The organism is Citrobacter sp. LJND-P06 (assembly GCF_058188415.1).
This window is the reverse complement of the sequence record NZ_CP187317.1, coordinates 4,257,866-4,373,208: the sequence shown is the minus strand read 5'-3', so window position 1 is coordinate 4,373,208 and position 115,343 is coordinate 4,257,866. Positions and strand designations below refer to the sequence as shown.

Genomic DNA, 115,343 nt, shown 5'->3' with positions numbered 1-115,343 from the left:
GCCACATTATCCGCAAGTGGATGGTTCGGTGAAACTGGCTGCAGGCTGGCTCATCGACCAGTGTCAATTGAAAGGCGTGGGTATTGGTGGTGCTGCTGTACACCGCCAGCAGGCACTGGTGCTGATCAATGCTGAAAATGCGACAAGTGAAGACGTTGTGCAGCTTGCACACTTTGTGCGTGAAAAAGTGGGTGAAAAATTTAATGTCTGGCTGGAGCCAGAGGTTCGCTTCATTGGATCTACAGGTGAGATAAACGCTGTGGAGGTCATCGCATGAAGGATAATACCGTTCCCCTGACGCTCATTTCTTTATTGGCCGATGGTGAGTTTCATTCCGGTGAACAACTGGGTGAAAAGCTAGGAATGAGTCGCGCGGCAATTAACAAGCATATCCAGACGTTACGCGACTGGGGTGTCGATGTGTTTACCGTTCCAGGCAAAGGATACAGCTTACCGGAGCCGATACAGTTACTGGATGCTTCGCGCATTCTTAGCCAACTGGATGGTGGCACTGTTTCCGTACTTCCCGTTATAGATTCTACGAATCAGTACTTATTGGATCGTATCGGGCAGTTGAATTCTGGTGATGCCTGTGTGGCAGAATACCAGCAGGCAGGCCGTGGCCGACGCGGGCGCAAATGGTTTTCACCGTTTGGCGCCAATCTGTACCTCTCTATGTTCTGGCGTCTGGAACAAGGCCCGGCAGCGGCGATTGGTCTGAGTCTGGTCATCGGTATTGTCATGGCAGAAGTGCTGCGTGATCTGGGTGCTGATAAAGTACGGGTGAAATGGCCTAACGACCTTTACCTTCAGGATCGGAAACTGGCCGGTATCCTTGTCGAGTTAACAGGAAAAACGGGCGATGCTGCGCAAATTGTCATCGGTGCAGGGATCAATATGGCGATGCGCCGTGTAGAAGAAGGGATAGTGAATCAGGGATGGATTAACCTTCAGGAAGCCGGTATTACCCTTGATCGCAATACACTGGCTGCACGACTTATTAGAGAGCTTCGCGCCGCGCTGGAATTATTTGAACAAGAAGGATTAGCCCCTTATCTGTCCCGCTGGGAACAACTGGATAACTTTATTCATCGGCCTGTGAAACTGATCATCGGTGATAAAGAAATATTTGGTATTTCTCGAGGAATAGATACTCAGGGAGCATTACTGCTTGAACAGGATGGTGAGATTAAATCCTGGATGGGCGGGGAAATATCGCTGAGAAGCGCAGAATAATAACAAGGGGGAGCTATGGCTCCCCCGTTACGTTATTTTCTCAGTCGCACTTGTTCGACGGCGTGATTGGCACTCTTCGTCATGATGAGGCTGGCACGTTCACGAGTTGGCAAAATATTTTGTTTTAGATTCAACCAGTTGATCTCTTTCCATAGCGATGTCGCTGTATTGATAGCTTCATCTTTAGATAATTTTGCATAGTTATGGAAATAGGAATCTGGATCGGTAAACGCCCCTTCGCGGAACTTAAGGAAGCGGTTGATATACCACGTTTGAAGTAATTCTTCGGGTGCGTCGACATAGATAGAGAAGTCGACAAAATCAGAAACAAATACATGATGCGGATCGTGCGGATAGTCCATTCCGCTTTGCAATACATTTAATCCTTCAAGAATCAATATATCAGGCTGTGCAACCGTTTTATCCCCATCCGGGATCACATCATAAATTAAATGTGAGTAGACCGGGGCCGTGACGTTTGGCACGCCTGATTTGAGATCTGAAACGAATTGCACCAGGCGACGCATATCATAAGACTCAGGGAATCCTTTCTTCTTCATCAAGCCGCGATCTTTTAAGACCTGATTGGGATACAGGAAACCATCTGTCGTAATCAATTCAACGCGACGGTGCTCGGGCCAACGGCTCAGTAGTGCTTGCAGGACACGCGCAGTGGTGCTTTTACCGACCGCAACGCTACCCGCAATGCTAATGATGTAGGGAATGCGCTGACCGTTAGTCCCTAAAAATTGCTCCAGAACCGCCTGGCGACGCAGGTTTGAACTGATGTAAAAATTAAGCAGGCGCGAAAGGGGTAAATAGATCTCGGCAACTTCTTCCAGCGACAAATCTTCATTAATACCTTTGAGTCGCGCAACCTCATCCTCTGCCAACGTCATTGGCACGGAATCGCGGAGTGCAGCCCATTGGTTGCGATCAAACTGTAGGTAAGGCGTCATTAACGTTTGCTCTTTTATACTCATAAGCATGTTTCTGACTGTCATTGCTCTATCAGGTCGATGATAAAAAGGCGAATCATCCCCGGCATGCAATGGCACGTCACATTTCAGTTAATTTGGACAATAGGCAGGAGGGTAACACCAGATGGGAGGGAATAATAAGAAAAAATATCTCATGAGAAACTTTAGCTGGGGGACGATGTGGCGGATATACCTTATGCATAAGAGGTGAGTTCTCTTCATTAGTGTTCCTGAATCGCTGCGATAAAGGGGGTTAAAGCTGAAAAAATGCACAGGCTGGAATGGGAATCGACTATTTATCGATCTCATAGTGCAAAATGTGAGCGAAAGAACATTTTATGCAATTTTTTAGTTGCATGAGTGCGAATGTCTCCATAAAATGCGCGCTACTTGATGCCGACTTAGCTCAGTAGGTAGAGCAACTGACTTGTAATCAGTAGGTCACCAGTTCGATTCCGGTAGTCGGCACCATCAAGTCCGGTGGGGTTCCCGAGCGGCCAAAGGGAGCAGACTGTAAATCTGCCGTCACAGACTTCGAAGGTTCGAATCCTTCCCCCACCACCACTTTCTGGCAGCGTTTTCGCCGCCTGAGTTGATTAAAAAATCAATCAGCTCAAAACATAAAAAGAGAGCAATCTCTTTTTTGTTACAGAAAGAACTGGGTAGCCGAGTTTCAGGATGCGGGCATCGTATAATGGCTATTACCTCAGCCTTCCAAGCTGATGATGCGGGTTCGATTCCCGCTGCCCGCTCCAAGACGTGCTGATATGGCTCAGTTGGTAGAGCGCACCCTTGGTAAGGGTGAGGTCCCCAGTTCGACTCTGGGTATCAGCACCACTTCACTTCTCCTTCCCGTTTCTCTCTGTTTACCGTTAAAAACATTCAACAGTTCAGGCATATCGCCTGGTTGATGTGGTGATATCACCGATTTATCCGTGTCTTAGAGGGACAATCGATGTCTAAAGAAAAGTTTGAACGTACAAAACCGCACGTTAACGTCGGTACTATCGGCCACGTTGACCATGGTAAAACAACGCTGACCGCTGCCATCACTACCGTACTGGCTAAAACCTACGGCGGTGCTGCTCGCGCATTCGACCAGATCGATAACGCGCCGGAAGAAAAAGCTCGTGGTATCACCATCAACACGTCTCACGTTGAATATGACACCCCGACTCGCCACTACGCGCACGTAGACTGCCCGGGCCACGCCGACTATGTTAAAAACATGATCACCGGTGCTGCGCAGATGGACGGCGCGATCCTGGTTGTTGCTGCGACTGACGGCCCGATGCCGCAGACTCGTGAGCACATCCTGCTGGGTCGTCAGGTAGGCGTTCCGTACATCATCGTGTTCCTGAACAAATGCGACATGGTTGATGACGAAGAGCTGCTGGAACTGGTAGAAATGGAAGTTCGTGAACTTCTGTCTCAGTACGATTTCCCGGGCGACGACACTCCGATCGTTCGTGGTTCTGCTCTGAAAGCGCTGGAAGGCGAAGCAGAGTGGGAAGCGAAAATCATCGAACTGGCTGGCTTCCTGGATTCTTACATCCCAGAACCAGAGCGTGCGATTGACAAGCCGTTCCTGCTGCCTATCGAAGACGTATTCTCCATCTCTGGCCGTGGTACTGTTGTTACCGGTCGTGTAGAGCGCGGTATCGTTAAAGTTGGCGAAGAAGTTGAAATCGTTGGTATCAAAGAGACTGCTAAGTCTACCTGTACTGGCGTTGAAATGTTCCGCAAACTGCTGGACGAAGGCCGTGCTGGTGAGAACGTTGGTGTTCTGCTGCGTGGTATCAAACGTGAAGAAATCGAACGTGGTCAGGTACTGGCTAAGCCGGGCACCATCAAGCCGCACACCCAGTTCGAATCTGAAGTTTATATCCTGTCCAAAGACGAAGGCGGCCGTCATACTCCGTTCTTCAAAGGCTACCGTCCGCAGTTCTACTTCCGTACTACTGACGTGACTGGCACCATCGAACTGCCGGAAGGCGTAGAGATGGTAATGCCGGGCGACAACATCAAAATGGTTGTTACCCTGATCCACCCGATCGCGATGGACGACGGTCTGCGTTTCGCAATCCGTGAAGGCGGCCGTACTGTAGGCGCGGGCGTTGTTGCTAAAGTTATCGCTTAATCGCTGATAACATTTGACGCAATGCGCAATAAAAGGGCATCATTTGATGCCCTTTTTGCACGCTTTCGAACCAGAACCTGGCTCATCAGTGATTTTTTTTGTCATAATCATTGCTGAGACAGGCTCTGAAGAGGGCGTTTAGTCCGAAACTCATCAGAGCATTTCGGTTTGGATTGCCTCGCTTACGCGGGGTGAAAATGTTTGTAGAATACTTCTGACAGGTTGGTTTATGAGTGCGAATACCGAAGCTCAAGGAAGCGGGCGTGGCCTGGAAGCGATGAAGTGGGTGGCTGTAGCCCTATTATTGCTTGTGGCTATCGTTGGCAACTACCTCTATCGTGACATGATGCTGCCGCTGCGCGCGCTGGCCGTAGTGATTCTGATTGCGGCAGCGGGTGGTGTTGCGCTGTTGACGACAAAAGGTAAAGCGACGGTTGCTTTTGCCCGTGAAGCGCGTACTGAAGTCCGTAAGGTCATTTGGCCGACTCGCCAGGAAACATTGCACACCACACTGATTGTGGCTGCAGTTACTGCAGTAATGTCACTAATCCTGTGGGGACTGGATGGTATTCTGGTCCGCCTGGTATCCTTTATCACTGGCCTGAGGTTCTGAGATGTCTGAAGCTCCTAAAAAGCGCTGGTACGTCGTTCAGGCGTTTTCCGGTTTTGAAGGCCGCGTAGCGACGTCGCTGCGTGAGCATATCAAATTACACAATATGGAAGAGTTGTTTGGTGAAGTCATGGTGCCGACCGAAGAAGTGGTCGAAATCCGTGGTGGCCAGCGTCGCAAAAGCGAACGCAAATTCTTCCCGGGCTACGTACTGGTCCAGATGGTGATGAACGACGCAAGCTGGCACCTGGTGCGCAGCGTACCGCGTGTGATGGGCTTCATCGGTGGTACTTCCGACCGTCCGGCGCCAATCAGCGATAAAGAAGTTGATGCGATTATGAACCGCCTGCAGCAGGTGGGTGATAAGCCGCGTCCGAAAACGCTGTTTGAACCGGGTGAGATGGTTCGTGTTAGCGATGGTCCGTTTGCTGACTTTAATGGCGTGGTTGAAGAAGTCGACTACGAGAAGTCCCGCCTGAAAGTTTCTGTTTCTATCTTCGGTCGTGCGACCCCGGTAGAACTGGATTTTGCTCAGGTTGAAAAAGCGTAACACGTCGATCAAAAAAGCGGCGATTTAATCGTTGCACAAGGCGCGAGATTGGAATACAATTTCGCGCCTTTTGTTTTTATGGATTCCATCCGTAAAACGAATTTTATCACGGGGAGCCTCTTTGAGGCGCTATAACCCAACCAGAGGAATTTAGAATGGCTAAGAAAGTACAAGCCTATGTCAAGCTGCAGGTTGCAGCTGGTATGGCTAACCCGAGTCCGCCGGTAGGTCCAGCACTGGGTCAACAAGGCGTGAACATCATGGAATTCTGTAAAGCGTTCAACGCAAAAACTGATTCCATGGAAAAAGGTCTGCCGATCCCGGTTGTTATTACCGTTTACGCTGACCGTTCTTTCACTTTCGTTACCAAAACGCCTCCGGCAGCAGTACTGCTGAAGAAAGCGGCTGGTATCAAGTCTGGTTCCGGCAAGCCGAACAAAGACAAAGTGGGTAAAATTTCCCGCGCTCAGTTGCAGGAAATCGCGCAGACCAAAGCTGCCGACATGACTGGTTCCGACATTGAAGCGATGACTCGCTCCATTGAAGGTACTGCACGTTCCATGGGCCTGGTAGTGGAGGATTAAGAAATGGCTAAACTGACCAAGCGTATGCGCGTGATCCGTGACAAAGTTGATGCAACTAAACAGTATGACATCAACGAAGCTATTGCTCTGCTGAAAGAGCTGGCCACTGCTAAATTCGTAGAAAGCGTGGACGTTGCCGTTAACCTCGGCATCGATGCTCGTAAATCTGACCAGAACGTACGTGGTGCAACTGTACTGCCGCACGGTACTGGCCGTTCCGTTCGCGTAGCCGTATTTACCCAGGGTGCAAACGCTGAAGCTGCTAAAGCTGCAGGTGCTGAACTGGTAGGTATGGAAGATCTGGCTGACCAGATCAAGAAAGGCGAAATGAACTTTGACGTTGTTATTGCTTCCCCGGATGCAATGCGCGTTGTTGGCCAGCTGGGCCAGGTTCTGGGTCCGCGCGGCCTGATGCCAAACCCGAAAGTTGGTACTGTAACTCCTAACGTTGCTGAAGCTGTTAAGAACGCTAAAGCGGGTCAGGTTCGTTACCGTAACGACAAAAACGGCATCATCCACACCACCATCGGTAAAGTGGATTTTGACGCTGACAAACTGAAAGAAAACCTGGAATCTCTGCTGGTTGCGCTGAAAAAAGCAAAACCGACTCAGGCGAAAGGCGTGTACATCAAGAAAGTTAGCCTCTCCACCACCATGGGTGCTGGCGTTGCCGTTGATCAAGCTGGTCTGAGCGCTTCTGCGAACTAAGATTAGCTTTACGTGGGCGGTGGATTTGTCTACAATTCTACCCCCACGATTCTGTTGAAATATACAGACTCTATGCGAGTCATTTGAATTGCGGCAAGGTAGCAAGCGAGTGAATCCCGGGAGCATAGTTAACTATGTGACTGGTGTGAGCGAGAGCAGCTAACGCAGCAGCGGTTCGAAGGACGAAGTCATAGACAAGATTTGTTCGTTGGAGCCTGGCCTAATCCAGGCCTCCGTCGAAGACCGCAGGTGTTTCGTAAGAAGCTTAATGCCCTGCGTAGACGGTGACAGAACGCTAAGATTATTTCTGATACTCTGGCTTGTTTCTGCTCACCGTATTTAGACGCTCTGTCCGTTGGGAAGAGTGAAGTGAGTTCCGGAACATGAGTTCCGGCAAACATCCAGGAGCAAAGCTAATGGCTTTAAATCTTCAAGACAAACAAGCGATTGTTGCTGAAGTCAGCGAAGTAGCCAAAGGCGCGCTGTCTGCAGTAGTTGCGGATTCCCGTGGCGTAACTGTAGACAAAATGACTGAACTGCGTAAAGCAGGTCGCGAAGCCGGCGTATACATGCGTGTTGTTCGTAACACCCTGCTGCGCCGTGTTGTTGAAGGTACTCAGTTTGAGTGCCTGAAAGACGCGTTCGTTGGTCCGACCCTGATTGCATATTCTATGGAACACCCGGGCGCTGCTGCTCGTCTGTTCAAAGATTTCGCGAAAGCGAATGCAAAATTTGAGGTCAAAGCCGCAGCCTTTGAAGGTGAATTGATCCCGGCATCGCAAATCGATCGCCTGGCAACTCTGCCGACCTACGAAGAAGCAATTGCACGCCTGATGGCAACCATGAAAGAAGCTTCGGCTGGCAAACTGGTTCGCACTCTGGCTGCTGTTCGCGATGCGAAAGAAGCTGCTTAATCGCAGTTATCTTTATCAAGCATCTGCTTACGTATAAACTTATTCTGATTTTCAGGAACAATTTAAATGTCTATCACTAAAGATCAAATCATTGAAGCAGTATCCGCTATGTCCGTAATGGACGTTGTAGAACTGATTTCTGCAATGGAAGAAAAATTCGGTGTTTCCGCTGCTGCTGCTGTAGCTGTAGCTGCTGGCCCGGCTGAAGTTGCTGAAGAAAAAACTGAATTCGACGTAATTCTGAAAGCTGCTGGCGCTAACAAAGTTGCTGTTATCAAAGCAGTACGTAGCGCAACTGGCCTGGGTCTGAAAGAAGCTAAAGACCTGGTAGAATCTGCTCCAGCCGCTCTGAAAGAAGGCGTGAGCAAAGATGACGCAGAAGCACTGAAAAAATCTCTGGAAGAAGCTGGCGCTGAAGTTGAAGTTAAATAAGCCAACTTTTCTGGTTGCAGCCTAAGAAATTAGGCTGATGGCTGGTGACTTTTTAGTCACCAGCCTTTTTGCGCTGTAAGGCGCCAGTAGCATTTCACACTGTTTGACTACTGTTGTGCCTTTCAATGTTTGTTTCTATCGACGACTTAATATACTGCGACAGGGTGCTCGCTCTGTGTAAATCGCAACGAAATGGTTTAAGCGTGATAGCAACAGGCATTGCGGAAAGTAATCAATTTTCCGATCAACAAAATAGTGTTGCACAAACTGTCCCTTCGTCGGACAGATGGGTCGACTTGTCAGCGAGCTGAGGAACCCTATGGTTTACTCCTATACCGAGAAAAAACGTATTCGTAAGGATTTTGGTAAACGTCCACAAGTTCTGGACATACCTTATCTCCTTTCTATCCAGCTTGACTCGTTTCAGAAGTTTATCGAGCAAGATCCTGAAGGGCAGTACGGTCTGGAAGCAGCCTTCCGTTCCGTGTTCCCGATTCAGAGCTACAGCGGTAATTCCGAGCTGCAATACGTCAGCTACCGCCTTGGCGAACCGGTGTTTGACGTTCAGGAATGTCAGATCCGTGGCGTGACCTATTCCGCACCGCTGCGCGTCAAACTGCGTCTGGTGATCTACGAGCGCGAAGCGCCGGAAGGCACCGTAAAAGACATTAAAGAACAAGAAGTCTACATGGGCGAAATTCCGCTCATGACTGACAACGGTACCTTTGTCATCAACGGTACTGAGCGTGTTATCGTTTCTCAGTTGCACCGTAGTCCGGGCGTCTTCTTTGACTCCGACAAAGGTAAAACCCACTCTTCGGGTAAAGTACTGTATAACGCGCGTATCATCCCTTACCGTGGTTCCTGGCTGGACTTCGAATTCGATCCGAAGGACAACCTGTTCGTACGTATTGACCGTCGCCGCAAACTGCCTGCGACCATTATTCTGCGTGCGCTGAACTACACCACTGAGCAGATCCTTGACCTGTTCTTTGAGAAAGTTGTTTTCGAAATTCGCGACAACAAGCTGCAGATGGAACTGGTGCCGGAACGCCTGCGTGGTGAAACCGCATCTTTTGACATCGAAGCTAACGGCAAAGTGTACGTCGAAAAAGGCCGTCGCATTACTGCGCGCCACATTCGCCAACTGGAAAAAGACGATATCAAACATATCGAAGTTCCGGTTGAATACATTGCTGGCAAAGTAGCCTCTAAAGACTACGTTGACGAATCTACTGGCGAGCTGATCTGCGCAGCGAACATGGAGCTGAGCCTGGATCTGCTGGCTAAGCTGAGCCAGTCTGGCCACAAACGTATCGAAACGCTGTTCACCAACGATCTGGACCACGGTCCGTACATCTCTGAGACTGTACGCGTCGACCCAACCAACGATCGTCTGAGCGCGCTGGTAGAAATCTACCGCATGATGCGCCCGGGTGAACCGCCGACACGTGAAGCGGCTGAAAGCCTGTTTGAGAACCTGTTCTTCTCCGAAGACCGCTATGACCTGTCTGCGGTTGGTCGTATGAAGTTCAACCGTTCTCTGCTGCGCGACGAAATCGAAGGTTCCGGTATCCTGAGCAAAGACGACATCATTGAAGTGATGAAGAAGCTCATCGATATCCGTAACGGTAAAGGCGAAGTCGATGATATCGACCACCTCGGCAACCGTCGTATCCGTTCCGTAGGCGAAATGGCGGAAAACCAGTTCCGCGTTGGCCTGGTACGTGTAGAGCGTGCGGTGAAAGAGCGTCTGTCTCTGGGCGATCTGGATACCCTGATGCCTCAGGATATGATCAACGCCAAACCGATTTCTGCAGCAGTGAAAGAGTTCTTCGGTTCCAGCCAGCTGTCTCAGTTTATGGACCAGAACAACCCGCTGTCTGAGATTACGCACAAACGTCGTATCTCTGCACTCGGCCCAGGCGGTCTGACCCGTGAACGCGCAGGCTTTGAAGTTCGAGACGTACACCCGACTCACTACGGTCGTGTATGTCCAATCGAAACGCCTGAAGGTCCGAACATCGGTCTGATCAACTCCCTGTCCGTGTACGCACAGACTAACGAATATGGCTTCCTTGAGACGCCGTACCGTCGTGTTGTTGATGGCGTGGTGACTGACGAAATTCATTACCTGTCTGCTATTGAAGAAGGCAACTTCGTTATCGCTCAGGCGAACTCCAACCTGGATGACGAAGGGCACTTTGTAGAAGATCTGGTTACCTGCCGTAGCAAAGGCGAATCCAGCTTGTTCAGCCGCGACCAGGTTGACTACATGGACGTATCCACCCAACAGGTGGTATCCGTCGGTGCGTCCCTGATCCCGTTCCTGGAACACGATGACGCCAACCGTGCATTGATGGGTGCGAACATGCAACGTCAGGCGGTTCCGACTCTGCGCGCTGATAAGCCGCTGGTTGGTACCGGTATGGAACGTGCTGTTGCCGTTGACTCCGGTGTAACTGCGGTGGCTAAACGTGGCGGTACCGTTCAGTACGTGGATGCTTCCCGTATCGTTATCAAAGTTAACGAAGACGAGATGTACCCGGGCGAAGCAGGTATCGACATCTATAACCTGACCAAATACACCCGTTCTAACCAGAACACCTGTATCAACCAGATGCCGTGTGTGTCTCTGGGTGAGCCGGTTGAACGTGGTGATGTGCTGGCAGATGGCCCGTCCACTGACCTCGGTGAACTGGCGCTCGGTCAGAACATGCGCGTGGCGTTCATGCCATGGAACGGTTACAACTTCGAAGACTCCATCCTAGTTTCCGAGCGTGTTGTTCAGGAAGACCGTTTCACCACTATCCACATTCAGGAACTGGCATGTGTGTCCCGTGACACCAAGCTGGGGCCAGAAGAGATCACCGCTGACATCCCGAACGTGGGTGAAGCTGCGCTCTCCAAACTGGATGAATCCGGTATCGTTTATATCGGCGCAGAAGTGACCGGTGGTGACATTCTGGTCGGTAAAGTAACGCCGAAAGGCGAAACTCAGCTGACCCCGGAAGAGAAACTGCTGCGTGCAATCTTCGGTGAGAAAGCGTCTGACGTTAAAGACTCTTCTCTGCGCGTACCAAACGGTGTTTCCGGTACGATCATCGACGTTCAGGTCTTTACTCGCGATGGCGTAGAAAAAGACAAACGTGCGCTGGAAATCGAAGAGATGCAGCTGAAGCAGGCGAAGAAAGACCTGTCTGAAGAACTGCAGATCCTCGAAGCTGGACTGTTTAGCCGTATCTACGCGGTACTGGTTGCCGGTGGCGTTGAAGCTGAGAAGCTCGACAAACTGCCTCGCGATCGCTGGCTGGAACTCGGCCTGACCGACGAAGAGAAACAGAATCAGCTGGAACAGCTGGCTGAACAGTACGACGAACTGAAGCACGAGTTCGAGAAGAAACTCGAAGCGAAACGCCGCAAAATCACTCAGGGCGACGATCTGGCACCGGGCGTGCTGAAGATTGTTAAGGTTTATCTGGCGGTTAAACGTCGGATCCAGCCTGGTGATAAGATGGCAGGTCGTCACGGTAACAAGGGTGTTATTTCTAAGATCAACCCGATCGAAGATATGCCTTACGATGAAAACGGCACGCCGGTAGACATCGTACTGAACCCGCTGGGCGTACCGTCTCGTATGAACATCGGTCAGATTCTGGAAACCCACCTGGGTATGGCTGCGAAAGGTATCGGCGATAAGATCAACGCCATGCTGAAACAGCAGCAAGAAGTCGCGAAACTGCGCGAGTTCATCCAGCGTGCGTACGATCTGGGCTCTGACGTTCGTCAGAAAGTTGACCTGAACACCTTCACCGATGATGAAGTTCTGCGTCTGGCTGAAAACCTGAAAAAAGGTATGCCGATCGCAACGCCGGTCTTCGACGGTGCGAAAGAGTCTGAAATCAAGGAACTGTTACAGCTGGGTGGCCTGCCGACTTCCGGTCAGATCACACTGTTCGACGGTCGTACCGGTGAGCAATTCGAGCGCCAGGTTACCGTTGGCTACATGTACATGCTGAAACTGAACCACCTGGTTGATGACAAGATGCATGCGCGTTCTACCGGTTCTTACAGCCTGGTTACTCAGCAGCCGCTGGGTGGTAAGGCGCAGTTCGGTGGTCAGCGCTTCGGGGAGATGGAAGTGTGGGCGCTGGAAGCATATGGCGCGGCATACACCCTGCAGGAAATGCTCACCGTTAAGTCTGATGACGTGAACGGCCGTACTAAGATGTATAAAAACATCGTAGACGGTAACCATCAGATGGAGCCGGGCATGCCAGAATCCTTCAACGTACTGTTGAAAGAGATTCGTTCGCTGGGTATCAACATCGAGCTGGAAGACGAGTAACTCTCGCTCAAACAGGTCACTGGTGCTGGCGTAACAGCCAGCACCAGATTGTGCTAACTCCGACGGGAGCAAATCCGTGAAAGATTTATTAAAGTTTCTGAAAGCGCAGACTAAAACCGAAGAGTTTGATGCGATCAAAATTGCTCTGGCCTCGCCAGACATGATCCGTTCATGGTCTTTTGGTGAAGTTAAGAAGCCGGAAACCATTAACTACCGTACGTTCAAGCCTGAGCGTGACGGCCTTTTCTGCGCCCGTATCTTTGGGCCAGTAAAAGACTACGAGTGCCTGTGCGGTAAGTACAAGCGCCTGAAACACCGTGGTGTGATCTGTGAGAAGTGCGGCGTTGAAGTGACCCAGACTAAAGTACGCCGTGAGCGTATGGGCCACATCGAGCTGGCGTCTCCGACTGCGCACATCTGGTTCCTGAAATCTCTGCCGTCCCGTATCGGCCTGCTGCTCGATATGCCGCTGCGCGATATCGAACGCGTACTGTACTTCGAATCCTATGTGGTTATCGAAGGCGGTATGACCAATCTGGAACGCCAGCAGATCCTGACTGAAGAACAGTATCTGGATGCGCTGGAAGAGTTCGGTGACGAATTCGATGCGAAGATGGGTGCGGAAGCTATTCAGGCCCTGCTGAAGAGCATGGATCTGGAGCAAGAGTGTGAAACTCTGCGCGAAGAGCTGAACGAAACCAACTCTGAAACCAAGCGTAAGAAGCTGACCAAGCGTATCAAACTGCTGGAAGCGTTCGTTCAGTCTGGTAACAAACCAGAGTGGATGATCCTGACCGTTCTGCCGGTTCTGCCGCCAGATCTGCGTCCGCTGGTTCCGCTGGATGGTGGTCGTTTCGCAACGTCGGATCTGAACGATCTGTATCGTCGCGTTATCAACCGTAACAACCGTCTGAAACGTCTGTTGGATCTGGCTGCGCCGGACATCATCGTACGTAACGAAAAACGTATGCTGCAGGAAGCGGTTGACGCCCTGCTGGATAACGGTCGTCGCGGTCGTGCGATCACCGGTTCTAACAAGCGTCCTCTGAAATCTTTGGCCGACATGATCAAAGGTAAGCAGGGTCGTTTCCGTCAGAACCTGCTCGGTAAGCGTGTTGACTACTCTGGTCGTTCTGTAATCACCGTAGGTCCATACCTGCGTCTGCATCAGTGCGGTCTGCCGAAGAAAATGGCACTGGAGCTGTTCAAACCGTTCATCTACGGCAAGCTGGAACTGCGTGGCCTCGCCACCACCATCAAAGCCGCTAAGAAAATGGTTGAGCGTGAAGAAGCTGTCGTTTGGGATATCCTGGACGAAGTTATCCGCGAACACCCGGTACTGCTGAACCGTGCACCAACACTGCACCGTCTGGGTATCCAGGCATTTGAACCGGTACTGATCGAAGGTAAAGCTATCCAGCTGCACCCGCTGGTTTGTGCGGCATACAACGCCGACTTCGATGGTGACCAGATGGCTGTTCACGTACCGCTGACGCTGGAAGCCCAGCTTGAAGCGCGTGCGCTGATGATGTCTACCAACAACATCCTGTCTCCGGCGAACGGCGAACCTATCATCGTTCCGTCTCAGGACGTTGTATTGGGTCTGTACTACATGACCCGTGACTGTGTTAACGCCAAAGGCGAAGGCATGGTGCTGACTGGCCCGAAAGAAGCTGAGCGTATTTATCGCGCTGGCCTGGCCTCTCTGCATGCGCGCGTTAAAGTGCGTATCACTGAATACGAAAAAGATGAAAACGGCGAACTCGTTGCGAAAACCAGCCTGAAAGACACGACCGTTGGCCGTGCCATTCTGTGGATGATCGTACCGAAAGGTCTGCCTTTCTCCATCGTCAACCAGGCGCTGGGCAAGAAAGCAATCTCCAAAATGCTGAACACCTGTTACCGCATTCTGGGTCTGAAGCCGACCGTTATCTTCGCTGACCAGACGATGTACACCGGCTTTGCTTATGCAGCGCGTTCAGGTGCATCTGTTGGTATTGATGACATGGTCATCCCAGAGAAGAAACACGAGATCATCTCTGAAGCGGAAGCTGAAGTTGCTGAGATCCAGGAGCAGTTCCAGTCTGGTCTGGTCACCGCGGGCGAACGCTATAACAAAGTTATCGATATCTGGGCTGCGGCGAACGATCGTGTATCCAAAGCGATGATGGACAACCTGCAAACTGAAACCGTTATTAACCGTGACGGCGTAGAAGAGCAGCAGGTGTCTTTCAACAGCATCTACATGATGGCCGACTCCGGTGCGCGTGGTTCTGCAGCACAGATACGTCAGTTGGCAGGTATGCGTGGTCTGATGGCGAAGCCAGATGGCTCCATCATCGAAACGCCAATCACCGCGAACTTCCGTGAAGGTCTGAACGTACTCCAGTACTTCATCTCGACGCACGGTGCGCGTAAAGGTCTGGCGGATACCGCACTGAAAACGGCGAACTCCGGTTATCTGACGCGTCGTCTGGTTGACGTTGCACAGGATCTGGTCGTAACCGAAGACGATTGCGGCACTCTCGAAGGTATCACCATGACCCCGGTTATCGAGGGTGGTGATGTTAAAGAGCCGCTGCGCGATCGCGTTCTGGGTCGTGTGACTGCAGAAGACGTTCTGAAGCCGGGTACGGCGGACATTCTGGTTCCTCGCAATACGCTGCTGCACGAACAGTGGTGTGACCTGCTGGAAGCGAACTCCGTTGACTCCGTCAAGGTACGTTCTGTTGTATCTTGTGACACCGACTTTGGTGTATGTGCGCACTGCTATGGTCGTGACCTGGCGCGTGGCCACATCATCAACAAAGGTGAAGCCATCGGCGTTATCGCGGCACAGTCCATCGGTGAGCCGGGTACACAGCTGACGATGCGTACGTTCCACATCGGTGGTGCGGCATCTCGTGCGGCTGCTGAATCCAGCATCCAGGTGAAAAATAAAGGTAGCATCCGTCTGAGCAATGCGAAGTCGGTTGTGAACTCCAGCGGTAAACTGGTTATCACCTCCCGTAACACCGAACTGAAACTGATCGACGAATTCGGTCGTACCAAAGAAAGCTATAAAGTGCCTTACGGCTCCGTTATGGCGAAAGGTGATGGCGAACAGGTTGCTGGCGGCGAAACCGTTGCAAACTGGGATCCGCACACCATGCCGGTTATCACCGAAGTGAGTGGTTTTGTCCGCTTCACTGACATGATCGACGGCCAGACCATTACTCGTCAGACCGACGAGCTGACCGGTCTGTCTTCTCTGGTGGTTCTGGATTCTGCAGAGCGTACTGCGGGTGGTAAAGACCTGCGTCCGGCACTGAAAATTGTTGATGCTCAGGGCAACGATGTTCTGATCCCAGGCACCGATATGCCTGCTCAGTACTTCCTGCCGGGTAAAGCGATTGTTCAGCTGGAAGATGGTGTACAGATCAGTTCTGGTGACGCTCTGGCGCGTATTCCTCAGGAATCCAGCGGTACCAAGGACATCACCGGTGGTCTGCCGCGCGTTGCGGACCTGTTCGAAGCACGTCGTCCGAAAGAGCCGGCAATTCTGGCGGAAATCAGCGGTATCATTTCCTTCGGTAAAGAAACCAAAGGCAAGCGTCGTCTGGTGATCACGCCGTTAGACGGTAGCGATCCGTACGAAGAGATGATTCCGAAATGGCGTCAGCTCAACGTGTTCGAAGGTGAACGTGTAGAACGTGGTGATGTGGTTTCCGACGGTCCGGAAGCACCGCATGACATCCTGCGTCTTCGTGGCGTACACGCGGTAACGCGTTACATCACCAACGAAGTACAGGACGTATACCGTCTGCAAGGCGTTAAGATTAACGATAAACACATTGAAGTTATCGTTCGTCAGATGCTGCGTAAAGCGACCATCGAAAGTGCAGGTAGCTCCGACTTCCTGGAAGGCGAGCAGGTTGAATACTCCCGCGTCAAGATCGCTAACCGCGACCTGGAAGCGAACGGCAAAGTTGCGGCAACATATTCCCGCGACCTGCTGGGTATCACCAAAGCGTCTCTGGCAACCGAGTCCTTCATCTCTGCAGCATCGTTCCAGGAGACCACGCGTGTCCTGACCGAAGCAGCAGTAGCGGGCAAACGCGACGAACTGCGCGGTCTGAAAGAGAACGTCATCGTGGGTCGTCTGATCCCGGCCGGTACCGGTTATGCGTACCACCAGGATCGTATGCGCCGCCGTGCCGCTGGCGAATTGCCTGCAGCACCGCAGGTGACTGCTGAAGATGCGACTGCCAGCCTGGCAGAGCTGCTGAACGCAGGCCTGGGTGGTTCTGACAACGATTAATCGTTGAAAGCCATAATAAAAAACCCGCTTCGGCGGGTTTTTTTTTGCCTTCAGGCATGTCGTTTGTAGGCCGGATAAGTCGCTTGTGACGCCATCCGGCAAAACACGACGCGTATTAATTTACCGGCGGCAATCGACGATAAAGTTCAATCATATCCCCCGCCAGATCCTGAATCACCATGGCGTTCATCAGATGATCCTGGGAGTGAACGGTGATGAGATTCACCGGTAATTTGCCCGTGCCTTCGTCAATACCGATAAGCTGCGTCTGGATTTTATGCGCCGCTTTAACGTAATCGCGTGACTCTTCCATCGCCTGCTCTGCACCTGCAAAATCGCCTTTACGTGCCAGTTGTAGTGCTGTCAACGCCTGGCTGCGCGCGGTACCGGCGTTAACCAGTAACTCCATGATGATAGTTTCTAACTCTTCCATGTTCTTACTCCATAAGCTTAAGGGCTTTCTCCAGCACGACATCGCCTTTCATCATGCCGTAATCCATCATATCGATCACTGCGACTTTCTTCCCTAATGGGTCGGCAAGCGCCTGAAGCTTCGCCTGCTCGTACTTCACCTGTGGACCAAGCAGGACAATATCCGCCGCAGCAATATTCTCTTTGAATTCAGCAACAGGAACAGCCTTGATACTGACCTCAACGCCTTTTTTTTGCGCAGCGTCTTGCATGCGTTGTACCAACATACTGGTGGACATTCCGGCAGCACAGCATAAAACGATATTCTTCATAATTGGCTCTCACAATTTCCCTGGTCATTCATCTTTAGTCCCTGACAGGGGAGAGGACAACTGTCTTAAAGTGAATGTGTGTAAAGCATCACAAAGATACGCCATAAAAAATGAAACCGGTTACGGTAAGACTGGAAGCATCAAAAAGGCCCGTCTCTGCGGGCCTGGTGCTTTAGGATATTTACAGAAGAGGCGTTGGCAGGATACGGTTTTTTCCCTGCTGTTTGGCGAGATAAAGCGCTTCATCGGCACCGATGATTAACTGCTCCAGCGATTCCATATTCCACTCTTTCATACCCGCGCTGAAGGTGACGGTCAGATTCTCTTCGCGCCAGGTTCTCTGCGCTATGATCGTGCGCCATTGTTCAAGCAACGTGAAAGCCTCCTTAGCATGTTCACCCGCAAAGAGAACGGCAAATTCTTCACCCCCATAACGGTAAAGGGAAACAGAATGGGGCTGCATCACCTGAATGCCTTCACGCGCCACGTTACGCAGAACAATGTCGCCGCTCAGATGTCCCCAGGTGTCGTTGATAGATTTAAAATTATCAATGTCCACCAGCGCCAGGGTGAAGGGTTGGTGATCGTTCATCAGCGCGGCAATGTCACTGTCGAATGCACGACGGTTTTTGCAGCCAGTCAGTGCGTCAATTGTCGCCTGGCGGACATAGGCCATCTCACGTTCTTTATTTAACTCGATGGCCTTACTGAGCATGGCTTCCAGGCGGGGTGCCCGATTAACATCTCCGGTCTTGATGGCGTTGATGATGTTCATCAATACCGTTCGGGAGGTATGACGTAGATAAAGCCCAAACAGTACGACCATCATGGCTGCCAGCGCTAATCCCCAGGACACAATATTGGTTTCGTGACGAGTGAGATCCATCAGCATGGTGTCAGACACCCGGTAAACGACAAACCAGTCTGGATTCGTAAATGAATAGTAGTAGTACCAGACATTACTTGTTGAATCGAAAACATACCCTTCGCCACTGGTCATCCTGTCCATCAGTTTTTCACTGATATACGGCTTAAATAACGCGCCAGTATCCGGATGTAGTACAACTTTCCCATCACGGTCAGCGACAAAAAATTCTCCCTGAACAGGGGCAACCATCTGGCGCAGGGTATAACTCATTGACGTGAGATCAAGGTGAAACGCGATACTGCCTTTCAGTCTGCCTTCAGGTGAAATGACTGGCTTGTAGATGGCCACCGTTGGGTAATGGGTGAAGTAGTCCATGTGAGGATTTGTATAGTGGCTGAATGTACTGGCTTTTGCCTGGTGTACAAACCAGGGGCGCGTTTTTGCATCAAAGGCTTTGCTATTTTCATCGGTTAACACTTCCGGGGCTCGCAGGTAGTTGCCCTCAGTATCCGCCAGCGAAATGGAAGAGACGGTTGGCATCAGCGTCTGTAACTGCATTAGCAACCTCAGGCCTTCCTCTGGGTCGATATTCACCGTTTCATTTAACTTGTCGTCACGAGAAAAGAAGGTCGCCGCGCGCGCGAGGATATAGTCGTTTTCGCGTAGCAACGACTCCGTATAGTTAACCGCAAGGTTGTGCGTGAAATTGCGGTTAATGTTGTGGTAATCCTCCAGGAAATCTTTTCGCTGCGTGAAGGTGATGAAAATTGCGATCAGAATAAAACTGAGCAAAATCCCCCCGAAGCTCACCAGCATGGGGGTCGTGAAGGAAAGTCGTCTATTGTGGCGTGCCATGGGCTGTGGGTCATCCCTGAAGGTGTAAGTCCTGAAAAGGTGAGTAAAGCCGACAACAGAGTTCCGTACATCAGGACAGAATGTATGCAATTATAGCTGTGAGGGTATAGCTAAAGATGATTTATCTTAAAAACAAATAAGATTATCTCTGCTTATGTCGTAAATAAAATTTTGTGCTACACAGCGGTTTGGAGCAGGGCGAAAATGAGGAAGAAAAATTCCGCCCTGGTCAGCTTCCGTTGCTGACATCGACAACATAAAAAAACGGGAGTCTGAATACCATCTCCCGTTTTTTACATTACGTATGGGCTCGTAACTTATTCAACTGATTACAATATGATTCACCGCGCTTGCGAGGCTCGCCCCAAAAAACTGTCCCAGTCTTTCCAGACCGGCTGTAATCCTTGCGCCGCCAGCGCCCCGGCAACGTCTTCAGGACGCCGGGCGTCGTGCGGAGAAAACTGCTCCAGTTCAGGATTTTCGTCAGCATAACCGCCTGGTTGTGTCTTCGAAAATGCGCTGACATTGTTAATCGCCAGGGGGATGACGTGATCGCGAAACCACGGTGATTCACGCGTAGAGAGCGACAGTTCTATCTCAGGAGCAAGCAGGCGAAACGCGCAGATGGTTTGTACCAGTTGACGTTCATCCATGATGGACGCTGGCTCAATCCCTCCCGTACACGGACGCAGACGTGGGAAAGAGATTGAGTAGCGGCTCTGCCAGTACTGTTTCTGCATCCAGAGCAGATGCTCAGCCACCATATAGCAATCTACCCGCCAACTGTCAGACAGACCAATCAGCGAACCCAGACCGATTTTATCGATCCCCGCACGACCCAGCCTGTCTGGTGTTTCCAGTCGCCAGAAGAAGTCCTGCTTTTTACCTTTCAGATGGTGCTGTGCGTACATCGTCTGATGGTAGGTTTCCTGATAGACCATTACGCCATCCAGCCCCAGGGTTTTGAGCTCGGCGTACTCTGCTTCTGACAGTGGTTGCACTTCCATCTGTAAAGAGGCGAACTGGCGGCGGATGGCAGGCAGATGGCGGCGAAAGTAGTCCATGCCCACTTTCGCCTGATGCTCCCCGGTCACCAGCAGCAGGTGCTCAAATCCCAATGCGCGAATGGCTTCACATTCACGGGAAATCTCTTTGTCATCCAGTGTCTTGCGCTTGATGCGATTGCTCATTGAAAAGCCGCAATAGGTGCAGTCATTGGCGCAAAGGTTGGAAAGATAGAGTGGAACGTAAAGACTGACCGTATTACCAAACCGCTGGCGGGTAAGGCGTTGCGCTTTTTGTGCCAGCGGCTCGAGGTACGCGCTTGCCGCAGGAGAGAGCAGCGCCATCATGTCATCGCGATCCGGTTGCGTGGCGTTCAGCGCCCGTTCGACATCGGCAGCCGTTTTGCTGTTGATGCGCAGACGGATATCGTCCCAGTCCAACTCGCGCCAGCGGTCGGTGAACGTTTTCATGCCGATGTCTCCAGAAAACCGGTCAACGGGCTGGTGGGGTGAGCCTGTGTACTGCGTCTTCCCGGTACGGCCTGTCGCGCCAGAATGCCCGCTTCTACAGCCAAACGGAAGGCCTTCGCCATCATCACCGGATCGTCAGCCACTGCAATCGCCGTATTGACCAGCACGGCGTCGGCGCCCATTTCCAGGGCCTGTGTGGCGTGACTGGGGACACCGATCCCCGCATCGACGACGACCGGGACGGTTGACTGCTGGATAATAATCTCCAGCATGGCGCGGGTTTCCAGCCCCTGATTTGAACCAATCGGCGCGCCGAGCGGCATCACGGCGGCGCAGCCGACCTCTTCAAGGCGTTTACACAGCACCGGGTCGGCACTGCAGTAAGGGAGAACCACAAATCCCTGTTTGACCAGCGCCTCGGCGGCTTTCAGTGTTTCTATCGGATCCGGCAGCAACCAGCGCGCGTCAGGGTGAATTTCCAGTTTCAGCCAGTGAGTGCCTAGCGCTTCCCGCGCTAATTGTGCGGCAAAGATAGCCTCCTCCGCCGTTTTGGCGCCAGAGGTATTGGGCAGCAGCGTGACGCCCGCTTCCCGCAACGGCGCCAGAATAGCGTCATTGTGCTGGCGCAAGTCAACGCGCTTCATCGCCAGCGTCACAAGCTGGCTGCCGGAGGCGCGAATCGCCTCTGCCATTAAAGATGAAGAGGCGAATTTCCCTGTCCCCGTGAACAGGTGTGAGTCGAACGTTTTATCTGCGATACGTAGCATATCAGCCCCCGGCAATGACCTGAAAAAGCAGGATCTGATCGCCGTCCTGCACAATGTGATGTTCCCACTGTTCGCGCGGCAGGATCTGTTGATTGAGCGCCAGCGCGGCACCTGGTTTGAGTTGGTCGAGTTGATTCAGCAGGTCGGTAACAGACATTCCTACTGCGCACTGCATCGGCTCATCATTGAACTGAATCTGCATGTTGCCCTCCGCATACCGGGCAGTCGCTGGCGCGTTGTAACGTCAGGCTGCGCCATTGGCTGGTTTTGGCGTCAAACAGACGCAGTTTGCCCGTGGGCGTTTCCATACCGTTCAGGAGTTTGATGGCTTCCAGCGCCTGCAATGTGCCCATCACACCGACCACGGGCCCTACGATGCCGGCGGTACGGCAGTTGCGTTCCGGCTCTTCGTCGTCCGGCCACAGGCAGCGATAACAGCCCTGCTCCCAGGGGGGCGTCAGAACCATCAATTGACCGCCAAAACCAACGGCGCTGGCGGTAATCAGTGGCGTATTGAGCGCGACGCAGGCGGCGTTGATCGCCTGGCGGGTAGCCATGTTGTCGGTACAATCCAGTACTACATCGGCGTTAGCGACCGCGTGTCGAAGCGCATCGCCGGTGAGACGTTGCTGTAACGCCACCAGTTCAATATCCGGGTTGAGACGTGCCAGTCTCAGCTTCGTGACGTGCGATTTCGGGCGAGCGATATCATCGGTAGTGAAGAGGATTTGCCGTTGCAGGTTACTCAGATGCACATCGTCATCGTCTGCCAGAACCAACGTGCCGATACCCGCGCCCGCAAGATAGAGCGCAGCGGGCGAGCCTAATCCGCCTAAACCGATGACCAGCACGTGGCTTGCGAGCAGCTTTTGCTGCCCTTCAATCGCGATATCGCCAAGCAAGATCTGGCGGCTATAGCGCATAAAATCACGATCATTCATCGCCAGCTCCTGCTACCGAAAGCAACTGCGCGGTGGCAGCACGCCAGTCTGTTGCCTGCGTAATCGCGCTGACGACGGCAATACTGCCGACACCGGTAGCCAGTACCGCAGGCGCACGCTCAAGGCTAATTCCGCCGATGGCGACGGCAGGATAATCAGCCAGACGTTTAATATGGCGTGCCAGTTGTTCCAGCCCTTGCGGGGCGGAGGGCATCTGTTTGGTTTGTGTCGGGAAGACATGCCCCAACGCGATATACGAAGGGCGAGCGGCCAGCGCCACGTCGATTTCCATATCATCATGGGTCGAGACGCCAAGGCGCAACCCTGCCGCCTGAATCGCTTTCAGGTCGGTCGTTTCGAGATCCTCCTGACCCAGATGGACGCCATACGCGTTGTGCTTGATCGCCAGTCGCCAATAGTCGTTGATGAACAACCGGGCGTCAAAACGACGCCCCAGCATAATCGCGGCGACCACATCCGCTTCCACGTCTTCATCGCGCTTATCTTTAATCCGCAGTTGAATCGTGCGCACGCCCGCCTCCAGCAGGCGTTCAATCCAGAGTACGCTGTCCACCACCGGATAAAGTCCGAGACGGAAAGGGACGGTGGGAAAATCCGGCTGGTACATTATGCCTCCTCTTTTTTGAGGTAGATCTCACCGCCTTTGGCGCGGAAGTTCTCCGACATGTCGGCCATACCCACTTCAATGGTTTGAGCGGCGGCGTAGTCGCGAACTTCCTGGCTGATTTTCATCGAGCAGAACTTCGGCCCACACATTGAGCAGAAGTGGGCGACTTTGCCCGATTCCTGCGGCAGCGTTTCATCGTGGTACGCGCGGGCGGTGAACGGGTCGAGCGCCAGATTAAACTGGTCTTCCCAACGGAATTCGAAGCGCGCTTTCGACATGGCGTTATCGCGGATTTGCGCGCCCGGGTGGCCCTTTGCCAGGTCGGCGGCGTGAGCGGCGATCTTGTAGGTGATAAGCCCTTGTTTCACGTCTTCTTTGTTGGGTAAGCCGAGATGTTCTTTCGGGGTGACGTAGCAAAGCATCGCGCAGCCAAACCAGCCAATCATCGCCGCGCCAATCCCGGACGTGAAATGGTCATAACCCGGCGCGATATCCGTAGTCAATGGGCCTAAGGTGTAGAACGGCGCTTCATGACAGTGCTCCAGCTCTTCGGTCATGTTGCGGCGGATCATCTGCATGGGGACATGCCCTGGGCCTTCGATCATCACCTGTACGTCATATTCCCAGGCGATTTTGGTCAGCTCGCCGAGGGTGTGCAGTTCAGCAAACTGCGCTTCGTCGTTGGCGTCACGAACCGAGCCTGGACGCAGGCCATCGCCGAGAGAGAGTGCAACGTCGTAGGCGGCGCAGATTTCGCAAATCTCGCGAAAGTGCTCGTAGAGGAAGTTTTCCTGATGATGGGACAGGCACCATTTCGCCATGATTGAGCCGCCGCGCGAGACAATCCCGGTCAGCCGTTTGGCGGTCATCGGCACGTAGCGCAGCAGCACGCCCGCGTGGATGGTGAAGTAATCCACCCCCTGTTCCGCCTGCTCCAGCAGCGTATCGCGGAAGGCTTCCCAGGTCAGATCTTCGGCGATCCCGTTGACCTTCTCCAGCGCCTGGTAGATCGGCACCGTACCGATCGGCACCGGGCTGTTACGCAGGATCCACTCGCGGGTTTCGTGAATATAGCGGCCCGTTGAAAGGTCCATCACCGTGTCCGCGCCCCAGCGGGTAGACCAGACCAGTTTTTCGACCTCTTCTTCGATGGACGAGGTCACCGCCGAGTTGCCGATATTGGCGTTTACTTTGACCAGGAAGTTGCGACCAATAATCATTGGCTCAGATTCCGGGTGGTTGATGTTGGCAGGGATAATTGCGCGTCCGGCGGCCACTTCATCACGGACAAACTCCGGGGTGATGTTTTCCGGCAGACGTGCGCCAAAGCCTTCACCTGGATGCTGGTGGCGCAACACTTCACTGCGGATACGCTCGCGCCCCATGTTTTCACGGATAGCGATGAATTCCATCTCCGGCGTGACGATCCCCTGGCGTGCATAATGCAATTGCGTGACGCATTTCCCGGCTTTGGCACGTTTCGGCGTGAGCAGACCCGTGAAACGAAGTTCGTCCAGACCGTCATCGGCCAGGCGCTCTTTGGTATAGGCAGAGCTGCGGTCGGTCAGTGCTTCGCTATCGGCGCGGGCGTCAATCCACGGTTGACGCAGTTTTGCCAGACCCTGTTCAACATTAATCGCGATATCAGGATCGCCGTACGGGCCCGAGGTGTCATACACCGGAATGGCTTCGTTTTCTTCGTACTGAGGATGGTCTTTTGTGCCGCCGGTCAACGTCGGGCTAAGCTGGATTTCGCGCATTGGGATGCGGATATCCGCCTGCGAGCCGGTGATATAGATGCGTTTTGAATTCGGAAAGGCGGTGCCTTCCAGCGTATTGATAAAGTGTTGTGCTTGTTCGCGTTGCTGGCGACGGGTTAATTTTGTTGCAGACATAGCTCATTCCAAAAAAAAGTAAGGAGTGGCTTGTCAGACGACGGATGAACCAAAAGAAGGGATCGCCCAGGAGGGCGATACAGCAGCATTTTGACTCTTGTTCCCTTCGCAGGTATTAGCCTGATCAGGTTCCGCGGATCCCGAATTAACGGTCTCAGCCCGTGCTTTCACACTGGGCACTCCGACAAGAAATAGCCCCCGGTAAAGGGGGCGACGAAGATAAGTTACGCGTTAATAGCGTAGAACTCAAGCAGGACGTTTAGTCTTTGCGCTGTCGTGCATCGCGTCAAAGACCAGCATGATCAGCTTGTCTTCAAGGATAAATCGGGATTCCAGCGCTTCGCCGATATCTGATAAAACCTTTTGAAATTCAAGATAGTTATCATGGTCGATGGCCATTTCCAGGCTGGAATCGTAGTAATCCATAATGCATTGCGTATTGGCTTCCAGCAACGGCCAAATTTTCGTTGCGTTTAAAAGCTGCCCGTTACCTTCCAATTTATGGAGAATACGTTCATAAATACTGAAATGTCCGGCGGAAAGGTAATCGACCAGACTTTGACAAAAATCATCCAGCGCTTTTTCGTTTAAGCGCATGTACGATTCTTTGCCAGGCTTAATGCCAACCAAATTGTAGTAAGCCACGAGCAGATGCTTACGTACATGTAGCCAGCGATCAACCAGTTTATTACTTCCTCTGACGTGCTCTGTCAGGTTATCCAGCTGGTTTAACATGATTGACTCCGCAAGTTTAGATTCAAAAAACTGCTCACTCAAAAATGTAAAAATAATGTAAACAACATGCCTGTGAAGCAAAGGTAGCGCAAGAGATATGGATCGTATAATTGAAAAATTAGACAGCGGCTGGTGGATCGTCAGCCATGAGCAAAAAATATGGCTACCTCGCGGAGAACTGCCGCATGGCGAAGCGGCAACGTTCGATCTTGTTGGGCAGCGCGCGCTTCAGATTGGGGAGTGGGAAGGCGAACCCGTCTGGCTGGTACAGCAGCATCGCCGCCATGATATGGGATCCGTACGACAGGTTATCGATCAGGATGTCGGCCTGTTTCAACTGGCCGGGCGGGGTGTGCAACTGACGGAGTTTTACCGTTCGCATAAATTTTGTGGCTACTGCGGTCATTCGATGTACCCGAGTAAAACCGAATGGGCCATGTTGTGCAGTCATTGCCGCGAACGTTATTACCCTCAAATAGCGCCTTGCATTATTGTGGCGATTCGCCGGGAAGATTCCATTTTGCTCGCCCAACATACCCGCCATCGCAATGGTGTGCATACGGTGCTGGCTGGATTTGTTGAAGTGGGAGAAACCCTGGAACAAGCGGTGGCGCGTGAAGTCATGGAAGAAAGCCGTATTAAAGTGAAGAACCTGCGCTATGTCACGTCGCAGCCGTGGCCATTCCCGATGTCGCTCATGACCGCGTTTATGGCGGAGTACGACAGCGGGGAGATTGTTATTGATCCGAAAGAGTTACTGGAAGCGGGGTGGTATCGTTATGACGATCTGCCGCTACTGCCGCCGCCGGGCACGGTTGCACGTCGGTTGATCGAAGATACGGTGGCAATGTGTCGGGCAGAGTACGAGTGACATGATACACTGGGCGCATAACGCTAAAGGAATGTAAAAATGACCGAACTGAAAAACGATCGTTACCTGCGTGCGCTGCTGCGCCAGCCCGTTGATGTCACCCCTGTATGGATGATGCGCCAGGCAGGCCGTTATCTCCCGGAGTATAAAGCCACCCGCGCACAAGCGGGCGATTTTATGTCACTGTGCAAAAATGCCGAGCTGGCGTGCGAAGTCACCCTCCAGCCGCTGCGCCGTTACCCGCTTGATGCGGCGATCCTCTTTTCGGACATCCTGACCATTCCGGATGCGATGGGCCTGGGGCTTTACTTTGAAGCCGGAGAAGGCCCGCGCTTTACCGCGCCGGTGACCTGCAAAGCCGACGTCGATAAATTGCCAATCCCTGATCCCGAAGATGAACTGGGCTACGTGATGAATGCGGTACGCACTATTCGTCGCGAACTGAAAGGTGAAGTCCCATTGATCGGTTTTTCCGGCAGTCCGTGGACGCTGGCGACGTACATGGTGGAAGGCGGTAGCAGCAAAGCCTTTACCGTCATTAAAAAGATGATGTATGCAGACCCGCAGGCGCTCCATTTACTGCTCGATAAACTGGCGAAAAGCGTCACGCTGTATCTCAATGCGCAGATCAAAGCGGGCGCACAGTCGGTGATGATTTTCGATACCTGGGGCGGCGTGCTGACCGGGCGCGATTATCAGCAGTTCTCGCTCTATTACATGCATAAAATTGTCGATGGTCTCCTGCGTGAAAATGAAGGGCGTCGTGTGCCAGTCACGCTGTTTACCAAGGGCGGCGGCCAATGGCTGGAAGCGATGGCGGAAACAGGCTGTGATGCGCTGGGACTCGACTGGACCACTGACATTGCCGATGCACGTCGTCGCGTAGGACATAAAGTGGCGTTGCAGGGGAATATGGATCCTTCCATGCTGTATGCGCCAGCGGCGCGTATTGAAGACGAAGTCGCGACGATTCTGGCGGGATTCGGCCAGGGTGAAGGCCATGTCTTTAACCTTGGGCACGGCATTCACCAGGATGTGCCGCCAGAACACGCGGGCACCTTTGTAGAGGCAGTACACCGGATTTCAGCGCAGTATCACCAGTAAGGGAAGGGATGGATCTCGCGTCGCTACGCGCTCAACAATGTGAACTGGCTGCATCGGTTTCCCGCGAAGATCGTCTGGATAACGATCCTCCGGATCTGATCGCCGGCGCTGATGTTGGGTTTGAGCAGGGCGGTGAAGTGACGCGAGCTGCAATGGTACTGTTGAAGTATCCTTCGCTTGAGCTGGTGGAATATAAGGTGGCGCGCATCGCCACCACCATGCCGTATATTCCAGGTTTTCTCTCCTTTCGTGAATATCCCGCGCTGCTGGCCGCGTGGGAGCAACTCTCGCATAAGCCTGATTTAGTGTTTGTCGATGGCCACGGTATTTCTCATCCGCGTCGCCTCGGCGTTGCCAGCCATTTCGGGCTGCTGGTGGATGTGCCGACCATCGGCGTGGCGAAAAAACGGCTGTGCGGCAAATTTGACCCTCTCTCTGCCGAACCTGGTGCTTTGGCGCCGTTAATGGATAAAGGCGAGCAACTGGCATGGGTCTGGCGTAGCAAAGCGCGCTGTAATCCACTGTTTGTTTCTACCGGACACCGGGTTGGGCTGGACAGCGCCCTTGCGTGGGTACAACGCTGTATGAAAGGGTATCGCTTACCTGAGCCTACCCGTTGGGCTGACGCGGTGGCGTCGGAGCGTCCGGCATTTGCGCGTTGGCAAGAAATTCAGCCTTGATTCAGGTACACTTCCGCTAATTATCGTTTTCGAGATCTCATCATGTTACAAAACCCGATTCATCTGCGCCTTGAGAAGCTGGAAAGCTGGCAACATGTCACTTTTATGGCCTGTTTGTGCGAACGCATGTACCCCAACTACGCCATGTTCTGTCAGCAGACTGAATTTGGCGATGGGCAGATTTACCGTCGAATTCTGGATTTGATTTGGGAAGTGCTGACGGTCAAAGATGCGAAAATCAATTTCGACAGCCAACTGGAAAAGTTTGAAGAGGCTATTCCGTCGGCAGATGATTACGATTTGTACGGCGTTTATCCCGCGATTGATGCCTGTGTGGCATTAAGTGAATTGATGCACTCGCGTCTGAGCGGTGAAACGCTGGAGCACGCGATTGAAGTCAGTAAGACGTCTATTACCACCGTTGCGATGCTGGAAATGACGCAGGCGGGTCGTGAAATGACCGACGAGGAACTGAAAGAGAATCCTGCAGTTGAGCAAGAATGGGACATTCAGTGGGAAATATTCCGACTTTTGGCTGATTGCGAAGAACGCGATATTGAGCTGATAAAAGGGTTACGCGCAGACCTGCGCGAGTCCGGCGAGAGTAATATCGGTATAAATTTTCAGCAATGAGACCAGAAAACGTGATTTAACGTCTGATTTGTCGTGCCTGAAGGCTTCCCTTCCGCCCCCCGTCTGGTCTACATTTGGGGGGCGAAAAAAAGTGGCTATCGGTGCGTGTATGCAGGAGAGTGCTTTTCTGGCATTTTCGTCGCACTCGATGCTGAGCAAGCGATAAACACATTGTAAGGATAACTTATGAACAAGACTCAACTGATTGATGTAATTGCAGACAAAGCAGAACTGTCCAAAACCCAGGCTAAAGCTGCTCTGGAATCCACTCTGGCTGCTATTACTGAGTCTCTGAAAGAAGGCGATGCTGTACAACTGGTTGGTTTCGGTACCTTCAAAGTGAACCACCGCGCTGAGCGCACTGGCCGCAACCCGCAGACCGGTAAAGAAATCAAAATCGCCGCAGCTAACGTGCCGGCATTTGTTTCTGGCAAAGCACTGAAAGACGCAGTTAAGTAATTCGCGTGGCAGTGAACAGTTTTAGCGAAGGGGCGGGTTCGCCCCTTTTGTCTGTCTGGCGTCGTACGCTGACGTTGGCAGGCGCGCTATTGCTGACCGCATGCAGTCAGCACTCTGCGCTTCCCCCCTTTACGGCCAGCGGTTACGCGGACGATAAGGGGGCGGTGCGTGTTTGGCGTAAAGATTCCGGCGATGATGTCCATCTGCTTTCCGTCTTTAGTCCATGGCGTGGCGGCGATACGACTATGGCTGAATATCGCTGGCAAGGCGATACGCTCTCTCTGATTGAATTCAACGTTTACGGCAAACCGGCTGAGCATATTCGCGCGCGTTTCGACGATCGTGGTGAACTGAGCTTTATGCAGCGCGAGGTTGGCGGGCAAAAACAGCAGCTGTCCAGCGATCAAATTGCGTTATACCGCTATCGCGCCGCTCAAATCCGCCAGACCAGCGACGCGTTGCGTCAGGGCCGAGTGGTTTTACGCCAGGGACGCTGGCATGCCAATCAGACCATTACCACCTGCGAAGGCGAAACGCTGAAGCCCGATTTAGATACGTGGGCAATCAGCCATATTGAGCGCCGCCAGAGCCGCTCGTCGGTTGAGGTGAGCGTGGCATGGCTGGAGGCGCCTGAAGGTTCTCAGTTGCTACTGGTGGCGAATGAAGACTTTTGTCACTGGCAACCGAAAGAGAAAAATTTCTGATACATCGGGGATTACCAGTTGTCCATCATCCCCATATGACCCCCTCCGCATCCGCCGTGACCCATTCCGCCACCGTAGCCTGCGCCACGAGGTATACCTGCTTGCGCCAGAGCAACATCCCGCTGGACGCGCTGTTCATCCAGTGATTGATTCAATGCCTCCATCTCTTTTGCTATGGCATTAATCTTCTTGCTATCGGGTGTGCTGGTCGAGAGTTGTGCGTTGTATTCATAGCGTTTAGAGGCTAATTGCTGGCGTAACGTATTGGTTTGCGCATAATAGTCGGCATAAATCTTTTGTGCGGTAGTTTGCTGCTCTACCGTTAGCGGGCTCCCGCCCTGTTGCCACATTCCATCATTATTCCCCCAGTGATGGGCCCAAGCCGGGCCAGAGCCCAGGACCGTCAGAGCGAGAGCGATTAGCGTTAGACCGTGTTTTTTATTCCGTTTCATATTTGGATCTCCTGTTGCTTATTTCACTGTCTATCTGCATTTATCGTGCCAGATATGCTATCCGGCAGGGAAGGGGCAAACGGAAGTCCGGCTAAGCGCAGGCGAGTAAAAATGACTCGCTCAGTGAAATCAGTGGGTTATTTCTACTCAGTACGACGCCGGTTTTGTGGTCAGGGACGAAAATGGGTAGCATAAAAACTGGCATAATTTTTTCTTCTGCTATGCCGGAACGATTTAGGTCAAGGGAGTGCCATTTATGCGCAGTCAGAAGGATTATGCTTTAACCGGCCTGAGTTGGCTGTTGCCGATGTTGATTCTGGTGTTGGTCAGTGCATTTTCGGTGATGATCATTCGTGATTACGGGCGCGAGAGCGAGAGTGCCTTGCAAACCCAGCTGGAAAAGGGGCGTGTGCTTATCCGTGCGCTGGAGTCTGGAACGCGGGTGGGAATGGGGATGCGTATGCACCATATCCAACAGCAGACCTTACTGGAAGATATGGCCGGGCAACCAGGTGTTCTTTGGTTCGCGTTAACCACAGCCCAGGGTGACATTATTAGCCATAGTGACCCGCGGCAGGTGGGGAAAAAACTCTATAGTCGGGAAGAAATGCGCGGGCTAACTATCGGTGAGCAGGAAGGATGGCGGCATATTAACACGACCGATATTAACGGCAGACCAACACCAGCGCTGGAGATCTATCGGCAATTTCGGCCATCGTTGAAATCAATGGGGCACGGTAGGTCATGTGCTAACGGTGATGGGCAATCATCGGCTGCTGGGCAGATTATTTTTATCGCGTTTGACGACCAGGAGCTGGACGCGGCCAGGGACCGGGAGTGGCGTAATACCCTCATTATGCTGTTTGCGCTGACTGTGGTACTGCTGGCGACTATCCTGACTTTCTTCTGGTATCGGCGCTATTTGCGTTCTCGTCAGCTGTTACAGGATGAGATGAAACGCAAAGAGAAGCTGGTGGCGCTCGGACATCTGGCGGCAGGGGTGGCGCATGAAATTCGCAACCCGCTCTCTTCCATCAAAGGGTTAGCGAAGTATTTTGCCGAGCGCTCGCCTGTGGGGGGCGAATCCTATGAGCTGGCGCAGGTCATGGCAAAAGAGGCTGACCGGTTAAATCGGGTGGTGAGCGAACTGTTGGAACTGGTAAGGCCTACGCATCTGACGTTACAGGCGGTGGATCTCAATGACATCATCAACCATTCGTTACAGCTCGTCAGTCAGGATGCGCGGAGCAGGGCGATTCAACTGCAGTTTACCGCCAATGGGGCGCTGCCGGCGGTTCAGGCCGATCCTGACAGGCTAACGCAGGTTTTACTGAACCTGTACCTGAACGCGATTCATGCTATCGGTCACCAGGGCGTCATTACGGTCGAGGTGGGCGAAAGCGCAGGCGATCGCGTTAAAATTGTGGTCACCGACAGTGGGAAGGGGATTGCAGCAGAAGACCTGGATGCGATATTTACACCTTACTTTACCACCAAGGCTGACGGTACCGGGCTTGGATTAGCGGTGGTACAGAACATCATTGAGCAACATGGCGGAACCATTCAGGCGACAAGCGTTCCAGGTAAAGGCACCGTCTTTACTCTTTATCTACCGCTGAAAGCGAGAGAACAGGACAGACAAGGATGACTCGCGTGAAAATCGATATTCTGGTCGTGGATGACGACATCAGCCATTGCACGATTTTACAGGCGTTGCTTCGTGGGTGGGGCTATGACGTGGCGCTGTCCTACGGGGGACGCGAGGCCGTAGCGCGGGTACGTGAACATGTCTTCGATCTGGTGTTATGCGATGTGCGTATGGCCGAAATGGACGGCATCGAAACGCTTAAAGAGATCAAAGCGCTGAATCCGGCGATCCCCATTTTGATTATGACGGCGTACTCCAGCGTCGAAACTGCGGTAGAGGCGCTTAAAGCAGGCGCGCTGGATTACTTAATTAAACCGCTGGATTTCGACAGCTTACAGGACACTCTCGAAAAAGCGCTGGCGCATACGCGAAACGCTGGCGTTGAATCACCTTCAGCCTCTGCCGCTCAGTTCGGCATGATCGGCGAAAGCCCGGCGATGCAGCGGTTACTCGCTGAAATCGCAATGGTGGCGCCCTCCGATGCCACGGTATTGATTCATGGCGACTCGGGAACCGGTAAAGAGCTGGTGGTCAGGGCGCTCCATGCCAGCAGTGCACGCGGCGAAAAACCATTGATCACACTTAACTGCGCGGCGCTGAATGAGTCATTGCTGGAGTCTGAGCTGTTTGGGCATGAAAAAGGCGCGTTTACCGGAGCAGACAAACGGCGCGAGGGGCGTTTTGTGGAGGCCGACGGCGGCACGCTGTTTCTCGACGAAATTGGCGATATCTCGCCGATGATGCAGGTTCGTCTGCTGCGAGTTATTCAGGAGCGTGAGGTTCAGCGGGTTGGGAGTAATCAGACGATTTCTGTCGATGTCAGGCTGATTGCGGCGACTCACCGTGATTTGGCAGCGGAAGTCAGTGCGGGGCGTTTTCGTCAGGATCTCTACTATCGTCTGAATGTGGTGACGATTGAGATGCCGCCTTTGTGTCAGCGTCGGGAAGATATTCCGCTACTGGCCGAACACTTTCGTCAGCGATTTGCTGAGCGAAACCGTAAAGCGGTGAAGGGATTTACCCCGCAGGCGATGGATCTGCTGATTCACTATGAGTGGCCCGGGAATATCCGCGAACTGGAAAACGCCATTGAACGCGCGGTGGTTCTGCTGACGGGGGAATATATCTCTGAGCGAGAATTGCCGCTCGCCATTGCGGCGACGTTGGTGAATGTCGACGATGATCGCGAGATCCAACCGCTGGTGGATGTTGAGAAAGAGGTGATTCTGGCGGCGCTGGAGAAAACGGGCGGCAACAAAACCGAAGCCGCCCGTCAGTTAGGGATTACGCGTAAAACGCTGTTGGCTAAGCTCAGCCGTTAGTTCTGCTCACGCTCGATGGCGCGCCAGCCGATATCTTTACGGCTGAAGCTGCCATCCCAGTGGATATGATCCATCAGCGCGTAGGCGCGCTTCTGTGCTTCGGCGACCGTATGGCCCAGCGCAGTAGCGCACAGCACGCGCCCACCGCTGGTCAGTACCCGATCGTCATCGGCGAGTTTCGTCCCGGCGTGGAACACCTTACCGTTTGCCACTTCTTCCAGCGGCAGACCGTGGATCACGTCCCCCGTGCGGTAGTCGCCCGGATAACCACCCGCCGCCATGACGACGCCCAGAGCAGCACGCTCGTCCCACTCGGAGGTCTTCTCGTCCAGCTTGCCTTCGCAGGCGGCCAGGCACAGCTCAACCAGATCGGACTTCATGCGCAGCATGATTGGCTGGGTTTCCGGATCGCCAAAGCGGCAGTTGAACTCAATAACCTTTGGATTGCCCTGTTTATCGATCATCAGACCGGCATACAGGAAACCGGTGTAGGTGTTGCCTTCTGCCGCCATGCCTTTCACGGTTGGCCAGATGATGCGTTCCATGGTGCGCTGGTGGACTTCATCCGTTACCACCGGGGCAGGTGAGTAAGCACCCATCCCACCGGTGTTAGGTCCGGTGTCTTTATCGCCCACGCGTTTGTGATCCTGACTGGTGGCCATTGGCAGTACGTGATCGCCGTCAACCATCACGATAAAGCTCGCTTCTTCGCCGTCGAGGAACTCTTCGATAACGATGCGATGACCCGCATCGCCAAAGGCGTTACCTGCCAGCATATCGTGAACGGCAGCTTCGGCCTCGCTCAGCGTCATCGCGACGATAACGCCTTTACCGGCCGCCAGACCGTCAGCTTTGATGACGATAGGGGCGCCTTTCTCGCGCAGATAAGCCAGCGCAGGCTCAATCTCGGTAAAGTTCTGGTATTCCGCCGTTGGGATCTGATGGCGCGCCAGGAAATCCTTGGTGAACGCTTTTGAGCCTTCCAACTGTGCGGCGCCTTCGGTTGGGCCGAAGATTTTCAGACCCGCAGCGCGGAACGCGTCAACCACGCCAATCACCAGCGGTGCTTCCGGGCCGACGATGGTCAGGTCAATCTTCTCATTCTGGGCAAAGCTCAGCAGCGCCGGGATATCGGTCACGCCGATAGCGACGTTTTGCAGGGCTGGCTCCAGCGCCGTGCCTGCGTTGCCCGGTGCCACAAAGACAGTTTCAACCTGCGGCGACTGCGCCGCTTTCCAGGCCAGCGCATGTTCGCGCCCACCGTTACCAATCACTAATACTTTCATCGTCTGCTCCGTGAATTAATGGCGGAAGTGGCGCATATCAGTGAAGAGCATCGCAATACCGTGCTCGTCGGCGGCGGCAATCACTTCATCATCACGAATAGAACCGCCAGGCTGAATAACGCAGGTCACGCCAGCTGCGGCGGCAGCGTCAATACCGTCGCGGAACGGGAAGAAGGCATCAGAGGCCATCGATGACCCTTTCACTTCCAGACCTTCGTCGGCCGCTTTGATGCCAGCGATCTTCGCTGAGTAAACGCGACTCATCTGGCCCGCGCCGATGCCGATGGTCATATTGCCTTTGGCATACACGATAGCGTTGGATTTCACGAATTTCGCCACTTTCCAGCAGAACAGCGCATCACGCAGTTCCTGTTCGGTCGGCTGACGTTGGGTGACTACGCGCAGTTCTTTTGCGTCGACCATGCCCAGGTCACGATCCTGAACCAGCAAACCGCCGTTCACACGTTTGAAGTCCAGACCCGGTACGCGCTCAGCCCACTGACCGCAGGTCAGTACGCGCACGTTCTGTTTGGCCGCGGTGATTTTCAATGCTTCTTCGCTGGCGGACGGCGCAATGATCACTTCGACAAACTGACGCGAGATAATGGCCTGCGCGGTTTCAGCATCCAGCTCGCGGTTAAAGGCGATGATGCCGCCAAATGCGGAGGTCGGGTCGGTTTTGTATGCGCGATCGTAAGCGTCGAGGATGGAGTGACTGATGGCGACGCCGCATGGGTTGGCGTGCTTCACAATCACGCAAGCTGGCTCAGCAAACTCTTTCACACACTCCAGCGCTGCGTCGGTATCAGCGATGTTGTTATAAGAGAGGGCTTTCCCCTGAACCTGCGTTGCGGTGGCAACGGAAGCTTCTTTGACATTCTCTTCTATATAGAAGGCTGCCTGCTGGTGGCTGTTTTCACCATAACGCATATCCTGCTTCTTAATGAAGTTGAGGTTCAGGGTGCGCGGGAAACGGCCAGCGGCTTCTTTGCTTTCACCGTGGTAGGCCGGAACCATGCTGCCAAAGTAGTTGGCGATCATGCTGTCATAGGCGGCGGTGTGTTCAAACGCTTTGATGGCGAGGTCGAAACGGGTGTCGAGGGTAAGAGAACCGTCGTTGGCATCCATCTCTTTAATAATGGCGTCATAGTCGCTGCTCTTTACTACGATGGCGACGTCTTTATGGTTCTTCGCGGCGGAGCGCACCATGGTTGGGCCGCCGATATCAATATTCTCTACCGCATCTTCCAGCGAGCAGCCTTCACGGGCAACGGTCTGGGCAAACGGATAAAGGTTAACAACTACCATGTCGATCGGCGCGATGCCGTGTTGTTCCATAATCCCGTCGTCCTGGCCGCGACGACCGAGAATACCGCCGTGGACTTTTGGATGCAGGGTCTTCACTCGTCCATCCATCATCTCCGGGAAACCGGTGTAATCGGAAACTTCGGTCACTGGCAGACCTTTTTCTGCTAACAGACGGGCTGTACCGCCTGTGGACAGCAGCTCCACACCGCGTGCGGAAAGTGCCTGGGCGAATTCGACAATACCGGCTTTGTCAGAAACACTGAGCAGAGCGCGGCGGACTGGACGACGTTGTTGCATGGTAAATCCCCTGGATTTGACGATGACAGAGAGCGTTAGCTGAATTTTTCGTGAAAAACTCAGCTAACGCCCCTTACGGGGCATCCTTATTTGGCGGTGGCATTGTAACGAAAACGTTTGCGCAACGCTCGCGAATTTTTCCTCTTTCAATGTTGCCCCCGTTTTGCTCGCTGAAGATCGTATATAGAGAAAGAAGATCGCAGAAATAATCGAGTGGTTTGTGGATAACTCTGTGCGTAAATGGGTATAAGGCGGGGTTTTGCTGTGGAATGCAGCAGTCAGTCATTTTTCTGTCATTTAAGGGTTGCGGGCGCCAGATAACTCCCTATAATGCGCCTCCATCGACACGGCGGATGTGAATCACTTCACAGAAAAACGCAAGTGAGATTGAAGAGAAAATTCCTGAATAAGGGTTGACTCTGAAAGAGGAAAGCGTAATATACGCCACCTCGCGACAGAGCGCTAAAGCGCGTCGCAACTGCTCTTTAACAATTTATCAGACAATCTGTGTGGGCACTCGAAGATACGGATTCTTAACGTCGCAAGACGAAAAATGAATACCAAGTCTCAAGAGTGAACATACGTAATTCATTACGAAGTTTAATTCACGAGCATCAAACTTAAATTGAAGAGTTTGATCATGGCTCAGATTGAACGCTGGCGGCAGGCCTAACACATGCAAGTCGAACGGTAGCACAGAGGAGCTTGCTCCTTGGGTGACGAGTGGCGGACGGGTGAGTAATGTCTGGGAAACTGCCCGATGGAGGGGGATAACTACTGGAAACGGTAGCTAATACCGCATAACGTCGCAAGACCAAAGAGGGGGACCTTCGGGCCTCTTGCCATCGGATGTGCCCAGATGGGATTAGCTAGTAGGTGGGGTAACGGCTCACCTAGGCGACGATCCCTAGCTGGTCTGAGAGGATGACCAGCCACACTGGAACTGAGACACGGTCCAGACTCCTACGGGAGGCAGCAGTGGGGAATATTGCACAATGGGCGCAAGCCTGATGCAGCCATGCCGCGTGTATGAAGAAGGCCTTCGGGTTGTAAAGTACTTTCAGCGAGGAGGAAGGCGATACGGTTAATAACCGTGTTGATTGACGTTACTCGCAGAAGAAGCACCGGCTAACTCCGTGCCAGCAGCCGCGGTAATACGGAGGGTGCAAGCGTTAATCGGAATTACTGGGCGTAAAGCGCACGCAGGCGGTCTGTCAAGTCGGATGTGAAATCCCCGGGCTCAACCTGGGAACTGCATCCGAAACTGGCAGGCTAGAGTCTTGTAGAGGGGGGTAGAATTCCAGGTGTAGCGGTGAAATGCGTAGAGATCTGGAGGAATACCGGTGGCGAAGGCGGCCCCCTGGACAAAGACTGACGCTCAGGTGCGAAAGCGTGGGGAGCAAACAGGATTAGATACCCTGGTAGTCCACGCCGTAAACGATGTCGACTTGGAGGTTGTTCCCTTGAGGAGTGGCTTCCGGAGCTAACGCGTTAAGTCGACCGCCTGGGGAGTACGGCCGCAAGGTTAAAACTCAAATGAATTGACGGGGGCCCGCACAAGCGGTGGAGCATGTGGTTTAATTCGATGCAACGCGAAGAACCTTACCTACTCTTGACATCCACGGAATTTAGCAGAGATGCTTTAGTGCCTTCGGGAACCGTGAGACAGGTGCTGCATGGCTGTCGTCAGCTCGTGTTGTGAAATGTTGGGTTAAGTCCCGCAACGAGCGCAACCCTTATCCTTTGTTGCCAGCGGTTCGGCCGGGAACTCAAAGGAGACTGCCAGTGATAAACTGGAGGAAGGTGGGGATGACGTCAAGTCATCATGGCCCTTACGAGTAGGGCTACACACGTGCTACAATGGCATATACAAAGAGAAGCGACCTCGCGAGAGCAAGCGGACCTCATAAAGTATGTCGTAGTCCGGATCGGAGTCTGCAACTCGACTCCGTGAAGTCGGAATCGCTAGTAATCGTGGATCAGAATGCCACGGTGAATACGTTCCCGGGCCTTGTACACACCGCCCGTCACACCATGGGAGTGGGTTGCAAAAGAAGTAGGTAGCTTAACCTTCGGGAGGGCGCTTACCACTTTGTGATTCATGACTGGGGTGAAGTCGTAACAAGGTAACCGTAGGGGAACCTGCGGTTGGATCACCTCCTTACCTTAAAGAACCTGCCTTTGTAGTGCTCACACAGATTGTCTGATGAAAAGTAAATAGCAAGGCGTCTTGCGATTGAGACTTCAGTGTCCCCTTCGTCTAGAGGCCCAGGACACCGCCCTTTCACGGCGGTAACAGGGGTTCGAATCCCCTAGGGGACGCCACTTGCTGGTTCGTGAGTGAAAGTCACCTGCCGTAATATCTCAAAACTGACTTACGAGTCATGTTTGAGATATTTGCTCTTTAAAAATCTGGATCAAGCTGAAAATTGAAACGACACACTGTGTCTGTTCTCCGTAATAAGAACAGGCAAGCGGTGTGTTCGAGTCTCTCAAATTTTCGCAACACGATGTGTTTTACGAAACACCTTCGGGTTGTGAGGTTAAGCGACTAAGCGTACACGGTGGATGCCCTGGCAGTCAGAGGCGATGAAGGACGTGCTAATCTGCGATAAGCGTCGGTAAGGTGATATGAACCGTTATAACCGGCGATTTCCGAATGGGGAAACCCAGTGTGATTCGTCACACTATCATTACGTGAATACATAGCGTAATGAAGCGAACCGGGGGAACTGAAACATCTAAGTACCCCGAGGAAAAGAAATCAACCGAGATTCCCCCAGTAGCGGCGAGCGAACGGGGAGCAGCCCAGAGTCTGAATCAGCATGTGTGGTAGTGGAACGGTCTGGAAAGTCCGGCGATACAGGGTGATAGCCCCGTACACAAAATCGCATGTGTTGTGAACTCGAAGAGTAGGGCGGGACACGTGGTATCCTGTCTGAATATGGGGGGACCATCCTCCAAGGCTAAATACTCCTGACTGACCGATAGTGAACCAGTACCGTGAGGGAAAGGCGAAAAGAACCCCGGCGAGGGGAGTGAAAAAGAACCTGAAACCGTGTACGTACAAGCAGTGGGAGCCTCTTTATGGGGTGACTGCGTACCTTTTGTATAATGGGTCAGCGACTTATATTCTGTAGCAAGGTTAACCGAATAGGGGAGCCGAAGGGAAACCGAGTCTTAACTGGGCGTTAAGTTGCAGGGTATAGACCCGAAACCCGGTGATCTAGCCATGGGCAGGTTGAAGGTTGGGTAACACTAACTGGAGGACCGAACCGACTAATGTTGAAAAATTAGCGGATGACTTGTGGCTGGGGGTGAAAGGCCAATCAAACCGGGAGATAGCTGGTTCTCCCCGAAAGCTATTTAGGTAGCGCCTCGTGAACTCATCTTCGGGGGTAGAGCACTGTTTCGGCTAGGGGGTCATCCCGACTTACCAACCCGATGCAAACTGCGAATACCGAAGAATGTTATCACGGGAGACACACGGCGGGTGCTAACGTCCGTCGTGAAGAGGGAAACAACCCAGACCGCCAGCTAAGGTCCCAAAGTCACAGTTAAGTGGGAAACGATGTGGGAAGGCACAGACAGCCAGGATGTTGGCTTAGAAGCAGCCATCATTTAAAGAAAGCGTAATAGCTCACTGGTCGAGTCGGCCTGCGCGGAAGATGTAACGGGGCTAAACTGTGCACCGAAGCTGCGGCAGCGACACTATGTGTTGTTGGGTAGGGGAGCGTTCTGTAAGCCGTTGAAGGTGGCCTGTGAGGGTTGCTGGAGGTATCAGAAGTGCGAATGCTGACATAAGTAACGATAATGCGGGTGAAAAGCCCGCACGCCGGAAGACCAAGGGTTCCTGTCCAACGTTAATCGGGGCAGGGTGAGTCGACCCCTAAGGCGAGGCCGAAAGGCGTAGTCGATGGGAAACAGGTTAATATTCCTGTACTTGGTGTTACTGCGAAGGGGGGACGGAGAAGGCTATGTTGGCCGGGCGACGGTTGTCCCGGTTTAAGCATGTAGGCGGAGCGTTTAGGTAAATCCGGACGCTTATTAACGCTGAGGTGTGATGACGAGGCACTACGGTGCTGAAGTAACAAATGCCCTGCTTCCAGGAAAAGCCTCTAAGCATCAGGTAACACAAAATCGTACCCCAAACCGACACAGGTGGTCAGGTAGAGAATACCAAGGCGCTTGAGAGAACTCGGGTGAAGGAACTAGGCAAAATGGTGCCGTAACTTCGGGAGAAGGCACGCTGATATGTAGGTGAAGCGACTTGCTCGTGGAGCTGAAATCAGTCGAAGATACCAGCTGGCTGCAACTGTTTATTAAAAACACAGCACTGTGCAAACACGAAAGTGGACGTATACGGTGTGACGCCTGCCCGGTGCCGGAAGGTTAATTGATGGGGTTATCCTTAGGGAGAAGCTCTTGATCGAAGCCCCGGTAAACGGCGGCCGTAACTATAACGGTCCTAAGGTAGCGAAATTCCTTGTCGGGTAAGTTCCGACCTGCACGAATGGCGTAATGATGGCCAGGCTGTCTCCACCCGAGACTCAGTGAAATTGAACTCGCTGTGAAGATGCAGTGTACCCGCGGCAAGACGGAAAGACCCCGTGAACCTTTACTATAGCTTGACACTGAACACTGGTCCTTGATGTGTAGGATAGGTGGGAGGCTTTGAAGTGTGGACGCCAGTCTGCATGGAGCCAACCTTGAAATACCACCCTTTAATGGCTGGTGTTCTAACGTAGACCCGTGATCCGGGTTGCGGACAGTGTCTGGTGGGTAGTTTGACTGGGGCGGTCTCCTCCTAAAGAGTAACGGAGGAGCACGAAGGTTAGCTAATCCTGGTCGGACATCAGGAGGTTAGTGCAAAGGCATAAGCTAGCTTGACTGCGAGAGTGACGGCTCGAGCAGGTGCGAAAGCAGGTCTTAGTGATCCGGTGGTTCTGAATGGAAGGGCCATCGCTCAACGGATAAAAGGTACTCCGGGGATAACAGGCTGATACCGCCCAAGAGTTCATATCGACGGCGGTGTTTGGCACCTCGATGTCGGCTCATCACATCCTGGGGCTGAAGTAGGTCCCAAGGGTATGGCTGTTCGCCATTTAAAGTGGTACGCGAGCTGGGTTTAGAACGTCGTGAGACAGTTCGGTCCCTATCTGCCGTGGGCGCTGGAGAATTGAGGGGGGCTGCTCCTAGTACGAGAGGACCGGAGTGGACGCATCACTGGTGTTCGGGTTGTCATGCCAATGGCATTGCCCGGTAGCTAAATGCGGAAGAGATAAGTGCTGAAAGCATCTAAGCACGAAACTTGCCCCGAGATGAGTTCTCCCTGAGACTATAAGTCTCCTGAAGGAACGTTGAAGACTACGACGTTGATAGGCTGGGTGTGTAAGTGTAGCGATACATTGAGCTAACCAGTACTAATGAACCGTGAGGCTTAACCTTACAACGCCAAAGGTGTTTTGGTGAAAGAAAGACATCAATATCAGCTTGATACAGATTAAATTAACGCGCAGAGATGCGTGTTAATAAACAGAATTTGCCTGGCGGCTGTAGCGCGGTGGTCCCACCTGACCCCATGCCGAACTCAGAAGTGAAACGCCGTAGCGCCGATGGTAGTGTGGGGTCTCCCCATGCGAGAGTAGGGAACTGCCAGGCATCAAATAAAGCAAGAGGCCATCCGAAAGGATGGCCTTTTTGCTTTACCTGTAGCCAGACGGTTCACTACGGTGAGAGCAGGACAAAATCGTCGGGAACGATTTTGAACGCCGTTGACGGCGGCCCCGCAGGGGCGAGTATCAGGATGATACGAGTACTATGGAGTCGGGAACGATTTTGAACGTTGCGCAGCAACGGCCCGAAGGATGACGGGCAGGAAAGCCCGTCATACAACTGCCAGGCATCAAATAAAGCAAGAGGCCATCCGAAAGGATGGCCTTTTTGCGTCTGCGGTTTGCGGAAATGCTGATTGTCGCAGTGTTTCTCAGATCAGATCCGGTATCCAGATGAGTCGATCCTACCTTGGCTTATACTCCTAAATTGCTGGATAAAGTTATCCGGCAATAAAAACCGTACAAAACCGCTTATGCTCCGGTATACGCCAGATTCAATAACGGATACGGTTTTCCAAGATCATCAACCTCTGAACGCCCCGTCACTGTAAATCCCATTTTCTTATAGAATCCAACAGCTTGTTCATTTTGCTCATTAACGTTAGTCGTTAACCTGGGCGCCAGCGTCAGCGCATACTCGACCAGCCATTTCCCCACACCACAGCCGCGAACATCAGGATCGACGAATAATGCATCCATATGCTCACCGGTGAGCAGCATAAACCCTACAGGTTCATCCCGTTCTGTCACGGCCAGCCATAAGGGTGCTTCTGGTAAAAACGAACTGACCCGCTCTTCCAGCTCAATGCGATAGTTCGCTGACAGGAAATCATGGGTGGCATCGACTGAACGGCACCAGATGGCAATCAATTTCTCGCCTTCATCACGCCGCGACCGGCGAATGCTAATAACCATATCTTCTCCTTTTATTTATGCTTATATTTTATCGTAGATACCGTCGTGAAACTTTCTCACCTTTAGCATACAGGCTCGACATCCGCGCAATTCCTGGTTATCTTCAGCTATCTGGATGTCTAAACGTTTAAACGTGTGTAGTGAGGTTATCAGGTTATGCCGATTCGCGTACAGGACGAGCTGCCCGCCGTCAATTTCTTGCGTGAGGAAAACGTCTTTGTAATGACGACGTCTCGCGCTTCCGGTCAGGAAATTCGCCCTCTGAAGGTGCTTATTCTCAACCTGATGCCAAAGAAGATTGAAACGGAAAACCAGTTCCTGCGTCTGTTGTCGAACTCACCGCTTCAGGTGGATGTTCAATTACTGCGCATTGATGCTCGAGAGTCGCGTAATACGCCAGCGGAACATCTGAATAACTTTTACTGTGACTTTGACGATATCCGCGATCAGAACTTTGATGGCCTGATTGTGACCGGCGCGCCGCTGGGTCTGGTTGAATTTAATGATGTCGCTTATTGGCCGCAGATCAAGCAGGTACTGGAATGGGCGAAGGATCACGTCACCTCGACGTTGTTTGTGTGTTGGGCGGTTCAGGCCGCGCTGAATATCCTCTACGGGATCCCAAAGCAAACGCGCACAGATAAACTTTCTGGCGTTTATGAGCACCATATTCTTCATCCTCACGCTTTACTGACTCGCGGATTCGATGATTCGTTCCTCGCCCCGCACTCACGCTATGCCGATTTCCCGGCGGTGCTGATCCGCGATTATACCGATCTTGAGATCCTGGCTGAAACAGAGGACGGTGATGCTTACCTGTTTGCCAGTAAAGATAAGCGCATTGCCTTTGTGACGGGTCATCCGGAATATGATGCGAATACGCTCGGCAGTGAATACTTTCGGGATGTTGAAGCGGGATTAAACCCGGATGTACCGTACAACTATTTCCCAAAAAACGATCCGCAAAACAGACCACGTGCAACATGGCGTAGCCATGGCAATTTGTTGTTCATCAACTGGCTCAACTATTACGTCTATCAGATCACGCCATATGATCTGCGTCACATGAATCCAACACTGGATTAATCTTCTGTCGCTAACGATCCTAAAGCGTTTCAGCATGTTGAATCAGGCACCTTCGGGTGCCTTTTTTATTTCCGAAATGCAGCTCATCGTGTAATTAAATTTTATTTTTATTGTTATCAATAGGTTAATTATAAATTAAATTAAAAATGGAAATTGTTTTTGATTTTGATTTTTAATTGAGTAGTCTTAGTTGTGCTGAACGAAAACCACACAACGATCCTTCGTTCGCATTGGGGGATGTATTTGGATCCATGACGAGGAGCTGCACAATGAATCAACAGGCAACGACAACTGATGAACTGCTGTTTACCCGGCCATATGGTGAGCAAGAGAAGCACGTTTTGACCGCAGAAGCGGTGGAGTTTCTGACCGAACTGGTAACGCGGTTTACGCCGAAGCGCAATAAACTGCTGGCCGCACGCATCCAGCAACAGCAGGATATCGATAATGGTAAGTTGCCTGATTTTATTTCGGAAACGGCTTCCATTCGTGATGGTAACTGGAAAATTCGTGGGATTCCCGAGGACTTACAAGATCGGCGCGTAGAAATTACCGGCCCTGTAGAGCGCAAAATGGTGATTAACGCCCTGAATGCTAACGTGAAGGTCTTCATGGCGGATTTTGAGGATTCTCTGGCGCCGGACTGGAATAAAGTCATTGATGGGCAAATTAACCTGCGCGACGCAGTCAATGGCACCATTAGCTACACCAATGAAGCCGGAAAAATCTACCAGCTCAAACCCGATCCAGCCTTACTGATTTGCCGCGTGCGCGGCCTGCATTTGCCGGAAAAACATGTCACCTGGCGTGGTGAAGCGATCCCGGGCAGCCTGTTTGATTTTGCCCTCTATTTCTTCCACAACTACAAAGCGTTGCTGGCAAAAGGCAGCGGCCCCTATTTCTACCTGCCGAAAACCCAGGCCTGGCAAGAAGCGGCGTGGTGGAGCGAAGTGTTCAGCTACGCTGAAGATCGTTTTAACCTGGCGCGGGGCACCATCAAAGCGACGTTACTGATTGAAACGTTGCCGGCAGTGTTCCAGATGGACGAAATCCTGCATGCGCTGCGTGACCATATTGTCGGTCTCAACTGCGGCCGCTGGGATTATATTTTCAGCTATATCAAAACGTTGAAGAATCATCCGGATCGTGTTCTGCCAGACCGCCAGGTGGTGACGATGGACAAACCGTTCCTCAGCGCTTACTCGCGTCTGCTGATCAAAACCTGTCACAAGCGCGGCGCATTTGCGATGGGCGGCATGGCGGCGTTCATTCCGAGCAAAGACACCACACGCAATAACCAGGTGCTCAATAAGGTAAAAGCGGACAAATCGCTGGAAGCCAATAATGGTCACGACGGCACCTGGGTTGCTCATCCGGGGCTCGCGGATACTGCGATGGCAGTGTTTGATGAAATCCTCGGTGAACATAAAAACCAACTGTTCGTCACGCGTGACGACGATGCGCCGATTACCGCCGAACAACTGCTGGCACCCTGTGAAGGTGAGCGTACTGAAGAGGGGATGCGCGCCAATATTCGCGTGGCGGTGCAGTACATCGAAGCGTGGATCTCCGGCAACGGTTGCGTACCGATTTACGGCCTGATGGAAGATGCCGCGACGGCGGAAATCTCCCGTACTTCTATCTGGCAGTGGATCCATCATGAGAAAACCCTCAGCAACGGCAAAGCCGTTACCAGGGCGTTGTTCCGCCAGATGCTGGCAGAAGAGATGCTGGTGATTCAGGAGGAACTCGGCGAGCACCGCTTCAGCAGCGGGCGTTTCGATGAGGCCGCCCGTCTGATGGAGCAAATCACGACGTCTGATGACTTAATCGACTTCCTGACCCTGCCAGGCTATCGCCTGCTGGCGTAAATGCCCGGGCCATTTTGAATCAGGGCAGTATGCAAACTGCCCGTGACCAAACAGCTTTCACCAATAACGCCTGGGAAGCCAGGAAAATAATATGGAGCATCTGCACATGAAAACCCGTACTCAACAAATCGAAGAATTACAGAAAGAATGGACACAGCCGCGCTGGGAAGGGATTCGTCGCCCTTATAGCGCGGAGGACGTGGTGAAATTACGCGGTTCGGTCAACCCGGAATGCACGCTGGCACAGTTGGGTGCCGCCAAAATGTGGCGACTGCTGCACGGCGAATCAAAAAAAGGCTACATCAATAGTCTCGGCGCGCTGACCGGTGGTCAGGCGTTGCAGCAGGCGAAAGCCGGTATTGAAGCAGTTTATCTGTCTGGTTGGCAGGTGGCGGCGGATGCTAACCTGGCGTCGAGCATGTACCCGGATCAATCACTGTACCCGGCGAACTCCGTCCCGGCCGTGGTGGATCGGATCAACAACACTTTCCGTCGTGCGGATCAGATCCAGTGGTCTACCGGTATTGAACCCAACGATCCTCGTTATGTGGATTACTTCCTGCCGATCGTCGCCGATGCAGAAGCCGGGTTTGGCGGCGTGCTGAACGCATTTGAACTGATGAAATCGATGATTGAGGCCGGTGCAGCGGCTGTTCACTTCGAAGATCAGCTGGCGTCAGTGAAGAAATGTGGCCACATGGGCGGTAAGGTTCTGGTGCCGACGCAGGAAGCGATTCAAAAACTGGTGGCTGCGCGTCTGGCGGCCGACGTGATGGGCGTACCGACTCTGGTGATTGCCCGTACCGATGCGGACGCGGCAGACCTTATCACCTCAGACTGCGATCCCTATGACAGCGAATTCATCACCGGCGAGCGCACCAGTGAAGGTTTCTATCGCACGCACGCCGGTATCGAACAGGCAATCAGCCGTGGCCTGGCTTATGCACCGTATGCGGATCTGGTGTGGTGCGAAACCTCCACGCCGGACCTCGAGCTGGCTAAACGTTTTGCCGATGCCATTCATGCGAAGTATCCGGGCAAACTGCTGGCCTACAACTGTTCTCCGTCGTTTAACTGGCAGAAGAAGCTGGACGACAAAACGATTGCCAGCTTCCAGCAGCAGTTGTCGGATATGGGCTACAAATACCAGTTCATCACGCTGGCAGGCATCCACAGCATGTGGTTCAACATGTTCGACCTCGCGCGTTCTTATGCGCAGGGCGAGGGCATGAAGCACTACGTCGAGAAGGTGCAGCAGCCGGAATTCGCCGCAGGTAAAGACGGATATACCTTCGTCTCACACCAACAAGAAGTGGGAACCGGTTACTTCGACAAAGTCACCACCATTATTCAGGGAGGCGCCTCTTCGGTCACCGCACTGACGGGGTCTACTGAAGAATCTCAGTTCTGATGTAGCGCAAGCCGGATGGCGCAGTTGCTTATCCGGCCTACGACACCCTGTAGGCCGGATAAGGTGCTTGCACCGCCATCCGGCAACACCGTGCACTGAACGAGGTTGAATATGTCGCGTGGCCTGGAATTACTGATTGCTCAAACTATCCTGCAAGGCTTTGACGCGCAGTATGGTCGATTTCTGGAAGTGACGTCCGGCGCTCAACAGCGCTTTGAACAGGCCGACTGGCATGCCGTGCAGCAGGCAATGAAAAGCCGTATCCACCTTTACGATCACCATGTGGGTCTGGTCGTGGAACAGCTACGCTGTATCACTGGCGGCAAAACCACCGATGCGGCGTTTTTGCTGTGCGTCAAAGAACATTACACCCGGCTGTTGCCGGATTACCCGCGCTTCGAAATTGCGGAGAGCTTTTTTAACTCTGTCTATTGCCGGTTATTTGACCACCGCTCGCTGACCCCCGAGCGGTTATTTATTTTTAGTTCTCAGCCGGAACGCCGTTTCCGCACGATTCCTCGGCCGCTGGCAAAGGATTTTTTTCCTGTGAATGGTTGGGAACCGCTATTAACGCGCGTGCTGAGCGATCTTCCGCTTCGCTTACCCTGGCAGAACAAAAGCCGTGATATTCACTACATCATTGAGCATCTGACAGAGGCCTGCGGTGCGGAAGGCCTGCACCATTGTCATCTGCAGGTGGCGAATGAGTTGTTCTACCGCAACAAAGCCGCCTGGTTAGTGGGGAAGCTGATGACCCCGACAGGCACGCTGCCCTTTTTACTGCCGATTCACCGCACTGATGAAGGCGAGCTGTTTGTCGATACCTGCCTGACCACCACGGCGGAAGCCAGCATCGTATTTGGTTTTGCCCGCTCCTATTTTATGGTGTATGCGCCGCTGCCTGCCGCGCTGGTTGAATGGCTGCGGGAGATCCTGCCGGGCAAAACGACCGCGGAGCTGTACATGGCGATCGGCTGCCAGAAACATGCGAAAACCGAAAGCTACCGTGAATACCTGTGGTATCTGGCAGAGTGCGATGAGCCGTTTATTGAAGCGCCAGGCATACGCGGCATGGTCATGCTGGTGTTTACCCTGCCGGGCTTTGACCGGGTCTTTAAAATCATCAAAGACAAATTTGCTCCGCAAAAAGAGATGTCTGCCGCCCACGTGCGCGCCTGCTATCAACTGGTTAAAGAGCATGACCGCGTGGGGCGTATGGCGGACACCCAGGAGTTTGAGAATTTTGTCCTCGAGAAGCGGCAAATTGATCCGGCATTAATGGCGCTATTCATGCAGGAGGTGCCAGAGAAAATCACCGATCTTGGCGATCGCATTGTCATCAGCCATTTGTACATTGAACGGCGTATGGTGCCACTCAATATCTGGCTGGAACAGGTGGAAGGCCAGCAACTGCGTGACGCGATTGAGGAGTACGGTAACGCGATTCGCCAGCTTGCCGCCGCCAATATTTTCCCCGGCGACATGTTGTTCAAAAACTTCGGCGTCACCCGCCACGGGCGCGTCGTGTTCTATGACTACGATGAAATTTGCTACATGACGGAAGTGAATTTCCGCACTATTCCGCCGCCGCGTTATCCGGAAGATGAGCTGGCCAGCGAACCGTGGTACAGCGTTTCGCCGGGCGATGTTTTTCCGGAGGAATTTCGTCACTGGCTTTGCGCAGACCCCAGAATTGGGCCGCTGTTTGAAGAAATGCACGCCGACCTGTTTCGCGCCGACTACTGGCGTGCATTACAGACGCGAATTCGTGAGGGGCATGTGGAAGATGTTTACGCTTATCGCCGCCGTCAGCGGTTTAGCGTGCGCTATAATCAGGCCGGATAAGTCATCGGTAGGCCTGATAAGCGTAGCGCCATCAGGCATTTCATCGACGGATGGCGGCGTAAACCCGGCTTAGCGGAATCCGCCGTACGCCAGCGTCACCTCTTTCGCAGCCTTAATTGCCATGGCACCGAACTCAGTCACCCGGTCATCGGTGATGCGCGAAATCGGCCCGGAGATGGAAATCGCGGCAAACGGCTCGCGATGCTCGTCATAAATGCACGAAGCCACACAGCGCAAACCCAGCGCATGTTCTTCATCATCAAACGAATAACCGCGTTTACGCGTCTGGGCAAGGTCATCTTTAAGATGCACGGGCGACACCAGCGTGGCATGAGTATACGCGTGCAACCCTTTACGGTGCAGTAGGCTGGTGACTTGTTCTTCGCTCAACTGCGATAAGAATGCTTTACCCGCACCGGATGCGTGCATCGGCAGTTTGCCGCCGATAGGCGCAGACATGCGCATCAGTTGGGTACATTGTACCTGGTCGATGATAATCGCCTGATGGTCACTCTGGTCAAGTACCGCCAGATTGACTGTTTCGCCGGAGTCTTCCATCAACTTGCGCAGGATAGGATGGACAATCGCCAGCAGATTCCGACTTTGCAAAAAACTGCTGCCAACAGTAAATGCATGCGCGCCGACTGCCCAGTGGCCCAGTTCACCGACCTGGCGCACAAATCCCTGTTGCTGCATGGTGGTCAACAAACGGTGAGTCGTTGAATTCGGTAAACCTGCCTGTTGCGCCAGTTCGGTTAGCGCTACGCTGCCGTTAGACTCAGCAATCCATTCCAGCAGCTTCAGGCCACGGGTGAGAGACTGAACTTGTCCGGTCGCGGGGGTCGTGGCAGCAGCGGGTTTTCTTCCGCGTTTTGCGGGAGGGTTAGTGCTCATAGGTCAGCGAGTCCTTATGTTCACAGACGAGGCAGAAAAAAATTCCGCATGGTGGAAATAATTTCCTTTTTATTATGCCATGGACAAAGGAAAAGCACTGCTCCGATGAGTTGAGTGATCGGTACACAAAGACGCCATAGAAGGGTCAGAAGTGGATCAACTCATAAACTCCCTGAATAATTCCATGAATATAGGTTTGATCCATCCCGATGATGCCTTCAACAAAAATGTCAGAACGAACCTCGGTTGAGAGTTTGAATTTTAAATAGTAGCTTTCATGGTATTTCAGGTTTTTACCCACAATCAGGGTTATCATTCCCTCCATAGGGCAAAATGTGACCTCATTCTCAATATTATTATCCCTTAGTTCTATTAGCTGAGAATAAAAATCTTCCAGTTCTCCGATATAGCAATCCCATTTGGCGACCAGATTTATGCCTTTTGATTTGAACTCGACGTACATATCCAGGCTTTTGCTGTAATATCCATTATAAGACTCATCACTGATCATTGTGAGTGGTGTGATGGTAAGTTCAGCATATTCAGAGTAAATGTTAATCATGTCTCTACCCCTTATAGGCAAAATGAGTAATGGTCCAGGTTCTCTCATTGACAATAACTTCCAGAGTATAATCTTTATTCTCATAGCTTTCTAAATATTTATTGTACCTTGAACGACGAATACCTATCTCATAACGAGCCGTTTTAAGATCCGATTTCCGGAGTAAGTCTGGCATTCTTCTTCCAAAACGAATGGCTTTTTCTTGAATATAAACGGGAACATATCTACCTGGTTCTCTCATGTGTTCCGCTGTTTTTGGTGTGAATTTTAATGCTTCAGGAGAAAGGCCTATCTTCATCCTTCCTCGAAGAATATTCATCACTGCTTCACCTAACAGGGACTCAAATTCAATAAACAATCCGCGCTGAGTTAGTGCTTTAAATGAGAAAAGGCCAAATCGAAATGCTTTGTAGACCACCGCACCGATGAAAACAAAATCTAAAGGATCTAACCATGGATGTTCTAACGGCAGTTCCATCCTCATAACATAATGACCGTTGTAGTCATAAACGTCATAAAGGTCTGACATATCTTTATTTAGATAACCGATACACAATCCAGTTTCTTCATCTATGATTGGTGAGTAATAGTGTGGGACGTATTTATCAGGAATGAGTGAAAAGAAATCACCGTTTTCCATAGGTGAGGTGAACGTATAGTGAATCCCGTAATGGTCATCATATAAAGAATTTTCAGATATATCTTCCATGAATTGTTAATCCTTGTTTGTTAAAAATAAAATAAATCTAATTCAGTCATTGGAAAAAGAAAACAAGAATAAGTGTTATATATCCTGGCTACCTGAAAATTTCTCAATATGAATGCGCGTAAAACTTGCCTGGTAGGTGTGGTAGGATGAAAAAAACCTCTGTCGACAATAAGAATCAGGGGTAAATCCAACATCACGCACGCCGTCAGCCGCATGGAGTAAAGAAGTGAGCACTATCGAAAAGCAGCTAAAACAACAGTTAAAAGAACGAATTCTGGTACTGGATGGTGGCATGGGCACGATGATCCAGGGCTATCGTCTGAGTGAAGAGGATTTCCGCGGCGAACGCTTTGCCGACTGGCCGTGCGATCTCAAAGGTAATAATGACCTGCTGGTGCTGAGTAAACCGGAGGTGATCACCGCGATTCATAACGCCTACTTTGAAGCGGGCGCGGATATCATCGAAACCAATACCTTCAACTCCACGACTATCGCGATGGCGGATTACCAAATGGAATCCCTGTCAGCGGAAATCAACTTGGCTGCGGCAAAACTGGCGCGTACCTGCGCTGACGAGTGGACGGCGCGCACGCCGGAAAAACCGCGCTATGTGGCGGGCGTTCTCGGCCCAACCAACCGCACGGCGTCCATTTCACCCGACGTGAACGATCCGGCATTCCGTAATATCACCTTTGATCAACTGGTGGCGGCTTACCGTGAATCCACCAACGCGCTGGTGGAAGGCGGTGCGGACTTGATTCTGATTGAAACCGTGTTCGATACGCTCAACGCCAAAGCCGCTATTTTTGCGGTGAAAGAGGAGTTTGAAGCGCTGGGCGTTGAACTGCCGATTATGATTTCCGGCACCATCACCGACGCTTCCGGGCGCACGCTCTCCGGCCAAACGACGGAGGCGTTCTACAACTCTCTGCGCCACGCCGAAGCGCTCACTTTTGGCCTCAACTGCGCGCTGGGGCCGGATGAACTGCGCCAGTATGTGCAGGAGTTGTCGCGTATCGCCGAATGCTACGTCACCGCGCACCCGAACGCCGGGCTGCCAAACGCCTTCGGCGAATATGACCTTGATGCCGACACCATGGCGGCTCAGGTTCGCGAATGGGCGGAATCGGGCTTCCTGAATATCGTCGGCGGCTGCTGCGGTACCACGCCGGAACATATTGCGGCGATGAGCCGTGCGGTTGCAGGATTGCCGCCGCGCCAGCTTCCGAAAATTCCGGTGGCCTGCCGTCTTGCCGGTCTGGAGCCGCTGAACATCGGCGCGGACAGCCTGTTTGTCAACGTGGGCGAGCGTACCAACGTGACCGGTTCCGCCAAATTCAAACGCCTGATTAAAGAAGAGAAATACAGCGAAGCGCTGGAAGTGGCGTTGCAGCAGGTTGAAAGCGGTGCGCAGATTATCGACATCAACATGGATGAGGGAATGCTCGACGCCGAAGCGGCGATGGTGCGTTTCCTCAGCCTGATCGCCGGTGAGCCGGACATCGCTCGCGTGCCGATCATGATCGACTCCTCGAAATGGGATGTCATCGAAAAAGGGCTGAAGTGCATTCAGGGCAAAGGCATCGTTAACTCCATCTCGATGAAAGAGGGGGTAGAAACCTTTACCCATCACGCGAAGTTGCTGCGTCGTTACGGGGCGGCGGTGGTAGTGATGGCCTTTGATGAACAGGGTCAGGCCGATACCCGCGCGCGCAAAATCGAGATCTGCCGTCGGGCGTACAAAATCCTCACCGAAGAGGTCGGTTTTCCGCCAGAAGATATCATCTTTGACCCGAACATCTTCGCGGTGGCGACCGGCATCGAAGAGCACAACAACTACGCGCAGGATTTCATCGGCGCCTGCGAAGACATTAAACGCGAGTTGCCGCATGCGTTGATCTCCGGCGGCGTCTCTAACGTCTCGTTCTCGTTCCGCGGTAACGACCCGGTACGCGAGGCGATCCACGCCGTGTTCCTCTACTACGCCATTCGTAACGGCATGGATATGGGGATCGTCAACGCCGGACAGCTGGCGATTTACGACGATCTGCCTGCCGATCTGCGCGACGCGGTGGAAGATGTGATCCTCAACCGTCGTGACGACGGCACCGAACGTCTGCTGGAGCTGGCGGAAAAATACCGCGGCAGCAAAACGGATGATTCTGCTAACGCTCAGCAGGCCGAATGGCGTAGCTGGGACGTAAAAAAACGCCTCGAATATTCCCTGGTGAAAGGGATCACCGAGTTCATTGAACTGGATACCGAAGAAGCGCGCCAGCAGGCTGCACGCCCGATTGAAGTCATTGAAGGCCCGCTGATGGATGGCATGAACGTGGTCGGTGACCTGTTCGGCGAAGGAAAAATGTTCCTGCCACAGGTGGTGAAATCCGCCCGCGTGATGAAGCAAGCGGTGGCTTACCTTGAACCGTATATTGAGGCCAGCAAAGAGAAAGGCTCCAGCAACGGTAAAATGGTCATCGCCACCGTCAAAGGCGACGTACACGACATCGGCAAAAACATCGTCGGCGTGGTGTTACAGTGCAACAACTACGAGATTGTTGATTTGGGCGTGATGGTTCCGGCGGAGAAAATCCTCAGAACCGCCAGAGAAGTGAATGCGGATTTGATAGGCCTTTCCGGGCTGATTACCCCGTCGCTCGATGAGATGGTTAACGTGGCGAAGGAGATGGAGCGTCAGGGCTTCACCATTCCGCTGCTGATTGGCGGCGCGACCACCTCGAAAGCGCACACGGCGGTGAAAATCGAGCAGAACTACAGCGGCCCGACGGTGTATGTGCAAAACGCCTCGCGCACCGTTGGCGTGGTGGCGGCCTTACTCTCCGACACGCAGCGCGATGACTTTGTCGCCCGTACCCGTAAAGAGTACGAAACGGTGCGTATCCAGCACGGGCGCAAGAAACCGCGCACGCCGCCGGTTACGCTGGCGGCAGCGCGTGACAACGATCTGGCGTTCGACTGGGCAAGCTACACACCGCCGGTGGCGCATCGTCTGGGTGTACAGGAAGTCGAAGCCAGTATTGAAACCCTGCGCAATTACATCGACTGGACACCGTTCTTTATGACCTGGTCGCTGGCCGGTAAATATCCGCGCATCCTGGAAGATGAGGTCGTGGGCGAAGAAGCGCAGCGCCTGTTTAAAGATGCCAACGAGTTGCTCGATATGTTAAGTACGGAGAAATCCCTTAACCCGCGAGGCGTGGTGGGGTTGTTCCCGGCGAACCGCGTTGGTGATGACATCGAAATCTATCGTGACGAAACGCGTACTCATGTGCAGGCGGTCAGCCACCATCTCCGCCAGCAAACCGAGAAAGTGGGTTTCGCCAACTACTGCTTGTCTGACTTTGTGGCGCCGAAACTGAGTGGTAAAGCGGATTACATCGGTGCTTTTGCCGTCACCGGCGGGCTGGAAGAAGACGCGCTGGCCGATGCATTTGAAGCCCAGCACGACGACTATAACAAGATTATGGTGAAAGCGATTGCCGATCGTCTGGCAGAGGCCTTCGCGGAATATCTGCATGAGCGCGTGCGTAAAGTCTACTGGGGTTATGCGGCGCACGAGAACCTTAGCAATGAGGAGCTGATCCGCGAAAACTACCAGGGTATCCGCCCGGCCCCGGGCTATCCGGCCTGTCCTGAACACACGGAAAAAGGCACCATCTGGGAACTGCTGGAGGTGGAAAAACACACCGGCATGAAGCTCACCGAATCTTTCGCCATGTGGCCGGGGGCGTCGGTGTCGGGTTGGTACTTCAGCCATCCGGACAGCAAGTACTATGCCGTCGCGCAGATTCAACGCGATCAGGTAGAGGACTATGCGCTGCGCAAAGGTATGCCGGTTGCCGAGGTCGAGCGCTGGTTAGCGCCGAATCTGGGTTATGACGCAGATTAATTCATAAAAGAGGGCAGATAAACTGCCCTCTTTATTCATTATATTATTCATTTTTAATGAGAGGTTTGTAGTTCGGTGATTGGCGTCACTTTTAAGTAATCCAGTGGAGTTTATTTTATATTTCACTAGTTTTTGCTGATTTAGTGGCGTATGAAATATAAAAGGAATAAATATCATGGATGTTTATGATTTGCGTAAAGGGCGTATCAGACCGAAAGAATTTGAATGCATTCTTGCGACTTATTTTTCCAGGTCGGAAATTAAAAGACATTTTTACCTGGAGAAGTCAACCTTGGGTTCTTTTAATGGCTATCAGTTAAAAAGGATTTATGGGATAAAACCACCTTTTTCTAATTCCCTGCGAAGCAGGGATGCGGAACAGGTTATAAATGACGGTATCGAAAAAGGTTATCTGGTCGTTGTTGACCATTTTGACTCGGGAAGAAATGGGGTTAAATATCCTTTTTTTATCGCTGAAGGGGGTGAACTTTTTTGTGTGAATGATAATTCACTGAGCTATCAATCGGTCAGTTTCATTCTAAAAGTATTTAAGTCAAGTGTGTTTTCATATGGTAAGCCATTACCTACGCGAAGTGATTATATTCCTATTACGAAAGAATTTGGACCCGGTTTTTGGAGAACAGTGAATGATGACTACCATGCCTTGAGCAACTTAGGTGTGATGCTCGTCAACAGGGCCACTTCGATGGGGGATGAAGGGCGCCTATTTATGTCAGAGGGTAAGGATTTTATGCATACTTCCCGAGATAAAATACAAGAGTGGTCTCCATTACCGGATAGTATTGATGAAGATAACCGATTAATTATTTACAAACGCTCTGTTATTCGACGTTATGGTGAAAAAAGAGAAACAAACCAACATTATCTTGAAAGTGATGATGCCTGGACGCAAGATGGAAAATCATGGCAATGGATACCTGGAATAAGCAATGAAGATTATGAATTTAAAAAATAATATTTTTATTTTCTGGGGATGTATGGATGCTGTATCTGTAATAAGTTACATAGCGTTTTCCCTTGTTTATGGTAAAATTCCGCTCTACACTGACTTGGTTAATTTTTTGAATGTATTTTCATCTTTAGATGTTGTTGGTGTGGATTCGTTTATCATTAGTGCTATATTTGTTTTTAATGTTGTATTGTATATTACATTGATTTTTTCTTGTTATTTCTTTTTGTTCAATAAAGACGTGTCTTACAGGTTTTTGTGGTGTCAGGAATTTTTACGGATGACTTCATTAACGTGTTCCGTATCTATTATTCCTATTGCAATGCATTTTATTAATGGATATCCACCTTATGTTGGTATAGCACTCTTTGTTTTCTCCGAATGCTGTAAGGTGGCAACAGTATGGTTATGTAAAAAGTATGCCGAGCGCAGTGACTCTTAAACGTTTCTGTAAGCATTGCCTGCAATAGCAGGGAGGCTTGAGAGAGATCACTTTTCCCTCCAACAACCGGGAGGCTCATCGAGCGCCCTGTCTCTTTCTTTCGTTTAAACCCTTATACTGGAAGAAGGTTCGGGATCATCGTAGGGCGGATAAGCGTAGCGCCATCCGGCATGGGTATGATGCCTGATGGCAACGCTGACGCGTTTTATCAGGCCTACGGTCATTCATGAACCTCAGGAACATATAAATATAAGGAGAACCTGATTCCGTGTTAACTCTGTTACACCTGCTTTCAGCTGTTGCTCTGTTGGTGTGGGGCACTCACATTGTGCGTACCGGCGTGATGCGTGTTTTTGGCGCGCGTCTGCGCACTGTTCTCAGCCGTAGCGTTGAAAAGAAACCGCTCGCCTTCTGCGCGGGGATTGGCGTGACTGCACTGGTACAAAGCAGTAACGCCACAACCATGCTGGTCACCTCATTTGTCGCCCAGGATCTTGTCGCCCTGACGCCTGCGTTGGTGATTGTATTAGGCGCTGATGTGGGGACCGCGCTGATGGCGCGTATCCTGACCTTCGATTTGTCCTGGCTGTCGCCGTTGCTGATTTTCATTGGCGTTATCTTCTTTTTGGGGCGTAAACAGTCCCGGGTCGGGCAACTGGGAAGGGTAGGGATTGGCCTGGGTCTGATTCTGCTGGCACTGGAATTGATTGTGCAGGCGGTGACGCCGATCACGCAGGCCAACGGGGTGCAGGTGATATTCGCCTCGTTGACCGGTGATATTATGCTGGATGCGCTGATTGGCGCGCTGTTCGCCATTATCAGTTATTCCAGCCTGGCGGCGGTGCTGCTGACGGCAACCCTGACGGCGGCGGGGATTATTTCGTTCCCGGTGGGGCTCTGTCTGGTGATTGGAGCCAACCTCGGTTCCGGCTTGCTGGCGATGCTCAACAACAGCGCGGCCAACGCGGCGGCGCGTCGCGTGGCGCTCGGCAGTTTGTTGTTCAAGCTGGTGGGGAGTCTGCTGATTCTGCCGTTTGTTCACATGCTGGCGAACGCGATGGATGCACTGCCGCTGCCAAAATCTGAACTGGTTATCTACTTCCACGTCTTTTACAACCTGGTGCGTTGTCTGGCCATGGTGCCCTTTGCCGAGTCGATGGCGCGATTTTGTAAGCGTATTATTCGTGACGAACCAGAGCTGGATGCCCACCTGAAACCGAAACATCTGGACGTGAGCGCCCTGGACACACCGACCCTCGCACTGGCCAATGCCGCGCGTGAAGCGCTGCGTATTGGCGATGCGATGGAGCAGATGATGGAAGGGCTTAAGCGCGTGATGCACGGTGAGCCACGCGAAGAGAAAGAGCTTCGCAGGATGGCGGATGATATCAACGTGCTGTACACCGCGATCAAGCTCTATCTGGCGCGGATGCCAAAAGAAGAGCTGGCGGAAGAAGAGTCTCGCCGCTGGGCAGAAATCATCGAAATGTCACTTAACCTGGAGCAGGCCTCCGATATCGTCGAACGGATGGGGAGCGAGATTGCCGACAAATCACTGGCGGCGCGCCGGGCCTTCTCCGTGGAAGGACTGAAGGAACTGGATGCACTGTACGACCAGTTGCTCAATAACCTGCGACTGGCGATGTCGGTCTTCTTCTCAGGAGATGTGACGACCGCGCGTCGTCTGCGCCGGAGTAAACATCGTTTTCGTATCCTCAATCGCCGTTACTCTCATGCTCACGTTGACCGTCTGCATCAGCAGAACGTGCAAAGCATTGAAACCAGCTCACTGCACCTGGGTCTGCTGGGGGATATGCAGCGTCTCAATTCACTGTTCTGTTCCGTCGCCTATAACGTGCTGGAGCAGACGGATGAAGACGACGAGCGGGATGATTATTGATAAAACCGGAAACCTGATACGCATCGCGCCGTCAGGTTTCCGACTCACTTACGAATAACCCCCACGCCTGAAAAGCGCAACAGTTCACATTTATTGTGAATGTGTGGCGCCACGATTATTTTTTATCGCCCGCAAGGTGAGGTATATTTCGCTTTTACAGGAGAATTTATGCTGCCCGACTCATCCATCCGATTAAATAAATACATCAGCGAAAGTGGAATTTGCTCCCGTCGCGAGGCCGATCGTTATATCGAACAAGGCAACGTTTTCCTGAACGGTAAACGCGCCACTATTGGCGATCAGGTAAAACCTGGCGACGTTGTAAAAGTTAACGGTCAGTTGATTGAGCCGCGCGAAGCAGAAGATCTGGTGCTTATCGCCCTGAACAAACCGGTAGGTATTGTCAGCACCACGGAAGATGGCGAACGTGACAACATCGTCGACTTTGTTAACCATAGCAAACGCGTGTTCCCGATTGGTCGTCTGGACAAAGACTCGCAGGGGCTGATCTTCCTCACCAACCACGGCGATCTGGTCAATAAAATCCTGCGCGCCGGTAACGATCACGAAAAAGAGTATCTGGTCACGGTGGATAAACCGGTGACGGATGAGTTTGTCAGTGGGATGGCGGCAGGGGTGCCGATTCTCGGCACGGTCACCAAGAAGTGCAAAGTGAAAAAAGAAGCCCCGTTTGTGTTCCGTATCACGCTGGTGCAGGGGCTGAATCGCCAGATCCGCCGGATGTGCGAGCATTTTGGCTACGAAGTCAAAAAGCTGGAGCGTACGCGGATCATGAACGTCAGCTTAAGCGGTATTCCGCTGGGTGAATGGCGTGATTTAACCGATGATGAACTGATTGACCTCTTCAAGCTTATCGAGGGTTCTTCTTCTGAGGCGAAGCCAAAAGCGAAAGCGAAGCCGAAAACGGCGGGCATCAAACGTCCGGTCGTGAAGATGGAAAAAACCAACGAGAAAGCACGCCCGGCGTCAAACGGTAAACGTTTTACGGCACCGGGACGTAAGAAGAAAGGGCGCTAGTTAGCGTTTACCGCGCGTTGGCGTATTGGCCGACCAGGAAAAAGATGCCTCGGCATCCGGTTTATAAGCCTGCTTTTTCTTCAACTGGCGGGCTTTTTTTGCTTCTGCTTCCCGCAGCGCCATCAGTTTGTCGATGTATTCCTTTTTCACGCTGTTGGTCTCCGCGTTAGTCAACGGACGACCGTGTGCAATACGGGCGCGGTCCAGCAGCGTTTTCAGTTCACGCTGTTCGCGTTCAGTCATCTCTTTTTGGGTAATGCGGGGGAGTGCCATAGGTGTGCCCTCAGTCAGCCAGATAGCCCAGTGTACGGTAATTTGCACAAAAGAAACTAATCCTGAAAGACCCTCGCAAATTATTTATTCCTGACGTGACGAATCATCCCCCTTTCACTAGCGTATCGGTAATGTTGCGAAGGCGCTTCTCTCAGCATAATTTCAGCTATGTATGTATAAAATTTTATACAAGGACGTGATATGCTTTCTAAAAGGCCATTGTTAAAGTCCATTGCCTGGGTTGGCAGTGCACTGGAGGATTTATGCCGCTTTCCTGAAGCGGTACGTAAAGATGCGGGGTATCAGTTGTACCGCTTACAGGCTGGTCTGGAAGCAATGGATTGGAAATCCATGCCAGAACTAGGACGGGGCGTTGAAGAGATCAGGCTACGACATACTGCGGGGAGTTACCGGATCATTTATTGTGCCCGGATTGGCGCCGACTTGTATGTCCTGCACTCTTTCTGTAAGAAAACACAGCGCACTTCTGAGCATGACAAACATATTGCAAAAGTGCGTTATCAGGCAGTAATGCGTCAATGCAGGGGGCATCAATGAGCAACGTAATTGACAGTAAAATTCGGCATATCACATCGCCGGAGACCAATATTTTTACTGAACTGGGTTTTGCTGAACCCGCAGCGCAAATGCTTCAGCAGGATGCTGAGCGTGAGGTAGAGCAACTTATTCGCCTGAAAAAACAGCTTATGCAGGAGATTTCGAGCTGGATTGGCGAGCATCAGCTAAAACAGGCCGAGGTCGCCATGAAGTTAAACATTTCACGGCCGAGGGTTTCGGATGTGGTGAATCAGAAAACCAGCAAATTTACGCTGGATGCGCTGGTAATGATGCTGGTTAAGCTGGGAAAGCCAGTAACACTCCAGATAGGCTAGCCAGCCCGGCAACCTTGCCGGGCCAAAACTTATCTTTCGTTCACCACATCACGCGACTTCTCATCAATCGGCTTTCCTGACCAGTACCCCGCCAGCAGCGAACCGGAAAGGTTATGCCAGACGGAGAACAGCGCGCCAGGCAGCGCTGCGAGTGGGCCGAAGTAGATTTTGCCCAGCGCCGCCGCGAGGCCGGAGTTTTGCATCCCGACTTCAATGGCCAGCGTACGGCAGGTGGACTCGTCAAAGCCAAATAATTTCCCGCCCCAGTAACCGCCAAGCAGGCCGATGGTGTTATGCAGGATAACGGCGATAATCACCACAAAACCGACTGACGCAATATGCGAGGCAGAACCGGCAACCACTGCGCTAATGATCGCCAGAATGCAGGCCATCGAAAAGGCGGGCAGGTACGGTTCCACTGCTTTCACGACGCGTGGGAACAGATGGTGCACGATAAGTCCGAGGCCAATCGGGATCACCACGATTTGCAGAATGCTGAGCAGCATACCCATCACATCCACCTGAATATGCGCGTCGACATACAACCGCGTGAGTAGCGGAGTGGCAATGACACCGACCAGCGTGGAAACGGAAGAGATAGTCACCGACAGAGCGACATCGCCTTTCGCAAGGTAAATCATGACGTTGGACGCCGTACCGCTGGCGACACTGCCCACTAACACCATCCCGGCGGAGAGTTCCGGCGGCATCTTAAACAACAGCGCCAGCACCCAGGCGGCGAGCGGCATGACCAGATAGTGCAGGAATATCCCTGCGGCAACCGGCGCGGGGCGCGAGAGCACGCGTTTGAAATCGTCAATTTTCAGGTGCACACCCATGCCGAACATAATCAGCATCAGTAGCGTGGCGACCCACGGGCCGATGGCGGTAAAGGTGGTTGGCGTGTTGTAGGCAATAACAGAGAGTAGCAGCGCCCATAACGGGAACAGCCGGGTCAGTACAGCGAGCATGTTATATTCCTTGCGATAATGTTGTGTTTGCTTGTTATAAAAAAGCCGGGTTCGAGCCCGGCTATTGTTATTATTTATCGTGTGTTCGAATTTTATTCAAACAAATTATGATGCAGTTTCTGCACCACTTGCTCGGCCTCAGTGCCTGGCACCAGGAAACAGAGGTTATGGCTGGAAGCGCCATAGCAAATCATACGGATATTAAACGGCTCCAGTACGCCGAAGACCTCTTTACCCACGCCGCAGGCTTTTGACAAATCGTTGCCAATCAGCGCCACCAGGGCGAGACCTTCCTCGACTTCTACCCGACACAGTGCAGACAGTTCCATCAGCAGTGACTGTGTCAGCAGCGTATCGCCTGTTGAGGTGGAACCGGTGGTGTCCAGCGTTAACGCGACGCTCACTTCAGAGGTGGTTATCAGATCGACCGAGATATTGTGGCGCGCCAGAATGCCGAATACTTCGGCGAGGAAGCCACGGGAGTGCAGCATATTCAGGCTATGCAACGTTACCAGGGTTTGTTTACGACGCAGCGCCAGCGCGCGGAACAATGGCGGATTTTGCGTCTGGTTGCACACCAACGTCCCGCCTGCTTTTGGATCTTTGCTCGAGCCAACAAATACCGGAATGTCACTGCGAACGGCGGGCAGCAGGGTCGCCGGGTGCAACACTTTCGCGCCGAAGGTGGCCATTTCCGCCGCCTCTTCAAAGGCAATTTCATCAATGCGCTGCGCGGAAGGGACGACGCGTGGATCGGTGGTGTAAATGCCCGGAACGTCCGTCCAGATATCAACGCGCGTTGCATGCAGCGCTTCGGCAAGCAGTGCGGCGGTGTAATCGCTGCCGCCACGGCCCAGCGTCGTGGTGCGACCTTTGCTTTCGCTACCGATAAAGCCCTGGGTAATCACTAATCCTTCATTGAGTCGTGGAGCCAGTTGTTGTGCCGACAGTTCTGATAGCGCCGCGATATCCGGTTCCGCACGACCAAAACGATCGTTGGTGCGCATCACTTTACGCACGTCAAACCACTGCGCCTGGACATTGCGCTCGCGCAGGATCTCCACAAACAGCAGAGTGGACATCAGTTCACCGTGGCTGACCAGTTCGTCGGTAAGTGCCGTGGAGGTCGCCAGCGACGCGGCTTCTGCCAGCGTGGTGATGTTTTCCAGCAGGCGTTCGATCTCTTCGCGGATCACGTTGGGGTAACGTAAACGTTCCAGAATATCGAACTGAATTTTGCGGATAGCGTCGAGTTTTTCGAAACGTTCTGTCGGCTCCAGACCTTCAGCCAGCGCTACCAGCAGGTTGGTAATCCCGGCAGAGGCAGAAAGAACCACTAAACGGACGCTGGTATCGGAAAGCACCACGTCGGCGCTACGGTTCATGGCATCAAAATCGGCTACGCTTGTACCACCAAACTTGGAGACAACAATATTTGTCATTACAACCTCGTGTCAGGGAATGAAAAGAGCGACCATGGCACAAGGGCGAAATAAAAACCGGTGCAGGCGCAAATACCGTATTTATAAATAAAATGTGTGGAGGACACTGTCAACGACGGGATTATGCGGATTTTTCATGCTGCCCAGGCTCTGAGTAACGGTGCTTATAACAGCTATACTCGTCGTACTTCGGGTTGCCTGTGCGTGTACGGCCGAATCGCTTATCTGACCGGGCGTTCCGGGATTCTTTTGCGTGCCGTTTTCCTGCAACGCGAATTTTTGCTGCTTTTCATCCGCGTTTGACACAGTCCTGGGTTACGGCACTAAAACAATCACACTTTTCTGTGACTGGCGTTACAATCGATCTCAGTCACAATTCTCAAAATCAGAAGAGTATTGCTAATGAAAAACATCAATCCAACGCAGACTTCAGCCTGGCAGGCGCTACAAAAACACTTTGAAGAGATGAAAGACGTTACGATCGCGGATCTGTTCGCGAAAGATAGCGATCGTTTCTCTAAATTTTCTGCAACGTTCGACGATTTGATGCTGGTGGATTTCTCCAAAAACCGCATCACCGAAGAGACGCTGAGTAAGTTACAGGCGCTGGCCAAAGAGACTGACCTGGCGGGTGCTATCAAGTCGATGTTCTCCGGTGAAAAGATCAACCGCACCGAAGATCGCGCGGTACTGCATGTTGCACTGCGTAACCGTAGCAATACCCCGATTATCGTTGACGGCAAAGATGTGATGCCGGAAGTCAACGCGGTGCTGGAGAAGATGAAAACCTTCTCTGAAGCGATTATCTCAGGTCAATGGAAAGGTTACACCGGTAAAGCGATCACCGACGTGGTGAACATCGGTATCGGCGGCTCTGACCTCGGCCCGTTCATGGTGACCGAAGCGCTGCGTCCGTACAAAAACCATCTGAACATGCACTTTGTGTCTAACGTTGATGGCACCCATATCGCGGAAGTGCTGAAGAAAGTAAACCCGGAAACCACCCTGTTCCTGGTCGCGTCTAAAACTTTCACCACGCAAGAAACCATGACCAACGCCCACAGCGCGCGCGACTGGTTCCTGGCAACGGCTGGCGATAACAAACACGTCGCCAAACACTTCGCGGCGCTGTCTACCAATGGTAAAGCGGTGGGCGGGTTCGGTATCGACACCGCAAACATGTTCGAGTTCTGGGACTGGGTGGGCGGTCGTTACTCCCTGTGGTCTGCGATCGGCCTGTCGATCATTTTGTCCGTCGGTTTTGACAACTTTGTTGAGTTGCTCTCCGGCGCGCACGCGATGGACAAACACTTCGCCACCACTCCGGCGGAGAAAAACCTGCCAGTACTGCTGGCGCTGATCGGCATCTGGTACAACAACTTCTTCGGCGCAGAAACCGAAGCGATTCTGCCGTATGACCAGTATATGCACCGTTTCGCGGCCTATTTCCAGCAGGGCAACATGGAATCCAACGGCAAATACGTTGACCGTAACGGCAATGCGGTGGATTACCAGACTGGCCCAATCATCTGGGGTGAACCGGGCACTAACGGTCAGCACGCGTTCTATCAGTTGATTCATCAGGGCACCAAAATGGTTCCTTGCGACTTTATCGCACCGGCGATTACGCACAACCCGCTGTCGGATCACCATCCGAAACTGCTGTCTAACTTCTTTGCGCAGGCCGAAGCGCTGGCATTTGGTAAATCCCGCGACGTGGTTGAGCAGGAATACCGTGACCAGGGTAAAGATCCGGCAACGCTGGAAAATGTGGTGCCGTTCAAAGTGTTTGAAGGCAACCGCCCGACCAACTCCATCCTGCTGCGTGAAATCACCCCGTTCAGCCTGGGTGCGCTGATTGCGCTGTATGAGCATAAAATCTTTACTCAGGGCGCAATTCTGAACATCTTCACTTTCGACCAGTGGGGTGTTGAGCTGGGCAAACAACTGGCAAACCGTATTCTGCCGGAGCTGAATGATGATAAAGAAATCGACAGCCATGACTGCTCGACGAACGGTCTGATTAACCGTTATAAGCAATGGCGTGGATAATTAATATTACGTAACGAATGCCGGCTAAATGCCGGCATTTTTTTATCGGATAATTCCTGTTGTCTGTGTTTTGACGCTAACTGCTATATTGAGCTTAATCCTAAAATAACAAATAACCTGTAATTCGCCCTGTGTTATTTTCAGATAATACGGATAATTAAAAACAATGATAAAATCATAATTACATGATTTTAATGCTATTTTTAATTTAAGATCAAATTGCTTTTATTCTAAAAGTCTAATCATCCTAAAACGCTCTTGCTATTTCCCATCACGGCAGTTGGCTTGCCTTAATTGTGTATACTCGATCCCGCCTGAAATTATTTTGGGTAAATCTCCATTCATTCAATGAAGGGAAATAGCAATGAAAAAAGTTCTGTATGGCATTTTTGCCATTTCTGCACTTACGGCAGTCTCCGCCTGGGCAGCTCCCGTTGAGGTGGGAGAAGCGGCCGGTGCGGCAGCAACGTCGGTGTCGGCGGGAAGTTCCTCCGCCACCAGCGTAAGCACCGTAAGTTCTGCGGTGGGCGTCGCACTGGCGGCGACCGGCGGTGGCGATGGTTCTAATACCGGAACCACGACCACCACGACCACCCGTACCCAGTAATACCGGTACGTTTAATTCTAACCACACTTCGGTGTGGTTATTTTGCCCCTCTGGAGAAGAGTCGTGAAGCGACCTGTACTGATCGTCATTTGCCTGCTGCTACAGGCATGTTCAGCCACCACCAAAGGGCTGGGTAATTCATTGTGGGAAAGTCTGTTTGGCACGCCGGGCGTGCAACTGACGGACGATGATATTCAGAACATGCCCTACGCCAGCCAGTATATGCAGCTTAATGGCGGGCCTCAGTTGTTTGTGGTGCTCGCTTTCGCAGAGAACGGGCAGCAGAAATGGGTGACGCAGGACCAGGCCACCCTGGTGACGCAACATGGCCGCCTGGTGAAAACGCGCCTCGGCGGCGACAACCTCATTGACGTGAATAACCTGTCTGCTGACCCACTGGCAAAGCCGTTGCAGATTAAGGATGGTGCAACGTGGACTCGCACGATGGGCTGGACTGAGCATAAACAGGTGCGCTACGCCACCGCCCGTTCGGTCTTCACATGGGCAGGCGCCGACACCTTCACACTCGGCAGTGAGGAGACGGCGGTGCGGGTGCTGGATGAAGCCGTCACCACCGACCAGACTCGCTGGCATAACCGCTACTGGATTGATAGCGACGGACACATTCGCCAGTCAGAGCAGTACCTGGGGGCAAACTTCTTCCCGGTAAAAACCACGCTCATTAAGGCGGCGAAACCATGATGAAACCGTTTATTGCGGCGCTGTTCCTCAGTCTGAGTGCGCCATCTGTCTTTGCTGCGGGCACCGTGAAGGTTTTCAGCGCTGGCACGACAGAGCCGAAAACGCTGACCGGTGCCGAACATCTGATTGACCTGGTAGGGCAGCCCAGACTGGCGAATAGCTGGTGGCCTGCTGCGGTCATCAGCGAAGAACAGGCGACCGCCACGGCGCAACGTGAGCAGCAGGCGCTGTTGGCGCGTCTGGCGGCGTATGGGAGAGACGATAACGGTGGCGATGCTGTGGCAATCAGTGTGCTTTGCCAGCAAATTCAGGCGTTGAAAGTGACCGGCAGGCAATTTATCCCCCTCGATCCGGACACCGTACGCGTCGGTGAGCGGAGCAATCCGCCGTTGCAGGGAAATTACACCCTGTGGGTGGGGCCGCAGCCCACGAGCGTCACGCTGTTCGGTCTGGTGAGCCGACCGGGTAGCCAGCCGTTTACCCCCGGCCGTGATGTTGTGAGCTACCTCGAAGGACAAAGCCTAATTACTGGGGCGGATCGCAGCTATGCATGGGTCGTTTATCCCGACGGCCGCACACAAAAAGTGCCGGTGGCGTACTGGAATAAACGCCACGTTGAGCCGATGCCCGGCAGCATTATTTTTGTTGGTCTTTCCGATTCCGTCTGGAGCAACCCCCCCGATGCGCTTAACGCCGACATTCTTCATACCCTGACGCAGCGGATACCCGAATAATGAAAAAAATACATCTGCTCAGCATACTGGCGCTGGGTGTCAGCGCGGCGTGTCACGGTGAAACGTTTCCCGCCCCCATTGGCCCGTCACAGTCTGATTTTGGCGGCGTGGGGCTGTTGCAAACGCCCACGGCGCGCATGGCGCGGGAAGGTGAGATGAGCCTGAACTACCGTGATAACGATCAGTACCGCTACTACTCCGCCTCGGTGCAGCTTTTCCCGTGGCTGGAAACCACGCTGCGCTACACCGATGTTCGCACCAAACAGTACAGCAGTGTGGCGTCGTTTTCCGGCGACCAGACTTACAAAGATAAAGCCTTCGACGTGAAATTACGCTTGTGGGAAGAGAGCTACTGGATGCCGCAGGTGGCGGTCGGCGCGCGCGATATTGGCGGTACCGGCCTGTTCGATGCGGAATACATTGTCGCCAACAAAGCCTGGGGGCCGTTTGATTTCTCGCTGGGCCTCGGCTGGGGTTATCTGGGTACCAGCGGCAATGTGAGCAACCCATTTTGTTCCGTCAGCGACAAATATTGCGATCGTGATAACAGCTATAAACAGGCGGGCTCTGTCGATGGCAGCGAGATGTTCCACGGCCCGGCATCGCTGTTTGGTGGCGTAGAATACCAGACCCCCTGGCAACCGCTGCGCCTGAAACTGGAATACGAAGGCAATAACTATCAACAGGATTTTGCGGGCAAGCTGGAACAGAAAAGCAAGTTTAACGTCGGCGCTATTTATCGCGTTACCGATTGGGCCGACGTTAACCTCAGCTATGAGCGCGGCAACACGTTCATGTTTGGCGTCACGCTGCGCACCAACTTTAACGATCTGCGACCCACTTATAACGATAACGCCCGGCCGAAATACCAGCCAGAGCCGCAGGACGCTATCCTCCAGCACTCGGTGGTGGCGAATCAACTGACGTTGCTGAAATACAATGCCGGGCTGACGGATCCGAAAATTCAGGTGAAAGGCGACACGCTGTATGTCACCGGTGAGCAGGTGAAATACCGCGATTCCCGCGAAGGGATCGAGCGCGCTAACCGGATAGTCATGAACGATCTTCCGGAGGGGATCCGCACGATCCGGGTGACGGAAAATAGGCTCAATATGCCGCAGGTGACGACCGAAACCGAGGTGTCCAGCCTGAAGCGTCATCTGGAAGGCGAACCTCTGGGTCACGAAACCCCACTGGCGCAAAAACGCGTGGAGCCCGTGGTGCCACAAGCCACGGAACAGGGTTGGTATATCGATAAATCACGCTTTGACTTCCATATCGATCCGGTGTTGAACCAATCCATTGGCGGCCCGGAAAACTTCTATATGTATCAGTTGGGCGTGATGGGGACCGCGGATCTGTGGCTGACGGATCACCTGCTCACTACCGGCAGTCTGTTCGCGAATATCGCCAACAACTACGACAAATTTAATTACACCAATCCACCGAACGACTCCCAACTGCCGCGTGTGCGTACCCACGTGCGTGAATACGTTGAGAATGACATTTACGTGAATAATCTCCAGGCCAACTACTTCCAGTACCTGGGGAAGGGTTTCTACGGGCAGGTTTATGGCGGTTATCTGGAGACTATGTTTGGCGGCGCAGGGGCAGAAGTGTTGTACCGTCCGGTAGACAGCAACTGGGCGTTTGGTCTGGATGCTAACTATGTGAAACAGCGTGACTGGCGCAGCGCACAGGACATGATGAAGTTTACCGACTACAGCGTGAAGACCGGGCATTTAACGGCGTACTGGACACCGTCGTTTGCTCAGGATGTGCTGGTGAAGGCGAGCGTCGGTCAGTATCTGGCGGGGGACAAAGGCGGCACGCTGGAAATTGCCAAACGCTTTGATAGCGGTGTGGTGGTGGGCGGTTACGCGACCATCACGGATGTTTCGCCGGATGAGTATGGGGAAGGGGACTTCACCAAAGGGGTCTATATTTCCGTACCGCTGGATCTCTTCTCTTCCGGGCCGACCCGTAGCCGCGCGGCGATAGGCTGGACGCCGTTGACGCGTGATGGCGGTCAGCAACTGGGTCGCAAATTCCAGTTGTACAATATGACCAGCGATCGCAGCGTGAATTTCCGCTGACAGGAATGTTGATTGCCCGCTGGCGTTACACTTACCGGGCCTACAGTGGTAGGCCGGATAAGGTGTTTACACCGCCATCCGGCATCTGCGCGGTGCCTGATGGCGACGCTGATGCGTCTTGTAGGCCTACAGTCTTGTAGGCGCTGATAAGCGCAGCGCCACCGGGCGATTCCCCTGGTCTGCACAAAATATAAACAAAAAATGTAGATCTCTGTCACATTTCTGCGTTATACAGGAACCTCGCCACTGAGAAAGAGGTGCTGTTATGACGTCGCTATCTCGTCCGCGTGTTGAGTTTATCTCCACGATTTTACAGACCGTGCTCAATCTTGGGCTGTTGAGCCTGGGTCTGATTCTGGTCGTCTTTCTGGGCAAAGAAACCCTGCATCTGGCGGATGCGCTGTTCGCGCCGGAGCAAACCAGCAAGTATCAACTGGTGGAAGGGCTGGTGGTCTATTTCCTCTATTTTGAGTTTATCGCGTTGATTGTGAAGTATTTTCAGTCAGGCTTTCACTTTCCGCTGCGTTACTTTGTCTATATCGGGATCACCGCCATTGTGCGGTTGATCATCGTCGATCATAAATCCCCCCTGGATGTATTGATCTATTCGGCGGCGATCCTGCTGCTGGTGATCACCCTGTGGCTGTGTAATTCAAAACGGCTCAAACGGGAATAAAAAAAGGGCGCTCCGTAGAGCGCCAAAATCACAGTCACAAGTTGGGATAACGTAAGTTGAGGGTTGCAGTGGCAATGCCCGTTGCCGGGCGGTCTATCACAGGTACTTCGATGAAACTTAACGCAGGTATTAACCTTTCACACCGCCTGCCGTCAGGCCGTTAACCAGCCAGCGCTGTGCCAGCAGGAACACGAGGGTGATCGGAATCGCAGAGAGTACGGCGGCGGCGGCAAAGTCGCCCCACAGGTAGTTTTGTGGGTTGAGATATTGCTGCATACCAACGGCCAGGGTGTAACTATTCACATCTCGCAGCAGCAGAGAGGCGACCGGCACTTCGGTAATGGCGGCAATAAACGACAGAATAAACACCACGGCCAGAATCGGTACGGAAAGTGGCAACAGCACCAGGCGGAAGGCCTGCCACGGGGTTGCGCCATCCAGCGCCGCCGCTTCTTCAAGCGATCCGTCGATCGTTTCGAAATAGCCCTTAATGGTCCACACGTGCAGCGCAATGCCGCCCAGATAGGCGAAGATCACCCCGCCGTGGGTATTCAGACCGATAAATGGAATGTACTGGCCGAGGCGGTCAAACAACGCGTACAACGCCACCAGAGAGAGCACCGCCGGGAACATCTGGAAAATCAGCATCCCTTTCAGCAGAGTCGCTTTGCCTGGGAAACGCATACGGGCAAACGCGTAAGCACAGGTCGTGGAGAGGGTGACGATGCCAATCGCGGTGATGCCAGCGATTTTCACCGAGTTCCACAGCCACAGCAGTACCGGGAATGGCGGTGGAGTCACGCGGCCATCGGCATGTTCAACGCTGAATCCCAGTGCCAGTTTCCAGTGCTCCCAGGAGATATTTTCCGGGATCAGGCTGCCGGTGGCGAAGTTACCTTCGCGCAGTGAGATAGCAATGACCATCAGCAGCGGGAACATAATCGCCGCAATAAAAATGAGCAGCAGAAGGTGCGTTGTGAAGAGACGCAGCTTTTGAGATTTCGGTTGTACCATAGCCATAATTTTTTTACTCCTTAACATCGCTCCAGGCTATTTCACTTGCCACTCTGAACACTGGCAGTGCTCAGAATCCTCACGTACTGCGTGTACGCTCCGGTTCTTCCGCGCTGGCAGCATCCAGACTGGCTGCGCCAATGACGCCTGGTGATTCTGATTAATCAAACTTCATACGCGTGGCTTTCAGGTTCACAATCGCCAGCGCACCGACCAGCAGGAAGATCAGCGTGGCAATCGCCGCCGCCAGTCCAAAGTCCTGGCCACCGCCGCCTTCGAAGGCGATACGGTAGGTGTAGCTGACGAGCAGGTCGGTATACCCGGCAGGTGTGGTCGTGCCGAGTCGATCCGGGCCGCCGTTGGTCAACAGTTGAATCAGTACGAAGTTGTTAAAGTTAAAGGCAAAGCTGGCAATCATCAGCGGCGTCAGCGGCTTAATCAGCAGCGGCAGCGTAATCTTAAAGAAGTTCTGGAATGGGGTTGCGCCATCCATTGCCGAGGCTTCATACAGGTCGTCCGGAATCGCTTTCAGCAGGCCCATGCACAGGATCATCATGTACGGATAACCGAGCCAGGTGTTGACGATGATAATCATCGAACGGGCCGTGGTCGGGTCGCTGAACCAGGCCGGTTTGATGCCAAACAGCGCGCTCAGCATCATGTTGATTTCACCAAAGCTCTGGTTGAACAAACCTTTGAAAATCAGAATCGAGATAAACGACGGAACGGCGTAAGGCAGAATCAGCAGCACGCGGTAAATCGCTTTACCTTTCAGCGCTTCCCACTGCACCAGGCACGCCAGCACCATGCCCACCGCCACGGTCAGAAGCACGGTGAGAACGGAGAACACCACCGTCCAGACGAAGATAGCGAAGAACGGTTTTTGGATCCCTTCGTCGGTAAAGACGCGGGTGAAGTTCTTCCAGCCAATGGTCACGGTATAGCCTGGACTCAGTTTCTGAGTATCCCAGCCGCCTTCGGCGTTGATGGACTGGTAGTAACCAATATCGTTATTTGCGCGGTATTTCACGCCGCTCTGGTTGTTCGTTAGCGTACCGTCGTCCGCCAGCGAGTAGAGCGGTTGTGTGCCGGAGAACTGGCGCAGTGAGCTCATAGTAACGTTGCTTTCATCCGGCAGGATGGCGGTTAACTGGGTCAGCGCCTGACGGTTCTGGGTGATAACACGCAGATTCGCGCGTTCACCGGCTGGCAGGGCGTCGGTCTCTTTCAGTTTCAGTTTCTGCTCGCCGCCAAATTTAAAGGCGTCGGAGAGATAATTTTTACCGCTTTCACCGTCGGTAAGGGTCAGTTGCCACTCGTCACCCGCCGGATACAGACCAAAATTGTAGGTTTTCCCCGCCTGATAAGAACGATCCAGCAGGACTTGCTGGGTGCGTTCGAAGGAAAGCTGGTTGGTGCTACTGTAGTTAGTAAATGCGATAGCGATGGTACAAATCAGCGGGAACAGAACAAACAGTCCCATACCGGCCATACCCGGATAAACATAGCGCCAGGCGTAGGCCTTACGATTGGCGAAAATATACAGGCCAGCTGAGCTTAAAATCAGCGTCATGATGGCGAACAGATATTCCCCTTGTGCATACATTAAAACGACAAGGTAACCCACCAGCAAGCCCAGCAGACCCATCACTGACCATTTCAGTGTGTCGCTTTGCCACCAGTGTTTCTTTTTAATGACATCCATGGGGATCTTCCTCTACAGCATTGAAATCTTGTGGCAAATGCGCCGGGTGGCGCTGCGCTTATCAGGCCTACGGTTTTCTGTAGGCCGGATAAGGCATTTATGCCGCCATCCGGCACATGCACTGCGGCATTACTTGGTGATACGACCCTGTGCGTCTTTCAGCGCAGCGTCTACGGTCTGACGACCACTCGCCGCGTTGATCACAGCGGTACGCGTTGCATACCAGAACGCAGCCATCTGCGGAATGTTCGGCATGATTTCGCCTTTCTGGGCGTTATCCATGGTGGCTGCGATACGCGGGTCTTTCGCTAACTGATCCTGGAAGGATTTCAGCGCAACGGCACCCAGCGGTTTGTCCTTGTTCACGACATCCAGACCCTGATCGGTCAGCAGGTAGTTTTCGAGGAACTCTTTCGCCAGTTCTTTGTTCGGGCTGGCGGCGTTAATACCGGCGCTCAGAACCCCAACGAACGGTTTAGACGGTTTGCCTTTGAAGGTCGGCAGCAGTGTGACGCCGTAGTTCACCTTGCTCTTGTCGATGTTCGACCACGCCCACGGGCCGTTGATGGTCATCGCGGTGTCGCCTTTGTTAAAGGCCGCTTCAGCGATGGAGTAATCGGTGTCTGCGTTCATGTGCTTGTTCTTGATAAGATCAACCAGGAACGTCAGACCCGCTTTCGCGCCCGCGCTATCGACACCGACGTCTTTCACGTCGTATTTGCCGTTTTCAAACTTAAACGCGTAACCGCCGTCGGCGGCAATCAGCGGCCATGTGAAGTACGGTTCTTGCAGGTTGAACATCAGCGCGCTCTTACCTTTCGCCTTCAGCTCTTTATCCAGGGCAGGGATCTCTTCCCAGGTTTTCGGCGGGTTGGGTACGAGGTCTTTGTTGTAAATCAGAGACAGCGCTTCAACCGCGATGGGGTAGGCGATCAGTTTGCCGTTGTAACGTACGGCATCCCAGGTGAACGGATAAAGTTTGTCCTGGAACGCTTTGTCCGGGGTAATTTCTGCCAGCAGACCAGACTGCGCGTAGCCGCCGAAACGGTCATGCGCCCAGAAGATGATGTCCGGGCCGTCACCGGTTGCGGCAACCTGCGGGAATTTTTCTTCCAGCTTGTCAGGGTGCTCGATGGTGACTTTGATACCGGTGTCTTTCTCGAATTTTTTACCCACTTCAGCAAGGCCGTTGTAGCCTTTATCGCCGTTAATCCAGATTACCAGCTTACCTTCTTCAATCTTGGCGAGAGCCGAGGCGGAAAACATCATCGTCGTCAGTGCGGACAATGCGAGGATGCGTGCGCCAGTCTTGATTTTCATATTCCCCATCCTTTTTGGTGAAGTGCTCGTGGATACTCAGAGGTGGCTTAACGGTTCTTAGTTTCTTTATACGACAACCTCTTTCCATCCTCCTCGCCACTACGCCCCACCCCCGCTTTATGTGATGTGTGTTGCATTAATGTGAGTAATGCGTGTTGGCGCACATAAAAACACACTGTTTTTTGCGGGCTACGTCACGAAATTCCCCCGCGGCGTACCGCACGGGTCTCAGAGCCTGCTTTCTCATCCTCCCGCCTCCTCCCCCATAAAAAAGCCGGGGGGTGGAGGATTTACGCAACCCATCGATAACGCATAGTCGGGGCATGATGAATGTTGCTGTCTATGACAGGTTGTAACGAAGGGAGAAGGGCATGGCGAGCGTACAGATGCGAAATGTAACGAAAGCCTGGGGTGACGTGGTGGTATCGAAAGATATCAATCTCGACATTCACGAAGGGGAGTTCGTGGTGTTTGTGGGACCCTCAGGCTGCGGTAAATCGACATTGCTGCGTATGATCGCTGGGCTTGAAACCATCACCAGCGGGGACTTGTACATCGGTGAACACCGGATGAATGACATCCCGCCCGCCGAGCGTGGCGTCGGCATGGTGTTCCAGTCTTATGCGCTCTATCCCCATCTTTCTGTTGCCGAAAATATGTCATTTGGCCTCAAGCTGGCGGGTGCCAAAAAAGAGGTGATGAACCAACGCGTCAATCAGGTAGCGGAAGTGCTGCAACTGGCGCACCTGCTGGAACGTAAACCGAAAGCACTCTCTGGCGGACAACGTCAGCGTGTGGCTATTGGTCGTACGCTGGTGGCTGAACCGCGCGTGTTCCTGCTCGATGAACCCCTTTCCAACCTTGATGCCGCACTGCGTGTGCAGATGCGTATCGAAATCTCCCGTCTGCATAAACGCCTGGGGCGCACGATGATTTACGTCACCCACGATCAGGTCGAAGCGATGACGCTGGCCGACAAGATTGTCGTGCTGGACGCCGGTCGCGTAGCGCAGGTCGGTAAACCACTGGAGTTATACCACTATCCGGCAGACCGCTTCGTGGCGGGTTTTATCGGTTCTCCGAAGATGAACTTCCTGCCGGTGAAAGTCACCGCGACGGCGATCGATCAGGTTCAGGTGGAGTTGCCGAATCGCCAACACGTCTGGTTGCCGGTCGAAAGCCGCGATGTTCAGGTCGGCGCAAATATGTCTTTAGGTATTCGTCCGGAGCATCTGCTGCCCAGTGATATCGCCGATGTCACCCTGGAAGGCGAGGTTCAGGTCGTCGAACAACTTGGTCACGAAACGCAAATTCATATCCAGATCCCCGCCATCCGTCAAAACCTGGTGTACCGCCAGAATGACGTGGTGTTGGTAGAAGAGGGTGCCACATTCGCTATCGGCCTGCCGCCAGAGCGTTGCCATTTGTTCCGTGAGGATGGCACTGCATGTCGTCGGTTGCATCAAGAGCCGGGCGTTTAAGCACTCCCATTAAATACGCGAAGTCTGCGAAAGACGATGTGTAAAAAAAGAAAAGCAATGATCTCAGGAGATAGAATGATGATTACTCTGCGCAAACTCCCTCTGGCAGTTGCCGTTGCAGCAGGCGTTATGTCTGCTCAGGCAATGGCCGTGGATTTCCATGGTTATGCTCGTTCCGGTATTGGCTGGACGGGTAGTGGCGGCGAACAACAATGTTTTCAGGCAACCGGTGCTCAAAGTAAATACCGTCTCGGTAACGAATGTGAAACCTATGCGGAATTGAAATTGGGTCAGGAAGTGTGGAAAGAGGGCGATAAGAGCTTCTACTTCGACACTAACGTTGCCTACTCCGTAGCACAGCAAAACGACTGGGAAGCAACCAGTCCCGCCTTCCGTGAAGCGAACGTGCAGGGTAAAAACCTGATCGACTGGCTGCCAGGTTCTACCATTTGGGCCGGTAAGCGCTTCTACCAACGTCACGACGTTCATATGATCGACTTCTACTACTGGGATATTTCTGGTCCTGGTGCGGGTATCGAAAACATCGATCTGGGCTTCGGTAAACTCTCTCTGGCAGCGACCCGTTCTCAGGAAGCGGGCGGCTCTTATGCTTTCAGCAGCGATGAAGTTTATGACGCCACGAAAGACACCGCGAACGATGTGTTCGACGTCCGTCTGGCCGGTATGGAAATTAACCCAGGCGGCACGCTGGAATTAGGCGTTGACTACGGCAGCGCCAACACGACTGACGGCTATGACCTTGCCGATGGCGCCACCAAAGATGGTTGGATGTTCACCGCTGAACATACACAGAGCATGCTGAAAGGCTACAACAAGTTTGTGGTGCAGTACGCCACTGACGCGATGACCTCTCAGGGTAAAGGCATTCCTCAGGGTAGCCGCAGCCAGGATATCTTCGGTAATTTCGATAACGATCAGGACTTCCTCAACAACAACGGTAGCCTGACCCGTATTCTCGATCACGGTGCCATCTCTCTGGGCGATAGCTGGGATCTGATGTACGTGGCGATGTACCAGAATATCGACTGGGATAACGACAACGGTACGGAATGGTACACCGTTGGTGTTCGCCCGATGTACAAGTGGACGCCAATCATGAGCACCCTGCTGGAAGTGGGTTACGACAGCGTCAAGTCTCAGAAAACCGACGACACCAACGACCAGTTCAAAATCACCCTGGCGCAACAGTGGCAGGCTGGCGACAGCATCTGGTCTCGTCCGGCTATCCGCGTATTTGCAACCTATGCGAAGTGGGATGAGAAATGGGGCTACGACAATGGTGTTGCCGTTAGCGATACCAGCACCACAACCTTCAGCCGTGGCGACGACGATGAAGTCACCTTTGGCGCCCAGATGGAAATCTGGTGGTAATGCTTCGCTAATCTGACGTAAAGACCTAAAGAGGGGCGTAAGCCCCTCTGTTCTGGAGTTTAGCGCGCTATTGCCTGGCCACCGCTGAACCCATGCTATCTGAGGTGATAACAATGAAAATGAAGAAAAGTCTCGTTGCCCTTTGTTTCTCTGCAGGGTTGTTCGCAAGTGTCCCTGGTGTGACGCTGGCGGAAGTGAACTATGTTCCGCAAGACATTAGCGCTGCGCCTGCGATTCCGACCGCGGCATTACAACAATTAACCTGGACGCCTGTCGACCAGAGCAAAACGCAGTCCACACAACTGGCTACTGGCGGTCAACGCCTTGATGTTGCTGGCATTAGCGGCCCGGTTGCCGCCTATAGCGTACCGGCAAACATTGGTGAGCTGACCCTGACGCTGACCAGTGAAGTGAACAAGCAAACCAGCGTATTTGCGCCGAACGTTCTTATTCTTGATCAGAACATGACGCCTTCTGCATTCTTCCCCAGCAGCTATTTTACCTATCAGGAGCCGGGCGTAATGAGCGCGGATAGCCTGGAAGGGGTGATGCGTCTCACGCCAGCCCTGGGCCAGCAGAAGCTCTATGTTCTGGTCTTTACCACCGAAAAAGATCTCCAGCAGACCACTAAGCTGCTCGATCCCGCTAAGGCCTATGCAAAAGGGGTCGGTAACGCCATTCCGGATATTCCCGATCCTATCGCGCGTCATACCACCGACGGCCTGTTGAAACTGAAAGTGAAAACCAACAGCAGCTCCAGTGTGCTGGTGGGGCCGCTGTTTGGCTCTTCCGCACCGGGCCCGGTGACCGTCGGCAACACAGCGGCACCTGCGCCGACTTACGCAGCTCCGGCGGCGGTTGCTGCCGCACCTGTCGTCGCGCCAGCATCGGCGAAGAAAAGTGAGCCGATGCTGAATGACACCGAGAGCTACTTCAACAAAGCCATTAAAGATGCCGTCGCCGCAGGTGACGTGGATAAAGCGCTGAAACTGCTTGATGAAGCCGAACGCCTGGGGTCCACATCTGCCCGTTCCACCTTTATCAGCACTGTAAAAGGCAAGGGGTAACCGTCTCCCCGCATTGCTGATTTTGCAACAACTGGTGCGTCTCCTGGCGCACCTTTTTTTATCATTCCATGCGAATTGTTACACTCCTGTTGCGCAACAGTTCACTTAATTATGTTTACGCCTCCCGTAATCTCTTTTCTGCGATACAATGCCCTCAGGTTATGAACTGGAGAGCAAGGCATGCCACACCCTGCGTTAACGCAACTGCGTGCGCTGCGCTATTTCGACGCAATCCCTGCGCTGGACTCCCAACAGCTGGACTGGCTGTTGCTGGAAGATTCCATGACCAAACGTTTTGAGCAGCAGGGAAAAAAGGTGAGCGTGACGATGATTCGGGAAGGATTTGTTGGGCAACATGAAATAGTGGAAGAACTGCCGCTATTGCCGACGGAATCCCGTTACTGGTTACGTGAAATTCTGTTATGCGCGGATGGTGAGCCCTGGCTTGCCGGGCGTACTGTGGTGCCGGAGTCAACGTTGTGCGGCCCTGAACTGGCGTTGCAAAATCTGGGTAAAACCCCGCTCGGGCGTTACCTGTTTACATCATCGACGTTGACCCGAGATTTTATCGAGATTGGTCGCGATGCAGCGCTGTGGGGACGTCGTTCCCGTCTGCGGTTGAGCGGAAAACCGCTCCTGCTGACAGAATTGTTTTTACCTGCATCGCCGTTGTACTGAGAGGAAAATATATGGAGTGGAGTCTGACGCAGAATAAGCTACTGGCGTTTCACCGCTTGATGCGTACGGATAAGCCAATCGGCGCTTTACTGCTGCTCTGGCCAACACTGTGGGCGCTGTGGCTGGCGACACCCGGTGCGCCGCCGCTGTGGATTCTGGCGGTGTTTGTGGCGGGCGTCTGGTTGATGCGCGCGGCGGGATGCGTGGTGAATGACTATGCCGATCGCAAATTCGACGGGCACGTCAAACGCACGGCGAACCGACCGCTGCCCAGCGGCGCCGTCACCGAGAAAGAAGCGCGGGTGCTTTTTGTGGTTCTGGTGCTCCTCGCTTTCCTGCTGGTGTTGACGCTGAATACGATGACGATTCTGCTGTCGGTGGCCGCTCTGGCTCTGGCGTGGGTCTATCCCTTCATGAAACGTTACACGCATTTACCGCAGGTGGTGTTGGGTGCGGCGTTTGGCTGGTCAATACCGATGGCGTTTGCTGCCGTCAGTGAGTCGGTTCCGCTGAGTTGTTGGTTGATGTTCCTCGCCAACATTCTTTGGGCAGTGGCTTACGATACGCAATACGCCATGGTGGACAGGGACGATGACCTGAAAATCGGCATTAAATCGACGGCCATTCTGTTCGGTCAGTATGACAAGGTGATCATTGGCATCCTGCAGGTGGGTGTGTTGGCCTTGATGGCACTGATTGGTTGGATGAACGGCCTGGGGCTGGGATACTACTGGTCGCTGCTGGTGGCGGGCGCCTTGTTTGTGTATCAACAAAAACTGATTGTGCACCGTGAACGTGAAGCCTGTTTTAAAGCATTTATGAATAACAACTATGTTGGCCTGGTGCTGTTTCTGGGGCTGGCGATGAGTTACTGGCACTTCTGATAAAAAAGCCCGGTGGCGCTCGCGCTTACCGGGCCTACATAATTGCGCAGAACCGTAGGCCGGGTAAGGCGAAGCCGCCACCCAGCTTTTTAACATCACTCGTCCTGCGTTGCGCTTTCTATGGTTAAACGCACATCTGAGGTAATCAGATTAGCCAACATCTGATAAACCTTCATCGTCTCTTCAGGCTCCGCATCACCGGTATCACTGATGTACTTCTCATCACGCAGGGTCAACACCAAAGAGCTGAATACCGCTTTGTCGAAGAACTCCGGCGCGTTGATCCCGTGCAGTACGGAAAGACGCTGAGCCATGGTGCGGCTCTCTTTTTCTAGCGTGCCGCGGTTGATCGACGGATTTGCGCTCAACAGCCAGAAGGTGATGGCATAACGTTGCAGCGTTTCACGCGCGCCCGCGGCTAACAGTTGCAGAGTACGGGAATGCGCCGGGTTGATATTCAACTCGTCTTTCTGGACGGTAATCAGCCCCTGACGCTGCATTTCGCTTATCAGCGCGTCGATGACGCCCGCCAGTTCATCCCGCTCCCAGCGCAGGAACAGTTCTGCTTTCAGCATCGGGTAGAGAATTTCAACATGCTCAAGCAGTGCGTCGCGGGAGATGCGGCGATGCTGCGTCACGATGGCTGCCATCAGTGAAGGCAGAACCAACATATGCGCAATGTTGTTGCGATAGTAAGTCATCAGTACCGCCTGCTCGCGCGGAAGAATGATGATATCGCCGATAGTATCTTTCTCGACCTCGAACTTGTTCATTTGCAGCGCGTGGTCAATCAGTGCGCTGGCGCTGACCGACGGAACCGTAGAGTCGGTGGAATACGGGACATTACGCATCAGATCCAGATAACACTCGAGCTGCTCTGTCAGTTGCTCGCGCGTTAACGAACGCTGACGGGACGCCAGCAACGCGGTGCAACACAGGTTCATGGCGTTTGCCGCACCCGCTTTGTTAATCCTGACCATCAACTCAGCAGCGATACCATTGACCGTTGGTGTCAGCCAGGCGGGACGCACGGCTTCGATAGGATCGATAGATTCACGCCACTCAGGAACATGCTGGTTCAGGTACGTCATCAACGGCATCGGTTCGCCAAAGTTAACATAGCCCTGACCCAGATTACGCAGCTTGCTCAAGCCACGCAGCATTTGCGGCAGGCTCTCTTTTTCTTTCGTCGCGCCACGCAACTCTTTGGCGTAAGTCCCCACCTCCATCACGTGCTCGTAACCGATGTAAATCGGCACCAGAGTGATTGGACGCGTACCGCCGCGCAGCATCGCCTGAATGGTCATCGACAGGGTGCCGGTTTTCGGATCCAGCAGACGGCCAGTACGGGAACGCCCGCCTTCCACAAAATATTCAACGGAATAACCACGGCTAAATAGCTCGCCGAGATATTCGCGGAAAACGGTGGAGTAGAGTTTGTTGCCCTTAAAGGTACGACGAATAAAGAACGCGCCCAGGCGACGGAAAATCGGGCCGGCTGGCCAGAAGTTCAGGTTGATACCGGCAGCGATATGCGGCGGCACCAGCCCCTGATGATAGAGTACGTACGAGAGCAACAGATAGTCCATATGGCTGCGGTGGCAGGGCACATAGACGATTTCATGCCCGTCGTGCGCAAGCTGACGTACACGCTCTGCATTATGGACATTGATCCCCTGATACAGTCGGTTCCAGGTAAAGCCCAGAATGCGGTCGGTCAGGCGAATCATCTCGTAGGAGAAGTTGGCGGAAATCTCTTCCATCAGCGCAATGGCGTTCTGCTGCGCTTTTTCATGAGAGATTTTTTTGCTGCGTGCTTCGTCTTCCACCGCGCGCGCAATGGCTTTTGACGCCAGCAACTTGTTGAACAGATCCTGTCGGGCAGGCAGACGCGGCCCGACCGCCGCCAGACGCTGACGGGCGAAATGCATTCGTGCCACACGCGCCAGTTTTTGGGCAATAATTTTGTCGGTTCCGTGCTCGTCAGCCATCCGTCGTAAGGAAACAGAAGGCGAGAAACGGACAAAACTGTCGCGCCCCAGCCAGGAAACGGCAAAGAATTTCTGTACGCCATTCAGCATACGCAGAGGGGGATTTACCTCACCCTTTTCACGCCCCGGAGAGCGGCCGAACATCACCGATACCGGCACCATCTGTACATCCAGATCTGGATTACTGCGGTGAAGGTCGAGGTAATTGTGAAAGAGTTTGATCGACTCTTCTTTCGGCGTGTAATAGGTGAATACGCGCGGGCCGCCGTGAATAAACACATAACGCGGCAGCAGAGTTCCGTCTATCTCCAGCGGCTCTAACGGGTCGGGGAGATCGTGCGCCAGGCATTGGGCGCGCAATGTCAGCAAGTCCGCTTTTGAGTTGTACGGTAAAACGTACATAATGGGACGAGATGTATCGAGCCCCAATTCCGGAGCGGGTTCCGCTGGAATAGACTTGCTTTTTACCAGTACGGTTAATGGTAAATTCAGTAATTTGTAGTAAATTCGTGGCCAGCCAGACATAAACGATGTAAAGCCTCTGGTTAATAATGCAAATGCGCTGCAAGGATATCAGAAAGTCTAGCGAATTTCTGGTGTATCCCGTCATACTTCGCGCCGCTGTAACCCGAATTTTGTGGGTTAATCATATAATGTCATTGACGCTGATAACGCAAAAAGGTTCTTTTGATGGCCAATAATACCACTGGATTTACCCGAATCATTAAAGCTGCTGGTTATTCATGGAAAGGTTTTCGTGCTGCATGGATTCATGAAGCGGCATTTCGTCAGGAAAGTGTTGCTGTGCTGTTGGGCGTGGCGATTGCCTGCTGGCTGGATGTGGATGCCATCACGCGCGTTTTGTTGATTGGTTCTGTCATGCTGGTGATGATCGTGGAAATCCTCAATAGCGCGATTGAAGCGGTGGTTGACCGCGTTGGCTCTGAACACCATGAGCTTTCCGGGCGGGCGAAAGATATGGGGTCAGCGGCAGTATTACTGTCGATTTTTGTCGCGATGATCACCTGGGGAATCCTGCTGTGGTCGCATTTTAGATAAGGCTTCCATAATCCGATAAATCTCTTGTTTTTTGTGCTGTTTGTGGTTCCAAAATCGCCTTTAACTGTATATACTCACAGCATAACTGTATATACACCCAGGGGGCGGAATGAAAGCGTTAACGGCCAGGCAGCAAGAGGTGTTCGATCTTATTCGGGATCACATCAGCCAGACAGGCATGCCACCGACGCGTGCGGAGATCGCGCAGCGTTTGGGGTTCCGTTCCCCAAATGCGGCTGAAGAACACCTGAAAGCGCTGGCACGTAAAGGTGTCCTGGAGATTGTCTCCGGCGCCTCTCGCGGTATCCGCCTGCTGGTGGAAGAAGAAGAGGGGCTGCCTTTAGTCGGTCGCGTGGCGGCAGGGGAACCCCTTCTGGCACAGCAGCATATTGAAGGCCACTATCAGGTCGACCCATCGCTGTTTAAACCTAATGCCGATTTCTTGCTGCGCGTCAGCGGTATGTCGATGAAAGACATTGGGATTATGGACGGTGATTTGCTGGCGGTACACAAAACTCAGGACGTGCGTAACGGCCAGGTGGTGGTAGCGCGTATTGACGATGAAGTCACGGTAAAACGCCTGAAAAAACAGGGCAATAAAATCGAACTTCTGCCAGAAAATAGTGAGTTCAAACCGATTGTGGTTGACCTGCGCGAGCAAAACTTCACGATTGAAGGGCTGGCTGTCGGTGTCATCCGTAACGGTGAGTGGTTGTAATTCTCTCCAGGCCGGATTAGACGTTTACGCTGTTATCCGGCGACATGCCCGGTGGCGCTACGCTTACCGGGCCTGGAAAAAACGCCTGGATAGGGCATTTACGCCATCATCTGACGATCTAACTTCTTTTTTATCACTCCTTCTCAGGCTTTCCCGCATGCCTTTCTTTACCTCTTCCGACAAAGCACTCTGGTGTCTCGCATTACCGATGATCTTCTCCAATATCACCGTTCCCTTGCTGGGACTGGTCGATACTGCGGTGATTGGGCATCTGGACAGCCCTGTGTATCTGGGCGGCGTTGCTGTGGGCGCAACGGCAACCAGTTTTCTTTTCATGTTGTTGCTTTTCTTACGCATGAGCACCACCGGGCTGACGGCTCAGGCATTTGGCGCCAAAAACCCCCAGGCGCTGGCGCGTGCGCTGGTGCAGCCACTGATTCTGGCGCTGGGGGCGGGCACCTTAATCGCGCTGTTCCGCACGCCAATCATCGATCTTGCATTGCATATCGTCGGTGGAAATGAAGCCGTGCTGGTACAGGCGCGGCGTTTTCTGGAGATCCGCTGGCTGAGCGCCCCGGCATCGCTGGCGAATCTGGTGCTGCTGGGCTGGCTGCTGGGCGTTCAGTATGCCCGTGCGCCGGTGATCCTGCTGGTTGTCGGCAACATTCTCAATATTGTGCTCGATCTGTGGCTGGTGATGGGCTTGCATATGAACGTGCAGGGCGCAGCGCTGGCGACGGTGATTGCTGAGTATGCCACGTTGTTGCTTGGGCTGTTGATGGTGCGCAAAGTGCTTAGATTGCGCGGCGTGTCATCCATGATGCTGAAACAGGCCTGGCGGGGGAATTTCCGCCGTTTGCTGGCGCTTAACCGGGATATCATGCTGCGTTCGTTGTTGCTGCAACTGTGCTTTGGCGCGATCACGGTTCTCGGGGCGCGACTGGGCAGCGATATCATTGCGGTGAATGCTGTTCTGATGACCCTGCTGACCTTTACCGCCTATGCCCTTGATGGATTTGCTTATGCAGTCGAAGCACATTCCGGGCAGGCGTATGGCGCCCGTGACGGCAGTCAGTTGCTGGATGTCTGGCGTGCGGCATGTCGACAGTCAGGGATTGTGGCGCTGCTGTTTGCTCTCGTTTATGCCCTGGCGGGCGAACACATCATCGCGTTGCTGACGTCGTTGCCACAAATTCAGCTTTTAGCCGATCGCTACCTTATCTGGCAGGTGGTGTTGCCGTTAATCGGTGTCTGGTGTTATTTGCTGGATGGCATGTTTATCGGGGCCACGCGTGCGGCGGAAATGCGCAACAGCATGGCCGTTGCGGCGCTGGGATTTGCACTCACGCTGTGTGCATTACCCTGGCTGGGCAATCATGGACTGTGGCTGGCGTTAGCCGTTTTTCTGGCGCTCCGTGGACTCTCGCTGGCCTGGATCTGGCGGCGTCACTGGCGACACGGAACCTGGTTTTCCCAAGCTTGATGGTTAAAAATTCCGAATATCAAAATGAACATGGGGTAACTGACTACAATTAATCTCACGTCCAGCAGAAAACGTAGTGTATTTGGGCGAAGCAATATCGCTAATCACCACTAATCATGAGGACTCGATGATGAATAAAGACGAAGTCAGCGGTAACTGGAAACAGTTCAAAGGGAAAGTGAAAGAGCAATGGGGCAAGCTGACCGATGATGATATGACGGTCATTGAAGGTAAGCGTGACCAGTTGGTCGGTAAGGTTCAGGAACGCTACGGTTACGCCAGAGACAAGGCGGAAAAGGAAGTGAGCGACTGGGAAGCACGTAATAAATACCGCTGGTAATCAGCCACCGCGACCCGAAAGTACAAGGATGTACAGTCCATTGGGCGGTTTGCCGCCCAACCCGCTTAACGCGGTTTTTTCTTCACCAGAATCGAATGATCGTGCTGGCACTCTTCTGGATGGCGACACGCTTCAACTTCGACGCACGCCGGGCATAATCCGTGCGCTTCAATCACGTTATGACGCAGGGCAAACCCCATTTGGGCCGCCAGCGTATGCATAATATCTTCCACGCCTTCAGCGCTTTCTTCTTTCACCACGCCGCAGCGGTCACAAATGAACATGGCTGAACTGTGGGTCGGCTGATCGAACAGATGGCAGAGCACATAGCTATTGGTGGATTCGACCTTGTGAACAAAGCCTTGCTCGAGCAAAAAATCGAGCGCACGATACACCGTAGGCGGCTTGGCCTGCGGCTCTGTTTCACGTAGCAGATCCAACAGATCATAGGCGCTGATTGCCCCTTGTTGCAGGCTCATCAAACGCAACACTTCGAGGCGCTGAGGAGTAAGTCGCACATTGCGCTGTGCGCAGAGTTTCTCAGCTTGCGCCAATAGGTCTTGTCTTGTGGTCTTTTCCATTTGGCACCCCGGAGTACGTGAAACGTTAATCCCTTACTTTATCATGTTCTTCTAAAAACACCGAGATCCCCCGCGGTGTGCTATACCTGACCCATTGCATCCTGGAAAAGCAAAATGAAAAGACCTGATTGCATTCGTCACTGGCGCGACGCAGAAGGCGCTGATGACTCTACCTATCCGGGTAGCGATGAGCTATTTTCCATCGGCGCGCCGCTGGCGCGAACGCTCGGATTGCGTCGGCTTGGCATTCACCATGAACGCCTCCCGCCGGGTCGCCGTACCTCATATCCACATGCGGAAAGCGACGAAGAGGAGTTCATTTATGTGCTGGAAGGTTATCCCGAAGTCTGGATAAACGGCTATCTGTGGAAATTAGAACCCGGAGACAGCGTTGGTTTTCCGGCTGGAACAGGGGTGTGCCACACCTTTATCAATAACACCAGCGCAGAGGTTCGCCTGCTGGTCGTCGGAGAGGCGAATAAAAAGCACAACCGCATCTATTACCCGATTAATCCGGTATATGCCGCCACACGAGAAGACCGCTGGGTTGACCATCCGCCGCAGTTTTTTGGCCCGCATGACGGAAAACCAGGGCGAAAATAGCACCGTTCCTGGGCGTTGATCCTCGGGCTGGGACGGTCTGCGCCGTCGGCCCGGCTCACACGCAATGCAGCCATCTGCGTGCGGTCTTGCCTCTCTGGTTTTGCTTTATGCTATAGTAGCGCCCCTTTTTCAGAATGCTTAATTAATTGCCATGCCAGAAACTTCGTCCCCCGTTTTGCCTGCTCATCGTTTTTCTATCGCGCCGATGCTCGACTGGACGGACAGGCATTGCCGCTATTTCCTGCGCTTGCTCTCCCGCCAGACGCTGCTCTATACCGAAATGGTCACGACCGGCGCAATCATCCATGGCAAGGGCGATTATCTGGCGTACAGCGACGAAGAGCATCCCATCGCGCTGCAACTGGGCGGTAGCGACCCTGCTGCGCTGGCGCAGTGTGCGAAGCTGGCACAAGAGCGCGGTTATGATGAAATCAATCTCAACGTGGGCTGCCCTTCCGACCGCGTACAAAACGGCATGTTCGGCGCTTGTCTGATGGGCAACGCGCAACTGGTGGCGGACTGCGTGAAGGCGATGCGTGATGTGGTGTCGATTCCGGTGACGGTCAAAACCCGTATCGGTATTGACGATCAGGACAGCTACGAGTTTCTCTGTGATTTCATCACGACGGTTGCGGGTAAGGGTGAATGCGAGATGTTTATCATCCACGCGCGCAAAGCCTGGCTTTCTGGCCTTAGCCCGAAAGAAAACCGGGAGATCCCGCCGCTGGATTACCCGCGCGTCTACCAATTGAAGCGTGATTTTCCGCATCTGACGATGTCGATCAACGGCGGCATTAAATCGCTGGAAGAGGCGAAAGCGCATTTGCAGCACATGGACGGCGTGATGGTCGGGCGCGAAGCCTATCAAAACCCGGGTATTCTGGCCTCTGTCGACCGTGAGATTTTTGGTGCGACGACGGCCGATGCCGATCCGGTGGCAGTGGTGCGCGCGATGTACCCGTATATTGAGCGAGAACTCAGTAACGGCACCTATCTGGGCCATATCACCCGCCATATGCTGGGTCTGTTCCAGGGGATTCCGGGAGCGCGTCAGTGGCGTCGCTACCTGAGTGAAAATGCCCATAAAGCCGGTGCCGATATCAACGTGCTGGAGCATGCGCTGAAACTGGTGGCGGATAAGCGTTAATTTTTCACTAAAACCTGGTCAAATTCACCACGCCCTGCACAATATTGCGGGGTGTTTTGCTTTTAAATCAATGCGTTAATTTTTGGCATGTTTCTTGTAATGGTCTGTGCAGATTTCATTAGGGGGGAGCATCATGCTGGAACTACTGTTTGTCATTGGATTTTTCATCGTGTTGATGGCGACGGGGGTTTCCCTGTTGGGCGTTCTGGCCGCGTTGGTCGTGGCGACGGTGGTGATGTTTTTGGGGGGCTGTTTGCGTTGATGTTCAAACTGCTGCCCTGGCTGCTACTGGCCATTGCGGTGGTGTGGGTCATTAAGGCGATAAAAGCACCGAAAATCCCACAATATCAGCGTAATAACCGTTGGCGTTACTAAAGATGTGAGGGATGGGTCACAACCTGAAACTTTGCTCTTAGAACCCATTAGGAATTGATTATCAAATCTGTCACTATTGCGCGTCTAACGAATTCATCGAGCTGTACCCTACATACAGCCGAACTAAAAAAAGAAAGGGCTTCCCATGTGGAAGCCCAATTTCTTTCTACACCATTACGGAATGAGCAGGCTTGAACCCTGCGTTGTTCTGCTCTCCAGCGCCTGATGCGCGCGCTGTGCATCTTTCAGCGCATACTTCTGATCCTCTGCGACATCGACCTTAATAACGCCACTGGCAATCAGCGAGAACAGCTCATTACTGGCCTCGGTGAGTTCATCACGATTGGTGATATACCCTTGCAGAGAAGGACGCGTCGTATACAGCGAGCCTTTCTGATTCAGGATACCTAAGTTAACACCGGTGACTGGCCCTGATGCATTACCAAAACTGACCATCAGGCCGCGACGTTGCAGACAATCCAGCGAAGCTTCCCACGTATCTTTGCCAACGGAGTCGTAAACCACCTGCACTTTTTTGCCGCCGGTTATCTCTTTGACCCGATCGACAATGTTTTCTTCACGGTAGTTGATCACCTGCCAGGCGCCCGCCTGCAAAGCCCGCTGCGCTTTTTGCGCATTGCCAACCGTACCGATAAGCTTAGCGCCCAGCGCTTTCGCCCACTGACAGGCAATCAACCCTACGCCGCCTGCGGCTGCGTGGAATAAAAAAGGCTCATCGGGTTTGATTTCATAGGTTTTGCGCAGCAGATAAAAGACGGTTAAACCTTTCAGAAAAGAGGCCGCCGCCTGCTCGAAAGAGATAGCGTTCGGTAAAATGGCGGCTTTATCGGCTGGGACATTGTGCACAGAACTGTAGGCCCCGAGCGCTGACTGGGCATAAACGACGCGGTCGCCGGCCTTGAGATGTTTGACGTTGCTGCCGACTTTACTGACAATCCCCGCCGCTTCGGTGCCTAATCCACTGGGTAACGAGGGAGGCGGGTACAGGCCACTGCGAATATAGGTATCAATATAGTTAATGCCAATGGCTTTATTTTCGACCTGGATTTCGTTCTCCGCCGGGTCTGCGGGCATAAAGTCCACCACTTTTAGTACGTCAGGGCCACCATGCTTGTGAAATTCAATTCGTGTTGCCATGCTTCCTCCAGAACGTATCGTTAGGGTCTACTTATATGGTAATCTTTCGACCCACTCTTTATCTCGGTAACTCCATTCACTATGGCAGGAAATAAACCCTTCAACAAACAACAGACTGAAGCTCGTGACCGCGATCTGCAGGTTGCCGGGCTGAAAGTGCCGCCGCACTCGATTGAAGCGGAACAGTCGGTGTTGGGCGGTTTAATGCTGGATAACGAACGCTGGGACGATGTGGCTGAGCGCGTTGTGGCGGAAGACTTTTACACCCGCCCGCACCGTCACATTTTTACCGAAATGCACCGCTTACAGGAGATGGGCAAGCCTATCGACCTGATCACCCTGGCGGAATCGCTGGAAGTACAAGGGCAACTGGACAGCGTCGGCGGATTTGCTTACCTGGCGGAGCTATCCAAAAATACGCCAAGTGCGGCGAACATCAGCGCGTATGCTGATATCGTCCGTGAACGCGCCGTTGTTCGTGACATGATTTCTGTTGCCCATGAAATTGCGGATGCGGGCTTTGATCCGCAAGGGCGCTCCAGTGAAGACTTGCTCGATCTGGCAGAATCACGCGTCTTTAAAATCGCCGAAAGTCGCGCCAATAAAGACGAAGGTCCAAAAAACATCGCCGATGTGCTGGATGCCACCGTTGCCCGTATCGAACAGTTGTTCCAGCAGCCGCACGATGGTGTCACCGGCGTAAATACCGGTTATGACGATCTCAATAAAAAGACGGCGGGTTTGCAGCCGTCGGATCTGATCATCGTTGCGGCGCGTCCGTCGATGGGTAAAACGACATTTGCGATGAACCTCGTCGAAAATGCCGCGATGTTGCAGGATAAGCCAGTGCTTATCTTCTCTCTTGAGATGCCCTCAGAACAGATTATGATGCGTTCTCTGGCGTCGCTTTCGCGCGTGGATCAGACCAAAATTCGTACCGGGCAACTGGACGATGAAGACTGGGCGCGGATCTCCGGCACCATGGGGATTTTGCTTGAAAAGCGCAATATTTATATTGATGACTCCTCCGGCCTGACACCGACGGAAGTGCGCTCCCGCGCGCGCCGTATCGCCCGCGAACACGGCGGTATCGGGCTTATCATGATCGACTACCTTCAGTTGATGCGCGTGCCGTCGCTTTCTGACAACCGTACACTGGAGATCGCTGAAATATCCCGATCGCTCAAAGCGTTAGCGAAAGAACTTCATGTTCCGGTCGTCGCGCTGTCACAGCTTAACCGTTCACTGGAACAACGTGCCGATAAACGCCCGGTTAACTCCGATTTGCGTGAATCTGGCTCCATTGAGCAGGATGCGGATTTGATCATGTTTATCTACCGTGACGAGGTTTATCACGAAAACAGCGATTTAAAAGGCATCGCAGAAATTATTATTGGTAAACAACGTAACGGCCCCATTGGTACGGTACGTCTGACATTTAACGGTCAGTGGTCGCGTTTTGATAATTATGCGGGGCCGCAGTACGACGACGAATAAATCTCCGTTATCCTTCACGCCGCAGACGCGTTGACACGCCCGAGAATCCCCGGTTACTGAGTTATCTAAGCTCCCGGGAATTCCTGGGCTTGTCGCCGTCCTGCCACGCGAACGATTTAGGCGATTCTTTTTATAAGGATTTGAAATGCAAGCGGCAACTGTTGTGATTAACCGCCGCGCTCTGCGACACAACCTGCAACGACTGCGTGAACTGGCACCTGCCAGCAAACTGGTTGCGGTCGTGAAAGCGAACGCTTACGGACACGGTCTGTTAGAGACCGCGCGGACGCTCCCCGACGCTGACGCCTTTGGCGTCGCGCGTCTCGAAGAAGCCCTGCGACTGCGCGCAGGAGGGATCACGCAACCCATCCTGTTACTCGAAGGCTTTTTTGACGCCGCCGATCTGCCGACCATCTCCGCGCAGCATCTGCATACCGCCGTACACAATCAGGAACAGCTCGTCGCATTAGAGTCGGCAGTGCTGGATGAACCGGTGACCGTGTGGATGAAACTCGATACCGGTATGCACCGTCTGGGTGTCCTTCCCGAGCAGGCCGAGGCATTTTATCAACGCCTGACGCAGTGTAAAAATGTGCGCCAGCCGGTGAACATCGTCAGCCATTTTGCCCGTGCAGACGAACCGGAATGCGGTGCGACCGAGCAGCAGCTCGATATTTTTAACGCCTTCTGTGAAGGTAAACCGGGTCAGCGTTCTATTGCGGCCTCTGGCGGGATCCTGCTGTGGCCGCAGTCTCACTTTGACTGGGCGCGTCCGGGGATCATCCTCTACGGTGTTTCACCGCTGGAAAACCAGTCCACGGGCGCCGATTTTGGTTGCCAGCCGGTGATGTCGCTGACCTCCAGCCTGATTGCCGTACGCGAACATAAAGCGGGCGAGCCGGTCGGTTACGGCGGAACCTGGCGAAGTGAACGCGACACGCGTATGGGCGTGGTGGCGATGGGGTACGGCGATGGTTACCCGCGAGCTGCGCCTTCCGGTACGCCAGTGCTGGTAAACGGTCGCGAAGTCCCGATCGTGGGCCGCGTGGCGATGGATATGATCTGCGTTGACCTGGGGCCAGAGGCACAGGATAAAGCGGGCGATCCGGTCATTTTATGGGGTGACGGACTGCCGGTTGAACGCATCGCTGAAATGACAAAAGTAAGTGCTTACGAACTTATCACGCGCCTGACCTCAAGGGTGGCGATGAAATATATCGACTAAGCGCACGGTGTGCCGGATGGCGCAGACGCGTATCCGGCCTACCCATTTGTACTGACCGTAAGCCGGATAAGGCGTGAAAGCGCCGCCATCCGGTACTTCTTAGCTAAACATCCTCTCGATCTTCTCTCGCTTCCGGTTTATTGTGTCTTTACCCCCTGCCTGTAAACCTGGAGAACCTTCGCGTGTTTCAAAAAGTTGACGCCTATGCAGGCGACCCGATTCTTTCGCTCATGGAGCGCTTCAAAGAAGATGCGCGTCGCGACAAAGTGAACCTCAGTATCGGTCTGTACTACAACGAAGAAGGGATTATCCCGCAACTGAAAGCAGTCGCGGAGGCGGAAGCCCGTCTCAATGCCCAGCCGCATGGCGCTTCGCTGTATCTGCCGATGGAAGGTCTGAACACCTACCGTCACACCATTGCCCCGCTGTTGTTTGGCGCTGACCATCCTGTGCTGGCGCAGCAGCGTGTCGCGACGATCCAGACGCTGGGTGGGTCAGGCGCGCTGAAAGTGGGCGCTGATTTCCTGAAACGTTATTTTCCAGACTCTGCCGTGTGGGTCAGCGATCCGACGTGGGAAAACCACATTGCGATTTTTGAAGGTGCCGGGTTCGAAGTAAGTACTTACCCCTGGTATGACAAGGCGACCAACGGCGTTCGTTTCAACGACCTGCTGGCGACGCTCGATACCTTACCGGCGCGCAGCATTGTATTGCTGCATCCATGCTGCCATAACCCAACCGGCGCAGATTTAACGCATGCGCAGTGGGATGCGGTCATTGAGATACTGAAAGCCCGCGATCTGATCCCCTTCCTCGACATCGCCTATCAGGGCTTTGGCGCGGGTATGGACGATGATGCGTACGCCATTCGCGCGATCGCCAGCGCCGGGCTGCCCGCGCTGGTCAGTAACTCCTTCTCGAAGATTTTCTCTCTGTATGGCGAGCGTGTCGGCGGTCTTTCCGTGGTGTGTGAAGACGCTGACGCTGCCACTCGCGTGCTGGGTCAGCTCAAAGCCACGGTACGTCGCAATTACTCCAGCCCGCCGAATTTTGGCGCGCAGGTAGTTGCTGCAGTATTGGGTGATGATGCGCTGAAAGCGAGCTGGCTGGCGGAAGTGGAAGCGATGCGAACCCGCATTCTGGCGATGCGTCAGGAGCTGGTGAAAGTTCTGAGTACCGAGATCCCAGGGCGTAACTTTGACTATCTGCTGCAACAGCGCGGTATGTTCAGCTATACCGGCCTCAGCGCGCTTCAGGTGGATCGCCTGCGTGATGAGTTTGGCGTCTATCTGATCGCCAGTGGACGCATGTGCGTTGCCGGTCTTAATGCCAGTAACGTTCAGCGCGTCGCGAAGGCGTTTGCCGCTGTAATGTAATCTCCTGCCTGTGAGGCTGGCGCCTGGTCAGCCTCTTTTTCTTCCGGTGTTTCTAACTCCAGCCACCCCTCGCATGACTGTTCCTGTTTCCACTCACTTTCTCACTCCTATTTATTGTTAACATATTGATTAATCATGTTTTTTCATGTTGGTACGAATACTGCAATACAACAGCAGTCTACGACCCTCAGGAGAACAACATGGAGAACATGACCTCACCCGGAACGCTGCTCAATGGAGACAATGCGACCTGGCTTGAAGAGTATTACCAGACCTGGTTGCAATCACCCGAACAGCTCCCGGAAGACTGGCGGCGTTTTTTTATTTCTCAGGAATTGTCTTCCACTGAAACCTGTTCAGCGGTAATGGCGTCGGGCCCGGCATTAAAAAAACAGGCTGCGGTAACGCAGTTGATTCATGCCTGGCGACATTTCGGACACCTCAGAGCGAAGCTGGACCCGCTGTCATTGGTAGAACTCCCCGACGTGCCGCAACTGACGCCTGCATTTTGGGGTTTAACGGAGGACGATTTACGCCAGGAATTTAACGTCACCTTTGGCGAACACAGTACCCAGATGCCGCTTAAGCAGATTATCTCCATGCAGGAACAGGCATGGGCGGGAAGTCGCGCATATGAACTGGCGCATCTGGATAACCGCGACGAAATCACCTGGCTGTTGGCACGAATTGAGCGCAGTAATGCGCCACAGGCGGATGCGCAAACCTGTCTGGAGCGATTCGAAAACCTGGTGGCCGCAGAAACGCTGGAACGCTATCTGCATACCCGTTACGTCGGTCAAAAACGTTTCTCGCTGGAAGGCGGGGAAAGCGCGATCCCGGCGCTGATTACGCTGGCGAAACGTGTACGTGAGCAGGGCGTTGATGAGCTGGTTATTGGTATGGCGCATCGCGGGCGTCTGAACGTACTGATCAATTTACTGGGTAAAGATCCGGCGCAACTGTTTGCCGAATTCGAAGGAAAACAGACGATTGGCGCCGGTTCTGGTGATGTGAAATACCATATGGGGTATTCCACCAATATGCAGACGCCGGCGGGATTGCTGCACATTGCGCTGGCCTATAACCCGTCGCACCTGGAAATCGTTAACCCGGTGGTACTTGGGCAGGTACGGGCGCGGCAGAATCGGCGGGGCGAAAATGGCCAGGCTTGCGTCATGGGCGTATTGATTCATGGCGATTCCGCACTCGGCGGGCTGGGTGTAAACCAGACCACTTTTAACCTGTCGCAAACCACAGGCTACGGTACTGGCGGCACCGTTCATCTGGTTGTCAACAATCAGGTCGGATTTACCACCGCCCGTTTACAGGACATGCGTTCCTCACGCTACTGCACGGATATCGCCAAAATGGTGGCGGCGCCGGTGATCCACGTTAACAGCGATGATGTCGACGCCGTTTGTCAGGCGATTGAGCTGGCCTGCGACTGGCGAAATACCTTCCACCGCGACATCGTCATCGATCTGGTCTGTTTCCGTAAGCACGGTCATAACGAAAGTGATGAACCTCGTCTGACGCAACCGCAGATGTATCAGGCGGTAGACAGTCATCCGGGAACGCGAACCCGCTACGGTGAGATGCTTTCCCGCCGTGGTGTTCTGACCCCCGCGCAGCAGGATGAAAAAGTCAGTGCCTATCGCGACTGGCTGGACGCCTGCCAGAAACGCGATCCGCTGCCGGTGCCGGATGCCACGCATCCGTTCAGCGCTAACTGGGAGGGTTTAAGCAATCCGCAGTGGAGCGCGCAGCCGGAAACCGCCCTGTCGGCAGAAGAGCTGGCCCGTTACGGCGACCTTCTCACCACACTTCCACACGACGTGGTCGCCCATCCCACCATCAAACGCCAGCTTGCCCTGCGCAAAGAGATGGCGGCAGGCACCCAACCGGTGGACTGGGGAATGGCAGAAACGCTGGCTTACGCCTCGCTGGTCGATCAGGGCATCGGCGTGCGGTTATCCGGCGAAGATTCTGGACGCGGCACGTTCAGCCATCGCCATGCCGTGGTGCATGACCAGACGCAAGCGGGTCGCTACCTGCCGTTACAGCATATCCGCGAGGGGCAGGCATCTTTCGAGGTCTTTGACTCCGTATTGAACGAAGAAGCGCTGCTGGCCTGGGAATACGGTTACTCCACCTCCGCACCGCAGCAACTGGTGATTTGGGAAGCGCAGTTTGGTGATTTCGCCAATGGCGCGCAGATCGCCATCGACCAGTTTATCTGCTCAGGCGAAACCAAATGGGGGCGCTACAGCGGGTTAACCATTCTGTTGCCGCACGGCTACGACGGACAGGGGCCGGAGCACTCTTCGGGCCGTCCTGAACGCTGGCTGCAACTCTGTGCAGAACAAAACATGCACGTAGTGATGCCAGGGGATTCAGCGCAAATGTTCCACCTGCTGCGCGGGCAAGCGTTACGCCCAATGCGCAAACCGCTGGTGGTATTTATGAGTAAGCGCTTACTTCGATTTAAAGGTGCGATGAGCGAGCTTTCCGCGTTGAGTTCCGGGAGTTTCCAACCGGTCATTACCGACACCTTCCCGCGCGATTCGTCGCAGGTTAAGCAGGTCATTCTGTGCAGTGGTCAGGTCTATTACGACGCCCTGGAAGCCCGTAAACAGCGTGGTCTTGATGAGTGCGTGGCCATCGTGCGCGTCGAGCAGCTCTATCCGTTCCCGACCGACGAGCTTAACGCAGTGCTGGCGCAATGGCCGCAGTGTTCACGCTGGGTTTGGCTACAGGAAGAACCGGAGAATCAGGGCGCGTGGCGGCAAATTCACCATGAACTGACGGCGTTGGCGCTGGATAAACCGTTCTGGCATTACGCGGGGCGTCCGGCCGCCGCTGCACCGGCAACGGGTTATGGCCGCGTTCATAAACAACAAATTGACGATTTTCTTGCGGATGCGTTTGCGCACATCCAGCCATAAAAAAATAACAAGGAAAATATCTGATGATTGAAATTACTGTCCCTCAATTACCGGAGTCTGTGTCGGAAGGCACGTTGACGACGTGGTGTAAAAAAGAAGGCGATTTCGTGCGCCGTGACGAAGTCGTTGCAGAGCTGGAAACGGACAAAGTGATCCTCGAAATCCCTGCGCCGCAGGATGGCGTATTAACGCGCATTCTGGTCGAGGAAGGCAATGAGGTGGGCTCTTCTCAACTGTTGGCTTATCTGGAGCCGCAGGCCGCCGCTGCCGAAGTGGTCATCGCAGAGGTTGCACCGACGGTCATGCCGGCTGCGCGTCTTGAAGCTCAGCGCAGCAATGTGAATCTTACGGAAGTTGCAGGGAGTGGACGTCAGGGCCGCATCCTGAAAGAAGATGTGCTGCAGCATGCTCAGCCTGCCGCACCCGCACCAGCGCCGACGATGGCACCGGCTACCCCGCGTCCTGTCGCCCCCGCCGGTTCTCGCGAGGAACGTCGCGAGCCCATGTCACGTTTGCGCGCGCGTATCGCCGAACGTCTGCTGGCCTCGCAACGGGATAACGCCATTCTGACCACGTTCAACGAAGTGAATATGCAGAACGTGATGGATTTGCGAGCCCGCTGGAAAGACCGCTTTGCCGAAAAACACGGCGTGAAGTTGGGCTTTATGTCGTTCTTCGTGAAAGCCGTCACCCGCGCCCTTGAGCGTTTTCCAATCGTCAATGCCAGCGTTGAGGGCAATGACATTGTCTGGCGCGACTACTGCGACATCGGGATTGCGGTCAGCAGCAACCGTGGGCTGGTAGTGCCGGTGCTGCGCAATGCGCAAACCCTTTCTCTTGTCGATATCGAACGGCAAATCGCCGATTACGCCGCACTGGCGCGTGCAGGAAAACTGCCGCTGGAAGCGTTGCAGGGCGGCTCGTTCTCTATCACTAACGGCGGCACATTTGGCTCCATGATGTCCACGCCCATTATCAACCCGCCGCAGTCAGCCATTCTCGGTATGCACGCCATTACCCCGCGTCCGGTTGCCGAAAACGGTCAGGTCGTGATTCGCCCGATGATGTACCTCGCCCTCAGCTATGACCATCGCATTATCGATGGGCAAGAAGCGGTGCAAACGCTGGTGGCGATCCGTGAACTGCTGGAAGCGCCAGAACAACTGTTGCTGGATCTGTAAGGAGAAGAGTGATGAGTCCATTTTTTGACGTCGCGGTCATTGGCGGCGGCCCCGGTGGATATGTGGCCGCGCTGCGGGCGGCGCAGCGCGGGCTGAATGTGGTGTGTATTGATGATGGGGTCAACGCGCAAGGCGAACCGTCGCCGGGCGGCACCTGCCTGAACGTCGGCTGTATTCCGTCAAAATCGCTGCTGCAATCGTCCGAACTGTTTGCCCAGATCCAGCATGAAGCGGCAGTTCACGGCGTTAAAGTCAAGGAAGTGTCGTTTGACGTTCCTTCGATGATCCAACGCAAAGACGCCATCGTGCGTCGCCTGACGCAGGGGATCCGCCTGCTGTTTGAAAAAAATAAGGTGACGCATATTTCCGGCCAGGCAACGTTGCGGGAACAGCATGAGGGGCTCTGGCAAGTGCAGGTCAACGAGCAGACGGTGAGCGCCAAAAATGTGGTGATTGCGACCGGTTCGCAGCCGCGCCAGCTTGCGGATGTGGCGACGGATAACACGCACATTCTGGATAATCGCGGGGCGCTGTCATTAACCGAATGCCCGGCGCGTCTGGGGGTGATCGGCGCGGGGGTGATCGGCCTGGAGCTTGGCTCTGTCTGGAATCGCGTAGGCGCACAAGTCACGCTGCTGGAAATGGCGGAAACCTTCCTGCCCGCCCTGGAGCCGAGAATGGCGAACGAGGCGCGTAAAGCGATGGTTGCCAGCGGTCTGGATATGCAGTTCGGGGTCAGCATTGATGCGGTCGAACGCCATGGTGACGAGGTGGTGATCCGCTGGCGGCAGGGCGAAAACGTACAGGAAACGCATGTCGACAAGCTGATTGTCGCCATTGGCCGTGAGCCGCGTCTGTCCGGGATTGATCTGGCGGCGCTGGGGCTGGCATCGAATGGTCGCGGCGGCATTGACGTTGATGCGCTGTGCCGCACGGGAAAACCCGGTCTGTGGGCGATTGGCGATGTCGTACGTGGGCCAATGCTGGCGCATAAAGCGATGGAGGAAGGCCTGAACGTGGCCGATCAAATCGCGGGACTGCCCGTCGAACCGGTCAACTTCTCGCTGATCCCTTCGGTGATTTACACCCAGCCGGAAGTGGCGTGGGTGGGGGAAAGTGAGTCGACGCTGAAAGCCTCCGGTATCGACTTCAACAAAGGTCATTCACTGTTTGCGGGCAACGGTCGCGCGCTGGCGCTGGGGCAGGATGGCGGGCGCTGTACGCTCTACGCCGACAAACGCACCGATCGTGTACTGGGCGGGGCGATTATCGGCCCGCAGGCTTCTGAACTGATTAACGAAATTGGGTTGGCGATGACGTTTAGCGCCTCGGGCGAAGATATCGCCTGCGCGGTACATGCGCATCCCACGTTGAGTGAAGTCATACACGAAGCGGCAATGGCGCTGAATAAACAGGCGCTCCACGGATAACGTTCAATACCACCGAGAGACATTATGAATTTACATGAGTATCAGGCCAAATCCTTACTGGCCGGCATGGGAATGCCATGCCCGAATGAAGTTGCTATTCACCATATTACGGAGTTGCCAGACGCGTGGAGCCGCATCGCCAGCGAAAGCAAAGGCGCGGTGCTGAAAGCGCAGGTACATGCCGGAGGACGCGGCAAAGCGGGCGGCGTGAAGGTGCTGACGCAGTTCCAGCAGGCTGAAGCCTTTGCTGAGCAGATGCTCGGCTCGCAGCTTGTCACCTACCAGACCGGGCCAGAAGGCCAGTATGTCAGCAGCATCCTGGTGTGTGAAAACATCTACCCGGTACGCCAGGAACTCTACTTTGGCATGGTGGTGGATCGTGAAAGTCAGTGTGTGACGTTTATTGTCAGCCCGGAAGGTGGGGTCGAGATTGAAAAAGTCGCGCATGAGACGCCTGAGAAAATCGGCAGCGTCAGCGTAGACCCGCTGACGGGCATTCAACCCTGCCATATTCGGGAGATGTTCACGGTTTTGAACCTTGAAAATGCCCTGTTCCCGGCGTTCAGCCGTTTAGCGAATCAGGCCTGGAAGGCCTTTAACGAACTGGATTTTGCCCTGCTGGAAATTAACCCGCTGGTGCTGCGTGAAGACGGCGGATTTATGTGCGCTGACGCGAAAGTGTCGTTAGATGACAACGCACTGTATCGCCACCCACAATTGCAGGCGATGCGTGATGAAACGCAGGAAGACCCTCGCGAAAGTCAGGCGGCGAAACTCGATCTCAACTATGTCTCGCTGGACGGCAATATCGGCTGCATGGTCAATGGCGCCGGGCTTGCGATGGCGACCATGGACATCATTAAGCTCTATGGCGAGCAACCGGCTAACTTCCTCGATGTGGGCGGCGGCGCGACGCAGGAACGCGTCAGCGAAGCGTTCAGGCTGATTGTCTCTGACGACAAAGTACAGGCCATTCTGGTCAACATTTTCGGTGGGATTGTGCGTTGCGACATGATCGCCCGCGCCATCATTCACTCCCTGCGGGAAACGGAAATTACCTTACCGGTCGTTGTACGTCTGTCTGGCAATAATGCGGCCGAAGGGCAACGTTTGCTGGCGGAAAGCGGCCTCGCGGTGGAAGCCGTTGGCTCTCTGGATGATGCCGCTAAGCGCATTATCGCATTACTGAATTAACTGGAGGTTAGTGTGAGCGTTTTGATTGATAAGCATACCCGGGTTCTGGTGCAGGGCATTACCGGTAAAAATGGGACGTTTCATACCGAGCAGGCGATCGCGTATGGCACAAACATCGTCGGCGGCATCACGCCAGGGAAAGGCGGGCAACTGCACCTGGATCGCCCCGTTTTCAATTCGATGAAAGAGGCGATGAAACAGACAGAAGCGGATGCCAGCGTGATTTATGTGCCTGCGCCGTTTGTGCTGGATTCGGTTGTTGAGGCCGTTGAAGCTGGCGTTAAATTGATAGTGGTGATAACCGAAGGCGTTCCGACGCTGGATATGGTGAAAGTACGCCGCCTGCTGGATTGCCACCCGGACGTCCGTTTAATCGGCCCGAACTGCCCAGGCATTATTACACCAGGAGCGTGTAAGATAGGGATTATGCCGGGCGATATTCATCGTCCAGGACGCATCGGCATTATTTCCCGTTCAGGGACATTAACCTACGAAGCCGTGGCACAGACCACCGCGCTGGGATTAGGTCAGTCGACCTGTATCGGTATTGGCGGCGATCCGGTTCCCGGAACGAACTTTATTGATGCGCTACGTTTATTTGCTGATGATCCGCAAACCGATGCGGTCATTATGATTGGTGAAATTGGCGGGAATGCAGAAGAACGCGCCGCAGAGTTTATTCGTCACGAAATGAACAAGCCGGTCATTGGTTATATTGCGGGTGTCACTGCACCGAAAGGAAAACGTATGGGACACGCCGGTGCCATTATTTCTGGTGGTAGCGGTAGTGCCGAAGATAAATTCCGTGCATTTGATCAAGCAGGTATGGCCTGGACACGAAACCCGGCATTAATCGGCGAGACATTGTGGAATGCCATTAAGTAATTAACGGCAATGTAACAGGGGGCGATAAGCCCCCTTTTTTATGTGTGCGGTTTTATATTCACCTTTTTTTACCTGTGCGGAAATTCACGCATTTTATCGAGAGTGTTTTTTATTAAAATTCTTTAATAACAGCATCTTAATGCGTTTTTAAAAGATGGCATAACACCTGCATTAGAGAAACAGGTCTTTTATCTTTCACGTTGAGGTGATTATGTCATCAGTCCCTAATAATGTTGCGCAAAAGCGTAGCATCATCCCTAACCCTGGTTTATGGCTCGCCATTATTGCCGGTCTTATTATTATGTTCCTGCCGCTGGGTGACTCATTACCGGTTGCCGGGCAACATATGATTGCGATTTTAGTTTTTGCGATCATTGTCTGGATAAGCGAAGCGATGGATTATACCGCCAGCGCGATTGTCATTTCGGCATTGATTATTTTCATGGTTGGCTTTGCGCCGGATATGAACCACCCGGACACCATTCTGGGTACAGAGAAAGCCCTGAAAATGACGCTCTCAGGTTTTTCTAATTCTGCGCTGGCCCTGGTCGCGGCGGCGATGTTTATTGCGGCGGCAATGACAATAACCGGTCTGGATAAGCGGATCGCGTTATTTACCATGTCAAAAATAGGCGCCAGTAGCCGCAGTATTATTATTGGCGCGATTGTCGTGACCATTGTATTGAGCCTGGTGGTTCCCAGCGCCACGGCCCGTACGGCCTGTGTCGTGCCGATTATGATGGGGGTTATTGCCGCATTTAAGGTCGATAAACACTCCCGCCTTGCGGCATCTATGATGATTGTTATCGCTCAGGCAACCAGTATCTGGAACGTGGGTATCCAGACTTCCGCCGCGCAGAACCTGCTTTCCATCGGCTTTATCAATAAAACATTTGGTGCTGGTCATTCGGTCAGTTGGCTCGACTGGCTGTTAGCAGGCGCGCCCTGGAGCCTGGCAATGTCGGTGATCCTCTACTTCCTGGCCCGAAAACTGCTGCCACCGGAAACGGAAGCGGTTGAAGGAGGCAGTGATGCGATTAAAAAAGCGCTGGTGGAATTGGGGCCAACAACGGGGAAAGAAAAACGTCTGATTGCTATCTCATTGTTGTTGCTGGTGTTCTGGTCTACTGGCGGAAAACTGCACAGCATTGACACGACCTCCGTTACGCTGGCTGGCCTGGCGGTCATGCTGATGCCGGGCATTGGTGTGATGCAGTGGAAAGAAGTGGAGAAGCGCGTGCAGTGGGGGACGTTGCTGATGTTTGGTATCGGGATAAGCCTGGGCTCTACGCTGCTTGATACCCAGGCGGCATCCTGGATGGCAAATTACGTCGTGCAAGGTTTTGGTCTGGACGCGTTACCCCCGCTGGCGATCTTCGCCATTCTTGCCGCGTTCCTGATTGTCATCCACCTGGGATTCGCCAGTGCCACCGCGTTAACCGCCGCGCTGCTGCCGATTCTGATCAGCCTGTTGAGCAGTCTGCCGCCGGAACTGGGCGTTAACCCAGTCGGTATGACCATTCTGTTGGCCTTTAGCGTCAGCTTTGGTTTCATTTTGCCGATTAATGCGCCGCAAAACATGGTGTGTCTGGGAACCGATACCTTCTCGCCGCGCCAGTTCACCCGCGTGGGGATTTGGCTCTCTGTGATTGGTTATTTGCTACTGCTGTTTTTTGCCGCCACCTGGTGGAAATTTCTGGGTCTGATGTAAGGAGATACGCCATGTCACTGCAAATTGCACTGGAAAAAGTCCGTTGGTTAACGGCGGGATTACTTGAGCTGAATGGCTGCGATGCGGATATCGCCCAGGATGTCGCTGAACACATGATTGAGGCCGAACGTTATGGTTTTCCCAGCCACGGCGTCACGCTACTCCCGAAATATCTTGAGAACATCGCCAGAGGCGACGTGACACCCAATGCCCGACCCGAAGCGCTGGTCAGCGAAGGCCATCTGCTGCGTTACCATGCGCATAATGGTTTTGGTCAGCACGCGGCAAAAGTGGCGATGAATGCGGCCATTGAGCGAGCAAAAGAACATGGATTTTGTCTGCTCACCTTGTGCCACGCGCACCATTTAGGGCGTATGGGACACTTTGGCCAGATGGCGAGCGATAAAGGGCTGGCGATGCTGGCGATGAGCAATGTCACCGGAAGACCGGCGCTGGTCGCTCCCTGGGGGGGAGCGCAGGCCCGCATGACCACCAATCCGTTCTGTTTTGCCTGGCCGTTTAACGATGGCAGGCCGCCGATGCTGGTTGATTTTGCGACCAGCAGTATGGCGTTGAACAAAGCGCGGGTGATGTCTGTTGAGGGCAAACAGGCAGCGCCGGGGCAGGTGATTGATGCGCAAGGCAATCCCAGCACCGATCCGGGGGTGCTGTTTACTTCGCCATCGGGCGCGCTGTTGCCGTTTGGCGAACATAAAGGGTTTGGTCTGGCGTTGATGATTGAAATGATGGCGGGGATCTTGTCCGGTGGGGATACGATCGCAGAAGATCATCAGGCCGATGGATCCGCGCATAACCACCTGTTTGCATTGATCATTGATCCCGCGAAATTCAGCGATCGGGCGGAAGAGAAAGGGCAGTTTTTTGCCGACTACCTGCTGGCGACCCGGCCGCAGCCGGGGGGCAGGCCGGTTATTTACCCTGGGATGCCGGAGGCCGAAACGCGGGAGCGCAACAGCAAAACGATTGCGATCCCGACCGCGTTCTGGTCATGGGTGGTGGAACACTACGCCCGCAAAGGGATTGATTTGGGTCTGCATCCCCAGACGCCTGCACTAGCTGGTTGAGTCCAGTCGGTAAAGCTGGGGCTGAATCTGGTGCTTATTCAGTTTGTCATATAACGTCTTGCGCGGCAGTTGCAGTAGCCGCGCAGTCAAACTGACCTGACCTTCTGTTTGTCGCAGCATATCCTCAATGAGTTTTTTCTCGAACGCATCAATACAGGCGGTCAGACCTCGTTCCTCTTGCTGGGTCATCGGCACTGACTGGTGCTGGGTTAATAATCCTAATACAAAGCGCTCGGCATTGTGTTTAAGTTCCCGCACATTGCCAGGCCAACTTTGTGACTGGAGCCAGGCAAGCAGCATGGGGGAAATATCGGGCAGGGGGCGATTGTATTTTTGCGCAGCCTGACTGGCGAACCAGTAAAATAGTTCTGGAATATCCTCCCGTCGCTGGCGCAGAGGAGGAATACTCAGGCTCACCACGTTCAGACGGTAATAAAGGTCAGCGCGGAAATTATTTTCTTCACTCTGGCGCAGCAGATCTTCTTTTGTCGCGGCGATAACGCGGCAGTTCACCGGAATTAATTGGTTGGCGCCGAGTCGCTCAATGGTTCGTTCTTGCAATACGCGTAAAAGTTTCACCTGCATACCTGGCGGCATACCTTCAATTTCATCCAGAAATAGTGTACCGCCGTTAGCGTGTTCTATTTTCCCAATTCGCTTCTTCAGCGCGCCGGTAAACGCACCGGGCTCATGACCGAAAATTTCACTTTCAAAGAGGGTTTCAGGTAATCCTGCACAGTTTAATGCGACAAACTGACCTTTATGGCGGGTGCTCCAGTGGTGCAACATGCGGGCGACAACTTCTTTGCCACAGCCGGTTTCGCCGTAAATAAGCACATCGGCATCCGTATCCGCGACATTCATGATCATTTTACGCAATTGCTGCATTTGCGGGCTACGACCAATCAGAATTGGGCCGTTTTCTTGTTGCAGGCGGGTGAGCAATTGCTTGTTCTCTAATACCAGTCGGCGTTTTTCCACCGCGCTGGCAATAATGCTGAGCAATTTATCGGAGCTACAGGGTTTTTCGATAAAATCGCAGGCGCCATTGCGCATGGCTTCAACGGCCATTTCAACATCGCCATGACCGGTGATTAAAATGACGGGGATTTTGGCATCGATTTCAATAATACGGTTTAATAACTCTAAACCGGATATCCCGGGAAGTCTGACATCGGTGAGCACAATAATATTCGTTTGACTCTCAATCACCGGTAAACTCTGCTCAGCATTAGAACAAGATATCACGCGATAACCTGCGAGGGTCAGCGTTTGCTCGCAGGCAAAGCGCACATCATCGCTGTCCTCAATATAAATAATGGTAATATCGTTTGCATTATTTACCATTGTCTTCTCTCCATTCTGGCCATGATAAAGTAATCATCGCACCACCTTCCGGATGATTACTGGCGTGGATTGTTCCATTCGAGTTTCTGACTATTTCGCTGACAATAGCGAGACCGAGCCCAATACCTCGACGTTTGGTGGTGAAAAACGCTTCAAATATTCGCTCAATAATTTGGGGTGAAAATCCGCAGCCATTGTCTTTCAGTGTGATGATAACTTTATGATCTGCCTTATAAATTGAGATATCCAGACGTTTACGTTGCTGATCTTCCATCGCGTCCAGGGCATTGGTTATCAAATTACTAAAGATCTGCTCAAGACCCAATTCATCACAACCGACAAAGAGAGGACTGGACGGTGCTTTAATTCGGCGTTCAAGATTATTTTTTTCCATGCTGTGATTCAGCAATGCGACCGCGCTGTGCATGACTTTAATCACATCCGCAGAACCTTTTGGCACCCGATGGCGGGAGGCGAAGGTTTTTAGTTCCGACATTAATTGAGTCATTCGTTCAACAACGGAAATGATGTATTTGAGATTCTGGTCTGTCTGCGAATACATCTTTTTCGCCAGCATCGTGCGGGCGTTGTCCGTCAGAGCATGGATCGCGGCCAACGGTTGGTTTTGCTCATGGGCGATTTCTGTCGCCATCTGCCCTAAGGCGGCAAGCTTATTGGATTCCGCCAGTTCGCTGCGCGTCAGTTGAATAATGTGCTCTGCCTGACTGCGTTCTTTCATCTCCTGAAGCAGTTTTTGATTCATTGTCTCGAGAGCATAAGTCCGTTCTTTAACCTGCATCTCAAGCGTTTCATTTGCCTGTGTTAATAACTGTTGAGCATGCGATCGCATACGCCAGTATTTGATGATGACCAGCACCAGTAAATACAAAATGAGGGTGATTACCAGTGAAATTGCCCATGTCCAGTAGAAATTATCTAATGGCACAATGATGGTCATTTTCCAGTTAAACTCGGGAATGGTAATTTGCTGAGTGTAAAAACGGGGTAATAAACAAAATTGATTTGCTTTCTCTTTTAAGAAAATAAACTCACCAAATGTGAAACATGGATAATAATCAGCAGGTAAAATGTTATTTAAACTGTATTGACGAGTTAATTGTAATTTTTCTTTTATTTGAGAAGGTAATGGTTCTAAGGTTCTCATTCGCCATTGTGACTTTGAACTTAAAAATATAATGCTGTGTTCATCACTCACGATGATATTTTCAGGGCCTTCTGCCCATACGTTTTCAATATCATTAAGGCTAATTTTAACGACCACGACGCCGACGATTTTTCCCTCGCGCTTGATACCGGTAGACAGGAAGAATCCCGGGGTATTCGTTGTACTGCCGATACCGTAGAATCTACCGTTCAGCCCCATCATCGCTTGTTTATAGTAGGGGCGATAGCTATAGTCCTGACCCACATAACTTCCGGGTTCTTTCCAGTTACTGGAAGCAATGGTTTTGCCTTGCGCATTAAGAATAAATATCGCTGCTGTTTTTAATTGTGTATTGAAATACTCAACATGCTTATTAAGGCTCTCGGAAACATTATCACCCGGTTGGTCCATAGACTGTTTTATTATATTGTCCATCGACAGCATATAAGGCAAAATATAATATTGATCTATCGTTGAATATAATGTTGACTTGTACATCTCTAAACGCATTTTATCCGTGCCGACTAAGGTCATAAAACGCATATGCAGAAATAATACAGAGATGGTCAGCATTAATATCAGGAGAAAAATACTTGTGATGTGAAATCGCCATCTGTTTTTAATAATAAAAGAGCATGGTGTTCTCATTCAGTATCCACGGACGAGTATGATAAATGCGACCAGTATATTCCTTACGCAGTGATGATGAGAAATGAAATAGTACCATTGTGTGAGTAAGTGAGCAGAATACATCGGGTACTGTGTGGTTTATCACACAGCGTGTTATATCGGGAGTGATCACATTCAGTAACATAAATTAAGGGCAGGGTGTGATCATGCTCTTTTTCTATAACAAAACCGGAGATAATTCTTCCCTTAACCCCCCTCCGGGGTTATGGTCAGAGAGTTTTTTTGAGCGCAGGCTCAATTTTATAATCATAACTCGCTGACTATTTAGGGAAAAATATGCGCAAGATAACGTTGGCATTGAGCGCCGTTTGCTTATTGTTCACACTAAACGGTCCCGCTGAAGCTCTGGCCTCTTCTCCTTCGCCATTACACCCCGGAACCAATGTCGCTAAGCTCGCAGAGCAAGCCCCCATTCACTGGGTTTCTGTTGCACAAATTGAAAACAGTCTGGCAGGACGCCCCCCGATGGCCGTCGGATTTGATATTGATGACACCGTGCTGTTTTCCAGCCCGGGCTTCTGGCGCGGCAAAAAAACCTGGTCCCCGGACAGTGAAGATTACCTGAAGAATCCGGCGTTCTGGGAGAAGATGAATAATGGCTGGGATGAGTTCAGCATCCCGAAAGAGGTCGCGCGTCAACTCATTGACATGCATGTTCGCCGCGGCGACAGCATCTTCTTTGTCACCGGACGCAGTCAGACGAAAACAGAAACTGTCTCCAAAACGCTGGCCGATAACTTCCATATTCCGGCAGCGGCGATGAATCCGGTGATCTTCGCGGGTGATAAAGCAGGGCAGAACACCAAAACACAGTGGTTGCAGAGTAAAAATATCCTGATGTTCTACGGCGATTCGGATAACGATATTACCGCCGCCCGTGATGTGGGGATTCGTGGCGTTCGTATTCTGCGTGCGTCGAACTCAACCTACAAACCGTTGCCGCAGGCAGGCGCGTTTGGTGAAGAAGTGATCGTCAACTCAGAATATTAAGACAGTGGGGGAGCGTTGCGCTTGCCGGTTTGCTGTTTTTTTAAACAAAATTGAGCTGTTCACTTTTACCTTTCGCTGACTTGCTGCACACTGAATAAAAGATGTTCTCAGTGGGCGGCATGCGTGTAAGGGGAATAAAGATGACCAATTCGGAGTTACTGCAATATTGCATGGCAAAAACAGGCGCAGAGCAGAGCGTGCACAGCGACTGGAAGGCCACACAAATTAAAGTGGAAGATGTCCTCTTCGCGATGGTGAAAGAGGTGGAAGAACGTCCTGCAGTTTCTCTGAAAACCAGCCCTGAACTGGCAGAGTTGTTGCGGCAGCAACACAGCGACGTGCGTCCCAGCCGACATCTGAACAAAGCGCACTGGAGCACGGTATATCTGGACGGCTCACTGCCGGATTCGCAGATCTATTACCTGGTTGACGCCTCTTATCAGCAGGCCGTGAACACGCTACCGGATGAGAAACGTAAGCAGTTGATATGACGCGGAACGTTGAGGCGATCAGTGCCGCTTCCTGACATCCCAGGAAGCGGCATTTCTACCACTACAGCATCGGTTTGAGGAAACGGGCAGTGTGTGAGGCTTCGCACTCTGCAACGGTTTCTGGCGTACCGGAGACGAGGATTTCCCCGCCGCCGCTGCCGCCTTCCGGGCCTAAATCGACAATCCAGTCCGCCGTCTTAATCACGTCCAGATTGTGCTCAATCACCACTATGGTGTTGCCTTGATCGCGCAACTGATGCAGCACGTCCAGCAGTTGCTGAATATCCGCAAAGTGCAGACCGGTCGTTGGCTCATCGAGAATATAGAGCGTCTGCCCGGTGCCGCGTTTGGATAACTCGCGCGCCAGTTTCACGCGCTGCGCTTCACCACCGGAGAGCGTCGTCGCCGACTGACCAAGACGAATGTAAGTCAGACCGACATCCATCAGGGTTTGCAGCTTACGCGCCAGCGCCGGAACGGCATCAAAAAACTCGCGCGCTTCTTCGATGGTCATATCCAGCACTTCGTGGATGGTCTTGCCTTTGTACTTAATCTCCAGCGTTTCGCGGTTGTAGCGTTTGCCTTTGCACTGATCGCACGGCACATAGATATCCGGCAGGAAGTGCATTTCGACTTTGATCACGCCATCGCCCTGACAGGCTTCGCAGCGCCCGCCACGCACGTTAAAGCTGAAGCGTCCTGGCGTATACCCGCGCGAGCGTGATTCCGGTACACCGGCAAACAGTTCACGTACAGGGGTGAACACGCCGGTATAGGTCGCCGGGTTGGAACGCGGTGTACGGCCAATCGGGCTTTGGTCGATGTCGATGACCTTATCAAAATGTTCAAGACCCTGAATATCGCGATACGGCGCGGGTTCAGCCAGCGTCGCGCCATTCAACTGCGTTTGCGCAATCGGGAACAACGTGTCGTTAATCAAGGTCGATTTACCGGAACCGGAAACGCCGGTAATGCAGGTAAACAGGCCCACGGGCAGCGTCAGCGTCACGTCTTTCAGGTTGTTGCCTCGCGCACCCGTCAGTCGCAACACTTTCTCGGGATCCGCCGCAACGCGTTGTTTGGGCACTTCAATCTTGCGTTTGCCGCTCATGTACTGGCCGGTGAGCGATTCCGGAACCGCCATGATATCGTCGAGCGTGCCTTCTGCTACCACCTGACCGCCATGGACGCCCGCGCCAGGGCCGATATCGATCACATGGTCAGCGGCGCGAATCGCATCTTCGTCGTGTTCCACGACGATAACGGTGTTACCAAGATTACGCAGATGGACAAGCGTTCCCAGCAGACGTTCGTTGTCACGTTGATGCAAACCAATCGACGGTTCATCCAGCACGTACATCACGCCGACTAACCCCGCGCCAATCTGGCTGGCCAAACGGATACGCTGCGCTTCGCCGCCGGAGAGGGTTTCCGCAGAACGGGAAAGCGTCAGGTAATTCAGGCCGACGTTGACGAGGAACTTGAGGCGATCGCCGATCTCTTTCAGGATTTTCTCCGCGATCTTCGCCCGCTGACCGGCGAGCTTGAGGTTGCTGAAGAAGTCCATCGCATGGCCGATGCTCATGTCGGAAATCGCAGGCAGCGGCGTGTTTTCAACAAACACATGACGTGCTTCACGACGCAGGCGCGTACCTTCACAACTGGCGCACGGACGATTACTGATGAACTTCGCCAGCTCTTCGCGCACCGCACTGGATTCCGTCTCTTTGTAGCGGCGCTCCATATTGTGCAGCACGCCTTCGAACGGATGGCGACGTACTGAGGTATCGCCGCGATCGTTCATGTACTTAAATTCAATGTTCTCTTTACCTGAACCGTACAGCACGACTTTGTGAACATTCGCGCTCAGGCTGGCCCACGGCGCATCCACGTCGAACTTATAGTGCTCAGCCAGCGATTTCAGCATCTGGAAGTAATAGAAGTTACGACGGTCCCAGCCGCGGATAGCGCCACCCGCCAGTGACAGCTCGGGATTCTGGATCACCCGGTCGGGATCGAAATACTGTTGCACGCCAAGGCCGTCGCAGGTCGGGCAGGCGCCCGCCGGGTTGTTGAATGAAAACAGCCGGGGTTCCAGTTCACGCATACTGTAGCCGCAAATTGGACAAGCGAAGTTGGCGGAGAAGAGCAGCTCTTCCGCTTTTGGGTCATCCATGTCGGCCACTACCGCCGTACCGCCGGAAAGCTCCAGCGCCGTTTCAAACGATTCGGCCAGGCGTTGGGAGAGATCGTCGCGGACTTTGAAGCGGTCGATCACCACCTCAATGGTGTGTTTCTTTTGCAGTTCCAGTTTCGGCGGATCGGAGAGATCGCACACCTCACCGTCAATACGGGCGCGGATGTAGCCCTGGCTCGCCAGATTTTCCAGCGTTTTGGTGTGTTCGCCTTTACGCTCTTTGATAACTGGCGCCAGCAGCATCAGGCGCTTTCCCTCTGGCTGCGACAGCACGTTATCCACCATCTGGCTGACGGTCTGGGCCGCCAGCGGAACATCGTGATCCGGGCAGCGCGGCTCACCGACGCGGGCGAACAACAGACGCAGGTAGTCGTGGATTTCGGTAATTGTCCCGACCGTAGAGCGCGGGTTGTGGGACGTCGATTTCTGTTCAATTGAGATGGCGGGCGACAGCCCCTCAATGTGGTCGACGTCCGGCTTTTCCATCAGCGACAGAAACTGACGCGCATACGCGGAAAGGGATTCAACGTAACGACGCTGCCCCTCGGCATACAAGGTGTCGAAAGCGAGCGAGGATTTGCCAGAACCCGAAAGCCCGGTCACGACAATTAATTTGTCGCGGGGGATGACGAGGTTGATGTTTTTGAGATTATGGGTGCGGGCGCCCCGAACTTCGATCTTATCCATTCACCTTTCCTGGATTAAACGCTTTTGCCCGGTCGCATGGAGCCACCGGTGACGACAAACGGTTAATTATGACACAATAAAACCTGAATGGATATCCAGTATCGGAATGCAAAACGCAGGTGCCTGTGTAACAATGTCCGGCTGAGGTTGTTGACTGGAATCGACCTCGCAACGTAGTAAAAGCGCTATTGGAAATGCTACAATCCCGCGCTTACACTTATTAAGAAACGTTTTTCAGGAGACACGATCATGGCCAGCAGAGGCGTAAACAAGGTGATTCTCGTCGGTAATCTGGGCCAGGACCCGGAAGTACGCTATATGCCGAATGGTGGCGCAGTTGCCAACATTACGCTGGCTACTTCCGAATCCTGGCGTGATAAAGCGACCGGTGAGATGAAAGAGCAGACCGAATGGCACCGTGTTGTGCTGTTTGGCAAACTGGCGGAAGTCGCCAGCGAATACCTGCGTAAAGGTTCTCAGGTCTATATTGAAGGTCAGTTGCGTACCCGTAAATGGACCGATCAGTCCGGCGTAGAAAAATACACGACAGAAGTGGTGGTTAACGTCGGCGGCACCATGCAGATGCTGGGTGGCCGTCAGGGCGGCGGCGCTCCGGCAGGCGGCAGTGCAGGTGGTCAGCAGCAGGGTGGTTGGGGTCAGCCTCAACAGCCTCAGGGTGGCAATCAGTTCAGCGGCGGCGCGCAGTCTCGTCCGCAGCAGTCTGCACCGGCACCGTCTAACGAACCGCCGATGGATTTCGATGACGACATCCCGTTCTGATAATTATGGGTTAATACGGTAACGTGTTTTCTGCAACCCCTTGTCTCGGCAGGGGGTTTTTTATTGCCTAATAAAAAGCCTCCACGGAGGAGGCTCTTCTCAACATCAGACTAACACCATCGGCCACTCGGGTGGCGTATGGCTCATCACCTCCACCATCACCGATTCGATATTGCTCCAGATGGTCGAGATATCCACCAGAGTAATGCCGAGCAGACCGGTCGCAAACCAACAGGCGGAGGCTACGCCAAGTGCGCTACTGATGACTGACAGCCCAATAGCGTCTGATTTACGAAACCGAATATTCAGCGTGCTGGCTAAAAACATGAGCACGGCGCTCAGCAATTGCCAGCGAAGAAGAACCACGCCAGTGGTGATGGTTGCCATGAAACAAATCCTCTGAGAGTAGCTGCTGCCCTGGACAGCATGGTGCTGTTCACGGGAGACGTGGTGCACTCTGGCTATCGGCGGGCTTTGAAAACAAGACTTAATGAAACGTTGTTTTTGTTTCATTCGTTTTGTGAACTATATCACACCGAGTGATTTATTCGCCAGCGTGGAACCCCCTTTTTTGCCTGTTTTATAACCACAGTAAATATGTGGTAAATAAGGGGGGAGAGGACTTCTGGCGGTCATGTTTCAGGTTGTATGCGCGATTATTCACATTATTTAGCGGCAGGCGTTGAGTAATAAAGATGTATCTTTATTACTCATTTATATTTTCAGTAAAATTAACCATTCAGAAAAGTTAACGAAATTCTTTAAAAATACGCATATTTTCATTTAAGAAAAATCCGAATCCTTGCTGGGGCGCGTATTCCTTAATAAAAATAAACGTAACCTCAAGTTTGCCTTACGGGAAAATATTATCATCATCCGTCAATCTCAGATTTTTACTAAGAAAAGTCTGTTGCTAATGTTGATAGATTCATGCAATTTAACCACCTGTTTGTTATAGGCTCAACGTGTTTCAAGTTGCATGTGCGACGGCTGCATTCGTTCACCCCGGTCATTGCGTTTTGTGAGTGCCTGGGTTCGCTTTTACGTGCCGCGTCACTACGGTTTGTCCTGCGACTCGAATTATTGAGCCAGAACATCCAGCCTTGATGATTACAGGCACATATACTGCAGGGAAATAGGGCTGAAATGAATCGTAGTGCGCGCAGCAAGATGCTGAAGTTCCTCGGAACAATCATGGTGGCATTGCTCCCCGTGATGCTGGCGCTATGGTTCGCACAAGGACGCGCGGTATCCGAAACGCACAACCAACTTCACTCTTTTGCACAACTGGCGTTAGATAAAACCGAGCTGGTTATCCTACAGGCTGATTTAGCGCGTGATGCGGCAGAACAGTATCATGGCAAGGCATGCACTTCCGCACATCAGCAGCGTATGCTGAATATTATTCGTGGTCGCCTGTATATTAGCGAGCTAATTTATGCCCAGGGCGATCATTTCTTGTGTTCGACCGTTATGGCGCCCGCCAGCCCTTATATTATTCCCTCTGCCAATTATCAACGAAAACCTGACACCGCTATTTATTACTATCGCGATACCCCTTTTTTTGCAGGCTATAAAATGACGTATATGCAAAGGGGAAACTATGTAGCGGTGATAAATCCGTTATCTTACAGTGAAGTGATGTCTGACGATCAGTCCCTGGCCTGGGGGGTGTATGATACGGTCACCGAATCATTTTTCTCTGTCAGCGAGTGGGCCAATGTTGAACAATTACTCCCGCTGATACGCCGTAATAAATTAGTTTTTCAGGAAGACAATCGTTTCTACACGATTGTGCATTCCGAAAAACGCCCGATAGCGGTGATTGTTTCGACTTCAAACGCCCGTTTTTACCAGAATCTGTATCACCAGGCCACGCTGACACTGCCGTTAGGCATTATCTGTAGCATTCTTCTGCTGTTGATGGGGTGGCGTACCCGCCGGGATTATCATTCTCCTCGCCGTTTGCTGCAGCGGGCGATTGATAAACGTCAACTCTGTGTGCATTACCAGCCGATCATTGATGTCAAAAATGAAAAATGCGTCGGTGCCGAGGCACTGTTGCGCTGGCCGGGATGTGAAGGACAGGTCATGAGCCCCACGGAGTTTATCCAACTGGCAGAAAAAGAGGGCATGATTGAACAGCTTACGGATTATGTCGTCGAAGGGGTGTTCAATGATTTGGGCCATTTCCTGGCGCGGCATCCCCATCTGTATATTTCGATCAACCTCTCGGCTTCCGATTTTCACTCCTCGCGCCTGATTGCGTTAATTGCTGAAAAAGCACGTCAGCATTCAGTGCTTGCGCAACAAATTAAAGTGGAAGTGACGGAGCGCGGATTTATTGATGTACCTAAAATGACGCCGGTGATTCAGGCGTTTCGTCAGGCGGGCTACGAAGTTGCCATTGATGATTTCGGCACCGGGTATTCGAACCTGCACAATCTGTATTCGTTGAATGTCGACATTCTGAAGATCGACAAATCGTTTGTCGATACGTTAACCACCAACAGCACCAGCCATCTTATCGCGGAACATATTATTGAGATGGCGCAAAGCCTGCGTCTGAAGACCATTGCGGAAGGTGTGGAAACGCAAGAGCAGGTCACCTGGCTGCTTAAGCGCGGTGTCCATTACTGTCAGGGATGGCACTTTGCGAAAGCACTGCCGCCGCAAGAGTTCAAGCAGTGGTTACAACGACCGCTCGTGAGCATGATGCAGCACGAGCAGTAATATTACAGGCTATGGCGGTAGTCGCTGGGGGTGCGATCAAACTCGCGGCGGAAGACACGCGAAAAGGTTTGTTGCGACACATATCCCAGATCCATCGCAATATCAAAAATCGGGCGCTCGGTCGTTCGTAGTTCAACGGCAGCCAGCAGGAGTCGACGCTGGCGAATATAGTCGCCCAACGTCTGGCGCATCACCGTTCGGAACATTCGCTGCAAGTACCACTTCGAATAACCTGATTTTTTTGCGACCACATCAATGTTCAGCGGTTGGTCGATATGTTCATCAATCCATTCAATAAGGGTTTGAATAATCTGCTGATGGGACATATTGCTGCCTCTTTCTCAGTGTTCAATTCGTCGTTTTGTCTGCGGGCGAGTATAATTCCTCAAGTTAACTTGAGGTAAAGCGATTTATGGAAAAGAAATTACCCCGCATTAAAGCCCTTTTGACACCGGGCGAGGTGGCAAAGCGTAGCGGCGTGGCGGTATCCGCTTTGCACTTTTACGAAAGCAAAGGGCTGATCAGCAGTATTCGCAACAGCGGCAATCAGCGACGATATAAGCGCGATGTGTTGCGTTATGTGGCGATTATCAAAATTGCTCAGCGAATTGGCATTCCCCTTGCCACCATTGGCGAGGCGCTGGGCGTGCT

The 115,343-nt window shown here is 52.9% G+C and carries 93 protein-coding genes, 5 tRNA genes, 3 rRNA genes, 1 pseudogene and 1 riboswitch (2 of these 103 running past the window's edge); of the genes and pseudogenes, 70 read left to right on the top strand and 32 right to left on the bottom strand.

The features are described from left to right. Nucleotides 1-277: the 3' end of a UDP-N-acetylmuramate dehydrogenase gene (murB, locus tag ACO7SM_RS20615; RefSeq protein ID WP_490469034.1), read on the top strand. The gene continues 752 nt to the left of window position 1, outside the view; the window shows 277 of its 1,029 coding nt (coding positions 753-1,029); the start codon falls outside the window, past its left edge; it ends in the stop codon at nucleotides 275-277. After that, nucleotides 274-1,236, top strand: a complete 963-nt coding sequence (gene birA / locus ACO7SM_RS20610; protein ID WP_490469033.1) for a bifunctional biotin--[acetyl-CoA-carboxylase] ligase/biotin operon repressor BirA — start codon at nucleotides 274-276, stop codon at nucleotides 1,234-1,236. Before murB ends, birA begins: the two co-directional genes overlap by 4 nt. A 32-nt stretch (nucleotides 1,237-1,268) precedes the next feature. Here birA and coaA read toward each other — a convergent pair whose 3' ends face one another. Further along, entirely contained in the window at nucleotides 1,269-2,219 is a 951-nt protein-coding gene (coaA, locus tag ACO7SM_RS20605) for a type I pantothenate kinase (protein WP_490469032.1), read from the bottom strand. A gap of 392 nt (nucleotides 2,220-2,611) precedes the next feature. Between coaA and ACO7SM_RS20600 the strand changes: the two genes are divergently transcribed. From ACO7SM_RS20600 to rpoC, 13 genes are all read left to right on the top strand, one after another. After that, nucleotides 2,612-2,687: transfer RNA gene (locus ACO7SM_RS20600), tRNA-Thr, on the top strand. Nucleotides 2,688-2,695: 8 nt separating this feature from the next. Beyond that, nucleotides 2,696-2,780, top strand: a tRNA-Tyr gene (locus tag ACO7SM_RS20595). A gap of 116 nt (nucleotides 2,781-2,896) precedes the next feature. Beyond that, nucleotides 2,897-2,971: transfer RNA gene (locus ACO7SM_RS20590), tRNA-Gly, on the top strand. A 6-nt stretch (nucleotides 2,972-2,977) separates the two neighbouring features. Beyond that, nucleotides 2,978-3,053: transfer RNA gene (locus tag ACO7SM_RS20585), tRNA-Thr, on the top strand. 118 nt (nucleotides 3,054-3,171) lie between these two features. After that, complete coding sequence (gene tuf, locus ACO7SM_RS20580) at nucleotides 3,172-4,356, top strand: elongation factor Tu (protein ID WP_276293209.1); 1,185 nt, start codon at nucleotides 3,172-3,174, stop codon at nucleotides 4,354-4,356. Between the two features lie 229 nt (nucleotides 4,357-4,585). Beyond that, complete coding sequence (secE, locus tag ACO7SM_RS20575; RefSeq protein WP_162379675.1) at nucleotides 4,586-4,969, top strand: preprotein translocase subunit SecE; 384 nt, start codon at nucleotides 4,586-4,588, stop codon at nucleotides 4,967-4,969. Between the two features lies 1 nt (nucleotide 4,970). After that, complete coding sequence (gene nusG, locus ACO7SM_RS20570; protein ID WP_002438628.1) at nucleotides 4,971-5,516, top strand: transcription termination/antitermination protein NusG; 546 nt, start codon at nucleotides 4,971-4,973, stop codon at nucleotides 5,514-5,516. 155 nt (nucleotides 5,517-5,671) lie between these two features. Further along, complete coding sequence (gene rplK, locus ACO7SM_RS20565; protein ID WP_003033122.1) at nucleotides 5,672-6,100, top strand: 50S ribosomal protein L11; 429 nt, start codon at nucleotides 5,672-5,674, stop codon at nucleotides 6,098-6,100. A 3-nt stretch (nucleotides 6,101-6,103) separates the two neighbouring features. Next, nucleotides 6,104-6,808 carry a 50S ribosomal protein L1 gene (rplA, locus tag ACO7SM_RS20560; RefSeq protein ID WP_162379676.1) on the top strand — a complete coding sequence of 235 codons (705 nt, stop codon included), beginning with the start codon at nucleotides 6,104-6,106 and terminating at the stop codon, nucleotides 6,806-6,808. 416 nt (nucleotides 6,809-7,224) lie between these two features. After that, nucleotides 7,225-7,722, top strand: a complete 498-nt coding sequence (rplJ, locus tag ACO7SM_RS20555; protein WP_007704673.1) for a 50S ribosomal protein L10 — start codon at nucleotides 7,225-7,227, stop codon at nucleotides 7,720-7,722. A gap of 66 nt (nucleotides 7,723-7,788) precedes the next feature. After that, complete coding sequence (gene rplL, locus ACO7SM_RS20550) at nucleotides 7,789-8,154, top strand: 50S ribosomal protein L7/L12 (RefSeq protein ID WP_162379677.1); 366 nt, start codon at nucleotides 7,789-7,791, stop codon at nucleotides 8,152-8,154. 319 nt (nucleotides 8,155-8,473) lie between these two features. Continuing rightward, on the top strand, nucleotides 8,474-12,502 hold the full coding sequence (gene rpoB / locus ACO7SM_RS20545; protein WP_301703131.1) for a DNA-directed RNA polymerase subunit beta: 4,029 nt from the start codon (nucleotides 8,474-8,476) through the stop codon (nucleotides 12,500-12,502). A gap of 76 nt (nucleotides 12,503-12,578) precedes the next feature. Then, nucleotides 12,579-16,802 carry a DNA-directed RNA polymerase subunit beta' gene (gene rpoC / locus ACO7SM_RS20540; protein WP_490469031.1) on the top strand — a complete coding sequence of 1,408 codons (4,224 nt, stop codon included), beginning with the start codon at nucleotides 12,579-12,581 and terminating at the stop codon, nucleotides 16,800-16,802. A 115-nt stretch (nucleotides 16,803-16,917) separates the two neighbouring features. On the opposite strand, the gene ACO7SM_RS20535 is transcribed toward rpoC, so the two are convergent. The 10 genes from ACO7SM_RS20535 to rsd all read right to left on the bottom strand — a co-directional run bounded on the left by ACO7SM_RS20535 (nucleotide 16,918) and on the right by rsd (nucleotide 25,709). Beyond that, nucleotides 16,918-17,235 (bottom strand): PTS lactose/cellobiose transporter subunit IIA, encoded by a 318-nt coding sequence (locus tag ACO7SM_RS20535; protein WP_490469030.1) that lies wholly within the window; start codon nucleotides 17,233-17,235, stop codon nucleotides 16,918-16,920. Between the two features lie 4 nt (nucleotides 17,236-17,239). Next, nucleotides 17,240-17,545, bottom strand: coding sequence for a PTS sugar transporter subunit IIB (locus ACO7SM_RS20530; protein ID WP_490469029.1), 306 nt, complete (start codon nucleotides 17,543-17,545; stop codon nucleotides 17,240-17,242). A gap of 181 nt (nucleotides 17,546-17,726) precedes the next feature. Further along, nucleotides 17,727-19,268, bottom strand: a complete 1,542-nt coding sequence (locus ACO7SM_RS20525) for a sensor domain-containing diguanylate cyclase (RefSeq protein WP_490469028.1) — start codon at nucleotides 19,266-19,268, stop codon at nucleotides 17,727-17,729. Nucleotides 19,269-19,609: 341 nt separating this feature from the next. Beyond that, nucleotides 19,610-20,743 (bottom strand): 2-iminoacetate synthase ThiH, encoded by a 1,134-nt coding sequence (thiH, locus tag ACO7SM_RS20520; protein ID WP_490469027.1) that lies wholly within the window; start codon nucleotides 20,741-20,743, stop codon nucleotides 19,610-19,612. Continuing rightward, on the bottom strand, nucleotides 20,740-21,510 hold the full coding sequence (gene thiG, locus ACO7SM_RS20515) for a thiazole synthase (RefSeq protein ID WP_490469026.1): 771 nt from the start codon (nucleotides 21,508-21,510) through the stop codon (nucleotides 20,740-20,742). The genes thiH and thiG overlap by 4 nt, the downstream gene beginning before the upstream one ends. Nucleotide 21,511: 1 nt before the next feature. Beyond that, the gene (gene thiS, locus ACO7SM_RS20510) at nucleotides 21,512-21,712 is read right to left on the bottom strand and encodes a sulfur carrier protein ThiS (RefSeq protein ID WP_192613827.1); all 201 of its coding nucleotides are present in this window, start codon (nucleotides 21,710-21,712) and stop codon (nucleotides 21,512-21,514) included. Next, nucleotides 21,693-22,451, bottom strand: coding sequence for a thiazole biosynthesis adenylyltransferase ThiF (gene thiF, locus ACO7SM_RS20505; protein ID WP_490469025.1), 759 nt, complete (start codon nucleotides 22,449-22,451; stop codon nucleotides 21,693-21,695). Before thiF ends, thiS begins: the two co-directional genes overlap by 20 nt. Further along, the gene (gene thiE / locus ACO7SM_RS20500; protein ID WP_490469024.1) at nucleotides 22,444-23,079 is read right to left on the bottom strand and encodes a thiamine phosphate synthase; all 636 of its coding nucleotides are present in this window, start codon (nucleotides 23,077-23,079) and stop codon (nucleotides 22,444-22,446) included. The genes thiF and thiE overlap by 8 nt, the downstream gene beginning before the upstream one ends. Further along, a complete protein-coding gene (gene thiC, locus ACO7SM_RS20495; RefSeq protein ID WP_490469023.1) occupies nucleotides 23,079-24,974 on the bottom strand; it encodes a phosphomethylpyrimidine synthase ThiC in 1,896 nt (631 codons plus the stop codon). Before thiC ends, thiE begins: the two co-directional genes overlap by 1 nt. Nucleotides 24,975-25,058: 84 nt before the next feature. Further along, a riboswitch (TPP riboswitch) is annotated at nucleotides 25,059-25,168 on the bottom strand. Nucleotides 25,169-25,220: 52 nt separating this feature from the next. Then, complete coding sequence (gene rsd, locus ACO7SM_RS20490; RefSeq protein WP_490469022.1) at nucleotides 25,221-25,709, bottom strand: sigma D regulator; 489 nt, start codon at nucleotides 25,707-25,709, stop codon at nucleotides 25,221-25,223. A gap of 97 nt (nucleotides 25,710-25,806) precedes the next feature. Between rsd and nudC the strand changes: the two genes are divergently transcribed. From nudC to ACO7SM_RS20460, 6 genes are all read left to right on the top strand, one after another. Further along, nucleotides 25,807-26,580, top strand: coding sequence for an NAD(+) diphosphatase (gene nudC, locus ACO7SM_RS20485; protein WP_490469021.1), 774 nt, complete (start codon nucleotides 25,807-25,809; stop codon nucleotides 26,578-26,580). A 39-nt stretch (nucleotides 26,581-26,619) separates the two neighbouring features. Next, nucleotides 26,620-27,684, top strand: coding sequence for a uroporphyrinogen decarboxylase (hemE, locus tag ACO7SM_RS20480; protein WP_490469020.1), 1,065 nt, complete (start codon nucleotides 26,620-26,622; stop codon nucleotides 27,682-27,684). 8 nt (nucleotides 27,685-27,692) lie between these two features. Further along, a complete protein-coding gene (nfi, locus tag ACO7SM_RS20475; RefSeq protein ID WP_490469019.1) occupies nucleotides 27,693-28,364 on the top strand; it encodes a deoxyribonuclease V in 672 nt (223 codons plus the stop codon). Between the two features lie 42 nt (nucleotides 28,365-28,406). Continuing rightward, nucleotides 28,407-28,997, top strand: a complete 591-nt coding sequence (locus tag ACO7SM_RS20470) for a YjaG family protein (RefSeq protein WP_192613819.1) — start codon at nucleotides 28,407-28,409, stop codon at nucleotides 28,995-28,997. 186 nt (nucleotides 28,998-29,183) lie between these two features. Next, nucleotides 29,184-29,456: a nucleoid-associated protein HU-alpha gene (gene hupA, locus ACO7SM_RS20465; RefSeq protein ID WP_001044509.1), complete on the top strand. Its 273-nt coding sequence runs from the start codon at nucleotides 29,184-29,186 to the stop codon at nucleotides 29,454-29,456. 11 nt (nucleotides 29,457-29,467) lie between these two features. Further along, a complete protein-coding gene (locus ACO7SM_RS20460; RefSeq protein WP_490470992.1) occupies nucleotides 29,468-30,160 on the top strand; it encodes a DUF1481 domain-containing protein in 693 nt (230 codons plus the stop codon). An 11-nt stretch (nucleotides 30,161-30,171) separates the two neighbouring features. Here the strand turns inward: ACO7SM_RS20460 and zraP are convergent, their stop codons facing one another. After that, a complete protein-coding gene (gene zraP / locus ACO7SM_RS20455) occupies nucleotides 30,172-30,612 on the bottom strand; it encodes a zinc resistance sensor/chaperone ZraP (protein WP_490469018.1) in 441 nt (146 codons plus the stop codon). 247 nt (nucleotides 30,613-30,859) lie between these two features. Between zraP and zraS the strand changes: the two genes are divergently transcribed. After that, a complete protein-coding gene (zraS, locus tag ACO7SM_RS20450) occupies nucleotides 30,860-32,260 on the top strand; it encodes a two-component system sensor histidine kinase ZraS (protein ID WP_490469017.1) in 1,401 nt (466 codons plus the stop codon). Further along, the gene (gene zraR, locus ACO7SM_RS20445) at nucleotides 32,257-33,582 is read left to right on the top strand and encodes a sigma-54-dependent response regulator transcription factor ZraR (RefSeq protein WP_490469016.1); all 1,326 of its coding nucleotides are present in this window, start codon (nucleotides 32,257-32,259) and stop codon (nucleotides 33,580-33,582) included. Before zraS ends, zraR begins: the two co-directional genes overlap by 4 nt. Here zraR and purD read toward each other — a convergent pair. Then, entirely contained in the window at nucleotides 33,579-34,868 is a 1,290-nt protein-coding gene (gene purD, locus ACO7SM_RS20440; protein ID WP_490469015.1) for a phosphoribosylamine--glycine ligase, read from the bottom strand. The genes zraR and purD overlap by 4 nt on opposite strands. A gap of 15 nt (nucleotides 34,869-34,883) precedes the next feature. Further along, nucleotides 34,884-36,473 carry a bifunctional phosphoribosylaminoimidazolecarboxamide formyltransferase/IMP cyclohydrolase gene (gene purH / locus ACO7SM_RS20435; protein ID WP_490469014.1) on the bottom strand — a complete coding sequence of 530 codons (1,590 nt, stop codon included), beginning with the start codon at nucleotides 36,471-36,473 and terminating at the stop codon, nucleotides 34,884-34,886. Between the two features lie 622 nt (nucleotides 36,474-37,095). Here purH and ACO7SM_RS20430 point away from each other — a divergent pair. The 4 genes from ACO7SM_RS20430 to rrf all read left to right on the top strand — a co-directional run bounded on the left by ACO7SM_RS20430 (nucleotide 37,096) and on the right by rrf (nucleotide 42,134). After that, nucleotides 37,096-38,637: ribosomal RNA gene (locus tag ACO7SM_RS20430) — 16S ribosomal RNA — on the top strand. A gap of 85 nt (nucleotides 38,638-38,722) precedes the next feature. Continuing rightward, nucleotides 38,723-38,798: transfer RNA gene (locus tag ACO7SM_RS20425), tRNA-Glu, on the top strand. Between the two features lie 216 nt (nucleotides 38,799-39,014). After that, a 23S ribosomal RNA gene (locus tag ACO7SM_RS20420) occupies nucleotides 39,015-41,921 on the top strand. A gap of 97 nt (nucleotides 41,922-42,018) precedes the next feature. Further along, nucleotides 42,019-42,134: ribosomal RNA gene (gene rrf, locus ACO7SM_RS20415) — 5S ribosomal RNA — on the top strand. Together the 16S, 23S and 5S rRNA genes with 1 tRNA gene alongside form the textbook arrangement of a ribosomal RNA operon. A 425-nt stretch (nucleotides 42,135-42,559) precedes the next feature. Here rrf and ACO7SM_RS20410 read toward each other — a convergent pair. After that, nucleotides 42,560-43,003: an acetyltransferase gene (locus ACO7SM_RS20410; protein ID WP_490469013.1), complete on the bottom strand. Its 444-nt coding sequence runs from the start codon at nucleotides 43,001-43,003 to the stop codon at nucleotides 42,560-42,562. A gap of 156 nt (nucleotides 43,004-43,159) precedes the next feature. On the opposite strand from ACO7SM_RS20410, the gene metA reads away from it, so the two are divergent. The 4 genes from metA to aceK all read left to right on the top strand — a co-directional run bounded on the left by metA (nucleotide 43,160) and on the right by aceK (nucleotide 49,216). Further along, a complete protein-coding gene (metA, locus tag ACO7SM_RS20405; RefSeq protein WP_490469012.1) occupies nucleotides 43,160-44,089 on the top strand; it encodes a homoserine O-succinyltransferase MetA in 930 nt (309 codons plus the stop codon). Nucleotides 44,090-44,358: 269 nt separating this feature from the next. Then, nucleotides 44,359-45,960 carry a malate synthase A gene (gene aceB / locus ACO7SM_RS20400; RefSeq protein WP_490469011.1) on the top strand — a complete coding sequence of 534 codons (1,602 nt, stop codon included), beginning with the start codon at nucleotides 44,359-44,361 and terminating at the stop codon, nucleotides 45,958-45,960. Nucleotides 45,961-46,066: 106 nt separating this feature from the next. Then, the gene (aceA, locus tag ACO7SM_RS20395) at nucleotides 46,067-47,371 is read left to right on the top strand and encodes an isocitrate lyase (RefSeq protein WP_490469010.1); all 1,305 of its coding nucleotides are present in this window, start codon (nucleotides 46,067-46,069) and stop codon (nucleotides 47,369-47,371) included. A gap of 111 nt (nucleotides 47,372-47,482) precedes the next feature. Then, nucleotides 47,483-49,216: a bifunctional isocitrate dehydrogenase kinase/phosphatase gene (aceK, locus tag ACO7SM_RS20390; protein ID WP_490469009.1), complete on the top strand. Its 1,734-nt coding sequence runs from the start codon at nucleotides 47,483-47,485 to the stop codon at nucleotides 49,214-49,216. Between the two features lie 69 nt (nucleotides 49,217-49,285). On the opposite strand, the gene iclR is transcribed toward aceK, so the two are convergent. From iclR to ACO7SM_RS20375, 3 genes are all read right to left on the bottom strand, one after another. Then, entirely contained in the window at nucleotides 49,286-50,110 is an 825-nt protein-coding gene (iclR, locus tag ACO7SM_RS20385; RefSeq protein WP_490469008.1) for a glyoxylate bypass operon transcriptional repressor IclR, read from the bottom strand. Nucleotides 50,111-50,255: 145 nt separating this feature from the next. Next, nucleotides 50,256-50,672, bottom strand: a complete 417-nt coding sequence (locus ACO7SM_RS20380) for a hypothetical protein (RefSeq protein WP_490469007.1) — start codon at nucleotides 50,670-50,672, stop codon at nucleotides 50,256-50,258. A 4-nt stretch (nucleotides 50,673-50,676) separates the two neighbouring features. Next, complete coding sequence (locus ACO7SM_RS20375) at nucleotides 50,677-51,381, bottom strand: hypothetical protein (RefSeq protein WP_490469006.1); 705 nt, start codon at nucleotides 51,379-51,381, stop codon at nucleotides 50,677-50,679. Nucleotides 51,382-51,607: 226 nt separating this feature from the next. Here ACO7SM_RS20375 and metH point away from each other — a divergent pair, with 226 nt between their 5' ends. The 4 genes from metH (at nucleotide 51,608) to rluF (ending at nucleotide 59,641) form a co-directional block, all read left to right on the top strand. Then, nucleotides 51,608-55,291: a methionine synthase gene (metH, locus tag ACO7SM_RS20370; RefSeq protein ID WP_490469005.1), complete on the top strand. Its 3,684-nt coding sequence runs from the start codon at nucleotides 51,608-51,610 to the stop codon at nucleotides 55,289-55,291. 175 nt (nucleotides 55,292-55,466) lie between these two features. Continuing rightward, complete coding sequence (locus ACO7SM_RS20365; protein WP_490469004.1) at nucleotides 55,467-56,267, top strand: DUF8093 domain-containing protein; 801 nt, start codon at nucleotides 55,467-55,469, stop codon at nucleotides 56,265-56,267. 704 nt (nucleotides 56,268-56,971) lie between these two features. Continuing rightward, complete coding sequence (locus ACO7SM_RS20360; protein ID WP_490469003.1) at nucleotides 56,972-58,603, top strand: Na/Pi cotransporter family protein; 1,632 nt, start codon at nucleotides 56,972-56,974, stop codon at nucleotides 58,601-58,603. Nucleotides 58,604-58,771: 168 nt separating this feature from the next. After that, a complete protein-coding gene (gene rluF, locus ACO7SM_RS20355; RefSeq protein ID WP_192613804.1) occupies nucleotides 58,772-59,641 on the top strand; it encodes a 23S rRNA pseudouridine(2604) synthase RluF in 870 nt (289 codons plus the stop codon). Here rluF and ACO7SM_RS20350 read toward each other — a convergent pair whose 3' ends face one another. Beyond that, nucleotides 59,642-59,914 (bottom strand): YjbD family protein, encoded by a 273-nt coding sequence (locus tag ACO7SM_RS20350; protein ID WP_192613803.1) that lies wholly within the window; start codon nucleotides 59,912-59,914, stop codon nucleotides 59,642-59,644. It abuts the gene before it with no gap. Between the two features lie 201 nt (nucleotides 59,915-60,115). On the opposite strand from ACO7SM_RS20350, the gene ACO7SM_RS20345 reads away from it, so the two are divergent. Together ACO7SM_RS20345 and ACO7SM_RS20340 are read left to right on the top strand one after the other, a co-directional pair. Further along, the gene (locus ACO7SM_RS20345) at nucleotides 60,116-60,472 is read left to right on the top strand and encodes a type II toxin-antitoxin system RelE/ParE family toxin (protein ID WP_490469002.1); all 357 of its coding nucleotides are present in this window, start codon (nucleotides 60,116-60,118) and stop codon (nucleotides 60,470-60,472) included. Then, nucleotides 60,469-60,807: a helix-turn-helix domain-containing protein gene (locus tag ACO7SM_RS20340; RefSeq protein WP_490469001.1), complete on the top strand. Its 339-nt coding sequence runs from the start codon at nucleotides 60,469-60,471 to the stop codon at nucleotides 60,805-60,807. The genes ACO7SM_RS20345 and ACO7SM_RS20340 overlap by 4 nt, the downstream gene beginning before the upstream one ends. A 29-nt stretch (nucleotides 60,808-60,836) precedes the next feature. Here ACO7SM_RS20340 and panS read toward each other — a convergent pair whose 3' ends face one another. Both panS and lysC read right to left on the bottom strand, forming a co-directional pair. After that, the gene (gene panS, locus ACO7SM_RS20335; RefSeq protein ID WP_490469000.1) at nucleotides 60,837-61,778 is read right to left on the bottom strand and encodes a ketopantoate/pantoate/pantothenate transporter PanS; all 942 of its coding nucleotides are present in this window, start codon (nucleotides 61,776-61,778) and stop codon (nucleotides 60,837-60,839) included. Between the two features lie 92 nt (nucleotides 61,779-61,870). After that, nucleotides 61,871-63,220: a lysine-sensitive aspartokinase 3 gene (gene lysC, locus ACO7SM_RS20330; RefSeq protein WP_490468999.1), complete on the bottom strand. Its 1,350-nt coding sequence runs from the start codon at nucleotides 63,218-63,220 to the stop codon at nucleotides 61,871-61,873. 402 nt (nucleotides 63,221-63,622) lie between these two features. On the opposite strand from lysC, the gene pgi reads away from it, so the two are divergent. From pgi to psiE, 6 genes are all read left to right on the top strand, one after another. After that, nucleotides 63,623-65,272 (top strand): glucose-6-phosphate isomerase, encoded by a 1,650-nt coding sequence (pgi, locus tag ACO7SM_RS20325; RefSeq protein WP_490468998.1) that lies wholly within the window; start codon nucleotides 63,623-63,625, stop codon nucleotides 65,270-65,272. 364 nt (nucleotides 65,273-65,636) lie between these two features. Then, the gene (gene yjbE / locus ACO7SM_RS20320) at nucleotides 65,637-65,879 is read left to right on the top strand and encodes an exopolysaccharide production protein YjbE (RefSeq protein ID WP_203359312.1); all 243 of its coding nucleotides are present in this window, start codon (nucleotides 65,637-65,639) and stop codon (nucleotides 65,877-65,879) included. A gap of 63 nt (nucleotides 65,880-65,942) precedes the next feature. Beyond that, on the top strand, nucleotides 65,943-66,581 hold the full coding sequence (locus ACO7SM_RS20315; RefSeq protein WP_490468997.1) for a YjbF family lipoprotein: 639 nt from the start codon (nucleotides 65,943-65,945) through the stop codon (nucleotides 66,579-66,581). After that, on the top strand, nucleotides 66,578-67,315 hold the full coding sequence (locus tag ACO7SM_RS20310) for a capsule biosynthesis GfcC family protein (RefSeq protein ID WP_490468996.1): 738 nt from the start codon (nucleotides 66,578-66,580) through the stop codon (nucleotides 67,313-67,315). The genes ACO7SM_RS20315 and ACO7SM_RS20310 overlap by 4 nt, the downstream gene beginning before the upstream one ends. Beyond that, the gene (locus ACO7SM_RS20305) at nucleotides 67,315-69,411 is read left to right on the top strand and encodes a YjbH domain-containing protein (protein ID WP_490468995.1); all 2,097 of its coding nucleotides are present in this window, start codon (nucleotides 67,315-67,317) and stop codon (nucleotides 69,409-69,411) included. Before ACO7SM_RS20310 ends, ACO7SM_RS20305 begins: the two co-directional genes overlap by 1 nt. A gap of 265 nt (nucleotides 69,412-69,676) precedes the next feature. Next, on the top strand, nucleotides 69,677-70,087 hold the full coding sequence (gene psiE, locus ACO7SM_RS20300; RefSeq protein WP_192613790.1) for a phosphate-starvation-inducible protein PsiE: 411 nt from the start codon (nucleotides 69,677-69,679) through the stop codon (nucleotides 70,085-70,087). A 129-nt stretch (nucleotides 70,088-70,216) separates the two neighbouring features. Here psiE and malG read toward each other — a convergent pair whose 3' ends face one another. The 3 genes from malG to malE all read right to left on the bottom strand — a co-directional run bounded on the left by malG (nucleotide 70,217) and on the right by malE (nucleotide 74,126). After that, nucleotides 70,217-71,107, bottom strand: coding sequence for a maltose ABC transporter permease MalG (gene malG / locus ACO7SM_RS20295; RefSeq protein WP_490468994.1), 891 nt, complete (start codon nucleotides 71,105-71,107; stop codon nucleotides 70,217-70,219). A gap of 154 nt (nucleotides 71,108-71,261) precedes the next feature. Further along, a complete protein-coding gene (malF, locus tag ACO7SM_RS20290) occupies nucleotides 71,262-72,806 on the bottom strand; it encodes a maltose ABC transporter permease MalF (RefSeq protein ID WP_490468993.1) in 1,545 nt (514 codons plus the stop codon). A 129-nt stretch (nucleotides 72,807-72,935) separates the two neighbouring features. Continuing rightward, nucleotides 72,936-74,126, bottom strand: a complete 1,191-nt coding sequence (gene malE, locus ACO7SM_RS20285) for a maltose/maltodextrin ABC transporter substrate-binding protein MalE (RefSeq protein WP_192613788.1) — start codon at nucleotides 74,124-74,126, stop codon at nucleotides 72,936-72,938. Nucleotides 74,127-74,497: 371 nt separating this feature from the next. Between malE and malK the strand changes: the two genes are divergently transcribed. From malK to ubiA, 5 genes are all read left to right on the top strand, one after another. Continuing rightward, nucleotides 74,498-75,607: a maltose/maltodextrin ABC transporter ATP-binding protein MalK gene (malK, locus tag ACO7SM_RS20280; RefSeq protein WP_490468992.1), complete on the top strand. Its 1,110-nt coding sequence runs from the start codon at nucleotides 74,498-74,500 to the stop codon at nucleotides 75,605-75,607. A gap of 75 nt (nucleotides 75,608-75,682) precedes the next feature. After that, nucleotides 75,683-76,999 (top strand): maltoporin, encoded by a 1,317-nt coding sequence (locus ACO7SM_RS20275; RefSeq protein WP_490468991.1) that lies wholly within the window; start codon nucleotides 75,683-75,685, stop codon nucleotides 76,997-76,999. A 113-nt stretch (nucleotides 77,000-77,112) separates the two neighbouring features. Further along, nucleotides 77,113-78,066, top strand: coding sequence for a maltose operon protein MalM (gene malM, locus ACO7SM_RS20270; protein WP_490468990.1), 954 nt, complete (start codon nucleotides 77,113-77,115; stop codon nucleotides 78,064-78,066). A gap of 180 nt (nucleotides 78,067-78,246) precedes the next feature. Then, complete coding sequence (gene ubiC / locus ACO7SM_RS20265; protein WP_490468989.1) at nucleotides 78,247-78,744, top strand: chorismate lyase; 498 nt, start codon at nucleotides 78,247-78,249, stop codon at nucleotides 78,742-78,744. Between the two features lie 11 nt (nucleotides 78,745-78,755). Beyond that, nucleotides 78,756-79,628, top strand: coding sequence for a 4-hydroxybenzoate octaprenyltransferase (gene ubiA / locus ACO7SM_RS20260; RefSeq protein ID WP_490468988.1), 873 nt, complete (start codon nucleotides 78,756-78,758; stop codon nucleotides 79,626-79,628). Between the two features lie 95 nt (nucleotides 79,629-79,723). On the opposite strand, the gene plsB is transcribed toward ubiA, so the two are convergent. Beyond that, nucleotides 79,724-82,144 (bottom strand): glycerol-3-phosphate 1-O-acyltransferase PlsB, encoded by a 2,421-nt coding sequence (gene plsB, locus ACO7SM_RS20255; protein ID WP_490468987.1) that lies wholly within the window; start codon nucleotides 82,142-82,144, stop codon nucleotides 79,724-79,726. A 165-nt stretch (nucleotides 82,145-82,309) separates the two neighbouring features. On the opposite strand from plsB, the gene ACO7SM_RS20250 reads away from it, so the two are divergent. The 4 genes from ACO7SM_RS20250 (at nucleotide 82,310) to ACO7SM_RS20235 (ending at nucleotide 85,219) form a co-directional block, all read left to right on the top strand. Then, the gene (locus ACO7SM_RS20250) at nucleotides 82,310-82,678 is read left to right on the top strand and encodes a diacylglycerol kinase (RefSeq protein WP_490468986.1); all 369 of its coding nucleotides are present in this window, start codon (nucleotides 82,310-82,312) and stop codon (nucleotides 82,676-82,678) included. A gap of 109 nt (nucleotides 82,679-82,787) precedes the next feature. Next, nucleotides 82,788-83,396, top strand: coding sequence for a transcriptional repressor LexA (lexA, locus tag ACO7SM_RS20245; protein ID WP_276293165.1), 609 nt, complete (start codon nucleotides 82,788-82,790; stop codon nucleotides 83,394-83,396). 157 nt (nucleotides 83,397-83,553) lie between these two features. Then, entirely contained in the window at nucleotides 83,554-84,879 is a 1,326-nt protein-coding gene (dinF, locus tag ACO7SM_RS20240; protein ID WP_490468985.1) for an MATE family efflux transporter DinF, read from the top strand. A 130-nt stretch (nucleotides 84,880-85,009) separates the two neighbouring features. Continuing rightward, nucleotides 85,010-85,219 carry a CsbD family protein gene (locus tag ACO7SM_RS20235; protein ID WP_490470991.1) on the top strand — a complete coding sequence of 70 codons (210 nt, stop codon included), beginning with the start codon at nucleotides 85,010-85,012 and terminating at the stop codon, nucleotides 85,217-85,219. Between the two features lie 65 nt (nucleotides 85,220-85,284). Here ACO7SM_RS20235 and zur read toward each other — a convergent pair whose 3' ends face one another. Then, on the bottom strand, nucleotides 85,285-85,800 hold the full coding sequence (zur, locus tag ACO7SM_RS20230) for a zinc uptake transcriptional repressor Zur (RefSeq protein ID WP_490468984.1): 516 nt from the start codon (nucleotides 85,798-85,800) through the stop codon (nucleotides 85,285-85,287). A gap of 114 nt (nucleotides 85,801-85,914) precedes the next feature. Here zur and ACO7SM_RS20225 point away from each other — a divergent pair, with 114 nt between their 5' ends. From ACO7SM_RS20225 to pspG, 3 genes and pseudogenes are all read left to right on the top strand, one after another. After that, on the top strand, nucleotides 85,915-86,403 hold the full coding sequence (locus ACO7SM_RS20225; RefSeq protein WP_490468983.1) for a cupin domain-containing protein: 489 nt from the start codon (nucleotides 85,915-85,917) through the stop codon (nucleotides 86,401-86,403). Between the two features lie 151 nt (nucleotides 86,404-86,554). Continuing rightward, nucleotides 86,555-87,550 (top strand): tRNA dihydrouridine(20/20a) synthase DusA, encoded by a 996-nt coding sequence (gene dusA, locus ACO7SM_RS20220; RefSeq protein ID WP_490468982.1) that lies wholly within the window; start codon nucleotides 86,555-86,557, stop codon nucleotides 87,548-87,550. Between the two features lie 133 nt (nucleotides 87,551-87,683). Further along, nucleotides 87,684-87,925: pseudogene (gene pspG / locus ACO7SM_RS20215) on the top strand (envelope stress response protein PspG). A gap of 174 nt (nucleotides 87,926-88,099) precedes the next feature. Here the strand turns inward: pspG and ACO7SM_RS20210 are convergent. Continuing rightward, nucleotides 88,100-89,083 (bottom strand): quinone oxidoreductase, encoded by a 984-nt coding sequence (locus ACO7SM_RS20210; protein ID WP_203359293.1) that lies wholly within the window; start codon nucleotides 89,081-89,083, stop codon nucleotides 88,100-88,102. Between the two features lie 81 nt (nucleotides 89,084-89,164). Here ACO7SM_RS20210 and dnaB point away from each other — a divergent pair, with 81 nt between their 5' ends. From dnaB to ACO7SM_RS20160, 10 genes are all read left to right on the top strand, one after another. After that, nucleotides 89,165-90,580, top strand: a complete 1,416-nt coding sequence (gene dnaB / locus ACO7SM_RS20205; RefSeq protein WP_490468981.1) for a replicative DNA helicase — start codon at nucleotides 89,165-89,167, stop codon at nucleotides 90,578-90,580. A gap of 145 nt (nucleotides 90,581-90,725) precedes the next feature. After that, nucleotides 90,726-91,805, top strand: a complete 1,080-nt coding sequence (alr, locus tag ACO7SM_RS20200; RefSeq protein ID WP_490468980.1) for an alanine racemase — start codon at nucleotides 90,726-90,728, stop codon at nucleotides 91,803-91,805. A gap of 182 nt (nucleotides 91,806-91,987) precedes the next feature. Beyond that, on the top strand, nucleotides 91,988-93,181 hold the full coding sequence (gene tyrB, locus ACO7SM_RS20195; protein ID WP_490468979.1) for an aromatic amino acid transaminase: 1,194 nt from the start codon (nucleotides 91,988-91,990) through the stop codon (nucleotides 93,179-93,181). Nucleotides 93,182-93,381: 200 nt separating this feature from the next. Beyond that, a complete protein-coding gene (locus ACO7SM_RS20190) occupies nucleotides 93,382-96,126 on the top strand; it encodes a 2-oxoglutarate dehydrogenase E1 component (protein WP_490468978.1) in 2,745 nt (914 codons plus the stop codon). Between the two features lie 23 nt (nucleotides 96,127-96,149). Next, the gene (odhB, locus tag ACO7SM_RS20185) at nucleotides 96,150-97,307 is read left to right on the top strand and encodes a 2-oxoglutarate dehydrogenase complex dihydrolipoyllysine-residue succinyltransferase (RefSeq protein ID WP_490468977.1); all 1,158 of its coding nucleotides are present in this window, start codon (nucleotides 96,150-96,152) and stop codon (nucleotides 97,305-97,307) included. Nucleotides 97,308-97,318: 11 nt separating this feature from the next. Next, nucleotides 97,319-98,737, top strand: a complete 1,419-nt coding sequence (gene lpdA / locus ACO7SM_RS20180; RefSeq protein WP_490468976.1) for a dihydrolipoyl dehydrogenase — start codon at nucleotides 97,319-97,321, stop codon at nucleotides 98,735-98,737. 24 nt (nucleotides 98,738-98,761) lie between these two features. Continuing rightward, the gene (gene sucC / locus ACO7SM_RS20175) at nucleotides 98,762-99,931 is read left to right on the top strand and encodes an ADP-forming succinate--CoA ligase subunit beta (RefSeq protein WP_490468975.1); all 1,170 of its coding nucleotides are present in this window, start codon (nucleotides 98,762-98,764) and stop codon (nucleotides 99,929-99,931) included. Nucleotides 99,932-99,943: 12 nt separating this feature from the next. After that, complete coding sequence (gene sucD / locus ACO7SM_RS20170) at nucleotides 99,944-100,816, top strand: succinate--CoA ligase subunit alpha (protein ID WP_162381770.1); 873 nt, start codon at nucleotides 99,944-99,946, stop codon at nucleotides 100,814-100,816. Between the two features lie 211 nt (nucleotides 100,817-101,027). Continuing rightward, on the top strand, nucleotides 101,028-102,527 hold the full coding sequence (locus ACO7SM_RS20165) for a DASS family sodium-coupled anion symporter (protein WP_490468974.1): 1,500 nt from the start codon (nucleotides 101,028-101,030) through the stop codon (nucleotides 102,525-102,527). Nucleotides 102,528-102,538: 11 nt separating this feature from the next. Next, nucleotides 102,539-103,612, top strand: a complete 1,074-nt coding sequence (locus ACO7SM_RS20160) for an Ldh family oxidoreductase (RefSeq protein ID WP_490468973.1) — start codon at nucleotides 102,539-102,541, stop codon at nucleotides 103,610-103,612. Here ACO7SM_RS20160 and ACO7SM_RS20155 read toward each other — a convergent pair. Both ACO7SM_RS20155 and ACO7SM_RS20150 read right to left on the bottom strand, forming a co-directional pair. Beyond that, a complete protein-coding gene (locus tag ACO7SM_RS20155; RefSeq protein ID WP_490468972.1) occupies nucleotides 103,601-104,959 on the bottom strand; it encodes a sigma-54-dependent transcriptional regulator in 1,359 nt (452 codons plus the stop codon). The two genes, ACO7SM_RS20160 and ACO7SM_RS20155, sit on opposite strands and share 12 nt — an antisense overlap. Then, on the bottom strand, nucleotides 104,949-106,697 hold the full coding sequence (locus tag ACO7SM_RS20150) for an ATP-binding protein (RefSeq protein ID WP_490468971.1): 1,749 nt from the start codon (nucleotides 106,695-106,697) through the stop codon (nucleotides 104,949-104,951). Before ACO7SM_RS20150 ends, ACO7SM_RS20155 begins: the two co-directional genes overlap by 11 nt. Before the next feature lie 393 nt (nucleotides 106,698-107,090). Between ACO7SM_RS20150 and aphA the strand changes: the two genes are divergently transcribed. Together aphA and ACO7SM_RS20140 are read left to right on the top strand one after the other, a co-directional pair. Then, entirely contained in the window at nucleotides 107,091-107,804 is a 714-nt protein-coding gene (gene aphA, locus ACO7SM_RS20145) for an acid phosphatase AphA (protein ID WP_490468970.1), read from the top strand. A gap of 140 nt (nucleotides 107,805-107,944) precedes the next feature. Further along, entirely contained in the window at nucleotides 107,945-108,295 is a 351-nt protein-coding gene (locus ACO7SM_RS20140; RefSeq protein ID WP_192613762.1) for an MmcQ/YjbR family DNA-binding protein, read from the top strand. 61 nt (nucleotides 108,296-108,356) lie between these two features. Here ACO7SM_RS20140 and uvrA read toward each other — a convergent pair whose 3' ends face one another. Further along, entirely contained in the window at nucleotides 108,357-111,179 is a 2,823-nt protein-coding gene (gene uvrA / locus ACO7SM_RS20135; protein ID WP_192613761.1) for an excinuclease ABC subunit UvrA, read from the bottom strand. Nucleotides 111,180-111,428: 249 nt separating this feature from the next. On the opposite strand from uvrA, the gene ssb1 reads away from it, so the two are divergent. Further along, nucleotides 111,429-111,959, top strand: a complete 531-nt coding sequence (ssb1, locus tag ACO7SM_RS20130) for a single-stranded DNA-binding protein SSB1 (protein WP_192613760.1) — start codon at nucleotides 111,429-111,431, stop codon at nucleotides 111,957-111,959. A gap of 105 nt (nucleotides 111,960-112,064) precedes the next feature. Here the strand turns inward: ssb1 and ACO7SM_RS20125 are convergent, their stop codons facing one another. Then, entirely contained in the window at nucleotides 112,065-112,346 is a 282-nt protein-coding gene (locus ACO7SM_RS20125; protein ID WP_490468969.1) for a YjcB family protein, read from the bottom strand. A 759-nt stretch (nucleotides 112,347-113,105) separates the two neighbouring features. Between ACO7SM_RS20125 and ACO7SM_RS20120 the strand changes: the two genes are divergently transcribed. Then, nucleotides 113,106-114,692 carry an EAL domain-containing protein gene (locus ACO7SM_RS20120; RefSeq protein WP_490468968.1) on the top strand — a complete coding sequence of 529 codons (1,587 nt, stop codon included), beginning with the start codon at nucleotides 113,106-113,108 and terminating at the stop codon, nucleotides 114,690-114,692. 2 nt (nucleotides 114,693-114,694) lie between these two features. Here the strand turns inward: ACO7SM_RS20120 and soxS are convergent, their stop codons facing one another. Beyond that, nucleotides 114,695-115,018, bottom strand: coding sequence for a superoxide response transcriptional regulator SoxS (gene soxS / locus ACO7SM_RS20115; RefSeq protein ID WP_162381798.1), 324 nt, complete (start codon nucleotides 115,016-115,018; stop codon nucleotides 114,695-114,697). A gap of 86 nt (nucleotides 115,019-115,104) precedes the next feature. Between soxS and soxR the strand changes: the two genes are divergently transcribed. Then, on the top strand, nucleotides 115,105-115,343 hold the 5' portion of the coding sequence (soxR, locus tag ACO7SM_RS20110; RefSeq protein WP_490468967.1) for a redox-sensitive transcriptional activator SoxR. 220 nt of this gene lie beyond the right edge of the window; 239 of the gene's 459 nt are visible here — the first part of the coding sequence; the start codon lies at nucleotides 115,105-115,107; its stop codon lies off the right edge, out of view.

Coding starts and splice junctions, on each gene's coding strand:
- ssb1 (WP_192613760.1), top strand. CDS start 111,429: ATGGCCAGCAGAGGCGTAAACAAGGTGATTCTCGTCGGTAATCTGGGC.
- odhB (WP_490468977.1), top strand. CDS start 96,150: ATGATTGAAATTACTGTCCCTCAATTACCGGAGTCTGTGTCGGAAGGC.
- nudC (WP_490469021.1), top strand. CDS start 25,807: ATGGATCGTATAATTGAAAAATTAGACAGCGGCTGGTGGATCGTCAGC.
- ACO7SM_RS20470 (WP_192613819.1), top strand. CDS start 28,407: ATGTTACAAAACCCGATTCATCTGCGCCTTGAGAAGCTGGAAAGCTGG.
- hemE (WP_490469020.1), top strand. CDS start 26,620: ATGACCGAACTGAAAAACGATCGTTACCTGCGTGCGCTGCTGCGCCAG.
- alr (WP_490468980.1), top strand. CDS start 90,726: ATGCAAGCGGCAACTGTTGTGATTAACCGCCGCGCTCTGCGACACAAC.
- ACO7SM_RS20305 (WP_490468995.1), top strand. CDS start 67,315: ATGAAAAAAATACATCTGCTCAGCATACTGGCGCTGGGTGTCAGCGCG.
- thiG (WP_490469026.1), bottom strand. CDS start 21,510: ATGCTACGTATCGCAGATAAAACGTTCGACTCACACCTGTTCACGGGG.
- malG (WP_490468994.1), bottom strand. CDS start 71,107: ATGGCTATGGTACAACCGAAATCTCAAAAGCTGCGTCTCTTCACAACG.
- lpdA (WP_490468976.1), top strand. CDS start 97,319: ATGAGTCCATTTTTTGACGTCGCGGTCATTGGCGGCGGCCCCGGTGGA.
- rplJ (WP_007704673.1), top strand. CDS start 7,225: ATGGCTTTAAATCTTCAAGACAAACAAGCGATTGTTGCTGAAGTCAGC.
- ACO7SM_RS20375 (WP_490469006.1), bottom strand. CDS start 51,381: ATGGAAGATATATCTGAAAATTCTTTATATGATGACCATTACGGGATT.
- aphA (WP_490468970.1), top strand. CDS start 107,091: ATGCGCAAGATAACGTTGGCATTGAGCGCCGTTTGCTTATTGTTCACA.
- thiS (WP_192613827.1), bottom strand. CDS start 21,712: ATGCAGATTCAGTTCAATGATGAGCCGATGCAGTGCGCAGTAGGAATG.
- rluF (WP_192613804.1), top strand. CDS start 58,772: ATGCTGCCCGACTCATCCATCCGATTAAATAAATACATCAGCGAAAGT.
- thiC (WP_490469023.1), bottom strand. CDS start 24,974: ATGTCTGCAACAAAATTAACCCGTCGCCAGCAACGCGAACAAGCACAA.
- dnaB (WP_490468981.1), top strand. CDS start 89,165: ATGGCAGGAAATAAACCCTTCAACAAACAACAGACTGAAGCTCGTGAC.
- ACO7SM_RS20225 (WP_490468983.1), top strand. CDS start 85,915: ATGAAAAGACCTGATTGCATTCGTCACTGGCGCGACGCAGAAGGCGCT.
- ACO7SM_RS20190 (WP_490468978.1), top strand. CDS start 93,382: ATGGAGAACATGACCTCACCCGGAACGCTGCTCAATGGAGACAATGCG.
- soxS (WP_162381798.1), bottom strand. CDS start 115,018: ATGTCCCATCAGCAGATTATTCAAACCCTTATTGAATGGATTGATGAA.
- ACO7SM_RS20150 (WP_490468971.1), bottom strand. CDS start 106,697: ATGCTGACCATCTCTGTATTATTTCTGCATATGCGTTTTATGACCTTA.
- metA (WP_490469012.1), top strand. CDS start 43,160: ATGCCGATTCGCGTACAGGACGAGCTGCCCGCCGTCAATTTCTTGCGT.
- malE (WP_192613788.1), bottom strand. CDS start 74,126: ATGAAAATCAAGACTGGCGCACGCATCCTCGCATTGTCCGCACTGACG.
- aceA (WP_490469010.1), top strand. CDS start 46,067: ATGAAAACCCGTACTCAACAAATCGAAGAATTACAGAAAGAATGGACA.
- hupA (WP_001044509.1), top strand. CDS start 29,184: ATGAACAAGACTCAACTGATTGATGTAATTGCAGACAAAGCAGAACTG.
- uvrA (WP_192613761.1), bottom strand. CDS start 111,179: ATGGATAAGATCGAAGTTCGGGGCGCCCGCACCCATAATCTCAAAAAC.
- zraP (WP_490469018.1), bottom strand. CDS start 30,612: ATGAAACGGAATAAAAAACACGGTCTAACGCTAATCGCTCTCGCTCTG.
- tuf (WP_276293209.1), top strand. CDS start 3,172: ATGTCTAAAGAAAAGTTTGAACGTACAAAACCGCACGTTAACGTCGGT.
- ACO7SM_RS20155 (WP_490468972.1), bottom strand. CDS start 104,959: ATGGTAAATAATGCAAACGATATTACCATTATTTATATTGAGGACAGC.
- ACO7SM_RS20365 (WP_490469004.1), top strand. CDS start 55,467: ATGGATGTTTATGATTTGCGTAAAGGGCGTATCAGACCGAAAGAATTT.
- rplA (WP_162379676.1), top strand. CDS start 6,104: ATGGCTAAACTGACCAAGCGTATGCGCGTGATCCGTGACAAAGTTGAT.
- nfi (WP_490469019.1), top strand. CDS start 27,693: ATGGATCTCGCGTCGCTACGCGCTCAACAATGTGAACTGGCTGCATCG.
- thiF (WP_490469025.1), bottom strand. CDS start 22,451: ATGAATGATCGTGATTTTATGCGCTATAGCCGCCAGATCTTGCTTGGC.
- zraR (WP_490469016.1), top strand. CDS start 32,257: ATGACTCGCGTGAAAATCGATATTCTGGTCGTGGATGACGACATCAGC.
- iclR (WP_490469008.1), bottom strand. CDS start 50,110: ATGAGCACTAACCCTCCCGCAAAACGCGGAAGAAAACCCGCTGCTGCC.
- ACO7SM_RS20535 (WP_490469030.1), bottom strand. CDS start 17,235: ATGGAAGAGTTAGAAACTATCATCATGGAGTTACTGGTTAACGCCGGT.
- plsB (WP_490468987.1), bottom strand. CDS start 82,144: ATGTCTGGCTGGCCACGAATTTACTACAAATTACTGAATTTACCATTA.
- ACO7SM_RS20340 (WP_490469001.1), top strand. CDS start 60,469: ATGAGCAACGTAATTGACAGTAAAATTCGGCATATCACATCGCCGGAG.
- thiE (WP_490469024.1), bottom strand. CDS start 23,079: ATGTACCAGCCGGATTTTCCCACCGTCCCTTTCCGTCTCGGACTTTAT.
- ACO7SM_RS20165 (WP_490468974.1), top strand. CDS start 101,028: ATGTCATCAGTCCCTAATAATGTTGCGCAAAAGCGTAGCATCATCCCT.
- ACO7SM_RS20125 (WP_490468969.1), bottom strand. CDS start 112,346: ATGGCAACCATCACCACTGGCGTGGTTCTTCTTCGCTGGCAATTGCTG.
- lysC (WP_490468999.1), bottom strand. CDS start 63,220: ATGACAAATATTGTTGTCTCCAAGTTTGGTGGTACAAGCGTAGCCGAT.
- ubiA (WP_490468988.1), top strand. CDS start 78,756: ATGGAGTGGAGTCTGACGCAGAATAAGCTACTGGCGTTTCACCGCTTG.
- malF (WP_490468993.1), bottom strand. CDS start 72,806: ATGGATGTCATTAAAAAGAAACACTGGTGGCAAAGCGACACACTGAAA.
- birA (WP_490469033.1), top strand. CDS start 274: ATGAAGGATAATACCGTTCCCCTGACGCTCATTTCTTTATTGGCCGAT.
- ACO7SM_RS20120 (WP_490468968.1), top strand. CDS start 113,106: ATGAATCGTAGTGCGCGCAGCAAGATGCTGAAGTTCCTCGGAACAATC.
- ACO7SM_RS20140 (WP_192613762.1), top strand. CDS start 107,945: ATGACCAATTCGGAGTTACTGCAATATTGCATGGCAAAAACAGGCGCA.
- aceB (WP_490469011.1), top strand. CDS start 44,359: ATGAATCAACAGGCAACGACAACTGATGAACTGCTGTTTACCCGGCCA.
- dinF (WP_490468985.1), top strand. CDS start 83,554: ATGCCTTTCTTTACCTCTTCCGACAAAGCACTCTGGTGTCTCGCATTA.
- ACO7SM_RS20345 (WP_490469002.1), top strand. CDS start 60,116: ATGCTTTCTAAAAGGCCATTGTTAAAGTCCATTGCCTGGGTTGGCAGT.
- ACO7SM_RS20310 (WP_490468996.1), top strand. CDS start 66,578: ATGATGAAACCGTTTATTGCGGCGCTGTTCCTCAGTCTGAGTGCGCCA.
- psiE (WP_192613790.1), top strand. CDS start 69,677: ATGACGTCGCTATCTCGTCCGCGTGTTGAGTTTATCTCCACGATTTTA.
- purD (WP_490469015.1), bottom strand. CDS start 34,868: ATGAAAGTATTAGTGATTGGTAACGGTGGGCGCGAACATGCGCTGGCC.
- ACO7SM_RS20530 (WP_490469029.1), bottom strand. CDS start 17,545: ATGAAGAATATCGTTTTATGCTGTGCTGCCGGAATGTCCACCAGTATG.
- ACO7SM_RS20350 (WP_192613803.1), bottom strand. CDS start 59,914: ATGGCACTCCCCCGCATTACCCAAAAAGAGATGACTGAACGCGAACAG.
- rsd (WP_490469022.1), bottom strand. CDS start 25,709: ATGTTAAACCAGCTGGATAACCTGACAGAGCACGTCAGAGGAAGTAAT.
- lexA (WP_276293165.1), top strand. CDS start 82,788: ATGAAAGCGTTAACGGCCAGGCAGCAAGAGGTGTTCGATCTTATTCGG.
- yjbE (WP_203359312.1), top strand. CDS start 65,637: ATGAAAAAAGTTCTGTATGGCATTTTTGCCATTTCTGCACTTACGGCA.
- zur (WP_490468984.1), bottom strand. CDS start 85,800: ATGGAAAAGACCACAAGACAAGACCTATTGGCGCAAGCTGAGAAACTC.
- ACO7SM_RS20380 (WP_490469007.1), bottom strand. CDS start 50,672: ATGATTAACATTTACTCTGAATATGCTGAACTTACCATCACACCACTC.
- ACO7SM_RS20210 (WP_203359293.1), bottom strand. CDS start 89,083: ATGGCAACACGAATTGAATTTCACAAGCATGGTGGCCCTGACGTACTA.
- malM (WP_490468990.1), top strand. CDS start 77,113: ATGAAAATGAAGAAAAGTCTCGTTGCCCTTTGTTTCTCTGCAGGGTTG.
- aceK (WP_490469009.1), top strand. CDS start 47,483: ATGTCGCGTGGCCTGGAATTACTGATTGCTCAAACTATCCTGCAAGGC.
- rplL (WP_162379677.1), top strand. CDS start 7,789: ATGTCTATCACTAAAGATCAAATCATTGAAGCAGTATCCGCTATGTCC.
- secE (WP_162379675.1), top strand. CDS start 4,586: ATGAGTGCGAATACCGAAGCTCAAGGAAGCGGGCGTGGCCTGGAAGCG.
- coaA (WP_490469032.1), bottom strand. CDS start 2,219: ATGAGTATAAAAGAGCAAACGTTAATGACGCCTTACCTACAGTTTGAT.
- rpoB (WP_301703131.1), top strand. CDS start 8,474: ATGGTTTACTCCTATACCGAGAAAAAACGTATTCGTAAGGATTTTGGT.
- ACO7SM_RS20275 (WP_490468991.1), top strand. CDS start 75,683: ATGATGATTACTCTGCGCAAACTCCCTCTGGCAGTTGCCGTTGCAGCA.
- ubiC (WP_490468989.1), top strand. CDS start 78,247: ATGCCACACCCTGCGTTAACGCAACTGCGTGCGCTGCGCTATTTCGAC.
- ACO7SM_RS20160 (WP_490468973.1), top strand. CDS start 102,539: ATGTCACTGCAAATTGCACTGGAAAAAGTCCGTTGGTTAACGGCGGGA.
- thiH (WP_490469027.1), bottom strand. CDS start 20,743: ATGAAAACGTTCACCGACCGCTGGCGCGAGTTGGACTGGGACGATATC.
- ACO7SM_RS20410 (WP_490469013.1), bottom strand. CDS start 43,003: ATGGTTATTAGCATTCGCCGGTCGCGGCGTGATGAAGGCGAGAAATTG.
- dusA (WP_490468982.1), top strand. CDS start 86,555: ATGCCAGAAACTTCGTCCCCCGTTTTGCCTGCTCATCGTTTTTCTATC.
- malK (WP_490468992.1), top strand. CDS start 74,498: ATGGCGAGCGTACAGATGCGAAATGTAACGAAAGCCTGGGGTGACGTG.
- purH (WP_490469014.1), bottom strand. CDS start 36,473: ATGCAACAACGTCGTCCAGTCCGCCGCGCTCTGCTCAGTGTTTCTGAC.
- rplK (WP_003033122.1), top strand. CDS start 5,672: ATGGCTAAGAAAGTACAAGCCTATGTCAAGCTGCAGGTTGCAGCTGGT.
- pgi (WP_490468998.1), top strand. CDS start 63,623: ATGAAAAACATCAATCCAACGCAGACTTCAGCCTGGCAGGCGCTACAA.
- ACO7SM_RS20235 (WP_490470991.1), top strand. CDS start 85,010: ATGAATAAAGACGAAGTCAGCGGTAACTGGAAACAGTTCAAAGGGAAA.
- ACO7SM_RS20250 (WP_490468986.1), top strand. CDS start 82,310: ATGGCCAATAATACCACTGGATTTACCCGAATCATTAAAGCTGCTGGT.
- panS (WP_490469000.1), bottom strand. CDS start 61,778: ATGCTCGCTGTACTGACCCGGCTGTTCCCGTTATGGGCGCTGCTACTC.
- ACO7SM_RS20525 (WP_490469028.1), bottom strand. CDS start 19,268: ATGGCACGCCACAATAGACGACTTTCCTTCACGACCCCCATGCTGGTG.
- sucC (WP_490468975.1), top strand. CDS start 98,762: ATGAATTTACATGAGTATCAGGCCAAATCCTTACTGGCCGGCATGGGA.
- nusG (WP_002438628.1), top strand. CDS start 4,971: ATGTCTGAAGCTCCTAAAAAGCGCTGGTACGTCGTTCAGGCGTTTTCC.